Below are 93,442 nucleotides of genomic sequence, written 5' to 3'. Positions count from 1 at the left end.
GCGTTCGTCCTGAGCCAGGATCAAACTCTCCAACAAAAACTTGAAAAGAAATCCCAGCAACAAACAAATGTTGCCAAAGGAATCCCCACCAGACCAAACCCACAAAGGCTCAGCCCAGCACGGGGTAAAAAATCTAACTTGGCACTGGCTTATCAAGCACCCTGTTGAGTTCTCAAAGAACAACCACACACCATCCGACAACCCACCAGGGCCACCATCCGGGGCATCCCACCCGCCGCTCTCGCGCCGGGCACTTTTACTACGTTACCCGGTGGTTTCTGCCGTGTCAAACCGGCTTGCGCCGCTTTGTCGCGCTTCAACCCATTTCTCCGGGCACCATGACCGAACCGGCTTGCGCCGCTTCTATCGTGGTTTTGGCAGGCCAGCCGCTGCGGTGTCCCGCTAGCGCGCCTGGTTCCCTGCCGGCGGTCAACCATACCCGGTCGGCTCCGCCTCGCCAAATCCGCCTCGCGGCGGGTTCGGGGCACCACCCGGTCCCGGCGTCGATGCGGACTGAGCCGCTCGCTCCGGGAGATCGACCTGCGCTCCGGCCTCCAGGTTTTTCGACCTGTTTCGTCCGTTCCGCGCTGGCAGAGAGAAAGTTACGCGCCCGGCGGATTGATCGTCAAATCCGCCGGGCGCGTTCCGCGTCACACTCCTTCGGGCGCCGCTTCAGACGTCCAGTTCCACGCCGGCGAACGACCTCTTACCCCGACGCAGCACCAGGTACCTGCCGTGCAGCAGGTCGTCGGGGCTGACCACGGCGTCGGCCGCGGTCACCCGGTTGTTGTTGACATAGGCACCGCCCTCGGCGATCACCCGGCGGGCCTCCTTCATGCTGGGGACCAGGCCGGATTCCTTGAGCAGGGCAGCCACCTCCGGAAGCTCGCCGAGGCGTACCAGGCCGGCTTCGGTGAGCGCCGCGCGCAGGGTTGCCGGCGACAGCTCCGCCAAAGAGCCCCGGCCGAACAGCGCCTGACTCGCGGCCACCACCTGGGCCATCTCCCGTTCGCCGTGCACCAGGGTGGTCAGCTCCTCGGCGAGCGCACGCTGGGCGGCACGCGACGCCGGACGCTCCGCCGTCTCCTTCTCCAGCGCTTCGAGTTCTTCGCGCGAGCGGAAGCTGAAGTAGCGCAGGTAGCGCCCGACGTCGCGGTCGTCGACGTTGATCCAGAACTGGTAGAACGCGTACGGGCTGGTCATCTCGGGGTCGAGCCAGACCGCGCCCCCCTCGGTCTTGCCGAACTTCGAGCCGTCCGACTTGGTGACCAGCGGCGTGGTGAATCCCTGCACCGGGCCGACACCCCGACGGCGGACGTAGTCGACGCCCGCGGTGATGTTGCCCCACTGGTCGGAGCCGCCGAACTGGAGCTGGCAGCCGTACCGACGGTGCAGTTCGTAGAAGTCGTTGGCCTGGAGGAGTTGGTAGCTGAACTCGGTGAAGCTGATGCCGCTCTCCAGCCGGGCCCGGACCACCTCCCGCGCCAGCATCTTGTTGACCGGGAAGTGCTTGCCCACGTCACGGAGGAACTCGACCACCGACATCTCGCCGGTCCACTCGAGGTTGTTGACCAGTTGGGCGGCGTTGTCACCGGTGTACGACACGAAGGGCGCGAGCTGGTCGCGGATCCGCTGGACCCAACCGGCGACGACCTCCGGCGGGTTGAGGGTGCGCTCGGCGCTCTCCTTCGGATCTCCGATCTGCCCGGTCGCGCCACCGACCAGCAGCAGCGGGCGGTGCCCGCCGAGTTGCAGGCGCCGTGCCGTGGTGACCTGCATCAGATGGCCGACGTGCAGGCTGGGCGCGGTCGGGTCGAAGCCCACATAGAAGGCGGCCGCCGGACCGTCGAGCAGAGCGCGCAGCTCGTCGGGGTCGGTGGAGTCCTGGATCAGGCCGCGCCACCGCAGGTCGTCGGTGAGGGAGTCCCGCCCGGCCGGCGGGAGGTTGCTGTCGGTCACGGTCACCGATTCTCCCCCATGCACCCCTCCCGGCCCTACCGGGTTCACGCAGGCCCGCCCTCGGTAGGCTGGACGCCGCCAAGATCGAGGAGGCCGCCATGGAGATACCCGAGTTCTCGGGTGGATTCTTCGCTCTGCTCGGCCTCGAGTTCGGTGAGGCCAGCGGTGACCGGGTCACGATCCGTTGGCAGGTACGCCCGGAGCTGCACCAGCCGTACGGCATCCAGCACGGTGGGGTCTACTGCTCGGTGGTGGAGACGGCGGCCAGCGTGGGTGGCGGCCTCTGGTTGGGTGAGCGCGGGCAGGTGGTCGGCGTGTCGAACCAGACGGATTTCCTGCGGGCCGTCAGCGAGGGCGAGTTGACCGCGGTCGGTACCCCGGTGCACCGGGGGCGCAGCCAGCAGTTGTGGCAGGTGGAGATCAGTGACACCGCCGGCCGGCTGGTCGCCCGGGGGCAGGTCCGCCTGCAGAACCTCTACCCTGGCGGCTGAGCATGGCCGACCCGCGATGCGGGTAGTCCCTTGATCCTTCAGCGCGGTTAGACGACTCTACGCAATGCCGGCTTTGCGGTAGATGACGGCTTTGGTAGCGATATGGTCGCGGCGATGACCAGGCCCACGACGCCCTCGACGTGAAGAAGCTCCTCGCTGCCTCGCTCGGCATCCTCTCGGCCGTCGGCGGCTTCGTCGACATCGGCGACCTGGTCGCCGCCGGTCAGGCCGGCGCCCGATTCGGCATGGCGCACTCCTGGGTGCTGCTGCTCGGCGTGATCGCGATCTGCGCGTACGCCGAGATGGCGGGACGGATCGCGGCGGTGACCGGGCGGGCGGTGTTCGACCTGATTCGGGAGCGGCTCGGGGCGCGCATGGCGCTGGTCAACCTGGTGGCGTCGTACCTGGTCACGGTGATCACCCTGGCCGCCGAGCTGGGCGGCGTGGCGTTGGCGTTGCAGTTGGCCAGCGGCGTGCCGTACCTGCTCTGGGTGCCGGTCGCCGGGGTGGCGGTGTGGCTGGTGCTGTGGCGGATCCGTTTCCCGGTGATGGAACGGGTGTTCGGGCTGGCCGGCCTGGCGCTGGTGGTCTTCGCCGTGGCGCTGTTCTGGTTGCCGACCGACTGGGCGGCGCTCGGACGCAGCGCGGTGACGATCGACGACGCCGGTCAGGGCTGGGGGGCGTACTGGTTCGTCGCGGTGGCGCTGTTCGCCTCCACGGTCAGCCCGTACGAGGTCTTCTTCTTCTCCTCGGGCGGGGTGGAGGAAAGGTGGAGCGCCGCGGACCTGGCCGACGCCCGGTTCAGCGTCCTGGTCGGCTTTCCGATCGGCGGCTTCCTCGCGCTGTCGCTGATCGCCACCGCGACGGTCGTGCTGAAGCCCGCCGGGGTGACGGTCTCCAACCTCGATCAGGTCGCGCACCCGGTCGTGCTGGCCTTCGGCGGGGTCGGGCTGGCGATCGCGGCACTGGCGTTCTTCGCGGTCACCTTCGGCGCCGCGCTGGAGACCGGGTTGTCCGCCGCGTACGCCGCCGCGCAGTACTTCGGCTGGCAGTGGGGCAAGCGGGTCAGCCCACGCGAGGCCGCCCGGTTCCACACCGTGCTGCTGGTCAGCGTGTTACTCGGGGTACTCCTGCTGCTCACCACGATCGATCCGGTCACACTCACCGAGTACATGTTGATCATCAGTGCGGTGGCGCTGCCGCTGACCTACCTGCCGATCCTGGTGGTCGCCAACGACCGCACCTACCTCGGTGACCGGGTCAACGGGCGGTGGCTCAACGTGCTGGGCGCCGTCCTGCTGCTGATCATCGTGGCCGCGGCGATCGCCGCCATACCGGTGGCCATCGGGACCAGAATGGGGCAGTGAGGATCCAGGTCAGCCGCGAGTTGCTCGACCGGCAACTCGTCGACGTCGACGGCCGGCTGGTCGGCAAGGTCGACGACGTGGAGTTCGCGCTCGACGCCCACGGGGTGCCCTACCTGCGGACGCTGCTCACCGGGCCGGGCGCGCTCGGGCTGCGGGTCGGTGGCCGGATCGGCAGGATGCTGGTACTGACCGCGGAGCGGTTCGTCACCGACCGGCCGATGGTGCCGCTGCGCATCCCGTACCGGCTGGTCGCCCGGGTCGACAGCGCGGTGTGGCTGCGGGTACGGGCCGAGGACCTGCCCACCTCCCCGGCAGAGGCGTGGCTGCGCCGCAACCTGATCGGCAGGATCCCGGGAGCCGGCCGTGCGGGCGGGTGAGCTGCTCGGCCGGACCGCGTACGACGAGCAGGGCCGGCGGCTGGGCCGGGTGGTCGATCTCGTGGTGCGTGGCGCGCCCGGCGGCCCGTTACGGCTGACCGACCTGGTGATCACCCGGCACTGGTACGGCCGGCTCAGTGGTCGGTTGATCGGTCCGGAACGCCATCCCTCCGGACCGTGGGCGATCCGCGCGGTCGCCCGACTGCTCGGCCGGCGCACCGTGCAGGTGCCGGTGCACCGGCTCCGGCTCGACCCGCCGGTGCCGGGCCTGCCCGAGGACGCGCCGCCGCGGTGAGCGGTCGCCGCGCTCAGCCCCGGCTGGCGTCGAGCACGCCCTCGACCGCCGTCGGCGCCTGCCGGCCGTCGGGTCGGCCATCCTGCGGCCCGCCGGTCCGGCCGTTCTGCGCCGCCGTTGCTTCCCCGTCCGCGCCGGTCGCCGCCGCCGGCCCGCTCGCGGTTTCCTGACCGACAGCGGCCGCCGGATCGGTCGCGGTTTCCTGACCGACAGCGGCCGCCGGATCGGCCGCGGCCGCCGGGTCGGGTGCAGGCTCGGCGGGACGCCGCAGCCGTACGCCGTCGATGGCGCGATCGTCGACCTGGGTGACCTCCAGGCGCCACCCGTCGACGGTGAGGTGTTCGCCGGCGGTGGGGATCCGGCCGAGGCCGGCGAGGATCAGCCCGGCGACCGTGGTGTAGTCGCCGTCCGGGCGTCCGGGCAGGTCCACGCCGATGTCCGGCAGGTCGTGCACCGGGAAGGTGCCGGGCAGCAGCAACGCGCCGTCGGCGTCGGTACGCACCTCGCGTACGTCCCGGTCGGTCTCGTCGTAGATCTCCCCGACGATCTCCTCGAGGATGTCCTCCAGGGTGACGATGCCGTCGACGGCGCCGCGCTCGTCCACGACCAGGGCCATGTGCTGGCGTTCCGCCTTGAACTGGCGCAACGCGTCGACCACCGACACCGAGTCGGGCAGCAACATCGGTGGCCGCACACACTCGTCGACGATCTGCTCGTCGCGGACGCCGACCAGATCCCGAAGGTGGATGACGCCGACCGTTTCGTCCAGGCCACCGTGGCGGACCACCGGCGCGCGGGAGTGCCCGGAGGCGGCCAGCACCAGCCGGGCCGCCTCGGCGGTGGTACCGCTGTCCAGGCAGAAGACCCGCAACCGGGGCACCAGCACGGCGCGTAGTTTCCGGTCGGCGATCTCCACCGCCCCGGCGATGATGGTCTGCTGCTCCTTGGTGAAGCCGTGGTTGCCGGCGACGATGTCGCGCAGCTCGTCGGGGCTGATCTCGTCCCGCTCGGGCTTCGGGTTCAGCCCGACCAGCCGGACCACCAGGTCGCTGGTGGCGCCGAGCAACCAGACCGCCGGCCGGGTGAGGCCGGCGAGCAGATCCAGCGGGCGGGCGACGAGCAGCGCCCACCGCTCCGGCACCTGCATCGCGATCCGTTTCGGGGCCAGTTCGCCGAAGACCAGCGTGACGAAGGTCAACCCCAGCGTGACCAGGACGATCGCGACCGGTTCGGCAGCTCGGCCGAACACCTCCAACAGCGGTACCAGGGGCCGGGCCAGCGACACCGCCGCAGCCGCCGAGGCGAGGAAGCCGGCCAGGGTGATGCCGATCTGGATGGTGGCCAGGAAACGGTTGGGGTCGCGGGCCAGTCGGGCCAGCACCGCTCCGGCCCGGCTGGTGCGGGCCAGGCGCTGGATCTGGCTGTCGCGCAGCGACACCAGGGCCAGTTCACTGCCAGCGAAGATCGCGTTGATGACGATCAGGACTGCGACCAGGGCCAGTTGGCTCCAGTAGCTGTGCACGCCCGGCTCTCCCTTGTTGGACCGCGCCCGGTGGCGCCGTCGGCGGAGGCCCCGCCGGCGTAGCGGTGCCTATGCCCACTCGTCCCGGCCGCGAATCATGTTCCGTGGGGGCGCTACCGTCCGGGCAGGTCGAGCACGTACGACTGCCCCTGCTGGCGGAATCCGATGCGCTGGTAGTAGGGGGCGAGCATCCCCGGCGGGCTGAGCACCCGTCGGAATCCGCGGTCGGTGAACAGGCTGCTGCGCCGGTAGACGAACTCGCCCGGGGTGAAGTCCCGGAACGGCGGGGTGACGTAGTCCAGGTCGACCTGGGCCACGCCGTCGCCCGCGTCGTGGGCCAGTACCACCCCGACGACCTCGTCGGCGCGGACCACGAGGAAGGCCGAACGGCCGGCCAGCCGCGTGGGATGGAAGCCGGGGTTGAACCGGGCGATGTCGGCGGCGTGCACCCGCAGCGTGTGCGCCAGGAAGGCGTCGTCGGCGCCCACCTCGACCACCTGGTAGGTCTGCTCGTCGTGCCGGGTGGCGAGCAGCCGCCGCAGGTACCAGACGTTGATCACCGCGAGTACGACGTTGAGCCCCACCATCGGCCACACCTGCACGGCGGCGTTGTAGCCGATGAGGATCAGGCAGCCGATCAGGTTCAGTGCCCGCAGTCGCAGGATGCGCGTCTGCAGCAGCGACCAGACCAGCAGCGCGGAGCCGGCCCAGCCGACAAGTTCCAGCCAATTCACCCCGCGAGAGTAGTAGCCGCCCTGGTCAGCGGCCCGGCGGGGCGGCCACCGGCGCCCGGCGCAGCGACTGGTACGGGGTCCCGGTCAGGCCGGCAGTTCCAGGATGTACTCGTCGACCTCGTGGCCGCGGCCCGGGGCGTACGCCCGGTCGGTCCCCCGGACGACGAACCCGCAGCGACGCAGCACGGTCAGGGAGCCGACGTTGTCGATCGCGGCTCGCGCGTGCAGCGGCCGGCGGGTCACCTCGCCCAGCAGCGCGGCCAGCGCGCGGGTGGCGTAGCCCCGGCCCCAGCAGGCCGGGTCGATCCAGTAGCTGACCTCGGTGCGGTCGTCGACGGGGAAGGCGAGCACGTGCCCGACGACCCGGCCGTCGACGGTCACCGTCCGGGCCACGTTCCGCGCACCGGTGAGGATGCGGACCCAGTGCGCGGCGAACGCCCGCGGGTCGGCCGGATCCGCCGGGCCGAAGGCGGCCATCCGGTTGGCCTCGGGATCCAGTTGGTGGGCGTAGAACTCCGGGAGGTCGTCCTCGCTGACGGCACGCAGCCGCAGGTCGTCGCGCACGGCCCCGACGATACGCGCCGGGATCGGGACCTGCGGCCCGCCAAGGGCCGGCGTACGGCCCTGCCCCGGGCGGCGGCAGGGCCGTTGGTCCCGGGCCGGGCGGGCGGTCGCCTCTGCCGCCAGCCGGTGTCACCGGGCGAGGCTGGTGCCGGAGGACGACCGTCGGGGCGTCCCGGGCGCAGGGGTGGAACAGGGTGACGAGGTGTACGCGAAGGTCCGGACGGGGGCGTACCGGTGAGCGTTGACACCGTCACCCGACCGACCGTTGCGGGCGGTCTCGATGCCACCGAGGCCGCCGCGCGGCTCGCGGCCGACGGGCCGAACGCCGCCCCGGCACCGCCGCGCCGGCACCTTCCCGTCCGGATCCTGCGGCAGTTGACCGATCCGCTGGTCGCCCTGCTGCTGGTCGCCGCCGCGGTCACCACGGCGTTGCGGGACTATGCGGACACGGCGGTGATCCTGCTCGTCGTCGCGGTCAACACCGTGATCGGTGTGCTCCAGGAGGTTCGCGCCGATCGGGCCATCGCCGCCCTGGACCAGTTGGCCGCGCCGAGCGCGCGGGTGCTCCGGGGCGGACGGGACGTGGTGCTACCCGCCGCCGAACTGGTCCGTGGTGACCTGGTACGGGTCGAGGCCGGCGACGTGATCCCCGCCGATCTGCTGCTCACCGACGCGAGCCGGTTGCGGCTGGACGAGTCGGCGTTGACCGGCGAGTCGATGCCGGTGACGCGCGGGGCGGGCGAGGAGGTCAGCGCCGGCACGGTGGTCATGGTCGGGCGGGGTACCGGCACTGTGGTGCGCACCGGCACGGCGAGCGCGTTGGGTCGGATCGCCGCGCTGGCGGCCACCACCCGGCCGGCGGCCACCCCGCTGCAACGTCGACTCGCCGGCCTCGGTCGGGTCCTCGGGCTGGCCGCGGTGCTGCTGTCCGGGCTGGTCCTGGTCGTCGGTGTGCTCGGCGGTCGGCCGCTCGTGGAGATGGCGGTCACCGCGGTGAGCCTGGTGGTGGCCGCGGTACCGGAGTCGCTGCCGGCGGTGGTGACCCTGGCTCTCGCACTCGGGGCGCGGCGGATGGCCGGATCGCGGGCCATCCCCCGCCGGTTGCACGCGGTGGAGACGCTCGGCTCGGTCACCGTGCTCGCCTCGGACAAGACCGGCACTCTCACCGAGGGGCGGATGGCCGTGCAGCAGGCGTACACCGCCGACGGCGTCCAGTTCGGTGTCACCGGCACCGGGTACGCCCCGCACGGCACCGTGCACCGCGACGGCAGTCCGGTGATGGTCTCCGACGATTTGCGCCGGCTGGCCCGAGCCGGGCTGCTGTGCAACGACGCGACGCTGGCCCCGCCGACCGACGAGCGGGCCGAGTGGAGTGGTGTCGGTGATCCGCTGGAGGCGGCTCTCGTGGCCTTCGCCGCCCGGTGCGGCCTGGACCCGCAGAGCACCCGCAGGGCCTGGCCGCGGGTCGCCGAGCACCCGTTCGACCAGGGGTTACGCCGGATGGTCACCGTGCACCGCTGCTGTGACCGCCGGTACCTGGTGGTGTGCAAGGGTGCGCCGGAGAGCGTACTCAGCACGCCGCTGCTGGACGCCACCGCCGAGGAACTGGCCGAACTGACGGCCACCGCGCACCAGTTGGCCGGTGCCGGGCTGCGGGTGCTCGCCCTGGCTGCCGGACGGCTGGACGCCCCGCCGACCGATCCGGCCCAGCCGGTCGGGCTGCGCCCGGTGGGCCTGGTCGCCGTCGGCGACCCGCTGCGCGCCGCCGCACCGGAGATCGTCGGAGATCTCGCCGCCGCCGGAGTGCGGCTGGTGCTGGTCACCGGTGACCATCCGGCCACCGCGGCGGCGATCGCCGGGCAGTTGGGCGTGTGGGAGTCCGGTGACCCGGTAGTCCGGGGCGACGCCGGTGACCCGGTCGACGCGCATCCGCAGGCCCGGGTGTTCGCCCGTACCCAGCCGGATCAGAAGCTCGACATCATCGCCGGGTTGCAGGCACACGGACACGTGGTGGCGATGACCGGCGACGGGGTCAACGACGCCCCGGCGCTGCGCCGGGCCGACATCGGCGTGGCCATGGGCGGCGGGACGGAGGTGGCCCGGCAGGCGGCCGACCTGGTGCTGGTCGACGACGACCTGTCCACCGTGGCGACCGCGATCGGCGAGGGACGGCGGATCTACGACAACATCCGGCGGTTCCTGCGCTACGCCCTCTCCGGCGGTGTGGCCGAGATCGCGGTGATGCTGCTCGGTCCGCTGTTCGGGCTGGCCGTACCGCTGCTGCCGGCGCAGATCCTCTGGATCAACCTGCTCACGCACGGCCTGCCGGGGGTCGCCCTGGGCGCCGAGCCGGCGGAACCCGGGACGCTGCGCCGCGCGCCGCGCTCCCCACGGGAGTCGGTGCTCGGAGCGAGGCTGGGCCGGCAGGTACTGGTCGCCGGGGCGTTGATCTCGGCGGTGACGCTCGGCGCGGGGATACTCGCCGCCCGCTGGGACCGGCCGTGGCAGTCGGTGGTCTTCGTGGTGCTGGGCCTGGCCCAGCTCGGCGTGGCGTTGGCCGTACGGGCACCGCGCCCGCCCGATGGGCGGCGGGGCAACCCGGCGCTGCCCCTGGCGGTGGCCGTCTCCGCGCTGTTGCAGGTGGCCGGGGTGCTGCTGGCACCACTGCGGGAACTGCTCGGCACCGCGCCGCTGGGCGCCATGGACCTGCTCGCCTGCGCCGCGGTGAGCGTGCTGCCCGGCCTGCTGCTCCGGCTCACCCACCCGGGTCACCCGGAGCGCCCGGCGTCGGCAACTGGCGACGGCGAGAGTCCGGGCAGCGCGTCGGCGGCGTCCGGGGATGGTGACACGACGGCGGGAACGGCGGTCGGGGACCGTGGCGCCGCCGGGTGGGTCAGGCTGGTAGCGAGCCGAAGGAGGACGTGATGGGCAGCAACACCGGCGCCCCCGTGGTGGTGGGGGTGGACGGTTCCGAGATCGCGCTGCACGCGGTGCGGGCCGCCGCGCGGGAGGCCGCGTACCGGAACCGGCCGCTGCGGGTCGTACACGCGTTCATCTGGCCGCTGATGGGGGTGCCGCTGGGCCCGGCTACCGGTGCTCCCGCCGACGGTGGCCTGCGCAACCAGGCCGAACAGTACGTGGCCGAGGCGGTGGCCGAGGCCACCAAGACCGCCCCGGAGGTGTCGGTCACCGGCGCGGTGGTCGACGGGGCAGCGGCGGCGGTCATGCTCGCCGAAGCTGATGACGCCGCGCTGCTGGTGCTCGGCAACCGTGGCCTGGGCGGCTTTGCCGGCCTGCTGCTCGGTTCGGTGGCCGTGCAGGTCAGCGCCCGAGCCGGCTGCCCGGTGCTGGTGGTCCGGGGTGAGCCACGGGCGGACGGCCCGGTGGTGGTCGGCGTCGACGGCTCGCCGGCGTCCGGACACGCGGTCGGGTTCGCGTTCGAGGAGGCGTCCCGGCGCGGCGTCGAACTGGTTGCCGTGCACGCCTGGCTCTTTCCGGCCCCGGCCGGTCCCGGCGACATCCTGCCGCTGGTCTACGACCTGGACGCCTTCCGCCAGCAGGAGGAACGCACCCTCGCCGGATCCGTGGCGGGCTGGTCCGAGCGTCATCCGGAGGTGCCGGTGCGGCAGCTGCTGGTCCGGGGCTCACCGGCCCGAGCGCTGGTGGAGCAGTCCCCCGCGGCCCAACTGGTGGTGGTCGGCGCACGAGGACGGGGCGCGCTGACCGGGTTGCTGCTCGGCTCGGTCAGCCACGCCGTGCTGCACCACGCGCAGGCTCCGGTGGCGGTCGTCCGCGAACCGCGTACCGTCGAAAGATCGTGACCCGGTGGGGTCGCGCCGCTCCCCCGGTGTGATCCCACGGTCGCGGGCCGGTGCGGCCCGCCCGGCCGCCGGCGGGTCGGCCCCACCTGGGTGTGTCAGGGGCCGGCCTGCCGGTCGGCGACGTTCGACAATGACGTGACGACGACGTCTGGAGGCATCATGAACCGACCTGTCGTGGTGGGTGTGGACGGATCACCGCCGAGCCTGGTCGCCGCCGAGCACGCGGCCCAGGAGGCGGTGTGGCGGTCCCGTCCGCTGCACCTGGTGCACGGCTATCTGCATCCGCTCGGCTACGGGGTGCCCATCAACCCGTACGAGGTGGGACTGCCGGCGCCCTCGGAGGACGGCCGGAAGATGCTCGAACAGACCGCCGCCGAGTTGGTCGACCGGTGGCCGGCGCTCACCGTCGAGGTGCGGCAGGTGGCCGGTGGACCCGGCGCCACGCTGGTCGAGGAGTCGCGCCGGGCCGAGCTGGTCGTGGTGGGCAGCCGGGGTCTGGGTGGCTTCGCCGGCCTGTTGCTCGGCTCGGTCGGCACCCAGGTCGCCGCACACGGACACTGTCCGGTGCTGGTGGTCCGGCCACCGGATCGGCCGCTGCCGACCGACGGACCGGTGCTGGTCGCGGTGGACGGCTCCGAGTCGGCGGAACTCGCCGTCGGCTACGGCGCCGAGGAGGCCGTCCGGCGCGGTGGCCCGCTGGTGCTGGTGCACGTCGCCGGGGAGCGGGACACCGACGGCGGGCAGGTGCTGGCCACCGCCGCCGCGGCGGCCCGAGGCAGCCACCCCGGCCTGACCGTGGAGGAACGGGTGGTCACCGCGCCGAAACCCGACGAGGCGCTGATCGAGGCGTCCGGGGAGGCCGCGTTGGTGGTGGCCGGGTCCCGGGGCCGGGGTGGTTTCGCCGGCCTGCTGCTCGGCTCGGTCAGCCAGGCGCTGGTGCACCACGCCCGGTGCCCGGTACTCGTCGCCCATCCGTACGCGCCCGAGCACGCCGCCTGATCAGGCCCGTGCGCCCCGCGCCAGGGCTGGTGCGGGGCGCCGGCAGGCCGGTGTCAGGCGTCCGGGCCGCGCAGCAGCTGCTCGAAGTCGGTGGTCAGCGCGAACGGGTCGGCCGGACCACGCGCCGGGGCGGCGCGGTGTACCTGCCCGGCCAGTTCCCCGGCGGCCCGGTCGATCCGGCTGCGCAGCGCGCCCTGCGCGGTGCCGCCGGACCAGTCCTCGGGGGCGGCGAAGACGGCGGTCGGTAGCACCACCGCCCGCAGGTACGTGAACATCGGCCGGAGCGCGTGTTCGAGGGCGAGGGAGTGCCGGGCGGTGCCGCCGGTGGCACCGATCAACACCGGCCGCCCGCCGATGGCGTCGGCGTCGACCAGGTCGAAGAACGACTTGAACAGTCCGCTGTACGAGGCGTTGAAGATCGGAGTGACGGCGATCAGCCCGTCGGCGCCGGTGACCTGCTCCAGCACCTGACGCAGGGGCTCCGCCGGAAAGCCGGTGAGCAGGTGGTTGACGATGTCGTGGGCGTACTCGCGCAGCTCGATCGGGCGCAGCTCGACCTGTTCGCCGTGCCCGACCAGCTCGTCGCGGGTGGCGGCGGCGAGCTGGTCGGCGAGCAGCCGGGTGGACGAGGGCTGGCTGAGCCCGGCCGAGACCACGGCCAGGGTGCGTACGGTCACTGGCCGGCCTCCGCGCCGGTCACGGCAGCGTCGTCGTTGCTGGCACGGTCGTCGGCGCTGGCGCGTGCGGCGGCGCGCAGCGAGGCGTGGGTGGGCGCCAGCGGTACGTGCGCCGGGCGCAGCGACTCGAACTCCTTGCGCAGCACCGGCACGACCTCCTCGCCGAGCAGGTCGAGCTGTTCCAGCACGGTCTTCAACGGCAGTCCGGCGTGGTCGAGCAGGAACAGTTGCCGCTGGTAGTCGCCCACGTAGTCGCGGAAGCCGAGGGTCTTGTCGATGACCTCCTGCGGGCTGCCCACGGTCAGCGGGGTCTGCGCGGTGAACTCCTCCAGCGACGGACCGTGCCCGTAGACCGGGGCGTTGTCGAAGTAGGGGCGGAACTCGCGTACCGCGTCCTGGGAGTTGCGCCGCATGAACACCTGCCCGCCGAGGCCGACGATGGCCTGGTCGGCGGAGCCGTGGCCGTAGTGCTCGAAGCGCTGCCGGTACAGGCCGACCATCCGGCGGGTGTGCTCGGCCGGCCAGAAGATGTGGTTGGCGAAGAACCCGTCGCCGTAGTACGCGGCCTGCTCGGCGATCTCCGGGCTGCGGATGGAGCCGTGCCAGACGAACGGGGGTACGTCGTCGAGCGGACGCGGCGTCGAGGTGAACGACTGCAGCGGGGTACGGAACCGGCCCTTCCAGTCGACCACGTCCTCGCGCCAGAGCCGGCGCAGCAGGTCGTAGTTCTCGATGGCGAGCGGGATGCCGTTGCGGATGTCCTGCCCGAACCAGGGGTAGACCGGCCCGGTGTTGCCGCGCCCCATCATCAGGTCGACCCGGCCGTCGGCCAGGTGCTGCAACATCGCGTAGTCCTCGGCGATCTTCACCGGGTCGTTGGTGGTGATCAGCGTGGTCGCGGTGGAGAGCAGCAGCCGCTCGGTGCGGGCGGCGATGTAGCCGAGCATGGTGGTGGGCGACGAGGGTACGAACGGCGGGTTGTGGTGCTCGCCGGTGGCGAAGACGTCGAGCCCGACCTCCTCGGCCTTGAGCGCGATGGTCACCATCGCCTTGATGCGTTCGCCTTCGGTCGGCTCACGACCGTTGGTCGGGTCGACCGTGACGTCGCCGACGGTGAAGACTCCGAACTGCATGACAGCTCCTCGTGTCGTCCGACCGGGGGATCGCCCGGCGTCCCCGACAACATATTTGACGAGTCAACTATTCCGCGACCCTGGGCGCCCGGAGTGTCCCCCGTCACGCCCGCCCCATGCCGGGGACGCACCAGCCGACGAATGGCGTGCTCCCATCCGCATCAGCACCCGCCCCTAGAATGGACGGCGAGGCGCCAAGTTCAGGAGGATCCTGATGGTTCACACCTTCACCGCGGCGGTGCACCAGGAGGAAGACTGGTACGTCGCACGTTGCCTGGAGGTGGAGGTAGCCAGCCAGGGCGAAACGCTCGATGAGGCGCTGCCCAACCTTCGCGAAGCGGTGGAGATATACCTTGAGGAAGTCTCTCAGCCCGCGATCGAGGCGACCCCATTGGTGACGTCCTTCCAAATTGGAAGAGCCGCGTGAGCCCAGCGCTGGCCGATCTACCAATCAGGAAGGTAATCGCGGGGCTGACCAAGGCTGGCTCCGATCACGTGCGCACGAAGGGCAGCCACGGCGTATACCGCAACGCGGATGGGAAGGTGGCCATCGTGCCCCACCACGGCACGATCAAGCGCGGCACGCTCGCCTCCATCCTGCGTCAAGCCGGATTGACGCCTGCCGAATTTCCAGAGCTGATCGACTAGCCCGCGAACGGTCCGGCTGGATCTCCTGAGCCACGTCAGGCTCGGCGTCGGGGGACGTGGCGGCGGTAGGCGCTGACGGTCGGGTCGCCGGTGATCCAGTAACGCCAGGGGATGTCGTGGGCCGCGGCCACCCCGACCCGCGGCCCGGCCGAGATGCTCGCCGGGTCGACCGGACGGGCCGGCGGCGTCAGCAGCAGCGGCCCGCTCCCGTCGACCATCGACGTTCCGTTCGCCGCCGCCGTGACCCCCAGGGCCACCACCAGTCGGGCCGGGCCCCGGGCAAGATCCCGGTCGGCCACCTCGCCCCGGCGCTCGCGTGCCAGGTCCCGCCCATCGACGACCTCACCGGCGCGCAGCAGCACCGCCGCCGCTTCCCCACCGCGACCGCAGACGACGTTGAGGCACCAGTGGACCCCGAACACGAAGTACGTGTACGCGTACCCGGCCGGCCCGAACATGACCTTGGTGCGGGGGGTCGGCCCACGGTGGGCGTGCGAGGCCGGGTCCTCACCCGTCCCGGCGTACGCCTCGACCTCGGTGAGCCGGACCCGTACGCCACAGGCGCTGACCTCCCAACCAAGCAGCGTCCGCGCGGTCTCGGCGACGTCGGCGGCCGGAGCGCGCAGCCAGGAATGGTCCACGCTCCCAGGTAACCCGGACCGGGCCCGACCGACAACCCGCGCTCCCCCACGGTGATCGACTCCACTCCGGCGAAGTGGTGGCCTCGCAGGCGGGGTGACAGCGCAACTTCGCCGGAATGGAGTGGATCAACCGGGCCGGCGACGGCGGGCGGTGCGGTCCTAGATCGGGAAGCGGCCCCGGCGCCAGTGCCAGTGGCGACCGGCCTTCAGGTGGTCGATGATCGCGCGCTGGAGCACGGTGCCACGCGGCAACTCATCGAGCGGCGTGGTCAGCGTGCGGAACGCGAACCGCAGCACCTCCACGTCGGCGTCCGGCCCGTCCGCCTCCTCGTAGGGCTCCAGCTCGAACCTGCGCTGGAATTGGACGATGTTGGAGCCCTCGGGCAGGTACTCCTGCAGTTGCGGGTCGAGCAGCCACGAGCCGCAGGAGAACGCCGTGTAGCGCTCGTCGGGAAAGTGGCGCGGGAAGAACGCCCGGGCCTCGTCGAGCGACGCCTCGACCGCCTCCGGGGTCAGCGGCCCCGAGTCGGGCACGTGCAGGTCGATGGTGTCGCCGCGCTGGTGCTGGAGCCGACCCAGCTCGAAGACGCTGCCGCGAGCGTGCAGCGTCAGCCAGCTCTGCATGACGGGCCAGCCCTCACCGCGCATCCGCCGGTCGATCGCCAGGTTGCGGCCCAGGTCCGCGAGGGTCAGCCAGGTGACGGCGTCGGCGATGCCGTGGTCGCGGTGGTACGCCGCGACGACGTCGACCAGGGCCAGGTAGGAGTACACGTAGAGGTGCCGCCAGGCGGGGCCCCGGTCGCGGGGCAGCGCCGGACCGGGCGACAGCCAGCCGTGGCCTCCGAGATCGGCGCGGACCAGCGCGGTCGAACGGTCGAGCAGCCAGCGCAGCTCCGGGGTCCACAGCGGCGAGTCGGGGTCGGGCCAGCCCGCCATGATCTCGGCGGCGTCGTCCGGTCGTACCGCGAGCCGGTCGAGGATCGCGGGTGCGTCGGACTTGGCGGGCAACGGGGCCGATGGCCGGTCGCCGGCGAGTTGGTGCACCCGCTCGACCTCCTCGACGGGCACCCCGAGCCGGGCGGCGGTGTCGTCCAGATCCACGCCGACGACCCTACCGACCGACGGGGCGGCGGCAACAGGCCCGGACTCCCGCCAACCGCTCGACCTGATCATGCGGGACCGCCGGCCGGCGACCGGACGCCACGACGCTGCCCTGGTGGCGGATGTGATCCGAGCCGCGCGCTCCTAGGAAATTAGGGCAGGCTTACCTTAGAGTTGGCGGCCGTGACTCTCGCACCTTCCCTGGTCCCGGCCCGGCGGGTGGTGCCGTTCGTCCGCGATCTCGCGGTGCACGGTGACCGTCCCGCCGTCGTCACCACCACCGGTGAGATCAGCTACGCCGATCTCGCCCGGCGGGTCGAGGAGCACGCCGATCGGCTCGGCACGACCCGGCGACTGGTCCTGGTGGTCGGCGCGAACACCGTCGAGGCTCTGGTGGCGTACCTGGGTGCGGTGCGCGGTGGGCACCCGGTGCTGCTGGCGCCGGGCGGCAACGCACTGGCCGCGCTGGCACAGGCGTACGACCCGGACGTGGTGTGCGGACCGGCGACCGGTTGGGCGGTCGACGAACGGCGGCCGGGCAGCGCGCACGACCTGCACCCGGACCTGGCGCTGCTGCTGAGCACCTCCGGCTCGACCGGCTCACCGAAGCTGGTCCGGCTGTCGCACACCAACCTGGCGGCCAACGCCGAGTCGATCGCGCAGTACCTGGGCATCCGGGGCACCGACCGGGCCGTCACCTCGTTGCCGCTGCACTACTGCTATGGCCTGTCGGTGGTACACAGCCACCTGGCCCGGGGCGCGGCGCTGGTGCTCACCGATCTTTCCGTCGCCGACGCCGGCTTCTGGGAGCTGTTCCGGACCGCCCGGGGCACCAGCCTGGCCGGGGTGCCGTACACCTTCGACCTGCTGGACCGGGTCGGTTTCGCCGAGCTGGACCTGCCGCACCTTCGCTACCTGACCCAGGCCGGCGGTCGGCTCGCCCCGCAGCAGGTCCGCCGCTACGCCGAACTGGGCCGGCGCGGCGGCTGGGACCTGTTCGTCATGTACGGACAGACCGAGGCGACCGCGCGGATGGCGTACCTGCCGCCGGACCTGGCGGTGGCACACCCGGCGGCCATCGGCGTGCCGGTGCCCGGCGGGACGTTCCGGCTGGCGCCGGTCCCCGACCAGCCGGACCCGCAGGTCGGCGAGTTGGTGTACGCGGGCCCGAACGTGATGCTCGGCTACGCCGAGTCCCCGGCCGATCTGGCGCTCGGCCGTACCGTCACCGAACTGCACACCGGCGACCTCGCCCGACGCAACCCATCCGGGCTGTACGAGATCGTCGGCCGGCGCAGCCGGTTCGCCAAGATCCTCGGACTGCGGGTCGACCCGGACCAGGTCGAGACGCTGCTGGCCCGGCACGGGGTGCAGGCGACCTGCGTGGGTGCCGACGACGAGTTGCTCGTCGCGGTGACCGGTCAGCCGTACGCCCGTGCCGTGCGCCGGCTGGTGGCCGACGAGGTGGGCCTGCCGCCGCGCGCCGTGCGGGTGCTGGTCCTGGCCGAGTTGCCCCGGCTGCCCAGCGGCAAACCCGACCTGGCCGGGCTACGCGCCCAGGCCACCGCGCCGACGGACGCCGGACCACCGGCCGCGCCGACAGACGCCGGGCCGCCGACGGACGCCGGGTCGCTGTGCCGGCTGTACGCGCAGGTGCTCGACCGCGACGACGTACGTCCCGAGCTGAGCTTCGTCGACCTCGGCGGGGACTCGCTGTCATACGTGGAGATGTCGGTCCGGCTGGAGCAGGAGCTGGGCCACCTGCCACCGAACTGGCACACCCTGCCGATCGAGGCGCTGCGCGCACCACGGCGACCCGGCGGCCGGCGACGGTCGCTGGAGACCAGCGTGGCGCTGCGCGCGGTGGCCATCCTGCTGATCGTCGGCTCACACATCCCACTGTTCACCATCACCGGCGGCGCGCACCTGCTGCTCGCGGTGGCCGGGTTCAACTTCGCCCGGTTCCAGCTCACCGGCGCCGGCCGAGGCGACCGGTTCCGGCAGATCGGGGCCAGCCTGGCCCGGATCGTCCTGCCGACGGTCGCCTGGATCGGCGCGGTGATGCTGGTCAACGACGAGTACCGGCTGAGCACCCTGCTGCTGGTGCACAGCATCGTCGGCCCCGACGACGCCCGTACCGAATGGCACTTCTGGTTCGTCGAGGCGGTGGTGTACCTGCTGGTCGGGCTGGCCGCGCTGCTCGCGGTGCGGCGGGTCGACCGGCTGGAGCGTCGGCACCCGTTCGCGCTACCCCTGGGGTTGACCGCGCTCGGCCTGCTCGGTCGCTACGACGTGTTCGGCCTGGACGCCCGCTACGACCTGCCGGCCGCGCTGGTCGCCGGCTGGCTGTTCACCCTGGGTTGGGCGGCGGCCCGGGCCGGGAGCGTCGGGCAGCGACTGCTGGTGACCGCGGCGGCGGCGCTGACCGTGCCGGGCTTCTTCGGCCAGCCGGCCCGGGAGGCGCTGATCGTGGCCGGCTTCGCCCTGCTGGTGTGGTTGCCCACCGTGCCCAGCGTCCGGGTGGTCAACCGGGTCGCCGGGGTGCTGGCCGCCAGTTCGCTCTACATCTACCTGACCCACTGGCAGGTCTACCCGCACCTGCGGGATCTGCCGCTGCTGGCGCTGGCCGCGTCGCTGGCCCTCGGCATCGGGTACGCCGCTCTCGCCGGTCGAGTCCTTGCCGCAGCGCGAGCGCGCTCGGACCGGGCAGCGGGTTGGTTGTCAACGCTGCTGCGGCGTGGTTGATGTGGTCGCGGGCGCTGTCCGCCAAACACTGCCACCTCCCGAATGGTCGCTGAATCAGCTCCGCGGGTTTTAGCTCCGACGGCTGTCCGGAACAGTCCGGAACAAGCGTGAACAATTGCGGCGGATATGCCGCCAGATATGCTTGACCGTAGCCGCAATCGAGGCGGTTCACACTGATTAGCCATCGGTGATAAGCGATCAAATGCAAATGGTTGGCCGACTTCTGGGCAACTACCAGGGCCACGGGCGAAATCGCGCACGCAGCGGCGCGACCGCCTACATGGGGGAAGAGAGGATGCCGACGGTGCGGACATTGTCGCTTGAACGGAAAGTAGCCATCGGCGTGGCAGCGCTGGCCGTCAGCAGTTGGGCGATTGGTGCGCGGACGCGGTTTGTCGGCAGGCGCCGGCGGACGGCCGAGTTTTCCACGATGCCTCGCGTCGATGGCGGTGTCGTCGAAGTCGATTACCGGCGTTCACCGGACGCCGAATTTGGTGTGATCTTCTGCAATGGGCTCGGCTTTCCACACGAACAGTGGGCCTGGGTGCGTGAGCACCTGCCCGAGAGCGCGGCCTGCGTCGGATACAACCGGCCGGGCCACGGACTCAGCAGCCCGTTACCCGAGGCCACCCTGGAGGAGCAGTTCCAAATCGTCGACGAGCTGCGCAAGTACTACCTCGATGGGCTGCCGGTGGTGCTGGTGGGACACTCCCTCGGCGGCTACCTGGCCGCCGCATACGCCGAGTCGCGCGGCGACGCGGGGTTGTCTCACGTGGTAATGATCGATCCCACGGTCATCGCCGACCTGCAAGCCATCGTCGGCAAGCTTCCCCACGCCTGGGCGCGGCAGCATCTGCTGCTGGAATCCGTGTGGGCCGCCACCGGGCTCAACGCCCTACGTCCGATAGGGGCGTTTCACGGACTCTACCCCGGCGAGGTCAGCAGCAGCATCACCGAGTACCACGCCCTGCCGCGCACATGGATCACCGCATACCGCGAGTACCTGACAGCATCCACCTACCCGCCCGTCGAAAGGCTGACCGTCCCGTTGCATGTGGTGACGGCGCTCAAGGGCACGAAGGCCGCGAAGCACCGGGCCTCGCAGGAACAGTTGCTGGAGCTGTCGGACCGCTCCTGGCACCACCTGTACGAGGAAGCCAACCACATCGGGATCCTCGCGGAGCAGACCCACGCAAAGGAGCTCGCCGAGCTGATCGTCCCCGGGAGTTGGATATGAACCGGCAACGTGTCATCTATGCCGCGGTATCGACCGGACTCGCCGCGTGGCTGGTCAACACCGCCGCCGGCCAGCTCCCCGATCAACGGTTCGACCACCTGATCAAGCGCGGGCCCCTACGCCTGTTCCAAGCACCCAACTGGAGGTTCTTCGGGCCAAATCCCGGTGTGTCGGACATGCACCTGCTCTACCGGGACATCGCAGGCGGCACGGCAACTCCCTGGCGAGAGATCGAGCTGCTCCGGGACCGGCCGTGGTACGGCCTCTTCTGGAACGCGGCCAACCGGGTTCCCAAGGTCATCTTCGACGCGCTCCAGGTCATCATCAAGGCGGCCAACGAGTCGTCCGCCGACTTGCCGCACGTCGTCTCGACTTCCGGCTACCGGCTCATTCGGCGTTACCTGACGACCCAGATCCCGCACGAGCGGGGAGCCGACCACACCCAGTTCATGATGCTCCAGGGCCACCCGGAGCGCGGCGGGCAGTACGCGGTGCAGCCCATGTTCGCTTCCGAACGCATTCCCCTGAACCCCACGCCAGCACCCGCTACCGCGCGGTAGGCCGCATCGACTGGGAGCCCTGCCCTCAGGCGGTCGTACCAGCGTGTGAGGGCGGTACCCCCAGCCGAAGCGGATGTCACGCTCCGATGGGGAGCGGTCGCTGTGCCGCCGGAAGGATCACCAGGAGATCCAAAAAGGATCATGGAGAAGGGAAGCAGATGTCTCTCGTCGCTCAGTTCGCCAACGAAACCTTGACCGATGTCCCACCGGGGATGCTTACGCAGACCGACGTCACCTCCCCGCTCGACACCCCCGCCGACCCGGTGATGGCCACTTTCCTCACCGTTACCTGTCCCGAGGTCGCTGTGCTCTTCGGTGCTGCGACGGGGGCGCTGGCGGCGAACGTCTACAACTACGTCGCACGAAACGGCTAGTGAGATCCGGCAACCGGCTAGGTACCGCTGATTAAGGACGCGGAAATCACCGGCGGCCGGTGTTGCGGATCACGCCCACCGGCCGCCGGTGATGCCCAAGCCCGCCGCAGGACCACTGCCAGGCTCTGTGCCCTCGACGCCGAACCCGCACCCATTTCCTAATGAAAGGAGATTCTGTGTTCCGTCGTCTGACTCGGGCGGCCTCGTTCCTCACCGCGCTGGACCCGGCCACCACCGCACGCCGCATCGCCTCCGCAGGGACGTTGATCGCGTCGTTGGAGACGCTCAGCCAGCACAAGCGGTTCGCAAAGGGCGACCTACTGGGCAGCCAGGCCGACGCCTTCTATCCGAACTTGGCACAGGAGCACCCCAGGGTGCACCGCGCGTTGACGTCCAGAGCGCTGCCCTATGCGGTCTACGGTGCACAGGCCGCGCTGTCGGCGGCCACTCTCATCTGGCCCGGGAACCGGCCGCTACGGATCGCGGGCGGCGCGGCACTGACCGCCCTACAGAGCGTGCAGGGCCAACTCATGCCGTACGGCCGAGACGGCGCCGACCAGTTGCAGATGGTCATCAACACCACGATGGCCACCACCGGCCTGATCCGCGATCACGAGCGGGCAAACGACCTGGCAATGCGGACTCTGGCGTTGGAGACTTCACTCTCCTACGTCGCGTCGGGATTGGTGAAGGCGGTCTCCCCGGTCTGGTTGAAGGGAGACGCCGTTGCCGGAGTGATCCGGACGAAGAACTACGGAGAACCGAACGCCCACAAGCTCCTGACCCGCTACCCGGCGCTGTCCAAGGCACTGTCCTGGGGCACGATCGCCATCGAGTGCGGATTCCCCGTCATCTACCTGCTCCCCAAACCCGCTGCCCGTGCCTACCTCGGCACCATGACGGCGTTCCATCTGGGCATCGGCGCGTTCATGGGGCTCAACCGGTTCGTCCTCGCGTTCGGTGCCACTCATCCGGCGATCCACTACGTGCTGTCACAGCGGCGGCGCGAACGTGCCCCCGTACCCGTCCCCGTTCCGTCGACCAACCACTGAAACGGAGTTCTGATGACGATCGCGGACATCGGTTACGGCAGGCAGTTCGGCGGCTGGTACGACCGCATCTTCCGAGACGGCGGCGCTACCCGGGTCACCGTTGACGCCTTGGCGGACTTTCACCCGGAGCCCGCCTGGGGCACGCTGGAGTTGGGCGTGGGGACAGGCCGCGTCGCGTTGCCGCTGTCGTGCCGCGTCGGTCCCATCACCGGGGTGGACTCCTCCGAGGAGATGCTGGCGGTGCTTGAGAAAAAGGCCGATGAGGGCGAGGTAATCGCCGAGCTCGGCGATATCCGGACCTACCGCGGCGACCGGCAATACGGCCTGGTCTACTGCATCTGCTCCACCCTGTCGCTGGTCCTCGACCCCGAGGAGCAGCGAGACGTCATCGCCCGCGCGGCAGAACACCTGCGGCCAGGCGGCCGGCTGCTGGTCGAGACGCACAATCGTCCCGGCGTAGAGGCGCTGCATCAGGGTTTGGCCCGCACCACAGCATTCGTGCCCTACCCGGAGCCGGACACCGGCCTTCAGATGAATGCCGTGCTCCTGGCAAAGAACCGGATCTGGCAGGTGTCCACCATCATGTTCGAGTCGGACGGCACGCACCGCATCGGTACGGAAACCACGCGCCTGCTGACGCCCGACGAAGTGGACGGCTACGCCCAGGACTCCGGGTTGCGGCCGGAAGGCCACTACAGTGACTGGCAGCGCAACGGCTACCTGCCCACGTCCGGTGTCTTCGTTGCCTCCTACACGAAGCCGGCATGACGCGTGCCGACGTTGCCGTCGTCGGCAGCGGACCGAACGGGCTGGCTGCCGCCGTCACCCTGGCGCGTGCCGGACTGACCGTGCATCTACACGAACAGGCTGCCACCGTCGGCGGCGGCCTGCGCGGTGCGGCGCTGTTCGACTCCGAGGTCTGGCACGACACCTGCGCGTCCGTGCACCCCATGGCCGCCGCGTCGGCATTCTTCCGGGAGTTCGACCTCGCGGCCCGCGGCGTCGCGCTGCTGCAGGCGCCGATCGCCTACGCGCACCCCCTGACCGGCGGCGCCGCCTTCGCCTACCACGACCTCACCGAGACCTGCGCTCGACTCGGCCCGGACGGGAACCGCTGGCGGCGAATCATGGCCCCGCTGGTGCGGCGCAGTACGGGCGTCACCGATTTCCTGCTCTCCGGCCAGCGGTCCCTGCCGCGCGATCCAGCCGCCCCGCTGCTGCTCGGCTCGCGCCTGCTCCGGCATCTCCTGAGGGGCAACGGTTTGCGCACCGAGGCGGCCCGGGCACTGCTCACCGGGGTTGCCGCGCACGCGATGGGCCGGCTGCCCAGCCTGCCCGCCGGCGCCATCGCCCTGCTGCTCGGACATCTGGCCCACGCCACGGGCTGGCCGCTGCCGCAGGGCGGGAGTGTCCGCATCGCCGACGCGCTCGCCGACGATCTGCGGGCCCACGGTGGCGTGGTGCACACCGACCGCCGGATCAACGACCTCGGCGAACTCGACGCTCCGGTGATCATGCTGGACACCACACCCCACGGCCTGGTCGAACTGGCCGGCGACCGGCTGACGCCGCGCTACCGCCGGGCGTTGGAACGCTTCCGCTACGGCCCCGGGGCGGCGAAGGCCGACTTCCTGGTCAGCGAGCCCATCCCGTGGGACAGCCCGGAGGTGGGCCGGGCTGGGACGGTGCACCTGGGCGGAACCCGCGCCGAAATGCTCGTGGCGGAGAACGCGACGGCCCGGGGTGAGGCAGCCAAGGAGCCCTTCGTGCTCGTGGTCGACCCGGCCGTGACCGATCCCGGCCGCGCCGTCGGCGGGCGCCGCCCGGTCTGGGCCTACGCCCATGTACCGAACGGCGATACCCGGGATCCGTTGCCGCTGATCACTGACCGCATCGAGCGGTACGCGCCCGGCTTCGTCGACACGATCATCGCGGCGCGCGGCGTGTCGGCGGCCGCGTACGAGACGTACAACCCGAACTATCCTGGCGGCGACATCGGTGCGGGGGCCATCACGCTCACCCAGTCCGTGTTTCGACCGGTACCCGCCTGGAACCCGTACCGCACGCCCCTGCCCGGCGTATACCTCTGTTCCGCATCGACGCCCCCCGGACCCAGCGTGCACGGCATGTGCGGACACCTGGCCGCCCGGGAGGCCCTACGCAGGGAGTTCCACCTGGCTGCGGCCCCGTCGCTGGGGCCCAGGACGGGACCGTCGGCGCCGAGCAGCCCGAGCCGACATCATGAGCATTGATCCTGGCGGCCGAGCGCGCGGACGGGCCTGTCAAGCTCCGCCCTCCCCTGCTGGCTGCCGGCGTCGGCAGGCGTGACCGATCCGATCAGCGCTTCCAACTCGGCGGCCTTGTCCATGTTGTCCAACTGCACCAAGATCGCGTGAGCCTCCGCGAACGCCGCACGCGCGGCCCGCTGGTCCGAGTGCATCCGGGCTCGGCCCAGACTGGTCAAGGCAGCAGCCTGGAACGACGGCCAGCCCCGGGTACGCCAGAGCGTGACGGACTCCTCCAGATAGGGGATGGCGCCCGCCGGAGAGTCTCGGGCCAGTTCGATTTCACCGAGAAGTTGGAGGGCCTCGGCCACGTGATGCGTCATGCGGTACTCGCGGCCCAGCGCCAACGACATCTCAGCCGCCTCGCGTGCCTCCGGATCGCCGCGCTTGAAATGCAGTCGAGCCAGCGCCAGCAGAGTCAAGGTAGCGGTGTAGTCATCTCGGTCAGCGCGGGAGATCCGCAAGGACTCGGTGAGCAACCGTTGACTCTCGTCGAAGTTCCCCAGTTCCCGGTGGCCGATGCCGGAGAACTGCAAGGCGGTCGCCTCCCAGCGGGAATTACCGAGTTTTCGGGCCCGTTCTAGAGCGGCAGTTGTGTGCCTGGTCGCCGTGTCGAACTGTCCCTGTTCGAAGGTGGCCACCGCCAGCGCCAGGTGGGCGCGCGCCGCACCGCCCAGGTGCCGAGAGCGGGTGGCCAGCCGCAGCGCCCGCTCACCCATCGCCACGGCTTCCGGGTAGGAGCCGGCCGCCGCCAGCGCCCAGGAACACATGACAGCGGCGTCCGAGCCGCCCTGGTCGTGGCCGAGCGCCTCGAATCTCGCCAGCAGCCAGGCCGACTCGCGGTGCAGCCGGGCCATCGCGGCACCGTCGCTCGGGCCGGCGGCCCAGGTCTTGACGTCGAGCAGGCCGCGCAGCATGACGGCCTCGCCGAGCTGGTTGCCGGTCCGCCGACAGAGCGCCATCACCTCGGTGTTGAGGTTCGCCCAGTCGGCGTACATGCCACGCAGGTCGAAATACTTCTCCAGCCGCCCGGCCAGGTCGAAGGCGAGGTCATCCAGGGTGAGGCGGCACGCCTGCCGGGTGGCGGAGACCATCGCCGTACGTTCGGCGTCGAACCAGCTCAGCGGGTCGATGCCGGCCAGGTACTCGTCCGCCCAGTCGACCGGTGGCCGCGGCACGGGACTGGCGATCAGCGCGAAACACGGACCCGGGATCGCCGGCGCCATCCGTTCCGCGAGCGTGACCCAGGTGCCGAGCCCACGGGCGATAGCCTGCGCGATGACTTCCGCTGACTCCTGCGCCGCAGCGCACTCGACCGCGAAGAGCCGGACCAGATCGTGATAGAGGTAGCGGATCTGCCCGGCCGGATCGGTGCCGGCGACGGCGAGTAGTTGCGCATCGACCAGCGTCTCGACGTGCTCGGCGGCCTGCTCGAATGGACAGCCCAACACGGCCGCGGCCAGCCAGGCCGGAAAGTCGGGGACGTCGAACTGGGCAAGCAGTCGAAACAGCCGGCGAGACTCTTCGTCGAGTTCGCGGTAGCTCAACGCCAACGATGCCCGTACGGCGAGATCACCGGTGGCCAGCCGGTCCAATCGACGCCGCTCATCACCGAGCATCGCCGCCAGATGAGCCAGCCGCCAGGCCGGACGAGCCGCCAGACGAGCCCCGGCTATCCGGACAGCGAGCGGTAGACCGCCACAGTACTCCGCGATCTCGGTGGCCTTCTCGATGTCCGGCAGGACCCGCTCGTTAGCTGTGATCCGGGCCAGCAACTGAATCGCCTCGTCCGTCGTGAACTGCCCCAGCTCGAGGTGCCAGGCACCCTCGATACCAGTCATCCGGAGCCGACTGGTGACCAGCACGGCGCACGTCGCCGCGCCCGGCAGCAACGGACGGATCTGCCCTTCCGAACTCGCGTTGTCCAGGATGACCAATACCCGACGGTGCGCCAGCAGGGTGCGATAGATCTCGGCGCGTTCGCTGAGCCCGTCGGGGATCGCCCGCAGGTCGATCCCGAGCGCCCGGAGGAACCGGGCCAGCACGTCGCCCGGGTCGAGCGGTGACCCTTCGGCGTCGCGTAGGTCGACCCAGAGTTGACCGTCCGGAAACGCCGCCCGCAGCGCGTGTGCCATGTGCAGCGCAAGAGCCGTCTTGCCAACTCCGCCCATGCCGGAAATGGCCGCAGTCACCTGAGCGTCCGGTCGACCCGCATCGGCCGGCGGCCCGGCGAGCAGGTTCCGCAGCGCCGACAGTTCCGCAGCGCGGCCAGTGAAGTCCCGGATGTCGGGCGGCAACATCCTGGGGGCCGACGGCACGGACGGATCGGCGTGCGCCGGCGGCTGGCGGCCGGGCGCAGGGCTCCCGCCGATGGCTCGGTCGGATCGGGCAAGCAACGTGTCCCGGGCGGCCACCCAGTCGGCTACGGCCTGGTCGTCAAGACCGCAGGAGCGCACAAAGCCGACCACGACCTCACGTCTCGGCAGGGTGGAACGGCTCAGCACGGACGCCAGCGTGCTCACCGCGAGGTGGTCACCCGACGCCCTCGCTCTGGCGGTCAGCTGCCGGTATGTCAGACCCGACCACAACCGCAGCGCGCGAAGCGCCGCGACGAACTCAGCCGGTGTGGCCGCCAGGCCGGGTCGGGGTGGATCAAGGCTGGGCTGGGCCACGACTCTCCTCTGGCACAGATCGACCAACGCCTCATCGTAGGCGGCGCAGGGGCGTCAGATTTGCCCGCAGCCGATCGGATATCGAAGCGGCGCTGTTGCTGCGGAAGCCAGAGTCCTTCAACATTTCGTTGACAACGTTTCGTTGAAGCGGTGGACTGGGTGGCATGACCGCCGAATCAATCGCGTCCGCCGAGGCCGATCGGGCCCGGGCGCACCGCACCTACGCCGCGCTTCAGCGCCTCACCGACCGACACGCCGCCACCGAGACGCAGCGCCGTCGGCACACCAATCCGTACGCCGCCGACCCATACGAGGCGATCGCCGTGCTCCTGGCCCTGGCCGCCGGTGCGGTCGAGCCGACGCCCGGCGAGGAACCGGTCGACGAGGCCGACCTGCTCGCCGCGCTCGCCCTCTTTCCGCCCCTACGCGCCGAGGTCAACACCATGGAGGTGGGGTTGCTGAACCTCGCCCGCAGCCGTGGGCTGACCTGGCAGGCGATCGGCCAAGGGCTCGGCCTGGGCAGCGCCCAGGCCGCTCGGCAGCGCTACGACCGGCTGGCCGCCCGCACCGCAGAAACCGATCGCACCGAAGAGACCGACCTGGCCACCAGGTGAACCGAGCCACCGGCGGCATCGAGGGCCCGGTCGCGGGCCTCAGGGGCACCGCCGATTCGGGCAGAAACGCGAACGCGCGGCACGTGGTGTCACCATGTGCCGCGCGTCGATCGGAGGTCAGCGCGGAACGACCTGCTCCGCGGCCCACTCCCGCCAGGTGACCAACTGGTCGGCGGCGGCGGCGAGCTGGTCGGCGACCGGGCCGGGGCCGGTCGAGCCGGGCGTGGTCCGGGCCGCGAGGGCCGAGCGGACCGACAGCACGTCGCGCACGCTTGGATCGAGATGCTCGCTGACCGTGGCGAGGTCGTCGTCGGAGACCTCGTCCAGGGCGCAGTCCCGGGCGGCGCAGAGCGCCACCAGCTTGCCGGTGATCTCGTGTGCGTCGCGGAACGGCACACCCTTGCGGACCAGCCAGTCGGCCACCTCGGTGGCCAGCGAGAAGCCGACCGGCGCGGCGGCGACCAGCCGGTCGACGCGTACCGTCATGGTGGAGATCATCCCGGCCAGAGCCGGCAGCAGCAGTTCCAGGGTGTCGACCGCGTCGAAGGCCGGCTCCTTGTCCTCCTGCATGTCCCGGTCGTACGTCATGGGCAGGCCCTTGAGCATGGTCAGCACAGCGACCAGCCCGCCGACCAGCCGGCCGGACTTGCCCCGGGCCAGCTCGGCGATGTCCGCGTTCTTCTTCTGCGGCATGATCGACGAACCGGTGGCGAAGGCGTCGTCCAGCTCGACCCAGCCGAACTCCTGCGACGTCCAGAGCACCACCTCCTCGCCGAGACGGGACAGGTGCACGCCAACCAGCGCGGTGGTGAAGAGGAACTCGGCGACGAAGTCCCGGTCGGCGACCGCGTCCATCGAGTTGGCGAACGAGGTGCGGAAGCCCAACTCCTTGGAGACCGCCACCGGATCCAGCGGCAGCCCCGACCCGGCCAGCGCGCCCGCGCCGAGCGGGCTGACGGCGGTGCGGTGGTCCCAGTCGCGCAGCCGCTCCAGGTCCCGCAGCAGCGGCTGGACGTGGGCGAGCAGCCAGTGGCCGAAGGTGACCGGCTGGGCGTGCTGGAGGTGGGTCATCCCGGGCGCGGCGGTGTCGATGTGCCGCTCGGCCTGCTCGACCAGCGCCTCGGCCAGCTCGACCAGCCGAGCGGCCACCCCCCGAGCGTGATCACGCAGGTAGAGCCGCAGGTCGGTGGCGACCTGGTCGTTGCGGGACCGCCCGGCGCGCAGCTTGCCACCGAGGCTGCCGAGCCGCTCCAGCAGGCCGCGTTCCAGCGCGGTGTGCACGTCCTCGTCGTCGACGGTCGGCCGGAACGCACCGGAGGCGCAGGCGGCCTCCAGGTCGTCCAGGGCGGCGAGGATGCGGCCCAGTTCCTCCGGATCGAGCAGCCCGGCGCCGGCCAGCACCCGAGCATGCGCCCGGGAACCGGCGATGTCGTACGGGGCCAGTCGCCAGTCGAACTGGACGCTCACCGACAACCGCGCGAGCGCCTCCGACGGGCCGCCGGCGAACCGACCACCCCACAGGCTCGTCCGGTTGGCTGCGGTGCTGTTCTCGGTCAGGCTCTTGTCGTCCACCCCGTCCATTCTGATGGTCACGATCGCACCCCACCCAACCGGGCGTCCCGGGCGGCCGACAGCTTGCTGGGCAGACCCCACAACTGCACGAATCCCTTCGCGAAAGACTGGTCGACGCCGTCGCCGGTGTCGTACGTGGCCGACCCGACGTCGAAGCGACCGGCCTCGGACCGCCGGCCGGTGACGGTGGCCCGGCCGCCGTGCAGGTTGACCCGCACCTCGCCGGTGACGTGCCGCTGCGTCTCGTCGACGAACGCGTCCAGTGCCGTCCGCAGCGGCGCGAACCACAGCCCGTCGTGGACCAGCTCAGCCCACCGTTGGTCCACGCCGCGCTTGAATCGGGCCAGGTCCCGCTCGATGGTGATCGCCTCCAACTCCTGATGGGCGGTGATCAGCGTGATCGCGCCCGGCGCCTCGTACACCTCGCGGGTCTTGATGCCCACCAGGCGGTCCTCGACCAGGTCGAGCCGACCGACCCCCTGCGCCCCGGCCCGCCGGTTCAGCTCCAGGATCGCCTGGTACGGGGTGACCGTCTCGCCGTCGATCGCGACCGGATAGCCGGCGTCGAAGGTGATCACCACCTCGTCGGCGTCGCGTTCCAGCGTCGGGTCGGCCGTGTGCGCGTACAGCTCCTCGACCGGGCCGCGCCAGCTGTCCGCCAGGAATCCGGCCTCCACCGCGCGACCCCACAGGTTCTGGTCGATCGGGTACGGCGCACGGGCCGACGTGTCGATCGGCAGCCCCTTCTCCTCGGCGAAGGCGACCGCCTGGTCCCGCGTCCACGCCACGTCCCGAGCCGGCGCGACGACCGTCAGGTCGGGGGCGAGCGCGGCCAGCGCCACCTCGAAGCGGGCCAGGTCGTTGCCGGTGCCGGTGCGGCCGTGCGACACGACGGTGCCGCCGTGGGCGCGGGCCGCCGCCACCAGATGCTTGACGACCAGCGGGCTGGACAACGCGGAAACCAACGGATAACGGTCCAGATAGCCGGCGTTGGCCCGGATCGCCGGCAGGCAGTACTCGGCCGCGAACTCGTCGCGCGCGTCGACCACCTCGGCCGCCACCGCGCCGCAGTCCACCGCGCGCCGCCGGATGACGTCGAGATCCTCGCCGCCCTGCCCGACGTCGACCACCACCGCGACCACCTCGGCGCCGGTCCGCTCGGCCAGCCATCCGATGGTCACCGAGGTGTCCAGGCCGCCGGAGTACGCCACGACGACTCGCTCGGTCACGGCCCGGCGCTCCCTTCCACGTGCTCGTCGCGGCGGGCCCAGCCGGCGAGCCGTTCGCCGAGCGCGGCACCGCCGTCGGTCTCCCGGGCCACGACGAGGATGGTGTCGTCGCCGGCGATGGTGCCGACGACCTCCGGCAGACCTGCCCGGTCCAGCGCGCTGGCCAGATAGTGGGCGGCGCCCGGCGGGGTGCGCAGCACCGCGATGTTGCCGCTGGAGTCCACCTCGTTGAGCAGTTCGCGCAGCAGCCGTACCAGACGGGCCGGCGCCGCCTCCGCGTCGCGCAACGGACGGTGACCGTCCTCCGGGATGACGTACACGGCGCGGCCGTCGCCGCCGCGAGCGGTGACCGCGCCGAGTTCCTTCAGATCGCGGGAGAGGGTGGCCTGGGTGACCTGGACTCCCTCGTCGCCGAGCAGTTCGGCCAGTTCGGTCTGCGACCGGATCGCCTTGTCGCGGATCAGCTCGACGATGCGGGCGTGCCGGGCGGCACGGGTCAGCGGTGCGGTCATGTCTTCTCCCCGAGCAGGAACGTCAGCAGCGCCTTCTGGGCGTGCAGCCGATTCTCCGCCTGGTCGAACACCGCGCTCTGCGGGCCGTCGAGCACCTCGTCGGTGATCTCCTCACCCCGGTGTGCGGGCAGGCAGTGCAGCACGATCGCCTCGGGCGCCGCGTACCCGAGCAGCGCCTTGTTGACCTGGTAGGGCAGGAACGGGGTGATCCGGTCCAGCCCGTCGCTCTCCTGTCCCATCGACGTCCAGGTGTCGGTGGCGATCACGTCGGCGTCGCGGACCGCGGCCACCGGATCGGTGAGCACCCGGACCGAGCCACCGGTGCCGGCGGCGATCTCCTCGGCCCGGGCCACCACCTCGACGGCGGGCTCGAAGTCGGCCGGACCGGCGACCCGCACGTGCATTCCGGCGGTCGCGCCGGCCAGCAGGTACGACTGGGCCATGTTGTTCGCCGCGTCGCCGACGTACGTCAGGGTCCGCCCCGCGGTGCCGCCGCACCGCTCCCGCACGGTGAGCAGGTCGGCCAGGAGTTGACAGGGGTGGAACCCGTCGGTCAGTGCGTTGATCACCGGCACGGTGGCACCGGCGGCCACCTCGGCGATCCGGTCGTCACCGTGGGTCCGCAGCACGATCGCGGCCACGTACCGGGACAGCACCCGGCCGGCGTCACCCAGGGTCTCGCCGCGGCCGAAGTGGGTGACCTGGGTGTCCACCACGAGCGGGTGACCGCCGAGTTCGGCGATGCCGGCGTCGAACGAGATCCGGGTCCGCAGGCTCTGCTTGTCGAACAGCACGGCCACCGACCGGGGCCCGGCCAGCGGGGTGTACGCGAACCGGTCGGCCTTCATCCGCGCCGCCAGGTCGAGCACGGCGGACTGCTCGGCGGGCGACAGGTCGTCGTCGCGCAGGAAGTGCCGGGTCATGCGGGGGCCTCCGTCGGGGTCGGATCCACGTCGGTCGGGGTGGTGGTGCGCCCGGCCGCAGACCGCTCGTCGGCGACGGTCGACGACGCGGCGGCGGTGAGGGCGGTGGGCAGGGCGGCCAGGAAGGCATCGGCCTGCGCGGGGGTGAGGATCAGCGGCGGGGCGAGCCGGAGCACGTCCGGCTGCACCGGGTTGACCAGGAAGCCGGCCGCGCGCAGCGCCTCGGCGGCGGCGGGTGCCACCGGCGCGGTCAGCGTCACGCCGAGCAGCAACCCGGCGCCCCGGACCCCACCGAGCAGGGGGTGCCCGAGCGCCTCGATCCCCCGGCGCAGCCGTTCACCGACCCGCTTGACGTGGTCGAGCAAACCCTCGTGGGCGATGGTGGAGATCACCGCGAGGGCGGCGGCGCAGCTGACCGGATTGCCGCCGAAGGTGCTGCCGTGCGAGCCGGGGGCCAGCAGGTCGGCGACCGGGCCGAAGGCGAGGGTGGCACTGACCGGCAGCCCACCGCCGAGCCCCTTGGCCAGCGTGACCACGTCCGGTTCGATGCCGTCGGCCTGGTGGGCGAACCAGTGTCCGGTGCGGCCGATCCCGGTCTGCACCTCGTCGAGCACCAGCAACGCGCCGTGCCGGGCGGTGATCCGCCGGGCGGCGGCAAGGTAACCGGCGGGCGGGACGACCACACCGTTCTCACCCTGGATCGGCTCCAGGATCACCATGGCGGTGGCGTCGGTGACCGCCGCCTCCAGCGCGGCCACGTCGCCGTACGGGACGTGGCTGACCTCGCCGGGCAGCGGGCGGAACGGGTCGGCCTTGGTCGGCTGTCCCGTCAACGCGAGCGCACCCATGGTGCGACCGTGGAAGCCGCCCACGGTGGCCACCACGTGGGTACGGCCGGTACGCCGGGACAGCTTGAACGCCGCCTCGTTGGCCTCCGCGCCGGAGTTGGCGAAGAAGACCCGTCCGGGTCGTCCGGCGAGGGCCAGCAGCAGCTCGGCCAGCGCCACCGGCGGCTCGGCGACGTACAGGTTAGACACGTGCCCGAGGGTGGCGACCTGCTTGGACACGGCGGCCACCACCGCTGGATGGGCGTGCCCGAGGGAGTTGACGGCGATGCCGCCGAGCAGGTCGACGTACTCCCGGCCGGCGTCGTCGACCACGACGGCGCCGGAACCGGAGACGAGGGCCAGCGGTGGGGTGCCGTAGTTGTCCATCATGGACTGGCGCCACCGGTCGGTGAGGGCGGTCACGACGGGCCTCAGCCTTCCTTGTCCGCGGCTACGGGGCTCGCAAGCTCGCTCCGCGCGCTCACGACCATGGTTCCGAAGCCTTCCGAGGTGAAAACTTCCAGCAGGGTGGAGTGGGCGACCCGGCCGTCGACCACGTGCGCGGCCGGTACGCCGCCGCTGACCGCCCGCAGGCAGGCCTCCATCTTGGGCACCATGCCCGACTCCAGCGACGGCAGCAGCTTCGCCAGGTCGTCGGTGCTGATCTCGCTGATCAGACTGGAGGTGTCCGGCCAGTTGGCGTAGAGGCCGGGTACGTCGGTGAGCACGACCAGCTTGCGCGCCAGCAGCGCGACCGCGAGCGCGGCGGCGGCGGTGTCGGCGTTCAGGTTGTGCAGCACCCCGTCGACGTCCGGCGCGACGGTGGAGATCACCGGAATCCGGCCGGCCGCAATCAGGTCCGTCACCGCCGAGATGTCCACCGACTCGACGTCACCGACCTGCCCGACGTCGACCGGCTGCCCATCGACGTACGCGGGTCGCCGGACGGCGGTGAACAGCCCGGCGTCCTCACCGGACAGCCCGACCGCGAACGGCCCGTGCGCGTTGATCAGCCCGACGAGTTCCCGCCCGACCTGGCCGACCAGCACCATCCGGACCACATCCATCGCCTCCGGCGTGGTCACCCGCAGGCCGCCCCGGAACTCGCTGTCGATGCCGAGCCGTCCGAGCATCGCCGAGATCTGCGGGCCGCCGCCGTGCACCACGACCGGCTTGAGGCCGACGTAGCGCAGGAACACCATGTCGGCGGCGAAGGCCCGCTGGAGTTCGGGGTCGACCATGGCGTTGCCGCCGTACTTGACCACGACGGTGGCGCCGGAGAACCGCGCCAGCCAGGGCAACGCCTCGATCAGCGTGGCCGCCTTGGCCTGGGCGCGGGTGAGATCCGAGTTCAGGTTCATGGTCATGTCGAGTAGGCCGAGTTCTCGTGCACGTACGCGTGCGACAGGTCGTTGGTCCACACCGTCGCCTCGGCGGCCCCGGCGTGCAGGTCGATGCGGATGGTGACGTCCCGGCCGGTGAGGTCGACCTTCGACCGGTCCTCGGCGGCGGCACCGGAGCGGCAGACCCAGATTCCGTTGACCGCCACGTCGATCGCGTCCGGGTCGAACGCGGCGGCGGTGGTGCCGACGGCGGCGAGGATCCGGCCCCAGTTCGGGTCGTTGCCGAACAGTGCGGTCTTCACCAGGTTGTTGCGGGCCACCGCGCGGCCCACCTCGACCGCGTCGTCCTCGCCGGCCGCGCCGACCACCTCGATGGCGACCTCTTTGGTGGCCCCCTCGGCGTCGGCCAGCAACTGCTGGGCCAGGTCGTGGCAGGCGGCGGTGACCGCGGCGGTCAGTTCGGCGGCGCTCGGTGTGGTGCCGGAGGCGCCGCTGGCCAGCAGCAGCACGGTGTCGTTGGTGGACATGCAGCCGTCGGAGTCGACCCGGTCGAAGGTGACCCGGGTGGCCGCCCGCAGCGCGGCGTCGAGCGTCTCCGGTTCGGCCACCGCGTCGGTGGTCAGGACGCAGAGCATGGTGGCCATCCCGGGAGCGAGCATGCCGGCGCCCTTGGCCATGCCACCCACGGTCCAGCCGGCGCCGGAGATCACCGTGGTCTTCGGCCGGGTGTCCGTGGTCATGATCGCCTCGGCGGCGGCGTCACCGCCGTCGGCGGCCAGGCCCCGGATGGCGGCGCCCACTCCCGGCAGGAGCTTGTCCATCGGCAGCCGCTCACCGATCAGGCCGGTCGAGCAGACCGCCACCTCGCCCGCGCCGAACTCCCGTCCGCTGGTCGAGGTCAGTTCGGCGGCGGTGTGTTCGGCGGTGGCGTGGGTGTCCTGGAATCCGGCCGGGCCGGTGCAGGCGTTCGCCCCGCCCGAGTTGAGCACCACCACCCGGACCCCGCCGGCACGGAGCACCTGCTCGGTCCAGAGCACCGGCGCGGCCTTGACCCGGTTGGTGGTGAAGACTCCGGCCACCCCGGCGTCGGGGCCGTCGTTCACGACCACCGCGACGTCCGGTGCGCCGCTGGCCTTCAGACCGGCGGCCACCCCGGCCGCCCGGAACCCGCGAGGCGTGGTGACGGTCATGGCGTTACCCCCAGCGAGGACAGGCCCGTGGTCTCGGGCAGGCCGAACATCAGGTTGGCGTTCTGTACCGCCTGACCGGCGGCGCCCTTGCCGAGGTTGTCCAGGGCGGCGACCACGATCAGTCGGCCGGAGTCGGCGTCGATGGTGGCCTGGAGGTGGCAGGAGTTGCTGCCCAGGGTCGCCGCGGTGTGCGGCCAGCGTCCCTCGGGCAACAGGTGCACGAAGGGGCTGTCCGCGTACGCCTGCGCCAGCACCGCCCGTGGGTCGGCCGGGCCGGTCGGCAGCGCGGTCACGGTGGCCAGGATGCCGCGCGGCATCGGCGCCAGCACCGGCGTGAAGGACAGTCCGGTCGCGCCGGTGGCCTGCTTGATCTCGGGTACGTGCTGGTGGGCGCCGACCTTGTACGGCGACAGGTCGCCCATCACCTCGCTGGCCAGCAGGTGTGCCTTGGCGGCTCGACCCGCCCCGGAGGTGCCGGACGCGGCGACGACCACCACGTCGGCGGGTTCGGCGGCACCGGCCGCGAGCAGCGGCGCGAGCGCGAGGGTGATCGTCGCGGCGTAACAGCCGGTGTTGGCGACCCGGATGGCGGCGGCGATCCGCTCGGCCTGCCCGGGCAACTCCGGCAGGCCGTAGGTCCAGGTACCGGCGTGCGGGCCGCCGTAGTAGCGGGCCCAGGCGTCGCCGTCGGCGAGCCGGTGGTCCGCGCCCAGGTCCACGATCCGGGCCGTGGCGGGCAACTGCGCCGCGATGGCGGCGGACTCGCCGTGCGGCAACGCGAGGAAGACCAGGTCGGCCTCGACCAGCACCTCCGGTACGGTCTCGGCCAAGGTCAGGTCCAGCCCGACGAGCTGGGGGTGCACCGTGTCGAGCCGCTGCCCCGCCTGGCGGTGCGCGGTGGCGGTGACCAGGTCGAACTCGGGATGCCCGGCAAGCAGGCGGAGCAGCTCGCCACCCGCGTAGCCGCTCGCACCGGCGACCGCGACCCGAATTCCCATGCTTACCTCCGTATGACTATGCAAGGAGGCTAGCAGTCACGGCGCCAGCACTGCAAGTTCATGCAGTCGAACGCATGAGAATGACATCCACGTGGGTGATTGTTAAGAAGGGGCCCCTGCTCTACCGCAGGCGTTAACAAGGGGCCCTTCCTTACATCTACAACCGGCCGTCCAGCACCGCCTGGGTGACCCACGGGATGACCTCGGCCAGCATCTCGTCCAGCGAGGTGCCGGCGGTGAAGCCCAGCACCTCGCTGGCCTTGCTGGTGTCCGGCACGCGCATGCGCACGTCGTAGCGGAACGGCTCGTCGCTGACGTACCGGAACGGCACCTCGGCACCCTTGATCTTGTGCCAGATCAGCTCGGCGAGTTCCAGCACCGTGGTCGACCGGGCGGTCGAGAGGTTGAAATCCTCGTTGTACGCCGCCGGATGCTCGATCGCCAACGCGATGCCCCGGGCCAGGTCCCCGCCGTAGGTGTAGTGCCGCACCTGGTCGCCCGCGCCGAGAATGTGCAGCGGGTCCTGCCCCTTGACGATCTTCTGCACCAGGTCGGGCACCACGTGCGACATGGCCAGCTTCACGTTGCCGGAGAGCACCTCGGCCTGCCCCAGCGCCCGACCCTCCCCCACACCCACGCAGTTGAACGGCCGCACGATCGTGTACGGCAACTGGTACTGCTCCCAGGCCGCCCGGGCGTAGTACTCCACGGCCAGCTTCTGAAAACCGTACGACGACAGCGGTGGCGGGATGCGCCGCTCGTCGCCCTCCCGGCTCGGCCAGTGCCCGGTCGACTCGTACACCATCGAGGAGGAGAGGTAGGTGACCTTGGTCAGGGCGCCGTCCCGGTGGGCCCGCAGCGCCGCGTCACAGGTCGCCGCCATGATCCGCTCGTTGGTGGCGAGCAGGTCGTAGGCGTACGCGTGGAAGTAGGAGATGCCACCGATCATCGCCGCCCCGGCCACCAGATGGTCACAGCCGTCGAGCAACTCGGTCAGCAGGTCGGTGTCGCGGGCGTCGCCCTCGACGAAGCGGAACCGGGGATGCGCGTCGTAGCTGTGGCTGACCGGGCCGTACTTGGAGAAGTTGTCCACCCCGACCACCTCGTGGCCACGGTCCAACAGCTCCGAGACGAGATAGCCGCCGATGAAACCGGCCGAACCAGTAACCAGGACCTTCGCCACCTGCGCTCCTAAGCCGTCTCGTACTCGGTGCTGCCGCTGCGGGCCGGAGCCGGCGCCGTCCGCACCCGGGCGGCCAGCTTCTCCCGGCTCAGCCGTCGACCGTAGGCGAACACATACCAGCGCAGGTACCCGGGGAGGAACCGGCCGAGATCGAAGTGGGACTCGCCGAGCGGCCGGTCCAGCCAGATCGTCGGGATCTCCGCCACCGGCAGCCGCAACCGTGTCGCCTTCGCGGTCAACTCCAGCCCGATCTCGAAACCGGTCCGCGACTCGATGCCCACCTCACGAACGAAGGCGGTGTCGTACGCCTTGAAGCTGTTGGTCGCGTCCCGGGTGCCCACCCTCGCCAGGGTGTAGAGGCTGCGACCCGCCCAGCGGGACATCATCCGCTTCAGCCTCGGCCCACCGACCTGCTGGCCGCCCGGCATGTACCGAGAGGCGGCGGCGACCACCACACCCCGATCCACCAGCCGGGCCAACTCGTCGATCTGCCGGGGGTCGTCACAGCCGTCGGCCATCGTCACCACCACGACCGGCGCCCGCGCCACGTCGATGCCGAACCGGATCGCGTTGGCCGGGCCGCGCCCGTAGGTGTTCAGCACCGCCCGCACCCGAGGATCGGTCCGGGCGGCCTGTTCGACGTACGGGACCGTGGTGTCCTCCGGCATGTCGTGCACGATCAGCACCTCGGCCGGCAGCAACAACTCGCGCAGCATCCGCTCCAGGCAGCGGACGATCGCCTCGCCCTCGTTGTAGACCGGCACGATCACCGAGACCCGGGGAATCACACCCGCACCCCCTGCCCGGTCAGGCCCCACATGTCGATCACCGGTTTGTCGGTGTCGAGGCGGGCGTACTGCTCGTGCGGCGCGGCGATGACCAGCAGGTCGGCCCGGCGCAGCACCTCATCGAGGTCGACGAGCCGCTCGTCGGCCACGTACGGGTCGGTGCAGAGCGTCTCCCGGGTCTTCAACGCCAGGATCTTGCGCAGCTTGTACGCCAGGCTCTCCCGAGGATCGTCGCTGCCCCCCTTGAAGGCCATGCCGAGAATGCCCACCGTCGAGGCGGCCAGGTCGAACCGATCCTCCAACCGGGACACCAGGTACAGCGGCAGCCCCTCGTTGATCAGCATCGCCGAGTGGCCCAGCACGAAGTTGTTCCGGTTGAACGCCGCCAACTGCATGGTGTCCTTGAACAGGCACGGCCCGGCCGCGAACCCGGGCATCGGCAGGTCGGCGGCGCGCGGATACTCGTACGCCACGGCGTGCCGGATCCGGGCGAAGTCCAGCCCGAAATCGTTGGCCATCATCCAGAACTGGTTGGCGGTGGCGAACTTGATGTACCGCCAGGTGTTGGTGAACAGCTTCGCCAGCTCCGCCTCTTCGGGCGTCAGGGTGACGATCCGGTCGGTCAGGTGCCGGAACAGCTTCTCCGCCCGGGCCAGCGCCTGCGGCGTCCGCGCCGCCACGATCTGCGGCAGCGTGAACAACTCCGTCATCGCGTGCCCCTCGGCGATCCGCTCCGGGCAGAACGCCACGTCGGCATGCAGCCCCCGACCGGCCAGCAGTTTCTCGGTCAGCGCCGTCACTCCGGGATAGACGGTGCTACGCAGCACGATCAGCTGCCCGTCCCGCAGGTGCTCGGCACACCGCTCCAGGGCCCGCGGCACCGCACCCAGGTCCGGGTTGAGATGCTCGTCGACCGGCGTACCGACCACCACCACCAGATGCTCCGAGGCGCCGACCGCAGCCGGGTCGGTGGTCGCCCGCAACCGGCCGGCAGCAACCGCCTCGGCCAACGGCTCAGCCGCCCCGGCCTCGGCAAACGGCAACTTGGCCGCGTTGACCGTGGCGACCGCCTCGGCGTTGATGTCGTACAGCACGACGGAGAGCCCACGGGCAGCGAACGCGATACCCAGCGGCAGGCCCACCCGGCCACCACCACCGACTATGCAGACGTCGACCGAGGTGGGTGCATCATCGGGCATGAGGGGACTCCCGTGGGGGTGGCGGGTGATCCCAGGGTCACCGGGATCAGAGCAGGCTAACCCCTCAGACGTGACTCATGGGTAACCAAACGATCCATCGGTGTTGACCTTTCGGTCGATGCTGGCCCGCCGCCGGCTCTTCCCGCTCGCCGCAGGGGGAGCCGACGGCGGAAGGTCACCTCGTTTGTCGAGCGAGTCCCTGCTGCCGCTCGTACGCCCGCAGCGCGGCATCCCATGCCTGGGTGTACTCCGAGGGGCCGAGACCGAGGTCGTTGTGCCCCTTGACCGCTTCCCGCAGCAACTCCACCAGCCCCGGGACGATGGCACGGCGTTCAGCGACATAGTGGTGGAATACCTCAGCGAACTGTTCACCGGTCAGTCGTGCGGCATGTGCGGTGACCGGCTCGTCCTGGAGGTTCTGCAGGACAGCAGCCCACCGACGGGTCAGATCGTCGGCCTGCCGGGTGCGGATCTTCTCAAGTTCGTGGTCGCACTCAAGCTTGATCCGCTGTTCCCAGTACGGGCGCAGCCGTTCCCGCACCCGCTCGTCCAGGCTGACCCGTAACCGCACCGTGAACTGCGGTAGGTGTGCTTCCTGTGGCCAACGCTGGTGCATCAACAGGTTGTTCAGCGCCTGTTCGAGGTCGTGGGCGCGGTGCGGCTCATGCTCGCGGGCCAGATCGACGGCACGCTCACGGACGATGCCTGCCGCCCAGGGCAGCAGCGCCTCGGCCCGCAGTCGCAGTTCGTCGAAGGTCATGTTGGTCGCGGTCCAGAGGTAGACGGCGTGCAGGTTGAAGTCGAATGCGTCGCCCTTCGCCGGCACCAGGAGAGGTTGCGGCACATCCTGCCGGAAGGTGACCCGAGCAGGCGCTACGGGAGCCGGCGGCGCGAGGCCGGGAGCGGGCGGAAAGATGGTGTGCCACCAACGGCGCGTCTGCGGCGGCACGCCGGGGCGCACATGGGGGGTTCCAGAGGGTCGAGTGGTCATCAGGCATCCTCGAAATTCAGTGCTTCGACGTCGTTGAGCAGAGCGCACCCGGGCATGACCGGGCGCCAGACGTGCCGCAGTTGGTGATCGAGCCGGCGACGCAACGGGGGGCGCCCGGCCAGCACGAGCCGCAGCAGCGCCAGGACGTGCGCGGCCACCTCGGGCTGGCCGTCCGCGCGGCCGAGCCAGAAGCCGAGCGTCCGCCAGGAGCGGTACGCCGTCTCGGGCATGCTCAGCGCTGTCGCCCAGAGAATCGCCAGGTCATTGGCCGAGATGATGTCGCTACGGGTCAATTCCAGCAGTTCCGGCCAGTGCTCCCGGGGTGGTCGGGCCCAGCGTTCGGCCAGGATCCGCAAGGCCCGCGCGGCGTGCAGCCGCACCTCCCGGTCAGTCGATTCCGTCCACTGCGTGAGGGATTGCACCAGAGCGGCCCCGTGTCCGCCCTGGTAAACCTCGACCAAGCCGCGAACCACCGAGTTGTGCCAGCGTTGCATCCGCCCGGACGCGACCAGCCGAAGCTGCACCAGGGCCGCGTTCGGCCACAGCCGGGCCAGCCCGAGTTCGTGGGCGCGGGCGACGGTGTCGCGCAGGTGTGCCGCCTGACCGTCGGCCCAACTGTCCAACTCGATGCTGACCCGCTGCCGTAGTCGGGGCTGCATCGCAATCGCGACGAGGACGATCGCGGCTGCCTGCCGTACGCTCGCTCGCCGCTCCCGGGCCAGGTCGCGCACAATGTTCAGGGCCGTCTGCACGTCCCGGCCGGCCGACCACCCGATGGCGGCGGCCGCCGCCTGTCGTACGTCCGGCTGGTCCGCGCGCACCATCTCCGCGAGCCAGCCGAGCAGCACCCGGGGCGGCCACCAGTCGGTCCACGCCGCGTCGAGAACAGCGGAGCGGAGTTGCTCGGTACCGGGTGCGAACTGCACCCGGCTACCACCGGTGCTCCACTCCTCGTCGGGCACCACCACTGCGGCGCGTAGCGTCGGCCCGAGCAGGTCGTCGAGGGTGGTGCCACGGAGTCGTACGGCGGCCGGCTGCGCCCTCCCCTCAGCTGGTACCAGCCGATCGGCCGCCGTGCGTATCTCGGTCGCCGGCAATCCGGAGAGAACCGCACAGGACAGCCGGAACGCCCGCACCTGCTCTGCTGACCAGCCCACCGCGAGACCGGCGTCGGCCTGCGGGTCGAGGATCTGCGCGGCACGCTCCCGAAGCTGCCGGGGCAACAGTTGCGCCAGCCGGTCGGTCAGTGACCTGGCTCGGGGCGCCGTCTGCGCGATGGCCTCCACCACGGGAACCACCTCGCGGGGCTGGGGTGCCCCAGCCAGGTACGCCGACAGCAGCGGATGGCGGACGCACTCCTCGTCGACGTACTGTTCCACGCACTCGCCAGCACAGCGATCAGCGCAGAAACCCACGCACCGTCCGGTCAACTCGCGTCGTAGCCGGGTCCGGAACACCTCTGCCGCAGGAGCCGGTCGATGCTCGACGACGTGCCCGGCGAAGTCCTGGACGCGCCGGGAGAAATCGCCAACCAGCAGCAGCGACGTCCCGTTCGTCACGGCCCGGGCGGCCAGCCCCATCAGGGTGTAGCCGTCCAGCGCACGGACGTCCTCGTCGGTGAGCCGCAGCACGTAGCCGCATCCGCCCCGTTGACCCAGTTTCGTCTGGAACAGGTCGGTGAGCTGCTCGACACCGATGACGTTCACCCCGCTCGCGCCGTGCAGGCGAGCCAAGGCGATCACTGCCGAGGTGAAGCGCCCACTTCCCGCCGGGCCGGACAGGCACGCCAGGTGACGCTGCCTCAGGTGGTGATCGAGTTGCTGGTCGCTGCCGGCGGGCGCATAGCCCCACCGCCAGTCCAGCACGGTGGCCTCGCTGAGCGTCTCCGACCAGACCCGGCGCCCGTCCACCGACTCCGTCGCCGCACTGACATTGACCGTGCCGATCGCCACGGCGCCGTGCCCGGTGGCGTTCTGCCCCCGGACGAACATGTCGCCAGCATCGATCCGGGCGCCGCCGAACAGGCCACCGAGCCGGCGCAGCACATCGCCGGAGTCCAGCGAGTCCTCGCGGTCGTCCACCTCGTCCGCCTCGTCGGCCTCATCCGCCCGGTCCGTCGTGGGCGGGGCCGGGTCCGCCTCGCCGTCTGGTGTCCCCTCCTGAGCGGAGTCGATCGGCGAATCACCGGGACGCTCCTGAGTCGGATCGCCGCCGGGCTCGGCGACGGCTGCGGCAGCGCCGGGACGTTCACCGATCACCGGCTGGCTCGGCCGGGATCCGCCTGGTACCCGGGCTGCGGCCGGGTCGACGCCCTCTGCCGTGGATCCGGGGACCGACGCCCGCTCGATGTTGATCATCGATCCACGCCCGGGCGCAGAATCGCGTCGCGACCGATGGAACCGATCGCTATCGCGCCGGGTCCCACGGCGTTCTGGCCGTCGACCCGGATGTCTCCGGTACGAATGCCGCCGCCGGCTGGCGGCTCAGTCGCACGCCTCGTGCCGCCGGGTGCGAGTGGCTCCGGCGGCGCGTCGGGCGGCGTCGCCTCCGCGCCGGGCGACGACTCGTCCCGCCACAAGGTGACGTCCTCGTCCAGGACGCAGAGCCACGCCGGTTCCCGGAACCCCTTGTCCGCGTGAACCACCTCGATCCGCCGGAACCGCTCCGGCCGGATCTCCTCCGGGTATTCGGTCACCACGTCGCGGTAGATGTCGGCGGAGACCACCAGTGCGACCCCCGCGTCGGGAAAGGCCGCCAAGGCTCGGCGTACGGGGGCCGCGTCGCAGAGCCGGCTGACCAGGACGACCGCCTGACCGGGAAAACCGTTGGCCCCGTCAAGGTGCACCATGCCCTGGTGCACCGCCACCCGGAGCCGGATGCGGGCCACCGAAAGGCGGCTGGCGTTGTACTGCCGCAGCCGCCGGTTCAGCTCCGGCAGAAAGCGGCCGATCACCCTCGCCTCGGGAAGCTCCCGCGGCAGGACGGCCAACTCTCCGTCCCCCGCCTGCTGCGTCGTCCAGCCGACGCGGTCCATGCCCACCTCGTCGGCCGCTTCGCGCAGCAGTCGGTGGAAGTCCTGCTGTGCTTCGTACTGCTGGATGTTGCCCCGCCGGCTGTAGCGTTCCATGTCCACGCAGACCAACAGCCGCCGCTCCGGATGTTGCATGTCGTCGCCCTCCTCACCCCGGCCACCAAGGCCGGGCACGAGCGACATCCAACGTCCGTGGGCCCGCCGAGACCCCGTAGAAGTACGGCATCGACGGGATTGTCCGGTAGCGGTCTTCCCGTACCGTGCGGGCATCCCCCATGGGCGTCCACGATGCACTTGTCGTATGTGGAATGTGCCGATCGACGTGCTGCTGGCCTTGGGCCTGGACCCGTACCTGACGCTCGGCCTGCTGCTTGCCTACCTGATCGCGGCGGCACTGTTACGCCGGCAGGGAGCGCCGGTTGCGCGGCTACGCCGAGCATGGCGTACCGCAGTCGGTTGGCTACGCTGCGGGCACTGTCGTCGCTTGAGCAGAGTGGGGGCCTGGATGCGGCGCGAACCACCTCAGAGCCCGGAGTGGCCCTATGGCACGTTCCTGCAACGGCTTGGTCCGCCCGTCCGGGCCGCCCTGCTGGGACTCGGCGTCCGTCGCCAGGTGCCAGCCGGTCAGATCCTGATCCACGAGGGACAACGGCAGACACACCTGGTGCTGATCGAGGAGGGCCTGACAAAGGTCACCGCAGCCCTGCCGGACGGCCGCACCGCACTGCTGTCGCTGCGGGTCGGCGGTGACTTGGTGGGCGAGATGTCGGCGCTCAACGACCGGCCACGCTCGGCGACCGTCACCGCCTGCGGCGCTGCCCGCTACAGCGTGATCAGCTTGGCGCGGTTCCGCGAGTTTCTCAGGGCCAACCCCGACGCCGCGCTCGAACTGGCCGCGATGGTTTCCGACCGGTTGCGCTGGTCGAATCGGAGGCGGATCGACTTCTCCTCGTACCCGGTGCGGATCCGGGTTGCCCGGGTGATCGCTGAGTTGTCCCGTACGCACGGCCGCCAGGCACCCGACGGGGTCGTCATCGACGTACGACTCACCCAGCCGGAACTGGCCTCCATCTGTGGTGCCTCCGAGACGTCGGTCCAGAAAATTCTCCGAGAGCTACGAACCGACGGGCTGGTCGACACCGACTACCGCCGGATGACCGTGCGAGACCTGCCCCGTCTCCAGGAGATCGGGCAGCTCGACGCCGACGAGTGTTAAGAAGGGCCCCTTCCTATGCACGAGGCGTTAAGAAGGAGCCCTTCCTTACACCTCAGGCGCCGCGGAGGGTGGCGCCGACGCGTTCGGTGGCGCGGGCCACCGCGGCGTCGCGGGCGGCGACAGCCTCCTCGACGGTGAGGGTGCGGTCCGGAGCCCGGAAGGTGAGCTTGTAGGCCAGCGACTTGCGGCCGGTCCCCAACTGCTCCGAGGCGTACACGTCGAACAGGCGCACCGATTCCAGCAGCTCACCGGCGCCCTCGGTGAGGGCCTGCTGGACGGCCTGGGCGGGGACCGTGTCGTCGACCACCAGCGCCACGTCGATCAGGGCCGGCGGGAAACCGGAAACCGCGGGCGCGGGCAACACCGGCGCCGCCGGCAACGCGTCCAGGTCCAACTCCATGGCGCTGGTACGCCGGGGCAGTTCCAGCGCCGCCAACACCGCCGGGTGCAGCTCGCCGGCGTGGCCGACCACCGCCCCGTCGACCAGTAGCTGGGCGCAGCGGCCGGGGTGCCAGGGAGCGTACTCGGCGGCCCGCGCCTCGATGCGCTCAGCGGGGATGCCGGCGGCGGCCAGCACCTCACGGCCCGCCTGGACGGCGTCCGCCCAGCCGGCCAGGCGTCCGGCACCCCACCAGCCGGCCGGCTCGATGTCGCCGGTCAGCACCACGGCGACGTGCCGGGGCTGGTGCGGGACCACCGCGTCGGCGGCGGCGAACTCGGCGTCGGTGGGTCGCCGGTCGACCCCCATGGCCGGCGGGCTGCCGGCACCCGGACGCGGGTGGAAGACCACACCGATCTCGTAGAGCGCCAGGTCGCGTAGGCCACGACCGAGGTTGCGCTTCACGATGCCGAGCAGCGGGCCGAGCAGGGTGGTGCGCAGCAACGGCTCCTCGTCGGACAGCGGGTTGGCCACCCGTACGGCCTGGCGGCGCGGGTCGTCGGCGGGCAGACCGAGTTGGTCGGCGAGTCCGGTGGCGACGAACGGGTGTGCCAGCACCTCGACGTAGCCGCGCTCGGCCAGCGTTCGGGACACCGCCCGGTTGCGCCGCTGCTGCGAGGTCAGGCCCCGGCCGGGCGGTGCGGTCGGCAGCAGCGACGGAACCTTGTCGTAGCCGTCGAGGCGGACCACCTCCTCGACCAGGTCGGCCGGGTCGGTCAGGTCGGGCCGCCAGGTCGGCGGGGTGACGCTCAGCGTCTCGGTGTCACCGGCGGCGACACCGACCTCGCCCGGGTCCTCGGTCAGCCGGTCGGTGCCCCGGGTGACGGTGCAGCCGATGTGCTCCAGCAGGGCGACCACCCGTGCCGGCGGATACGCCACGCCGACCCGCTGGCTGGGCAGGTCGACCGGCAGCGGCACCGGGGTACGCGGCGCGACGTGGTCGATGTCCAGCACCTCGTCGCCGACGGTGCCGCCCGCGTACGCGGTGAGCAGCGCGACCGCCCGCTCCAGGGCGACCAGCGGCAGGGCCGGGTCGACACCCCGCTCCCACCGCTTCGCCGCCTCGCTGAACAGCTTGTGCCGGCGAGCGGTGCGCCCGACCATCGCCGGGTCCCAGTGCGCGGCCTCGAAGAGGACGTTGACGGTGCTCGGCAGCACCTCGCTGGTTTCGCCACCCATCACGGCGGCGAGCGAGATCGGCGTGCCGTCGCCGTCTCCGGCGAGCGGGTTCGGCAGGCCGGCGTCGCAGATGACCATGTCCTCGGGGGCGAGGGCACGGGTCACCCCGTCGAGCGTGGTGAGTTTCTCCCCCGGCACGGCCCGGCGGACCACCAGCGGGCCGGCGATGCGGTCGGCGTCGAAGGCGTGCATCGGCTGGCCGAGTTCGAGCATCACGTAGTTGGTGATGTCGACGGGCAGCGAGATGCTGCGGATGCCGGCGATGGTGAGTCGCTGCTGCATCCAGTCCGGCGTCTGCGCCGTCGGGTCGACGCCGCGCACCATCCGGGCGGCGAACCGGTCGCAGCCGACCGGGTCGCGGACCTCCACCGGGTAGGCCGGGGCGGCGGTGCCGGGTGCCGTGGCGGCCCGGCCCGGATCCTGGAAGCCCACTCCGAGGGCGTGTGCCAGTTCCCGGGCGAGTCCGCGCAGCGACATCTGGTAGCCCCGGTCGGGGGTGACCTCCACCTCGACGACGACGTCGTCGAGGCCGACCACCGGCCGCGCGTCGTCGCCGGGCTTGGCGACGACGTGCTCGGGCAGCACCAGGATGCCGGAGTGGTCGTCGCCCAGGCCCAACTCCTTCGCGGAGCAGATCATGCCGTGGGAGTTACGCCCGTACGTCTTACGGGCGCCGATCGCGAAGCCGCCGGGCAGCACCCCACCGGGCAGGATCACCACGACCCGGTCGCCGGGGGCGAAGTTGCGCGCCCCGCAGACGATCTCCTGCGGTTCGCCGGTGCCGTTGGCGGCGCCCACGTTCACCCGGCAGAACCGGATCGGCTTCTTGAAGCCGGTCAACTCCTCGATTTCGAGGACCTCGCCGACCACCAACTGGCCGGTGACCGTGGCGGACAGGTCCACGATGGACTCGACCTCGATGCCCAGGTCGACCAGGGACCGCTCCAGCGCACTGGCGGGCAGGTCGGGGAGGTCGACGTACTCCCGCAACCAACTGACAGAAACTCGCATGACTCGTTACCACCGTCTCCGTAACTCGCGCGCCCGCACTAAGCCCCGTTGCCGAACGCCCGGGTGAACCGGACGTCACCCTCGACCATGTCCCGCATGTCGCCCACCCCGTGCCGGAACATCACGGTGCGGTCGATGCCCATGCCGAAGGCGAATCCGGAGTAGACCTCCGGGTCGATGCCGCAGGCCCGCAACACCCGGGGGTTGACCATGCCGCAGCCGCCCCACTCGACCCACTGCGGACCCTTGCGGTGCTCTGGGAACCAGACGTCGAACTCCGCGGACGGCTCGGTGAACGGGAAGTAGTGCGGCCGGAACCGGGTCTTCGCGCCCTCACCGAACATCGCCCGAGCGAAGTGGTCGAGCGTGCCGCGCAGGTGGGCCATGGTGATGCCCTTGTCCACCACCAGGCCCTCGACCTGGTAGAAGACCGGGGAGTGGGTGGCGTCCAACTCGTCGGTGCGGTAGACCCGGCCGGGCACGACCACGTAGATCGGCGGCTTGCGGGTCAGCATGGTGCGCGCCTGCACCGGCGAGGTGTGGGTGCGCAGCACCAACCCCGACTCCTCGGCGGGTGCGATGTGGAAGGTGTCCATCAGGCCACGGGCCGGATGGTCGGCGGGGATGTTGAGCGCGTCGAAGTTCGTCCACTCCAGCTCGACCTCGGGCCCCTCGGCCACCTCGTAGCCCATCCCGATGAACAGGTCGCTGATCTGCTCCATCAGTACCGTGATGGGGTGCCGGGAGCCACGCGGGCGCCGGTCGTAGGGCAGCGTCACGTCGACGCGTTCGGCGACCAGGACCCGCTGCGCCTGTTCGCGGTCGAGCACCTCGGCCCGGGCGGCGTGGGCCTGCTCGATGCTGCGGCGGGCCTCGTTGACCCGTTTGCCGGCGTCGGCCTTGGCGGCCGGCGGCAGCGCGCCGATCTCCCGGCGGGCCAGCGAGACCGGTGCGCGGTCGCCGAGGTGCGCCGGGCGTACCGCGGCCAGGGCGTCGGGGTCACCGGCGGCGGCGAACGCCTTCTCGGCCTCGGTCACGGCGTCGGCCAGGGCGGCCGGGTCGAGCAGGGCGACCTGCTTCGGGTCGTACGGATCGTTGCGGTAGGTCATGGCGTACGGGCACTCCTCACGGCGGCGCCAGCCCTCACGGGCGGCGAAGCGAGTCTACGGACGCGCGGCTGCGCCGCAGCCCGCCGGTGGGAGTTGTGCGAGAGCAGGTCAGGCCCGCCGCCCGCCGACACCGGCGGGCTGGCTAAACATGCGCCGTGGTGCGTCCACCATGGGAGCCGCTCTCCTCGTGCTCGGCGCGTGACCTCACGTCAGCGCTGTGCTCTCGCCGAAGCGTACAGGCAGACGGCTGCGGCCGCAGCCAGGTTGAGGCTCTCGGCCCGCCCGTGCAGCGGCACCCGGACCCGGGCGTCGGCGGCCTCGGCCAGCTCGCCGGGGAGCCCGTGCGCCTCGGAGCCGAACAGCCAGGCGGTGGGTGCGGCCAGCCGGCCGACGTCGGCCAACTCGTCCAGGTCCGCCTCGCCGTAGCCGCTGGCGGCGAGCACGACCAGACCGGCAGCCCGCGCCGCGGCGACCACCGCCGCCGGGTCACGCTCGCGCACCACGTCGACGTGGAACAGGCTGCCGGCCGACGCGCGTACGCACTTGCCGTTGTACGGGTCGACCGTCTCCCCGGCGAAGACCACCGCCGCGGCGCCGGCCGCGTCGGCGGTACGCAGCACGGTGCCGGCATTGCCCGGGTCACGGATCCCGGCGAGCACGGCGACCAGCCGCGGGTGGCGGGCCAGGGCCGCCGCCAGCGGCACGTCGAGGTGCTGGCAGACGGCGACGAGCCCCTGCGGGGCGACGGTCTCGGCGAGCGCCGCCAGGGCCTCGTCGGTCACCTCGGAGACGGGTACGTCGGCGCCGGCGGCGGTCGCCGCCAGGTCGGCGTACCGGTCGAGCGCGTCGGGCGTACCGAACAGCTCCACCACGGTTCGGGGGCGACTCAGCGCCTCGCGGACCGCCTGCGGTCCCTCGGCCAGGAACCGGCCGGTGGCCTCGCGTTCGCGGCGGCGTTGCAGCCGGCGGGCGGCGACCACCCGGGGCGTACGCGGCGTGAAGGGCATGGTGTCCTCACCACACACGCGCGAGGCGCCCCCCTCGTCGAGGGACGCCTCGCTGCGCTGTGCGGGGATCAGGCGGCCTGGGCCGGCGCGCCGCCGGTGCCCTCGGCCTTGACCGCGGCCCGGGCCAGCTCGACGATCGCCGCGAACGCGGGAGCGTCGTTGACGGCCAGGTCGGCCAGGATCTTGCGGTCGACCTCGATGCCGGCCAGGCGCAGGCCCTGGATCAGCCGGTTGTAGGTCATCCCGTTGGCGCGGGCACCCGCGTTGATCCGCTGGATCCACAACTGCCGGAAGTCGCCCTTGCGGTCGCGACGGTCCCGGTAGGCGTACTGCATCGAGTGCAGCACCTGCTCCTTGGCCTTGCGGTACAGCCGGGAGCGCTGACCGCGGTAGCCGCTCGCGGTCTCCAGCAGGGTACGGCGCTTCTTCTGGGCGTTCACAGCCCGCTTGACGCGTGCCATCTCAACTCCTTCTTGGGCTCAGGTGGCGCGCGTCAGCGGCCGAGCAGCTTCTTGAGGCGCTTGACGTCGGACTTGGCCGCTTCGACCAGGCCCGTCAGCCGCCGGGTACGGGTGGAGGGCTTCTTCTCCAGGTTGTGGCGCAGACCGGCCTGCTGCTTCATGATCTTGCCCTTGCCGGTTACGCGGACCCGCTTGCCCGTCCCCGTGTGGCTCTTCATCTTCGGCATGTGGAACGTCTTCTCCCCTGTTACTGGCCGCTGGTGTCAGCGGTCGTGCCGGTCTCCCCGGCTGCTGCGCTCTCACTGGCCGCAGACTCGGCGGCCACCGCGGTGGCGGGCTCCTCCGCGGTCCGCTCCCGGGGTCCACCACGGGACGCCGTGGCGGCGACCGCGGACGCCTTCACGGCCCGGTGCGGAGCGAGAACCATGATCATGTTTCGGCCGTCCTGCTTCGGAGCGGACTCGACGTATCCCAATTCCGTGATCTCGGACTCGAGTCGGCGCAGGAGCCGGTAGCCCAGCTCCGGGCGACTCTGCTCGCGACCGCGGAACATGATCGTCACCTTGACCTTGTCGCCGGCCTTGAGGAACCGCACCACGTGACCCTTCTTGGTCTCGTAGTCGTGCGGATCGATCTTCGGCCGGAGCTTCATCTCCTTGATGACGGTCTGCTGCTGGTTACGCCGCGCTTCGCGCGCCTTCAGTGCGCTCTCGTACTTGAACTTGCCGAAGTCCATGAGCTTGCACACCGGCGGGCGCGCCATCGGCGCAACCTCGACCAGGTCCAGATCGACGTCCGCGGCCAGCTGAAGGGCGCGCTCCAGCGGGACGATGCCCACCTGCTCACCCTCGGGGCCGACCAGTCGGACCTCACGTGCCCGGATCTGCTCGTTCACGCGTGGTTCGACGCTGATGGGGCCTCCTCGAGTCGGTATCTTCATGCGGGGCCGACCCCCGCGGCCCCCGGTGGGAGCCGACTCGGAAAGCAGAAGGCCCCGGCGCATGCCAGGGCCCGCTCGACCGGTCGGCACGATCACAGGATCGCGCATCCGGAACCGGGACGTGCCCGGAACTGGGGACCGGACCCGGCCACCGCAGTCGGCGACTCGGGTGGGAGCAGGCGCTCCACTTTCGTGGCCGCCCGCGCAACGCGGACAGCCTGGTCGACTCGACCACACTACACCCTCGGTAACGCGCCCCCAAACCGACCCACCCCCTCCGACCCGCCCCTCCTGGATTGCCCTCCCCCGCACCCTGCCCCTGCCCGCCCTGCCCCTGCCCTGCCCTGCACCCGTCCGTACCATGCCCTGCCCATGCCGTGCCCTGCCCATGCCGTGCCCTGCCCCGCCCGTGCCCTGCCCTGCCCTGCCCCGCACTGTGCGACGAACGGTGACGCGGGTACCCGCCCTGTCGAGCTGAACCGCCGACGCCATCACCAAGAGCGAATACCTGACGATCCGTTGACGCCCTCAGCTCGACAGCGACCGACGACCCGGCGACCGAGCGACCCGGCAACCCGGCGACCCTGCGACCCGGCGACCGAGCAACCCGGCAACCCGGCAACCCGGCGACCCTGCGACCCGGCGACCGAGCGACCCGGCGACCGGCGACCCGGAGGATGGACTATCCGGCGCGACGGTCCGCCTACGCCGTGTCGAGCAGCCTGCCCCCAGCGTCCAACGCGCGTCGACCGGCCGAGAGGTGGCCGACAATAGGCCACCGCAGTGGCTGGCAGCCGCAATTGGCCGCACAGCCGGCACTAGGTTCTGTCTCGCGGATCTTGGTACGAAACGGCCCCCATGACGGCCGTCTCGTACCAAGATCCGCGGCTAGGACCGGGTCGCCCGGCGGTGTCGGCCAGGAGGCCGAACAGCGTCGTTGGACCGAGGCGTGGACGAGCAACGCAGCCAGGTCGAACGCGGCCTCAACGGCGCAAGCACTGGCGCGACCAAGCGGCCAGGTACGACATACTCGGTACCCACTTCCACGCCTTGCTCGACTCGTCAAACTTCGATCGGTCTACCCGCCGTCCCGACCATCAAGATCCGCGAGACAGAACCTAGGCGGCCAGGCCAGGAGCGGCCAGGCCAGAAACCGAGATGGGAACGGCCAGGCCAAGAACAGCCGAGACGGCTGCGGCCGAGCCAGAAGCTGCCGGACTAGCGAGCTGCCGAGCAAGGGCCGCCGAGGCAGGAACTGCCGGACTAGGAGAGCTGTCGGGGCAGCAGCTGCCCGAGCAGGAGCTGTCGGGGCAGGAGCTGTCGGGGCAGGAGCTGTCGGGGCAGGAGCTGTCGGGGCAGGAGCTGCCCGAATAGGAGTGTCGGGGCGTATGGAGGGGACGGGTCAGCGGGCGGCGCGTTCGGTGGCGGCGGCCAGGTGCGCCTGGTGCAGGCGGCGGAGGGCACGGACGCCGTCGACGGCGAGCTGCTTGTCGGCGGCTTGGAGGGCGACCATGGGCAGCAGGTCGTCGTCGTGGAGTTCCAGGGCCGCCCACGGGGCGCCACGGTCGAAGCGGATGCCGCGTACGACCTCCCAGGGCAGCTCGTACGAGCCGATGATGTTGCGGACCCGGATGCCGCGGGCGTCCGCCTCGACCCGGGGGCGGGTGAACAGCAGCGTGCCGAGGGCGAACAGGACACCGAGCCCGATCATGGCGAACTGGTCACCGCGCTGGAAGGTGCCGTAGCCGTTGCCGGTGGGGCCGGTCAGCGTGGTGGCGATCAGGGTGAACACGACGACCAGGACGGCCGCCGAGATCCAGCAGACCAGCCGGATGCGGTGCGGTCGCAGGCGGATCTGCCCGATGCCGTCCGCCGGCTCGCGCTCGCCGGTGCCGGCACTGGCCTGCGTCGCGTCCCGCCGCTCACTCATGTCCCCAGTTTGCCATCCGGTCCCGGCGGGCCGTCCGGCGCCACACGGACCGCGCCATCGTCCGAGAGCGAATCGGACAACGACCGGCCGGACGGCGGCGGCGGGACCGGTGTGGAAGGTGGGGTGCCGGTGGCCGGGGCGCTGGCGGTGGCGGCGGCGGCGGTGGCGGCGGCGCTGGCGGTGGCGGCGGCGCTGGCGGCGCGGGAGCCGCGGCCGGCGACCAGCACGGCGAGCAGGGTGAGCAGGGCGCCGGCCAGCACCGGTAGCCGGGCGCCGGGACCCTGCGGCAGCAGCACGTCCAGGAGCAGGGCGCCGACGAGTTGACCGCCGACGAGGGCCAGGCCGGTGCGCAGGACGCCGGCTGCCCGTACGCCGATCACCAGGGCGGCGACGATGCCGACGCCGAGCAGGCCGCCGGTGTAGAGGTGCCAGCCGTCGGGCCAGCGGATCGGCGGGCCGGTGAACGCGCCGGCCAGCGCCGCGACGAGCAGCACGGCCGGCGTACTGACGACGAAGTTGACCGCGACCCCGGCGGCGGCCGAGCCGGCGGCGGAGAGCCGGCCGTTGAGGGCGGCCTGCAAGGCCACGCCGGCGCCACCGGCCACCGCCAGCAGGAGCACGCCGACGGCCAGGTCACCGACGGGCCGACCGGTCTGGGCCAGGGCCACCGCGGCCACCCCGAGCAGTGCCCCGGCCACCCGGGGCACGGTGAGCGGCAGCCGGCCCACCGGAGCCAGGCCGGCCCGGTCCGACGCCAGCCCGCCGAGGCTGCTCCCGGCGACCTGGGCGATGGTGAACACCGCCACCCCCAGCACCGGCACGGCGTACGCGGCGAGCACCACGATGGCCGCCCCACCCAACCCGCCGAGGTACGACCACCAGGGCAGCCGGGCCCGCCGTAGGGCGGCGAGCCCGGTCCGCATCGACGGCAGTGCCAACAACCCGACCAGGACCAGCAGGCTCCCGCCGAGATTGTTGACGACCGCACCCAGCGTGGCGTTGCCGACCCGCTGCCCCAGCTCGGCGTTGACCGCGCCCTGCGCGGCGGACGCGACGCCGCCGAGAGTGACCAGGGTGAGGGCGAGCGCGGCCGGCGTCCGCCTCACAGCCGGCAGGCGTGGATGTTGGTGACCAGGATCGCCCGGGCGCCCAGCTCGTACAGCTCGTCCATGATCCGGTGTACGTCGTCGCGGAGCACCATGGCCTGCACCGCCACCCAGCCCTCGCGGTGCAGCGGTGAGACGGTGGGCGACTCGATGCCCGGGGTCAGCGAGCTGGCCCGGTCCAGCAGGCCGGCCGGCACGTCGTAGGCGAGCATCACGTACCGGCGGGCCACCAGCACCCCGTGCAGCCGGCGCAGCAGCTGCTCGGCCTGCGGGTGCGACGCCGCGCCGGCCCGGCGCACCAGCACCGCCGAGGAACGCAGCAGCGGCTCACCGAAGACCACCAGGCCGGCCTGGCGTAGCGTCGCGCCGGTCTCGACCACGTCGGCCACCACGTCGGCCACGCCCAGGCGGATGGCGTTCTCCACCGCGCCGTCCAGGCGGATCACCTCGGCCTTGACGCCCAGCTCGGTGAGGTGCCGCTCGACCAGCCCCGGGTACGCGGTGGCGATCCGGTGCCCGCCCAGCTCCCGTACGTCGTCGATGTCGTCCGGCCGGGCGGCGAAGCGGAAGGTGGCCCGACCGAAGTTCAGGTCGACCACCTCCTCGGCCGGCGCGCCGGAGTCGATCAGCAGGTCCCGGCCGGTGATCCCGACGTCCAGGTCACCGGAGCCGACGTAGGTGGCGATGTCCTTCGGACGAAGGTAGAAGAATTCGAGGTCGTTGGCCTCGTCCCGGCAGACCAGGTCCTTCGGGTCGGTGCGCTGGCGGTAGCCGGCCTCGCGCAGCATCTGGGCGGCCGATTCGGCCAGGGCACCCTTGTTGGGTACGGCGACACGCAGCATGACGGAGTGCTCCTTCGATCGGGTGACGGGTCGACGGCGGGGCACTCAGAGATGTCGGTAGACGTCCTTCAGTTCCAGACCGCTGGCGAGCATCAGCACCTGGACCTGGTAGAGCAGCTGGGAGATCTCCTCGGCGGTGCGTTCTGGCCCCTCGTGCTCGGCGGCCATCCACGACTCGGCGGCCTCCTCGACCACCTTCTTGCCGATGAAGTGCACCCCCTTCTCCAGCGCGGCGACCGTGCCCGAGCCGGGGGTGCCGGCTGCGGCCTTGGCCGTCAGCTCGGCGAACAACTCCTCGAACGTCTTCACGGAATCGGATTCTCCCAGTCGCCCTCGGTCGTGGCGTGCACCGGGTCCGCTGGTGACCGGTGAGCGGGACCAGCATTCCCTACCAACATGGTGGGACACCCCTTCGGTGCTCACCGATGGTGGTCGTACGCTGTCCGCCATGGTCAGCACCCCACGCATCCGCACACTCGTCACGGCCGGCGCGGTCCTGCTCGCCGTCGCCGCCTGCGCCCCGCAGGACGAGCCCGCTCCCCAGCCCTCCGCCACCGGCGCCACCGACTGCGCGAAGGAGAACCTGCGCACCCAGACACCCGGCAAGCTCACCATCGCCACCGACGAGCCGGCCTACCAGCCGTGGTTCGTCGACAACAAGCCCGACAACGGTGAGGGCTTCGAGTCCGCGGTGGCGTACGCGGTGGCGGAGAAGCTGGGCTACGCCCGCGACGACGTGGTCTGGACCCGGGTCAAGTTCGACTCCGCCATCGCGCCCGGACCCAAGACCTTCGACTTCGACATCAACCAGTTCTCCATCACCGAGGAGCGCAAGCAGGCGGTCGACTTCACCGCGCCCTACTACCTGGTGCGGCAGACCGTCATCGCCCTGAAGTCCTCGAAGATCGCCGGCAAGACCACCCTGGCCGACCTGAAGGGCGCCAAGCTCGGCGCCCAGGTCGGGACGACCAGTTACCAGGCGATCGTCGACCTGGTGCAGCCCACGGTCGAGCCGCAGGTCTACAACAGCAACGACGACGCCAAGAAGGCCCTGCAGAACGGTCAGCTCGACGGCCTGGTCGTGGACCTGCCCACCGCCTTCTACATCACCGCCGCGGAGATCGACGACGCGGTGATCGTCGGGCAGTTTCCGCAGGTGGGCACCCCCGAGGCGTTCGGGCTGCTGTTGGACAAGGGCTCACCGCTGACCGGCTGCGTCAGTGGCGCGGTCGAGCAACTGGCCGCCGACGGGGTGCTGAGGCAGTTGGAGCAGCAGTGGCTGGCCCAGGTCGCGGGAGCCCCTGAACTCACGTGAGCACCATCCCGTACGTCCCCTCGCCGGCCCAGCGGGCCCGTGAGGAGTACCGGCGCCGGCAGACCGTCCTGAGCGTGCTGATCGCCGCCGCCTCCACGGCGGCGGTCGGCACGCTGCTGGCGTTCGCCGTGACCGGGGCACCCGGCTGGGACCGGGTACGCCAGTCGTTCCTCGACCCGCAGATCGCCCGGGACGCGTTGCCCCGGGTGCTGGCCGGGCTCTGGCTCAACGTCCGGCTGCTGGTCTGCTGCGCGGTCGCCGCGCTGCTGCTCGGGCTGTTGATCGCGATCCTGCGTACCCTGCGCGGGCCGGTGTTCTTCCCGATCCGGGCGCTGGCCACCAGCTACACCTACACCTTCCGTGGCCTGCCGCTGATCATCGTGATCTACGTGCTCGCCCTGGGTACGCCCGGCCTGCGACTCCAGGGCATGCCGTCGGTGCTGGTGCTGGGCGGGGCGGCGCTGGTACTCACCTACTCCGGGTACCTGGCCGAGGTGTTCCGCGCGGGCATCGAGTCGGTGCACCCCAGCCAACTCGCGGCGGCCCGCTCGCTGGGGCTGACCTACCGGCAGACCATGCGGCACGTGGTGCTGCCACAGGCCGTCCGGCGGGTCGCCCCGCCGCTGCTCAACGACATCGTCGCGATGCAGAAGGACGTCGGGCTGGTCGCCCTGGCCGGGCCGATCGACGCGGTCCGGGCCGCGCAGATCGCCACCGCCCAGACCTTCAACTTCACGCCGTACATCGTGGCGGGGGTGCTCTTCGTGCTGCTCGCCATTCCGCTGATCGCGATCACCGACCAGGTGACGCTGCGGGCGGCCCGACGCCAGTCCGGAGGCTGAGCATGGACGTGTTGCGATGCCAAGGGCTACGCAAGGTCTTCGGTGACCAGGTCGTCCTCGACGGGCTCGACCTGACCGTGGCCGAGCACCAGGTGGTGGCCCTGATCGGGGCGTCCGGTTCGGGCAAGTCGACCCTGCTGCGCTGCGTCAACCTGCTGGAGGAACTGCACGACGGGACGATCGAGCTGGACGGCGAGGAGATCTCCGCGCCCGGCGTCGACCCCGACAAGGTACGCCGCCGGATCGGCATGGTCTTCCAGTCGTACAACCTCTTTCCGCACCTGAGCGTGCTGGACAACATCACCCTCGCGCCGCGTCGGGTGCACGGCCGCTCCCGGCGGGAGGCCGAGACCCGCGCCCGGGAACTGCTGGATCGGGTGGGGCTGGGGGCGAAGGCCGACGCCTACCCGGACCGGCTCTCCGGCGGCCAGCAGCAGCGGGTGGCCATCGTCCGGGCACTGGCCAACTCGCCCCGACTGCTGCTGCTCGACGAGGTCACCTCGGCGCTGGACCCGGAGCTGGTCGGTGAGGTACTGACCATGATCCGCGACCTCAAGGCCGACGGGATGACGATGGTGCTGGCCACCCACGAGATGGGCTTCGCCCGCGACGTGGCCGACCAGGTCTGCTTCCTCGACGCCGGCCGGGTCGTCGAATCGGGTCCGCCGCAGCAGGTGCTCGCCGACCCCACCCACCCCCGGACCCGCCAGTTCCTGGCCCGCATCATCGAAGCCGGCCGCCTCTGAGGCGCCGGGGCCGACGGGCGGAGCCGCCGCGCACCGTGACATCAGTCACCGGTGCGGGTCGGCAGGTACGTACCCTCGTTTGGGTACAAACCACACCATGACGACGTCCCTAGAGGTAGCCATGCCCAGTACCGCGCCCGACCCCGTCGACGTCGCCCGCCTGCGGGAGGTCCTCGACGGCCAGTGGGCCGGGGTCCGCGCCGCACACCGCGACAACCTCGACGCACGCTTCCTTCCGGTCTACGGGGAGAGCGGCGATCAGGCCCGCGAGCGGATCAGCCGGCTGCTCACCGAGCTGCCCGTCGAGCTGGGGACGTCGGCGGCCTTCCCCGCCGAGTACGGCGGCAGTTCCGACATCGGCGGCTCAATCGTGGCCAGCGAGATGCTGGCGCAGGTCGACCTGTCGCTGATGGTCAAGGCGGGCGTGCAGTGGGGCCTGTTCGGCGGCGCCGTCGTGGCCCTCGGCACCCGGCGGCACCACGACGCCTACCTGCGGGACATCATCTCGGGCAAGATCTTCGGCTGCTTCGCGATGACCGAGACCGGTCACGGCTCCGACGTCCAGCAACTGCGCACCACCTGCACGTACGACCCGGACACCCAGACCTTCGATTTGCACACCCCGCATCAGGCGGCCCGCAAGGACTACATCGGCAACGCGGCCCGGGACGGCCGGCTGGCGGTGGTCTTCGCCCAGCTGGTCACCGACGGGCGGCGGCACGGCGTGCACGCCTGGCTGGTGCCGATCCGCGACGCGCAGGGCAACCCGATGCCCGGCGTGACGATCGGCGACGCGGGCCCCAAGGCCGGCCTGCTCGGCGTGGACAACGGACGGCTCAGCTTCGACCACGTACGGGTGCCCCGGGACATGCTGCTGGACCGGTACGGCCAGGTCGCGACCGACGGCACCTACTCCAGCCCGATCGCCGACGACTCCCGGCGCTTCTTCACCATGCTCGGAACCCTGGTCCGGGGCCGGGTGAGCGTGGGCGGCGCCGCGTCGGCCGCCACCAAGATGGCGTTGACCATCGCGGTCCGCTACGGCGACATCCGGCGCCAGTTCAGCGCCCCCGACGCCGAGCGCGAGGTGCTGCTCAACGACTACCTGGCCCATCAGCGCAAGCTGCTGCCCGCACTGGCCACCACGTACGCGCTGCACTTCGCCCAGGCCGAACTGGTCGCCGCGGTGAGCGAGGTGCAGGGCGGCGACGGCCCGGTCGACGAGCACCGGCAACGGGAACTGGAGTCCCGGGCCGCCGGCCTCAAGGCCGCGCAGACCTGGCACGCCACCCGCACCATCCAGATGTGCCGCGAGGCGTGCGGCGGGGCCGGCTACCTGGCCGAGAACCGGCTGCCCGGTCTCAAGGCCGACACCGACGTCTTCACCACCTTCGAGGGTGACAACACGGTGCTGCTGCAACTGGTGGCCAAGGGGCTGCTCACCGGCTACCGGGACGAGTTCGGCTCCCTGGACGGCTGGGGGCGGGCCTCCTTCGTCGCCGAACAGGTCCGCGAGATGGTGCTGGAGCGCACCGCCGCGCGGTCGCTCATCGAGCGGCTCGTCAGTGCCGTACCCGGCCGTGACGAGGAGGTCGCCGTCACCGACCGGGGCTGGCAGCTCAAGGTCTTCGAGGACCGCGAGCGGCACCTGCTGGACGGGGCGGTCCGGCGGCTGCGCAACGGCGCGAGCACCAAGAAGGACCGGCCCTTCGACATCTTCAACGACGTCCAGGACCACCTCCTCACCGTTGCCGCCGCACACGTCGACCGGGTCACCCTGGAGGCGTTCGTCGCCGGCATCGCCAGCACCACCGACCCGGCGGTCAAGGCGCTGCTCTCCCGCGTCTGCGACCTGTACGCGCTCACCGTCATCGAGGCCCACAAGGGATGGTTCCTGGAACACGGCCGACTCACCCCGGCCCGCTCGAAGGCGATCACCGCCGTGGTGAACGGCCTGCTCAAGGAGCTACGCCCGCAACTGCGCACGCTGGTGGACGGTTTCGCCATCCCCGAGGCGTGGCTGCACTGCGCCATCCTGCGCGAGGAACCCGACCGGCAGGAGGCGATGGCCGCCCACGACGCCGGCCGGTGACCGCCAACTTCCCGACTGTTCGGTAACGGACCGTAGAACGTCGATCGCTGCGCGGTGCAGCACTCTGGGGCGACACCCTCATCGACGGGAGACCCCTGGTGATCTGGATCATCGAGAGCAAGAGCAAGCTGAGCCGGGTGTTCGCGGCCGACCTCAAGCGCCTGCGGGCCAACGCGGCGGTCGCGGCGCACGTCACCCGGTCCGTGCTGAACAGCACGATCGCCCAGATGCAGACCCCGCTCGCGCCGGCGCTCGCACCCGGCGAGCCGGTCCTGGTCCTGGCCCACTCCGGGTACGACGTCGACCCCCGCAGTCAGCAGGAGGCCCCCTGGGTCGGCGGGCGATGGCTGGACGAGTTCGCCCAGGACGTCGCGCTCAAGTTCACCCCCGCCGGCCTCAGTGGCCGTACCCTCTGGTTCCTCGTCTGCCACACCGGAAACGACGTCACCACGCTGGCCAACCACCTGGCCGCCGCCGGGGTGAACAACGTGACGATCTACATGCCGACGGACTTCATGTACATCAGCAACACCGGCATCCCCCACGTGCTGCTGAGCGAGGCCGACCTCGAATCCGTCAACAAGGACGTCGCCAGGTGCGACAGCGACTACCTGAGCATCCAGGGCTCGCAGCCCACCGGCAGCTACTGGGCCGGCTGCACGATCAACGGGCAGGTGGTCACCAAACTGCCCACCTCGGCGGTCGAGGCCGCCGTCCAGGCGCAGTTCGACCCGAGCGAAGAGGAGGCCTGAGCGTCGGGCGACCGGGGACCGAGTGGTGGTCCCCGGCAACTACGGCGTCAGCACCCGCCCAGAAGCTCTCTTCGTACCCGCGTACACCCTCTCGTTGCCGGGCGGGTGACGGCGGTCAGGCGCCGAAGCCGACGCGCTGGTTGCCGGCGGTGGCGACCTGGCGGATGGCCAGGGCGGCGTCCAAAGCCGCCACGGTGGCCGCCCAGCCCTTGTCCTCGGCGGAGCCGGGCAGCCCGGCCCGGTCGCGGGCCTGCTCGATGGTGTCGACGGTGAGCACCCCGTGCGCCACCGGCTTGCCCTCGTCCAGCGCGATCCGGGTCAGCCCGTCGGTGACCGAACGGCAGACGTAGTCGAAGTGCGCGGTGGCACCGCGTACCACCACGCCGAGCGCGACCACCACGTCGCAGCGGCGGGCCAACGCCTGCGCGACCACGGGCAACTCCACCGAGCCGGCCACCCGGGCCACCACGGCCCGCGCGCCGCACGCCTGCGCGGCGGCGACCGCCCGGTCGAGCATGTGGTCGGTCAGTTCGCCGTGCCAGCGGGCGGCGACCACGCCCACCGTCATTCCCGACGCGTCGACCGGGGTCGTCCCCGGCTCACCGAAACCCGCCATCTGTCCTACGCTCCGATCTCGTTGCCGGCCACCGGGCGACCCATCGGCGCCTCGGCCGCCTCGTCCACGTCGAGCAGGTGTCCCATCCGGTCCCGCTTGGTACGCAGGTAGCGCACATTCTCCGGGTGCGTGCGCACCGGCAGGCTCTCCCGGCCGGTGACGGTGAGCCCGTAGCCCTCCAACCCGGCCCGCTTTGCCGGATTGTTGGTCAGCAGCCGCATCGAGCGCACCCCGAGGTCGTAGAGGATCTGCGCGCCGGTGCCGTAGTCACGCGCGTCGGCCGGCAGGCCGAGATCGAGGTTCGCGTCGACCGTGTCGCGGCCCTGGTCCTGCAACTGGTACGCCCGCAGCTTGTGCAGCAGCCCGATGCCCCGCCCCTCGTGGCCGCGTACGTAGAGCACCACGCCCCGCCCCTCGCGGGCCACCCGGTCCAGGGCGGCGTTGAGCTGCGGACCGCAGTCGCAGCGCACCGAGGCGAAGGCGTCCCCGGTCAGGCACTCGGAGTGCACCCGTACCAGCACGTCCCGGCCGTCACCGAGGTCGCCCATCACCAGCGCCACGTGCTCGGCCGAGTCGTACTCGCTGCGGTAGCCCAGCGCCCGGAACACCCCGTGGGCGGTGGGCATCCGGGCGTCGGCGACCAACTGGACCTGCTTCTCGGTGCGGCGCCGGTAGGCGATCAGGTCGGCGATGGTGACCAGGGTCAGCGAGTGCTCGGCACAGAACTTCTCCAGGTCCGGCAGCCGCATCATGGTGCCGTCGTCGTTGACCAGTTCGCAGAGCACCCCGGCCGGACGCAGCCCGGCCAGCCGCGCCAGGTCGACGGCCGCCTCGGTGTGCCCGGGACGGCGCAGCACGCCACCCGGGCGGGCCCGCAACGGCACCACGTGCCCGGGCCGGGCCAGGTCGGCCGGGCCGGTCGCCGGGTCGGCGAGCAGCCGGATGGTGTGCGCCCGGTCGGCCGCGGAGATGCCCGTGCTCACCCCCTCGCGGGCGTCCACCGTCACCGTGTACGCGGTCTGCCGGCGGTCCTGGTTGGTGTGGTGCATGGGTGGCAGGTCGAGCCGGTCGCACTCGCTCTCGGTGAGCGGTACGCAGATGAAGCCGGAGGTGTGCCGCACGGTGAAGGCCAGCAGTTCCGGGGTGGCCAGTTCGGCGGCGAAGATCAGATCGCCTTCGTTCTCCCGGTCCTCGTCGTCGACCACGACGACCGGCCGGCCGGCGGCGACGTCCGCCAGGGCCTGCTCGATGTCGGCGAAGCGGCTCATGCCGGCACCTCCTCTCCGTCCGGGCGGGCACCGAGCAGCCGCTCGACGTACTTGGCCAGCACGTCGATCTCCAGGTTGACCGGGTCGCCCACCGCTCGGGTGCCGAGCGTGGTCAGCGACAGCGTGGTCGGGATCAGTCCGACCGCGAACCAGTCGCCACCCACCTCGGCCACGGTCAGCGACACCCCGTCGACGGTGATCGAGCCCTTCTCCACGACGTATCGGGACAGCGCGGCGGGCAGCCGGAACCGGACCGTCTCCCACTGCTGCGCCGGCTCACGCGAGAGCACCTCGCCCACCCCGTCGACGTGGCCCTGCACCAGGTGGCCGCCGAGGCGACTGCCGAGCGCGGCGGCCCGCTCCAGGTTGACCCGGTCCCCCGGGCGCAGCGTGCCCAGCGCCGAGCGGCGCAGCGTCTCGCCCATCACGTCGGCGGTGAACACCCCGCCGTCGGCCTCGACCACGGTCAGGCAGACACCGTTGACCGCGATCGAGTCGCCGTGCCGGGCGTCGGAGGTGACCAGCGGGCCACGGATCGCCACCCGGGCCGAATCCTGCGCGGTCGGGGTGACCCCGACGACCTCGCCCTGTTCCTCGACAATGCCGGTGAACATGCCTAGCCCTCCCTTTTGCGGGGCAGTGCGGTGATCCGCAGGTCGGGTCCGACCTGGGTGACGTCGCTGATCTCCAGGTCGATGGCCTCGGTGATGGTGGTCACGCCCGCGTCGACCAGGGCGGCAGGTCCCGCGCCGAGCAGCCGGGGGGCGAGGTAACCGACGACCCGGTCGACCAGGCCGGCGGCGAGGAACGCCCCGGCCAGCCGAGGGCCGCCCTCCAGCAGCACGGCCCGTACGCCCCGGGTGTGCAGCGCGGCCAGCAGCGCGGGCAGGTCCACCCCACCGTCCGGGCCGGCGCCGACCTCGGCCGTGGTGGCGATCCAGGTACCGGCGGCGCCGTCGCGGACCTGGGCGTCGATCGGGGTACGCCCGGCCGAGTCGACCACCACCCGCAGCGGTTGCCGGATGGCCAGGCTGCCGTCGCGCAGGTTGCGCACGGTGAGCCGAGGGTCGTCGGCGAGGACCGTGCCCACCCCGACGATCACCGCGTCGACGGTCGCGCGGAGCGCGTGCACGTCCATCCGGGCCGCCTCGGAGGTGATCCACATGCTGGTGCCGTCGGCCGCCGCGGAGCGGCCGTCCAACGTCGCCGCGTACTTCCAGATCACGTAGGGCCAGCCCCGGCGCATCGCGGTCAGCCAGGCGATGTTGCCGCTCTCCGCCTCGGTGGCGCGTACTCCCAGGTCGACCCGGACCCCGGCGGCCCGCAGCGTGGCGGCCCCCCCGGCCGCCACCGGGGTCGGGTCGGGCACCGCGATGACCACGCGGGACACTCCCGCCTGCACCAGCGCGGAGCTACAGGGGCCGGTGCGGCCGGTGTGGTCGCAGGGTTCCAGGGTGACCACGGCCGTGCCGCCCTTCGCCCGATGACCGGCCTGGGCCAGCGCGACGATCTCGGCATGCGGTCCCCCGGCGTACGCGTGGAAGCCCTCGCCGACCACCTCGCCGTCGGCGTCGAGCAGCACACAGCCGACCACGGGATTGGGACTCGTCGTGCCGAGCCCTCGCGCCGCGAGTTCGATCGCGCGACGCATCGCCTCGTCAACGGAGACGCTCGCCATCGCCCAGCCCTGCCCTCTCGCTGTCAAGGCGCGGGCGGGGAGACGGGACAGCCAGAGCGGCGGAATCCGGGTACGGCGCAGCCGCCCCGGCGGGAAGGGTGCGCACGCTGAAGCCCAACGAGCAGCCGACCCTTCCGTTCCGCGCGCTGTCTCCCATCCGGACTGTCTGGGCGCGGACGAACCGCACCCAACCGTCGGCCCCGGATTCTCACCAGGTCCACCGGGCGGACGAACCGCTCCCGGGTCGCGGGCTTACCACGGTCGGACCGTGGATCACCGCCGGTTCGGAATTACACCGAGTCCCGCCAGCGCGTGGTGGGTACTAGAGGAAAGTCTTACACGTCGACCGGGTGGTTTCGCCACCCCGGCGAGCTACTTCACATGACGGTGGTTCGGGTCGCCGACCCCGCGCCGACGGTCCACCGCCACGTACGAGCCGGGTTGGCTCTTGGCCACCGTTTTCATCTCCGAGGCGATGGTCATCGCCTCAAGAGGGCTGGTCAGGCGCTTGTCGGCGTCGGAGATGGAGACCCCGATCGAGAGGGTGACCAGGGCCGCGCGACGGATGTTTCCGCGCCGATCCTTCAACTCCACGTAACCGCGTTCCCGGTCGGTGGGATCGTAGAGGGCGTCCGCGGCCTTCTCGAAATCTGCGGAAACTCGTGAGGTGAGTGGCAGCACCTGGTCCGGGGTGCAGACGAAGACGAAGTCGTCACCGCCGACGTGACCGAGGAAGGCCGGCGGCAGCGCCACCGAGACCACCGCCCGGTGCAGGCTGCGGGCCAGCGCGGAGATGAAGTCGTCGCCCCGGGAGAACCCGTACCGGTCGTTGACGCTCTTGAACCGGTCGATGTCGATGTAGCCGACCGCGTAGTCGGCGCCGCTGCGGACCCGGTCGGCGATCTCCCGACGGATCCGGCTGTTGCCGGGCAGGCCGGTCAGCGGGGAAACCTCGCGGAACTCCTTGTTGCGCCGCAGCGTCGAGGTGACCCGGGCCAGCAGTTCCAGGGTGTCGAAGGGCTTGACCAGATAGTCGTCGGCCCCGGCGCTGAGCCCGTTGACCTTGTCCTGGGTCATGCCCTTGGCGGTCAGCATGATCACCGGTAGGGCCGCGGTCATCGGGTCGGCCCGCAGCCGCCGGGTCAGTTCCAGGCCGTCCACCCGGGGCATCATCAGGTCGACCACGGCCAGGTCCGGGCGCTGGCGTTCGATCACGTCGAGCGCCTCCTGCCCGTCACTGGCCAGCAGCACGTCGAAACCGTGCAGCCGCAGGTTGAACTCGACGAAACGGGCGATGTCCTCGTCGTCGTCGACGACGAGGATCACGTCCTTGCGGTCGTCGGCGGGCTCCACGTCAGCTCCCGTCAGCCGCGCGCTCCGCCAGCTGCCGCAGCCGGCGTACCGCCTCGGCGGGATCGTCGGCGCCGTAGACGGCGGTGCCGGCGACGAAGGCGTCGGCACCCGCCGCGGCGGCCTGCTCGATGGTGTCGGCGGCGATCCCGCCGTCGACCTCGATGCGCAGTTCCAGGTGGCCGGCGTCGACGTGCCGGCGCGCGGTGCGCACCTTGTCGAGCAGCTGCGGGATGAACCGCTGGCCGCCGAACCCGGCCTTGATGGTCATCACCAGCAGCGTGTCGAAGCTGGGCAACAGGTCGAGGTACGGCTCGATGGGGGTGTCCCGGTCGATCGCCAGTCCCGCCTTCGCCCCGGCCGCGCGCAGGTCCTTGGCCAGCGCCACCGGATCGTCACACGCCTCGGCGTGGAAGGTGACGTTGTAGGCCCCGGCGTCGGCGTAGCCCGGCGCCCACCTGCGCGGGTCGGAGATCATCAGGTGGACGTCGAAGGGCAGTTCGGTGGCGGCGCGCAGGCTCTGCACCACGGGCAGCCCGATGGTCAGGTTCGGCACGAAATGGTTGTCCATCACATCGACGTGCAACCAGTCCGCGGCGTTCTCGACGGCGCGGACCTCTTCGGCGAGACGGGCGAAATCGGCGGCGAGGATGCTGGGCGCGACGATCGGCGGCGGTACGGTCACAGGGCCAGTGTACGAACGCGGCCACCAGCCGCTGGCAGCACGGCACCAACCGGGACGCCCTGTGACCCAGAGGTGACCAATGGTGCAGAATGGCACCCTTCGGACCGTTGGCGCGGTACGAAGGTGGTTCCCGACTGGCCAGATGGCCGAATCACGGCAACACTCCATCGGGGACGGTGACGGTAACGTGCAGCCGGTGCGGGAGCCGACAGCCGGGCAGCGGCTTCCGGAAAGGGCGGACGATGCGACGGTGGCTCGCGGCGCTGGCGTTGGGCAGCGTGGCTGTGCTTCTGCTGAGCGGCTGTGTACGGCCGGGTGGTACGGACGGCGACCTCACCAACAACTGGCCCGCGCTGCGGACACCAGCGATGTTCGTCCCGGCCACCGACGCCTGCCTGCCGCGAGTCACCGCGGTCGTGCAGGCGAGCACCTACGAAACGGTGGACTGCGCCCGCAACCATCTCGCCGAGGCGGTCCACGTCGGCGCGTTCACCGGGCCGGCGGCCGACGGACCACGACCCGAGCCCGGGTCGGCGGCCCTGCGTACCGCTCGGGCCGAGTGCGACCAACGGGCCCGGTTGGTGCTCGGCGGTGACTGGCACATCGCCCGCCTGACGCTGAACATCGCGCTGCCGTCGGTCTCGGCCTGGAACGGCGGCGCACGGTGGTTCCGCTGCGACCTCAGCGAGACCGACAGCATCGACAACACCAGACCGGTCAACCGCACCGGCAGCCTGCGCGGGGCGCTGATCGGCGACGCACCCCTGGTCCACCGCTGCTTCGACCCGAAGCTCATCGGCAACAGCCTGAACTACATGGCCCCCGTGCTGTGCACCGAACCACACGGCGCCGAGTTCGTCGGGGTCTACATCGAGCGGGACATGACCTGGGAAGAGTTCACCAACTCGGCCAGTCAGGCCCACAAACGCTGCATGGAACTGATCGCCGCGTACGCGGACGTGCCCAACAACTCCGACCTGCCCTACCGCGCCGGCTCGATCTTCTATCCGCCCTCCCAACGAGAATGGGAGGAGGGCGACCGTGGCGTCCGCTGTATCTTGTGGAGCGACGACCGCAAGCTCACCGGTTCGATGCGCGGGGTCGGCCCGCAGGGACTACCGGTGACCTGAGCAGGGTGCCGTATGCTGCCGCTGCGCGTGCCGCGGGCTGCGCGAGCGCGCGGGCGGGAGGTCGACGGGGATGCGACGGTGGCGCACCGGGATCGCGCTGGGCACGGTGGTCACACTGGCGCTGGCCGGCTGCACGAGGCCGGCCGGAACGGACGGTGACCTGATCAACGACTGGGCGCCGATGGCCGCGCCCTCGGTGTTCACCCCCGCGCCGCAGACGTGTCACGCCCAGCCGCAGGAGATCGGCTACCTCAGCGCGTACGCCCCGGTGGACTGCGATCAGCCGCACCGGGCCGAGACCCTGCACGTCGGTACGCTGCCGCCGGTCGACGCGGCGGCGCCACCGACCGCCGGCAGCACCCAGATGCGCACCGCGTTCACCGAGTGCGACCGGCAGGTGCGTGCGGCACTGGGCGCCGACTGGCGTACCGGCCGGATCGGGCTCAGTGTCCTCTTTCCCTCACCCGCGGCGTGGGGCGGCGGAGCACGCTGGTTCCGCTGCGACGTCCACGAACTGCGCGGCCTGGACGTCCCGGTCCCGGTACGCCGCACGGCCAGCCTGTCCGGAACCCTGTCCGAGGCGTCACCACTGCGGCACGGCTGCTTCAACGCCAAGACCAAGGGCGACGAGGTCACCGAGATGGTCGCCGTCCGGTGCACGGCCCGCCACCGGGCCGAGTTCGTCGGCGTCTGGTCGGCCCCGAACAGCAGCTACCAGGCGTTCCTGGACAACACCGAGCGGGCCCACCGGGGCTGCCGCGGCATGATCGCCAAGTTCGCCAAGGTGCCGGACGACAACAACCTCCAGTACCGCGCCGGCACCATCTTCTACCACCCCAGCGAGGACGAGTGGCGCAGCGGTAACCGGGGCGTGCAGTGCTTCCTGTGGAGCAGCGACCGCCTCCTCACCCGCTCGATGAAGGGCGCCGGCAGCCGAGCCCTGCCGGTCAGCTGACCGGCAGGGCTTCGCCGTCAGCCGCGCCGCAGCAGGGCGAGGAACATGGCGTCGGTACCGTGCCGATGCGGCCACAACTGCACCGTCGGGCCGTCCCCGAGCCCCGGCATGCCCGCCGGCAACAGCGGCCGGGCGTCGACGAAGTCCACCGGGGTGCCGCAGCGGCGGGCCGCCTCGGTGACCGTCACGTGGGTCTCCACGGTGTGCGGCGAGCAGGTCACGTAGGCCACCACGCCGCCCGGGCGGACCGCCCGCAGCCCGGCGGTGAGCAACTCACGCTGCAACCGGGTCAACGCCGGCAGGTCGGAGGGCTGCCGGCGCCACCGTGACTCCGGTCGGCGGCGCAGCGAACCCAGGCCGGTGCACGGTGCGTCGACCAGCACCCGGTCGAAGTGCCCCTCGGGCAGCTTCGGCTCGGCGCCGACCAGCCGGCCGTCGGTGTTCAGCACGGTCACCGGCAGACCCCGGGTGGCCTTCTCGACCAGCCGCGCCCGGTGCTCGGCCACCTCCACCGCGGTCAACCGCGCGTCGCGCTGCGCCGCGAGCGCCCCGAGCAGTCCCGACTTGCCACCCGGACCGGCGCACAGGTCGAGCCAGCGGCCGTCCGGGCCGTCCAGGGGCGCCACCGCGAGGGCGTTGGCGACCAGCTGGGAACCCTCGTCCTGGACGTGGGCGCGGCCATCGGCCACCGCCGCCAGGTCGCCGGGTGAACCACCACCGAGATAGACGGCGTACGGCGAGAAGGCACCCGGGGCGCCTCCGGCGGCGTCGGCGAGCTCGACCGGGTCGGCGAGACCCGGACGGGCGCACAGGTGCACCGGTGGGCGTTCGTTGTCCTCGATCAGCAGCCGGGCGGTCTCGCCGAGGTCGCCGCCGAGCACCTCGGAGAACGCCCGAACGATCCACTGTGGATGGCTGTAGGCGAGGGCGAGGTGACCGATGGGGTCGGTCTCCATCGACGGCGCGAGGCGGGACACCCACTCGTCCGTGTCGTGTGCGGCGACCTCGCGCAGCACCGCGTTGGCGAACCCGGTGGCGCCCTGCCCGACCATGCGGACCAGGTCGACGGTCGAGGATACCGCCGCGTGCGCGGGCACCCGGGTGTGCAGCAACTGGTACGCGCCGATGCGCAGCGCGTCGCGTACCGGCGGGTCGATGCGTTGCACGTCCCGGCCGGCGGCGGCGGTGAGGATCGCGTCGAGGGTGCCGAGGTGGCGCAGCGTTCCGTAGGTCAGCTCGGTGGCGAAGGCCGCGTCCCGGCCGACCAGGCCCTCGTCGCGCAGGATCGCCGGCAACACCAGGTTGGCGTACGCGTCGTCCCGGTTGACCGCGGCGACAGCCTGGTACGCGGCGTAACGGGGGCGGTCCGCCGCCGGGCGCGCGGCGCGCGGGCCCCGACGGTCGGTGCCCCGGTGGGCAGCGGTGTCCCTCACGCGAGCACCTCCCCGGCACTGACCCGGGCGCCGCGCGCCCAGTCGGTCGCCGGCATGGCCCGCTTGCCCGCCGCCCGCACCTCGCCGAGGCGGATCGGCACGGTGGCCGTACCGACCAGCACCCGTGCCTTCTCCACCAGCAGTTCACCGGGCTTGAGCGCGGGGGCGTCGGGCGCGGGGACGACCATGCCCAGTTTCACCCGCTCGCCCCGGAAGGTCGTCCACGGTCCCGGTGCCGGGGTGCAGGCACGGATCCGGCGGTCCACCGCGAAGGCGGGGTCGGACCAGCGGACGCGGGCGTCCTCGACGGTCAGCTTCGGTGCCAGGGTGACCCCGTCGGCGGGCTGCGGCTCGGCCCGGGCGGTGCCATCCTCCAGGGCGTCCAGCACCGCCACCAGCAGCGCGGCGCCGGAGTGGGCCAACCGCTCAAGCAGGTCACCGGAGGTGTCGGCGGGCCGGATCTCGTCGGTGAGCGTGCCGTAGACCGGGCCGGTGTCCAGCCCTTCCTCCAGCTGGAAGACGCTGGCGCCGGTGAGTTCGTCGCCGTGCAGCACCGCGTGCTGCACGGGAGCGGCGCCCCGCCACGCGGGCAGCAGCGAGAAGTGCAGGTTCACCCAGCCGTGCCGGGGAATCTCCAACGCGACCGGCGGCACCAGCGCCCCGTAGGCCACCACCGGTGCACAGTCCGGGGCGAGAGCACGCAGCCGGTCCAGGAACTCCGGCTCACGCGGCCGGGCCGGGGTGAGCACCTCGATGCCGTGCTCGTCGGCCCAGGCACCGACCGGGGAGCGGACCAGACCACGCCCCCGACCGGCCGGAGCATCCGGCCGGGTGACCACGGCGATCAACTCGTGTCGGGACTCGGCGACCGCGGCGAGGGCGGGGACGGCGACGGCCGGAGTGCCGGCGAAGATCACGCGCACCCGGTCACCGCCCCAGGCCGAAGGGGCTGCCGGCGGTGTGCGGGCTCAGCTTGACGGTGGGCGGGGCGGCGGCGTCGTACCACTCGGCCTGGCGGATCGCCTTCATCGCCTCCTTGCGACCGGCCGAGTCCAGCCGGTCGATGAACAGCACCCCGTCGAGGTGGTCGGTCTCGTGCTGCACGCAGCGGGCCATCAGGCCGGTGCCGACGATCTGTAGCGGGTCCCCGTGGCCGTTGAAGCCCTTGGCGATCACGTTCTGCCGGCGCTTGGTGTCGAAGTACAGCCCAGGAATGGACAGGCAGCCCTCCGGGCCGTCCTGGTCCTCCTCGTCGGGGAACTCCAGCACCGGATTGACCAGGTGACCGAGCACGTCGTCGACGTCGAAGGTGAACACCCGCAGGCCCACACCGAGCTGTGGCGCGGCGAGACCCGCGCCGCTGCTGTCACGCATCGTATCGGTCAGGTCGGCGATGAGCTTGCGCAGCTCGACGTCGAAGTCGACCACCGGATCGGCCGGCGTGCGCAGCACCGGATCTCCGAACAGACGGATGGGCTGGACGGTCACGCGGGTTGACTCCTTAACGGCAGGAAGGTAATGCCGTACCAGTCTACGGAGTGCCCGGAGCCGTCCCGGCCGGCGCATCGAGATCGGCGACCGGCACCGGCTCACCCACGGTGATCGGCAGGCTGTCGTACCCGCGCAGGGTCAACCGGAGCCGACGTCGGGGCGTACCGGCCAGGGCCAACTCGGGCAGCCGGCGCAGCAGCCGGGAGAAGGCGACCTGCCCCTCCAGCCGGGCCAGGCCGGCGCCGAGACAGTAGTGCGGGCCGGCGCCGAAGGAGAGCGGGTTCAGCAGCGCCCGCCACGGGTCGAAGCGATCCGGGTCCGGATAGCGCCGGGGATCCCGGTTGGCGGCACCGAGCAGCAGCAGCACCCAACTGCCGGCGGGCAGCTCGACCCCACCGGCCCGCAGCGTCTCGCTGTTGCTCCGGCTGGTCAGCTGCACCGGCGAGTCGTAGCGGAGCAGTTCGTCGACGTACGCCGGGGCGTGCTCCGGGTGGCCGGCGCGGGGTGAAGGCCCCGGCAGCGAGGCGACGCATCCGGCTGTGGTCGGGCGGGTTGGTCTCCAGCATCGACCGGGCGATCGTCGACACGGCCGGGCTGTCCCGCCAACCCGGCAGGAGAATGTCGCGCAGCCGGTCGTCGGAGACCCGCATCCGGGCGTCCCGGAGCAGTTCGTCGGCCTCGGCGTAGCCGGTGACCGCGTACATGCCCGGACCGGCCTCGACCACCGGCCCGTGGGCGCGCAGGCGCTCGTACGCCGGGTAGGGGTCGACGCGTCCCTCGGGTGACATGAGCGACGCGAGCGCCTGCGCAGCGTCCATGATGGCCTCCCCGGTGTGCCGCCGGCCCCCCATCATGCCCGCCCCCCGCCACCCGGCGGCAGTCCGCCCGACGGTGCCCGGGGCGCGACGGCAGGTGGTCAGCCGGCGCTGCCGGGCTCCCCCGCCAGCACCGCGTCGCCGGCGAGCAGGGCGTGCTCCGGCAGCGGCAGGCGGATGCCGTGGGCCGCCTCCCAGTCGTGGATCAGGCTGGGGCGGACCTGCGCGGCGAAGTAGTCGATCGCGCTCGTCGCACCCACCACGGGCTCGTCGACCTCGGCGACCAGCCGGCCGGGTACCAGCCGGAATCCGCTCTGCAGGGCGGCACTGAGCCGGCGGTGCCCGTTGACCACGAAGAAGTACTCGCCGGTGAAGCCCAACTCCAACGGCTCCAGAGCCGCCTCGCCGGCCGTGGCCACCTCGCCGACGTACGTCGAGTCCCACAGCCCCCGCAGGCCGGCGACGTCCTCGGTCGGGTAGACGCGGGCCGGATCGAGCAGCAGCAGCGGCGGTGCGGCGTGCAGCACCTCGGGCGCCAGCCGCCCCTCGTACGCGTCGATGATGCGCTCGATCACCTCGTCGGCGGGTGCCCGGGTGGTGTCGCAGATCAGGTCGTAGTTGCGCAGCCGGGACTTGTCCACCCCGTAGCGGACCAGGAACCGGCCACGCTCGCTCTCGCTGCGCTCCTTGAGCTTGGCCTTGGCCTCCTCCAGCGAGATGTAGCTCTCCGCCGGCCCGGAGGGGCGCAGCAGCACCCGCCGGGCCGCCTCGCCCGGCTCGGTGATCATGTGCACCTTGAGCGCGTGGGTGAAGAAGTGCCAGGCCAGCCGCGAATCCATGACGAGACTCTCACCGGAGGCGGCGATGTCACGCTGGAGCTGGTCGACGTAGCCGTCGACGGCCTGGTCCAGCTCGGCGTGCAGATTGAGCTGGAGCGCGGTCATCTGGCGCTCCTGAGCCATCTGCCGGTAGAGGTCGCCGACGCTGACCCGGCGCAGCCCGAGCCGCTTGGAGATTTCCACCGACACGGTGCTCTTGCCGCTGCCGAGGTCACCGTTGAAGACGATCGACTGACGAACGGTCACGAGTGGTCCACCCCTGATCACCGGCTGATTGGATGCATCGATATCGCGCCGGATCGACGCGGTCGCGCCGTACCGCGACAACCCCTGCTCTGCGCGTCTGCCGCCGGGCCGTGACCTGGAGCTGTCGTACGCCCCGGCATGACGGGCGACTCTATCACCTCCGGCGCGGCGGACCCGAAGACACGACCGGTGACGGAAACATCAGCACAAGGCGTCGCGGAGCGTTCACATATGGCGACATTCACGCGCGACAGGACCTCACACAGCGTCACCGGATGGCGTCAGAACAACGCCAGCGGGTCGACCTGAAGCCGTACCGGATCGACCGCCTTGCGGGCGCTGCGCACCCCGGCCGCCGCGTGCAACGCCTCAGCCAACGCCGCGGCCCGGGCCCGAGGCACCCGAACCAACATCCGTTCCCGCTCACCGTCGGCCGGTACCGGACCGAGCAGTTGCGCCCCGTCCGGCAGTCTCGCCTGCGCCAACAGATCGGCCACCGCAGCCGGCGGACCGGTCAGGCTGGCCATCCGCACGGCCGGCGGGAACCCGAGTTCCCGCCGCTCGGCCAGTTCCCGGGCGGCGAACCAGGCGGGATCCCACCGCAGCAGAGCCTGTACCGGGGCGAGCGCGCCATCCGCGACCACCACCACCCGACCCCCCGCCGCCGCCGGCCGCGCCAAGGCGGCCGCAGCCGCCCAGCGGCGCAACGTCTCCTCCCCCGCGCGCAGGTCGGTCCGGGTGAGCAGGGCCCAGGTATCCAGCAGCAGCACCGCACCGTAGCCGCCCGCCGCGACCGGTTCGGCGCCCGGAGTGGCGATCACCAGTCCGGCGCCACCGGGGACGTCCGCCAGCACCTCCTCCCGCCCCGAGGTCCGCACCGGCACACCGGGAAAAGCCCGGCCAAGCTCCTCGGCGGTACGCCGGGCCCCGGTGACCGAGGCCCGGAGCCGCCGCCCACCGCAGTGCGGGCAGGCGTACGCGGCCGCCACCCGACCGCACCACCGGCAGGCGGGGGTACCACCGGACGACGGCAGCGCCAGCGGCCCCGCGCAGTGCGGACAGCGCGCCGGCGTACGACAGTCGGCGCAGGCCACGGAGGGTAGGTAACCCCGCCGGGGCACCTGCACCAGGACCGGAGACTCCGCCCGTAACGCCTCCCGGGCGGCGGTCCAGGCCAGGCTGGGCAACCGGGCGGTCGCCGCAGCCGGGTCCCGGGCCAGTTGGGGGTCGTCGCCGGTCGGGGCGACCGCCGGGGTACGCGCCCGCAGCACCTCACGGGCGGCCACCACCTCGCGGGCCCACCCGGTCTCCACCAGCAGTTGCGCCTCGGCGGTCCGGACGTAGCCACCGACCAGGGCCGCGGCGCCGTCGAGTTGGGCGCGGGTGAGCAGCACCTCACGGGCGTGCGGGTACGGCGCTCTCGGCTCGGCGTGCAGGTCGTCGCCGTCGTCCCAGATGGCCACCAGCCCCAGCCGGGCCACCGGGGCGAACATGGCCGCCCGGGTACCGATGACCACCGGGACATCGTGGTGGCGGGCGGTGAGGAAGGCGCGGTACCGGCGGGCGGGCCCGAGCGCGGCGGACAGGCACACATGCCGGTCCGGTCCGAGCGTGGCGGTCAACGCCGCGTCCAGCCGGTCCAGGTCCCGCCCGTCGGCGACCACGACGAGCGCACCCCGACCGGCGGCCACGGTGGCCGCGACCGCGGTGGCGTACCGTGCCGCCCAGTCCTCACCTGGCAGCGCCGACCAGACGGCCCGGGGCGGGCGTCCGTCGGCGAGCGCCCGCAACAGCGCCGGCCCGGCCGGGTAGTCCCGCCACCCACCCGGGTCCGGCGGGTCGACCGGTCCACCGCCGACGGCGCGGCCGTGGGGCAGTTGGTCCGCCAGGACGTCGCCGGCCTCGGGTCCCGCGCCGGCCCCTTCGGCGGTGGCGGCGGCGGCCTCCCCCGGCTCGACGGCGGTGGTGGGCTCCGCAGCGGCGGCGGTGGCTCCCGTGGTGGCGGGCTCGGCAGCGGCGGCGGTCTCCGCCGGTTCGGCGGTGGCGGCGGCTCGCGCGAGGAAGTCCTTCTCGACCCGGGCGTGCCGGGGTGGGATCGCCAGGCGCAGTACGTCGGCCAGGCTGCCGGCGTACCGGTCGGCGACGGCCCGGGCCAGCCGGGCCACCTCGGGGGCGAGCACCGGCACCGGCGAGACCACCTTCTCCAGGTACGCCAGCCGGGGATGATCGGACCGGTCGACCCGTTCCAGCAGCCACCCGTCAACCTGCTGGCCGGCGAAGCGCACCTTCACCCGCACGCCGGGCAGCGCGTGGGCGGCCAACGCCTGCGGTACCAGGTAGTCGAAGGGACGATCCAGGTGCGGCAGTGGCACGTCGACACAGACACGAGCGACCGGCGACCCGTCGGCGGGTCGCCGGTCGTCTCGCCTGCTGCCGGTCAGGCTCCTGCGGCCGACTTGAGGTCGGCGGCCCGGTCGGTGTTCTCCCAGGTCAGCTCCGGCAGCTCACGGCCGAAGTGACCGTAGGCGGCGGTCTGCGCGTAGATCGGACGCAGCAGGTGCAGATCCCGGATGATGGCGGCCGGACGCAGATCGAAGATCTCGTTCACCGCCTTCTCGATCGAGGCCACCGGCACGGTCTCGGTGCCGAAGGTCTCGATGAACAGGCTCACCGGGTGGGCCTTGCCGATGGCGTAGGCGACCTGCGCCTCGCAGCGCTCGGCCAGGCCGGCGGCCACCACGTTCTTGGCCACCCAGCGCATCGCGTACGCGGCCGACCGGTCGACCTTCGACGGGTCCTTGCCGGAGAAGGCGCCACCGCCGTGGCGGGCGTAGCCACCGTAGGTGTCCACGATGATCTTCCGCCCGGTCAGGCCGGCGTCGCCCATCGGGCCACCGATCTCGAAGCGGCCGGTCGGGTTGACCAGCAGCCGGTAGCCCTCGGTGTCCAGGCCGAGGCTCTCCAGTTCCGGGGCGATGACGTGATCGCGCACGTCCGGCGTGAGCAGCGAGTCCAGCGAGATGTCGGCGGCGTGCTGGCTGGAGACGACGACGGTGTTGAGCCGTACCGGCCGCAGGCCCTCGTACTCGATGGTGACCTGGGTCTTGCCGTCGGGCCGCAGGTACGGGACAGTGCCGTCCTTGCGGACCGCGGCGAGGCGGCGGGCCAGCCGGTGTGCCAGGGCGATGGGCAGCGGCATCAGCTCGGGCGTCTCGGAGCAGGCGAAGCCGAACATCATGCCCTGGTCGCCCGCGCCCTGCGCGTCGAGTGCGCTCTCCGACGCACCCGTACGCAACTCGAAGGCGTTGTCCACACCCTGGGCGATGTCCGGCGACTGCGAGCCGATCGAGACGCTGACGCCGCAGGACGCCCCGTCGAAACCCTTCTTCGACGAGTCGTAGCCGATGCCGAGGATGGTCTCCCGCACGATCGTCGGGATGTCGGCGTACGCCTTGGTGGTCACCTCGCCCGCCACATGCACCTGACCAGTTGTGATCAGGGTTTCCACCGCCACGCGGCTGTGCGGGTCCTGGCTGAGCAGGGCGTCGAGGATGCCGTCACTGATCTGGTCGGCGATCTTGTCCGGGTGGCCTTCCGTGACCGATTCGGACGTGAAGAGGCGGCGTGTCACGGCACTCCTAGGTTTTTTTGGATGTCATTCGGCGGCAGTGTAGTCACCGACCGCTGTGGGCGCGTCGATGGTCGGTCAGGGGTCCACTCGTAAGGAGGAGGCACCGGCCAGCCGCACGACGACCAGGTCCCACACCTCGTCGGCGAGATCCTCCTTGGACTGTTCGGGCAACCGGTTGACCGAGCCGTCCACGTCGACGACCGTGGCCGCGTTGGTGTCGGCGCCGAAGACCTTGTCCGGCCCGACCTCGTTGATGACGATGAGGTCGGCCCGCTTGCGGACGAGCTTGGCCCGCCCGTTGGCCTCGGCGTCGCCGGTCTCGGCGGCGAACACCACCAGCACCTGGTCGGGCCGCCGACGCTGGCCCAACTCGGCAGCGATGTCCGGGTTGGTCACCAGTTCGATGATGGGCGCCGCGCCGTCGTCCGACTTCTTGATTTTGCCAGTCGCGTAGGTCGCCGGCCGGAAATCGGCCGGAGCCGCCGCCATCACCACCACGTCGGCGTCGACCGCGGCCTTGAGCGTCGCCTCGCGCAGCTCGCTGGTGGTACCCACCCGGATCACGTCCGCACCGGCCGGATCGGGCAACGCCACGTTGGCCGAGACCAACGTGACCCGGGCACCACGGGCCACCGCGGCGCGGGCGAAGGCGTAGCCCTGCTTGCCGGAGGAGCGGTTACCCAGGAAGCGCACCGGGTCCAGCGGCTCCCGGGTGCCCCCGGCGGTGACCACCACGTGTCGGCCGGTCAGGTCCGCCGGGGCGTCGATCCCCCGGACCAGGGTCCGCCGGGCGATCGCGAAGATCTCCGCCGGGTCGGGTAGCCGGCCCTTGCCGGTGTCGACGCCGGTGAGCCGCCCCACGGCGGGCTCGATGACCCGTACGCCCCGACGCCGCAGCGTCGCCACGTTGTCGACGGTGGCCGGGTGCTCCCACATCTCGGTGTGCATGGCCGGCGCCAGCACCACCGGGCAGCGGGCGGTGAGCAGGGTGTTGGTGAGTAGGTCGTCGGCGATGCCCTGGGCGGCCTTGGCCAGCAGGTCGGCGGTGGTGGGTGCGACCACCACCAGGTCGGCCTGCTGGCCAAGGCGCACGTGCGGCACCTCGTGCACGTCGGACCAGACGTCCTCGGCGACCGGCTGCCCGGAGAGCGCGGCCCAGGTCGGCGCGCCGACGAAACGGAGCGCTGCGGCGGTCGGTACGACCCGGACCTGGTGGCCCGACTCGGTGAACAGACGCAGCAGTTCACACGCCTTGTACGCGGCGATCCCGCCGCCTACCCCGAGGATGATCCGGGCGCTCATCGAGGCGCGGTGATTACGGCTGGTCAGTCGGCTCGGCGGTGAGCAGGCCCGCGTTGATCTCGCGCATCGCGATGGAGAGCGGCTTCTCCTGGGGGGTGGTCTCGACCAGCGGGCCGACGTACTCGAGCAGACCCTCGCCGAGCTGGCTGTAGTAGGCGTTGACCTGACGCGCACGCTTGGCCGCGAAGATGACCAGCGCGTACTTCGACGTCGTCTTCTCCAGGAGCTCGTCGATCGGCGGGTTGGTGATGCCTTCTGGGTTGGCGATGGATCCCACGGATAAACCTCTGCGTCTTTCGCACGGACCGCGCGAGCGCGGTGCCGGCGCTCAACCGCGCGAACGCGGCCGGGCCGGAGCCAGGAAGGAAGAACCGATGAATCCTACCAGCTCGTCCACGACCCGCTCGGTTCGGTCATAGGACACGCTGCGGTCGAAGGCCGCCACGACGGCCGGGGCCGGAACTCGACCGGGCGGGTGGAGCAGCACGAGTCGGGCCTGCGGCCACGCGGCCCGCACCAGCAGCGCCCCGTCCAGGTCCAGGGGCAGCAGCACCGGCGTTCCGGCGGCGATCCGGCTGCGTAGCGGGCCGATCTCGGTACCGCGCCGGTGTGCCCCGAGCCGGCTCCACTCCAGCAGCTCGCCGACGGCCAGGCGGCGGTCGAACTCCTCCGGGGCGAGGAAACTGCGGTGGACCCCGTCCAGCTCACCCACCCGGCGGGGCCGGGTGGTCACCGGTACGGGAGTCCACACAGACGGAGAACGCGCCCGGACCAACTCGACGACACTCTCCCTGCCGGCGCCGGAGGGGCCAGCCAGGACAGTGAGCCGAGCCGCCGGGCGCGTCTCGTCATCCAAGCTCACTGCTTGTTTCTACACGCAGCCATACTCAGTTGGCAGCGAACTCCCCAAGCAGGGCCTTGCGCTGCTGCTCGCCGAGGCCACGCAGGCGACGGCTGTCGGCGATCTTGAGCTTCTCCATGATCTGGGTAGCCCGGATCTTGCCGATGCCCGGCATCGCCTGCAGCACGGCCGACACCTTGAGCTTGCCGACGACATCATCGGACTCGGCCCGCTCAAGAACGGCTCCGAGAGTGGTCTTACCCTGCTTGAGCTGCTCCTTCAGCTCGGCACGGGCTTTGCGGATTTCCGCAGCCTTCTCCAGCGCAGCTGCGCGCTGCTCGGGGGTCAGTGACGGGAGCGGCACCAGTTCTCCTCAGGTCCCTATCGCGACGGGCGGGACGCACCGCCGCATCTGTGAAACGTGGTGTCGCTGTGAACCAAGGGGTTCCCAGCGCGGGGAAAACTAGCGGTCAACGGAGCTTTCGGCAACGTGGGCACGCAATGATCACCACAAAGTGACCGAGCCGTCAGTCAGTCATGACATCGCCAGCGCGGCCCGGCAGTCGGCCACCGCGCGGTCCGCCGCGGCCCGCAGCGCCTCCGCGTCTGGGCCCGCTCCCAGCACCTCCCGGGAGTACGAGGGCAGCACGGCGGACAGGTTGGTGCCGAACACCACGCGCAGATCCGCTGCCGTGGCGCCCTGCGCGCCGAGGCCCGGAGCGAGCAGCGGACCGTTGATCGCCGACAGGTCACAGCCGGTCTCGCCGACCGTCGCCCCGATCACCGCACCGATGCTCCCGAGCGGCTCCGCACCCGCGTTGAGCTGCGCAATCTCGTCAATCACCGCCTGCGCGACGGTACGCCCGTCGGCGGTTGTGGCCCGCTGCACCGTGGCGCCCTCGGGGTTGGAGGTGAGCGCCAGGACGAACACCCCGCCACCGTGTTCGGCAGCCAACTCGAACATCGGGGTGAGCGAGCCGACGCCCAGGAACGGGCTCGCGGTCACCGCGTCGACATACATGGGGCTGGATGGCTCCAGATACGCCGAGGCGTAGGCGTGGACCGTCGAGCCGATGTCGCCGCGCTTGACGTCGAGCAGAACGAGCGAGCCGCGATCTCGCAACTGTCGGATAGTTGACTCAAGAACCGCCACACCGTGGGACCCGAATCGCTCGAAGAACGCCGACTGAGGCTTGACCACCGCAACTCGGTCACCGAGGGCGTCCACGACGGTACGGGCGAACCGATCCAGCCCGTCGACGTCATCGGTGAGGCCCCATCGGGCCAGCAGTGCCGGATGCGGATCGATGCCGACGCAGAGCGGCCCCCGCTCGCGGACCGCCCGATGCAGCCGGGCGCCAAAGCTCTCCATACCCGCAGTGCCTTCCTCTCGTGCTCAACTTGCCCCGCTCGGCTACTCAACCTTGGTGCGTGCGGAGGGCCGACTACTCAGGCCGCCTTCACCGCCGCGCCGATACCCGCCACGATCAGCGCCAGATCGGCGTCGTCCGTGACGTACGGCGGCATCGTGTAGATCAGATCCCGGAACGGCCGCAGCCACACCCCCTGCGCCACGGCGGCGGCCGTGGCCGCGGCCAGGTCGACCTCGTGGTCGAGCTGCACCACACCGATGCCACCGAGGACCCGGACATCCGTCACACCCGGTGCGCCGCGCAGCGGCTCCAGACCGGCACGCAGGCCGCGCTGCAACCTCGCCACCTGCCCGGCCCAGTCCCCCGCCCGCAACAGGCCCAGGGAAGCGTTGGCGACCGCGCAGGCAAGCGGGTTACCCATGAAGGTCGGCCCGTGCGCCAGCACCCCACCGGCACGGATGCCGGCCGCGACCTCGGGCGTGCACAGCGCGGCGGCCAGGGTCAGGTAGCCGCCGGTGAGCGCCTTGCCCACGCACATCACGTCCGGGGCGACGCCGGCGTGCTCGGCGGCGAACATCGTCCCGGTCCGGCCGAACCCGGTGGCGATCTCGTCGAAGACCAACAACACGCCGTGCGCACGGGTCACCTCGCGCAGCACCCGCAGGTAGTGCGGATGATGGAAGCGCATGCCGCCGGCACCCTGCACCACCGGCTCGACGATGACCGCGGCCAACTCGTCGGCGTGCCGCTCCACCGCCTCGACCAGCGCCGCCTCGTACGCCGGATCGGGCGCGGTGTCGAAGCCGCCCGGCGGTGCCGGGGCGAAGACCTGCCGGGGCAGCACGTCACCCCAGAGGTGGTGCATGCCGCCCTCGGGATCGCAGACGCTCATCGGGTGGAACGTGTCGCCGTGGTAGCCACCCCGCCAGGTGCCCAGCCGGCGGCGCTCTGGCCGGCCGGTGGCCCGCTGGTACTGCAGGCACATCTTGACCGCGACCTCGACGCTGACCGAGCCGGAGTCGGCCAGGAACACGTGCTCCAGCCCTTCGGGGGCCAGCTCGACCAGGGTGCGGGCCAACTCCACGGCGGGGGCGTGGGTCAGCCCGCCGAACATCACGTGGCTCATCCGGCCCAGCTGGTCGGTCACCGCCGCGTCCAGCACCGGATGCCGGTAACCGTGGATCGCCGCCCACCAGGACGACATCCCGTCGACCAGCTCACGCCCGTCGGCCAGCCGCAGCCGCACCCCCTGCGCCCCATCCACCACTAACGGCGGTACCGCCGGCGGCAACACCGCGTACGGATGCCACACATGCGCCGCATCAACCGCGAGAATCTCCTCCGGCGTCATCCCCACCCCTCCCACCCCTCCCACCCCTCCCCCACATCCCCCACATCCCCCACCTCTCCGCGATCTTGCGCTTTCGGTCGCCGTTGTGGCCCGTATGCCGCATTCGTCCCGACAGGAAGTGCATGATCGCGGGCGGCGGGGGTGGTCATCGGGGGGTGGGGGGTGTGGGGGATGGGGTCGGGGCGGTTGATGCGGCGCGGGCGACGGCGCGGGGTAGGGCCGGGCCCCGGTAGATGAAGCCGGTGTAGAGCTGGACCAGGCTGGCGCCGGCGTCGAACATCCGGGTGGCGTCGTCGGGTTGGACGATGCCGCCCACGCCGATGATCGGCAGCCGGCCGCCGGTCTCGCGATGGACGAAGGCGACCACCTGGCGGGCCCGGTCGGTCAGCGGGCGGCCGGACAGGCCGCCGGTCTCGCCGGCCCGTGGCTGGTCGGTCGGGGCAAGCCCGTCGCGGCTCAGGGTGGTGTTCGTGGCGATCACCCCGGCCGCGCCCCGGGCCAGGCACACCTCCAGCAGTTCGGCGATCGCCGGTTCGGTCAGGTCCGGGGCGATCTTCACCAGCACCGGCTTCTCCCCCACCAGGGCGGCGAGCAGGGCGTCCAGGTGGTCACGGTCCTGCAAGGCCCGCAGCCCCGGGGTGTTCGGCGAGGAGACGTTGACCGCGAAGTAGTCGCCCTGCCCGCGCAACGCGCGGTACGACGCCTGGTAGTCGGCCACCGCGTCGTCCAGCGGCGTCACCTTGGACTTGCCGAGCGAGATCCCCAGCGGTACGCCGAGCGGGCGCGGCAGCGCCGCCAGCCGGGCCGCCAGCGCCTCGGCGCCGGCGTTGTTGAAGCCCATCCGGTTGATCACTGCCTCGCTGTCGGGCAGCCGGAACAACCGCGGCCGGGGGTTGCCCGGCTGCGGGTGTGCCGTCACCGTGCCGACCTCGACGAAGCCGAAGCCCAACGCCGGCCATGCCGGCAGCGCCATCCCGTCCTTGTCCATCCCGGCCGCCAACCCCACCGGGTTCGGGAACCGCACCCCGAACACCGTGCGCGGCGCCGCCACGGCGTACCGGGCCCGCAGCGCCGCCAACGCGACCGGCATCCGCGACATCGCCGCCAACCGCCGCAAGGTGAACTCGTGCGCCGCCTCCGCATCCCCCTTACCAACCCGAAACAGCCCCCGCCGCACCGTCCCCTCAAACATCACGCCCCCACACCGTCGGGTTGATCAAGAGGTTTGCGTCCGATTCGGGGCTGCCGGATGACCAAAACTTCTTGATCAACCTGGTCGGGGCGGTCACTGGGGGGTCCGGAGGGTGGCGTGGAGGGCCTGGAGGGGGCGGACCTGCATGTCGCCGCGGATGCGGGCTTCGATGCCCATCACCGCCGCGGCGGCGCCGGGGACGGTGGTGATGCAGGGGATGTCCGCCGTCACCGCAGCGCTGCGGATCTCGTAGCCGTCCGAGCGGGCACTGGCGCCGGAGCCCTGCGGGGTGTTGATCACCAGGGCGACCCGACCGCCGAGAATCAGCGACACCGCGTCGTCGTCGGATCCGGCCTCGTAGTGCTTCGGGGCAAGCTCGCAGGCGATGCCGTGCCGGCGCAGCACCTCGGCGGTGCCGGCGGTCGCGACGATCTCGAAGCCCAGATCGGCCAGGCGCTTCACCGGGAAGATCATGCCGCGCTTGTCCCGGTTCGCCACCGAGACGAAGATCTTGCCCTGGGTCGGCAGAGACCCGTACGCGGCCGACTGGGACTTGGCGAAGGCGTGCCCGAAGGAGGTGTCGATGCCCATCACCTCGCCGGTCGACTTCATCTCCGGGCCGAGCAGCGAGTCCACCCCCTTGCCCGCAGGCGTCCGGAACCGCTTGAACGGCAGGACCGCCTCCTTGACCGCGATCGGGGCGTCCGGCGGCAGCGTGCCGCCGTCCCCGGTCGCCGGCAACATGCCCTCGGCGCGCAGCTCGGCGATGGTCGCGCCGAGCGCGATCCGGGCCGCCGCCTTGGCCAGCGGCACCGCCGTGGCCTTGGAGACGAACGGCACGGTACGCGAGGCACGCGGGTTGGCCTCCAGGACGTACAACGCGTCGTCCTTGAGCGCGTACTGCACGTTGAGCAGGCCGCGTACGCCGATGCCCCGGGCGATCGCCTCGGTGTACCGGCGGACCTGGGCCACGTGCGAGCCGGCCAGGGTGATCGGCGGCAGGGCGCACGACGAGTCGCCGGAGTGGATGCCCGCCTCCTCGATGTGCTCCATCACGCCGCCGAGGTAGACCTCACCGTCGGCGTCGCAGAGCGCGTCCACGTCGATCTCGATGGCGTCGTCGAGGAACCGGTCCACCAGCACCGGGTGATCCGGCGAGATCTCGGTGGCCCGCCCGATGTAGTCACGCAAAGTGACATCGTCGTAGATGATCTCCATGCCCCGCCCGCCCAGCACGTACGACGGGCGGACCAGCACCGGATAGCCGATCTCGTCGGCGATCTCCTTCGCCTCCTCGTACGAGGTGGCGGTGCCGTGCGCCGGGGCGCGCAGGCCCGCCCGGGCCAGCAGCGACCCGAAGGCGCCCCGCTCCTCGGCCAGGTGGATCGACTCCGGCGAGGTGCCGACCACCGGCACCCCGGCGTCCTTGAGCCGCTGGGCCAACCCGAGCGGGGTCTGCCCACCGAGCTGCACGATCACGCCCACCACGCCCGGCCCGCCGGCCGCCCGGCCGGAGGAGTCCTCGGCGTGCCAGACCTCGATCACGTCCTCGAAGGTCAACGGCTCGAAGTAGAGCCGGTCGGCGGTGTCGTAGTCGGTGGAGACGGTTTCCGGATTGCAGTTGACCATGACGGTCTCGAAGCCGGAGCCGCCGGCCGCCGAGCCGCCGGACGGCGCGCTCCGCAACGCCATCACGGCGTGCACGCAGGAGTAGTCGAACTCGATGCCCTGCCCGATCCGGTTCGGCCCCGAGCCCAGGATCAGCACCTTGGGTCGCGCCGAGCCGACCACCTCGGTCTCCGCGTCGTACGACGAGTAGTGGTACGGGGTGGTCGCCTCGAACTCGGCGGCGCAGGTGTCGACGGTCTTGTAGACCGGCCGGATACCGAGCCGGTGCCGCAGCGTCCGGACGCCGTCCTCGGCGGCCAGTTCGGGACGCAGCGCGGCCAACTGGCGGTCGGACAGACCGGCCCGCTTGGCCCGGTGCAGCAGCTCCGCGTCGAGCACCGGCGCGGCCACGATCTCCGCACGCAACTCGACCAACCCGGCGATCTGGTCCAGGAACCACGGGTCGATCCCGCCGGACGCGGCGGTGACCTCGGCGATCGAGGCGCCCAGGCGCAGCGCCCGCTCCACCGTGTAGAGCCGCCCGTCGTGCGGCACCCGCAGCGCGGCGAGGGTGTTCTCCCTGGTCGCACCCGACGGATCCGGCACCGTCCAGAAACCTGATGCTTTGGTCTCCATCGAGCGCATCGCCTTGTTCAGCGCCTCGGTGAAGTTGCGGCCGAGGCTCATCGCCTCGCCGACGGACTTCATCGTGGTGGTCAGCTCCGGGTCCGCGCCGGGGAACTTCTCGAACGCGAACCGGGGGATCTTCACCACCACGTAGTCCAGCGTCGGCTCGAACGCGGCCGGCGTCTTGAGGGTGATGTCGTTGGGGATCTCGTCGAGGGTGTAGCCGATGGCCAGCTTCGCGGCGATCTTCGCGATCGGGAAACCGGTCGCCTTCGACGCGAGCGCCGACGAACGCGACACCCGGGGGTTCATCTCGATGACGACGATCCGGCCGTCGGCCGGGTTGACCGCGAACTGGATGTTGCAGCCGCCGGTGTCCACCCCGACCTCACGCAGCACCGCGATGCCCAGGTCACGCAGGCGCTGGTACTCCCGGTCGGTGAGCGTCATGGCCGGCGCCACGGTCACGCTGTCGCCGGTGTGCACGCCCATCGGGTCGACGTTCTCGATCGAGCAGACCACCACCACGTTGTCGTGCCGGTCCCGCATCAGTTCGAGCTCGTACTCCTTCCAGCCGAGCACGCTCTCCTCGATCAGCACCTCGTGCACCGGGCTGGCGGCCAGCCCGGCACCGGCGATGCGCTCCAGGTCGGCGTCGGTGTGCGCCATGCCGGAGCCGAGGCCACCCATGGTGAACGACGGCCGGATCACCACCGGCAGGCCCAACTCGGCCACGGTCTCGCGGACCTCGTCCATCGAGTGGCACACCCGCGACCGCGGCACCAGGCCCGCCGGGTCCTCGACGCCGATCCGGACGCCCGCCTTGGCGACGATGTCCTTGAACAGCTGCCGGTCCTCGCCACGGCGGATCGCGTCGATGTCGGCGCCGATCAGCTCGACGCCGTACTTCTCCAGCACCCCGGCCTCGTGCAGCGCGACGGCGGTGTTCAGCGCGGTCTGCCCGCCGAGGGTGGGCAGCACCGCGTCCGGCCGCTCCTTGGCGATGACCAACTCGACGAACTCCGGGGTGATCGGCTCGACGTACGTGGCGTCGGCGAACTCCGGATCCGTCATGATCGTGGCCGGGTTGGAGTTGACCAGGCTGACCCGGATCCCCTCGCTGCGCAGCACCCGGCACGCCTGGGTGCCGGAGTAGTCGAACTCGCAGGCCTGCCCGATGACGATCGGCCCGGAGCCGATCACCAGGATGTGCTTGAGATCGCTCCGCTTAGGCATTCGTGCGCCCCTCGCTGTGGGTCCGACCCTCGATCAACTCGGCGAAACGGTCGAAGAGGTAGTCCGCGTCGTGCGGACCGGCCGCCGCCTCCGGGTGGTACTGGACGGTGAACGCGGGCACGTCCCTGGCCCGCAGCCCCTCGACCACGTTGTCGTTGAGGCAGAGATGACTCACCTGCACGCCACCGAACTCGGTGTCGATGACCTGGTCGGGCACGACCGCACCCGGCTGCACACCGGGCAACTGCACGGCGAAACCGTGGTTGTGGCTGGTCACCTCGACCTTGCCGGTGACCCGGTCGAGCACCGGCTGGTTGATGCCCCGGTGGCCGTAGCCGAGCTTGTAGGTGCCGAAGCCGAGTGCCCGGCCGAGGATCTGGCTGCCGAAACAGATGCCGAACAGCGGCACCTGCCGACGCAGCACGTCGCGGGCCAGCTTGACCGGCCCGTCGGCGGTGGCCGGGTCGCCCGGGCCGGGTGAGAAGAAGACCGCGTCCGCGCCGGTCGCCAGTAGGTCCTCGATGGTCGAGTGCGCCGGCAGCACATGGGTGGTCACGCCCCGGGCGGCCAGCCGACGCGGCACGTTGCGCTTGATGCCCAGATCCAGCGCGGCCACCGTGAACCGGTGCTCGCCCTCGGCGGCCACCACGTACGGCGCCGTGGTGGTCACCTCGGCGGACAGGTCCGCGCCGAGCATCTGCGGCGACTGGCGGACCCGGGCCAGCAGGGCGCGGGGATCGTCGTCGATGCTGGAGATGCCGACCCGCATCGCCCCGCGCTCGCGCAGGTGCCGGGTCAGCGCCCGGGTGTCCACCCCGCTGATGCCGACCACACCCTCGGTGGCGAGCCGGTCCTCCAGCCCACCGGTGGCCCGCCAGTTCGAGCTGACCCGGGCCGGGTCACGCACCACGTAGCCGGCCACCCAGATCCGCCGGGACTCGTCGTCCTCGGCGTTGACGCCGGTGTTGCCGATGTGCGGGGCGGTCTGCACCACGACCTGCCGGTGGTACGACGGGTCGGTCAGCGTCTCCTGGTAGCCGGTCATCCCGGTGTTGAAGACCGCCTCGCCGAAGGTCTCCCCGACGCTGCCGTACGCCTCGCCGTGAAACGTGCGCCCGTCCTCCAGGACGAGGATCGCTCCTGCGCGCCTTGCCATTATTTGACAGCCTTTCCGTCCAGGACCGTCGCCTCGCCACGCAGGAAGGTCGCCACGATGCGACCCGGCAGCGTCATCCGGGCGTACGGGGTGTTACGGCTGCGACTGGCCAGTTCCGCCGGGTCGACCAGCCGACGGACGCCCGGGTCGACCAGGGTCAGGTTGGCCGGGGCGCCGGGGGCGGGATCGTGGCCGTGCTCGGTCAGCCCGGCGATCCGGGCCGGGGTGCGCGACATCCGCTCGGCGATCAGATCCCACTCGGGGCCGAGCACGTCGAGCGCGATCGACAGCGCCGTCTCCAGCCCGAGCATCCCGGGCCGGGCGTACGCCCACTCGCACTCCTTGTCCTCCACCGCGTGCGGGGCGTGGTCGGTGGCGACGATGTCGATCACCCCGTCGACCAGGGCGGCCCGCAGCGCGGCGATGTCGGCGGCGGTCCGCAGCGGCGGGTTGACCTTGAACACCGGGTCGTACGCTCCGGCCGGGCTCCAGCCCTCCGCGATCTCGGGGCTGGCCAGCTCGCTCCCCCCACCCACCAGCATGTCGGTGAGCAGCAGGTGGTGCGGGGTCACCTCGGCGGTGACCCGTACCCCCCGGGCCTTGGCCTGGCGCAGCACCTCGACGCTGCCGGCCGTGGAGACGTGGCAGACGTGCAGCCGGCTGCCGACGTGCTCGGCCAGCAGCACGTCCCGGGCGATGATCGCTTCCTCGGCCACCGCCGGCCAACCGGTCAGGCCCAGCCGGGTGGAGACCTCGCCCTCGTGCATCTGCGCACCCTCGGTGAGCCGGGGCTCCTCGGCATGCTGGGCGATGATCCCGTCGAACGCCTTGACGTACTCCAGGGCGCGACGCATCAGCCGGGGGTCGGCGACGCAGTGCCCGTCGTCGGAGAAGATCCGCACCCGGGCGGCGGAGTCGGCCATCGCGCCCAGTTCGGCGAGGCGCTCGCCGGCCAGGCCGACGGTGACCGCGCCGATCGGCTGCACGTCGACCAGCCCGGCCTCCCGACCGAGCCGCCAGACCTGCTCGACCACCCCGGCGGTGTCCGCCACCGGCGAGGTGTTCGCCATCGCGCAGACCGCGGTGTAGCCGCCCAGCGCCGCCGCCCGGGACCCGGTCTCGACGGTCTCGGCGTCCTCCCGGCCGGGCTCGCGCAGGTGGGTGTGCAGATCGACCAGGCCGGGCAGGGCGACCAGACCGTCGGCGTCGACCACCGCGGCGTCCGGCGCGGACAACCCCGCGCCGACCTCGGCGACCACGCCGTCGCGCAGCAGCAGGTCGGTCGGCGCCGCGCCGAGCACGCTCACGTTCTTGATCAGGTACGAGTTCACCGGTTGTTCCCCCCGAGCAGCAGGTAGAGGACGGCCATCCGCACGGAGACCCCGTTGGCGACCTGTTCGACGATGGTGGAGCGGGGCGAGTCGGCGACCTCCGGAGTGATCTCCATGCCCCGGTTCATCGGGCCGGGGTGCATGACGATCGCGTGCTCCGGCAATCGGCGCATCCGGGCACCGTCCAGGCCGTAGCGGCGGGCGTACTCGCGGGCGGACGGGAAGTAGGAGTCGCCCATCCGCTCCCGCTGCACCCGCAGCATCATCACCACGTCCGCCGACGGCAGCACCGCGTCCAGGTCGTAGCAGACGTCGGTGCCGGGTGCCAGGGCGGCGGCGATGTCGACCGGGATGAGGGTGGGCGGCCCGACCAGGGTGACCTTGGCGCCGAGCGTGGACAGCAGCAGCACGTTGGAGCGGGCCACCCGGGAGTGCAGCACGTCACCGACGACCGCGACCGACAGGCCGGCCAGCCGGCCCAGCCGGGACCGCATCGTGTACGCGTCCAGCAGCGCCTGGGTGGGGTGCTCGTGGGTACCGTCGCCGGCGTTGACCACCGAGCCGTCGACCCAGTCGGCGAGCCGGTGCGGGGCACCCGAGGCCGGGTGCCGGACGACGACCGCGTCCGCGCCCATCGCCTGGAGGGTCAGCGCGGTGTCCTTCAGGCTCTCGCCCTTGGCGACGCTGGAGCCCTTGGCGGAAAAGTTGATCACGTCGGCGCTGAGCCGCTTCGCCGCCGCCTCGAAGGAGATCCGGGTCCGGGTGGAGTCCTCGTAGAAGAGGTTGACCACCGTCCGTCCGCGCAGCGCGGGCAGCTTCTTGACCTCGCGGCCGGAAACGGCGGCCATCTCGGCCGCGGTGTCCAGGATCTGGAGGGCGGTGTCGGCGTCGAGATCGGCGCCGGAGAGCAGGTGCCTGATCACGAGTGGGCTCCCTCCGCGTAGAGCCGGACCTCGTCGACGTCGTCGGTCTCGGCCAGCGTCACCTTCACGCTCTCGGCGAGCGCGGTCGGGATGTTCTTGCCGACGTAGTCGGCGCGGATCGGTAGCTGTCGGTGTCCCCGGTCGACCAGCACGGCGAGTTGCACGGACGCCGGGCGCCCGAGGTCGCCCAGCGCGTCCAGGGCGGCGCGGACCGTACGGCCGGAGAAGAGCACGTCGTCGACGAGGATCACCCGCATGCCGTCTATCCCGCCGGGCGGCAACTGGGTCGGGCCGACCGCCCGGGTGGCGTTGCGCCGCAGATCATCGCGGTAGAGGGTGATGTCGAGCACACCGACGGGCACGGAGATGCCCTCGAAGGCGTTGATCCGGGCGGCGAGCCGCCGGGCCAGGGGTGCGCCCCGGGTCGGCACGCCGAGCAGCACGGTGTCGGCGGCACCCTGGGTCTTCTCCAGGATCTGGTGGGCGATCCGGTCGACGACGCGTTGCACGTCGGCGCTGGTCAGAATCACCTTCACCGAGGGTTGTCGCGGTGGCGACGAGCGGGCAGCCGGTGGGTAGGCCACGGCGGACCTCCTTCCCCGCCTCACGGGACGGGTCGTTAAAGGACGTCGGATCCTCCAGGTCAGCCACGTACGGCCGGCAGGAGGGCTGCGGCCACGTTACCAGTGGTCGTCGCCGTGACCATGGTCGGGCGCGAGTGGCTCAGCCCACGCGGGGCGTCACGGCGAGAGTATCGGTTCAGCGGGCAGAACGGGACAAGTCGCCCGGGGTGCCCAACTGGAAGGTCATCACCACTTGACCACGTGTACGAATCCCCGTACCGTCACGCTCCGTAGCGATCGCTGGGAGAACCCCGAGCAGCACTGGGAGTGTCCGAATGCCCTCTGAATACGCCAAGTCTCTGGGCGCCCGTCTGCGCTCCATTCGCCAGCAGCAGGGCCTGTCCCTGCAGGGCGTGGAGGAGAAGTCGAACGGGCGGTGGAAGGCGGTGGTGGTCGGCTCGTACGAGCGCGGCGACCGGGCCGTCACGGTGTCCCGCCTGGCCGAGTTGGCCGAGTTCTACCGCGTACCGGTCTCGGAGTTGCTGCCCGACGGCAGCGGGGTGCGGCACGAGCCCACCAGCAAGATCGTCCTGGACCTGGAGCGGCTCTACGACGAGGCCAGCGAGGAGCTCGCCTACGTCGCCCGGTACGCCCGCGCCATCCAGCAGCAGCGCGGTGACTACAACGGCCGCGTGCTGTCGATCCGCGCCGACGACCTGCGGGCTCTCGCGATCGTCTACGACGCCTCGCCGTCCGGCCTGATCGAGCGGCTCACCGAGCACGGCGTGCTGGTCGCCGACCCGCGGGCATTCTTCGCCTCCTGACCCCGGCACGAACAAAGGCCCGCGCCGGACGGCGCGGGCCTTTCGTCGTTCCGGTCGCCTCGTCGGTGACCGCGCCGCGCCTACCGGCTGGCGCCCCGACCGGTCGCTACCGGTGGACGCCGGGTCGTGGCCCGCGCGTGGCCAGGTCAGCGGGTGGCGTACTCGGCGATCCGGCCGAGCAGGCCGTTGAGGAAGCGGGGCGAGTCGTCGGTCGACATCTGCCGAGCCAGTTCGACGGCCTCACTGATCGCCACCGCGTCGTCGATCTCGTCGACGTAGAGCAACTCGTACACCGCGATCCGGGCCAGGTTGCGGTCGACCACCGGCATCCGGTCCAGCGTCCAGCCCTCGGCGTAGCTGGCGATCAGCTCGTCGATCCGGTCGAGGTGACCGGCCACGCCCTCGACCAGGCCGACCGCGTACCCCAGATGGTCGGGGCGCGGCTTCTCGATCCGCTCGACGTAGCCGGCCAACACCTCGACCGGCGGACGATCACGCAGGTCGGCCTCGAAGAGCACGTCCAGCGCCCGCTTGCGCGCCTTGCGACGCGCCGGCATCTGCTGCTTCGGACCCTCGGCCATCAGGCGCGGCCGAGGTAACGGCCGTCGCGGGTGTCGACCTTGATCTTCTCGCCGGTGGTGATGAAGAGCGGCACCTGCACGGTCGCGCCGGTCTCCACGGTCGCCGGCTTGTTGCCACCGGTGGACCGGTCACCCTGCAGGCCCGGCTCGGTGTAGGTGACCTCCAGCACGACCGAGGTCGGCAGCTCGATGTAGAGCGGCACCCCCTCGTGCGTGGCCACGATCGCCTCGGCCTCGGGCAGCAGGTAGTTCGCCGCCTCGCCGACCGTCCCACCGGGCACGGTGATCTGGTCGAACGTCTCCATGTCCATGAAGACGTAGTCCTCGCCGTCGGCGTACAGGTACTGCATGGTGCGCTTGTCCACGGTCGCGGTCTCGACCTTGGTGCCCGCGTTGAAGGTCTTGTCGACGACCTTGCCGGAGAGCACGTTCTTCAGCGTGGTACGCACGAACGCACCACCCTTACCGGGCTTGACGTGCTGGAACTCGACGACGGCCCAGAGCTCCCCGTCGAGGTTGAGTACCAGGCCGTTCTTCAGGTCGTTGGTGGTGGCCATTTCCTGCCTTGATCATCAGCTGGCGGACAGACCCACCGAGTCTACTAGGCCCGAGCTGCCACCCGACCCGCCGCCCGCCGCCGCCCCGCCCACCCCACCACCCCCGGTCCCCGGTCCCCGGTCCCCGGTCCACCAGCCGACGGCTAACGGCCAGCGGCCAGCGGCCAGCGGACGCATCTGAACCGTCACGGCCCGCACCGCCACCCCTCCCCCGACCACCACCTGCGGCCCCTTTGCTCTGCTTCAACCCACGCAACAGTCACTGTCCGCATCGGCCGGCCCCGAGCCGTCGGACGGACCACCCGCGTCGTCCCTGTTCAGTAGCTATTGCGTGGGTTGAAGCAGAGCAAAGCCTGCGGGTGGGTATGGACGACCTCGCCGGCACGGTCACCGACGGTGCTCGTAACGCGGTGTCGCCACTGTGGCGCCGAGCGCCGGGCCGGGCGCCGGTCCGGGCGCCGGGCGCCAGACACGGACGCTGGGCGCCAGCGCCTGGGCACGGGCGCCACGAAGGGACGCCACGAACGGACGCTGGGCACGGATGCTGAGGGCTGGTGCGGCCACAGCGCACCGCGTCCGGGAAGGGTGTGCCGCCCGGGCAGCAGCCGGGCCGGTGGCGTCAGTTGTCGTGGTCGCGGCGGGTGGCGAGGTGGTGCAGGGCGAGGCGGTAGCCGTCCACGCCGAGTCCGCAGATCACCCCGGTCGCCACCGCCGACACCACCGAGTGGTGCCGGAACTCCTCCCGGGCGTGGATGTTGGAGATGTGCACCTCCACCAGCGGACCGCGCAGCATCGCGCAGGCGTCCCGCACCGCGATCGAGTAGTGCGACCAGGCCGCCGGGTTCAGCACCACGGCAGCCCTCTCGTCCGCCGCCGCGTGCAGCCAGCCGAGCAGCTCGTGCTCGGCGTCGGTCTGCCGCACGGTGACGCTCAGCCCGAGCTCCCGCCCGGTCGACTCACACAGCTCGACCAGATCCGCGTAGCTGGTCACCCCGTACACGTCGACCTGCCGGCTGCCCAGCCGGCCCAGATTCGGCCCGTTGAGCACGTACACCCTCATGAGGTGACCGCCGCGTAGGCCGCGTGCAGCAGGTCGTCGTCGGGGCCGGCCAGGATCGCCGGCCGGGCCAGCCCGTCGAGCACCACGAACCGCAGCTGGCTGCCCCGGGCCTTCTTGTCGACCCGCATCGTGGCCAGCA

Annotated in this window: 87 protein-coding genes, 1 pseudogene and 1 riboswitch (1 of these 89 running past the window's edge); of the genes and pseudogenes, 26 read left to right on the top strand and 62 right to left on the bottom strand. The window is 71.6% G+C overall.

Features of this window, described 5'->3' with window-relative positions; all coding sequences use genetic code 11:
* Nucleotides 1-672 precede the first annotated feature (672 nt).
* On the bottom strand, nt 673-1,959 hold the full coding sequence (tyrS, locus tag E0H26_RS20900) for a tyrosine--tRNA ligase (RefSeq protein WP_131306334.1): 1,287 nt from the start codon (nt 1,957-1,959) through the stop codon (nt 673-675).
* 98 nt (nt 1,960-2,057) lie between these two features.
* Here tyrS and E0H26_RS20895 point away from each other — a divergent pair, with 98 nt between their 5' ends.
* The 4 genes from E0H26_RS20895 to E0H26_RS20880 all read left to right on the top strand — a co-directional run bounded on the left by E0H26_RS20895 (nt 2,058) and on the right by E0H26_RS20880 (nt 4,489).
* Nucleotides 2,058-2,450 (top strand): PaaI family thioesterase, encoded by a 393-nt coding sequence (locus E0H26_RS20895; RefSeq protein ID WP_131306313.1) that lies wholly within the window; start codon nt 2,058-2,060, stop codon nt 2,448-2,450.
* A gap of 140 nt (nt 2,451-2,590) precedes the next feature.
* On the top strand, nt 2,591-3,817 hold the full coding sequence (locus tag E0H26_RS20890) for an NRAMP family divalent metal transporter (protein ID WP_131306311.1): 1,227 nt from the start codon (nt 2,591-2,593) through the stop codon (nt 3,815-3,817).
* Entirely contained in the window at nt 3,814-4,194 is a 381-nt protein-coding gene (locus tag E0H26_RS20885; protein ID WP_131306309.1) for a hypothetical protein, read from the top strand. The genes E0H26_RS20890 and E0H26_RS20885 overlap by 4 nt, the downstream gene beginning before the upstream one ends.
* Entirely contained in the window at nt 4,181-4,489 is a 309-nt protein-coding gene (locus tag E0H26_RS20880) for a PRC-barrel domain-containing protein (RefSeq protein ID WP_131306307.1), read from the top strand. The genes E0H26_RS20885 and E0H26_RS20880 overlap by 14 nt, the downstream gene beginning before the upstream one ends.
* 13 nt (nt 4,490-4,502) lie before the next feature.
* On the opposite strand, the gene E0H26_RS20875 is transcribed toward E0H26_RS20880, so the two are convergent.
* The 3 genes from E0H26_RS20875 to E0H26_RS20865 form a co-directional block, all read right to left on the bottom strand.
* Nucleotides 4,503-6,011, bottom strand: a complete 1,509-nt coding sequence (locus E0H26_RS20875; protein WP_240742282.1) for a hemolysin family protein — start codon at nt 6,009-6,011, stop codon at nt 4,503-4,505.
* A gap of 113 nt (nt 6,012-6,124) precedes the next feature.
* Entirely contained in the window at nt 6,125-6,745 is a 621-nt protein-coding gene (locus tag E0H26_RS20870) for a YgjV family protein (RefSeq protein ID WP_131306305.1), read from the bottom strand.
* A gap of 84 nt (nt 6,746-6,829) precedes the next feature.
* Complete coding sequence (locus E0H26_RS20865; protein ID WP_131306303.1) at nt 6,830-7,309, bottom strand: GNAT family N-acetyltransferase; 480 nt, start codon at nt 7,307-7,309, stop codon at nt 6,830-6,832.
* Nucleotides 7,310-7,543: 234 nt separating this feature from the next.
* On the opposite strand from E0H26_RS20865, the gene E0H26_RS20860 reads away from it, so the two are divergent.
* From E0H26_RS20860 to E0H26_RS20850, 3 genes are all read left to right on the top strand, one after another.
* Nucleotides 7,544-10,234, top strand: a complete 2,691-nt coding sequence (locus E0H26_RS20860) for a cation-translocating P-type ATPase (protein WP_165521935.1) — start codon at nt 7,544-7,546, stop codon at nt 10,232-10,234.
* Nucleotides 10,234-11,130: a universal stress protein gene (locus tag E0H26_RS20855; RefSeq protein ID WP_131306301.1), complete on the top strand. Its 897-nt coding sequence runs from the start codon at nt 10,234-10,236 to the stop codon at nt 11,128-11,130. Before E0H26_RS20860 ends, E0H26_RS20855 begins: the two co-directional genes overlap by 1 nt.
* A 159-nt stretch (nt 11,131-11,289) precedes the next feature.
* The gene (locus tag E0H26_RS20850) at nt 11,290-12,129 is read left to right on the top strand and encodes a universal stress protein (RefSeq protein ID WP_131306299.1); all 840 of its coding nucleotides are present in this window, start codon (nt 11,290-11,292) and stop codon (nt 12,127-12,129) included.
* Between the two features lie 53 nt (nt 12,130-12,182).
* Here E0H26_RS20850 and E0H26_RS20845 read toward each other — a convergent pair whose 3' ends face one another.
* Together E0H26_RS20845 and E0H26_RS20840 are read right to left on the bottom strand one after the other, a co-directional pair.
* Complete coding sequence (locus E0H26_RS20845; protein WP_131306297.1) at nt 12,183-12,806, bottom strand: FMN reductase; 624 nt, start codon at nt 12,804-12,806, stop codon at nt 12,183-12,185.
* Complete coding sequence (locus E0H26_RS20840; RefSeq protein ID WP_131306295.1) at nt 12,803-13,939, bottom strand: LLM class flavin-dependent oxidoreductase; 1,137 nt, start codon at nt 13,937-13,939, stop codon at nt 12,803-12,805. The genes E0H26_RS20845 and E0H26_RS20840 overlap by 4 nt, the downstream gene beginning before the upstream one ends.
* Nucleotides 13,940-14,153: 214 nt before the next feature.
* Between E0H26_RS20840 and E0H26_RS20835 the strand changes: the two genes are divergently transcribed.
* The gene (locus E0H26_RS20835; protein WP_131306293.1) at nt 14,154-14,366 is read left to right on the top strand and encodes a type II toxin-antitoxin system HicB family antitoxin; all 213 of its coding nucleotides are present in this window, start codon (nt 14,154-14,156) and stop codon (nt 14,364-14,366) included.
* Nucleotides 14,363-14,587: a type II toxin-antitoxin system HicA family toxin gene (locus E0H26_RS20830; RefSeq protein ID WP_131306291.1), complete on the top strand. Its 225-nt coding sequence runs from the start codon at nt 14,363-14,365 to the stop codon at nt 14,585-14,587. Before E0H26_RS20835 ends, E0H26_RS20830 begins: the two co-directional genes overlap by 4 nt.
* A 35-nt stretch (nt 14,588-14,622) precedes the next feature.
* On the opposite strand, the gene E0H26_RS20825 is transcribed toward E0H26_RS20830, so the two are convergent.
* Both E0H26_RS20825 and E0H26_RS20820 read right to left on the bottom strand, forming a co-directional pair.
* Nucleotides 14,623-15,228: a DNA-3-methyladenine glycosylase gene (locus tag E0H26_RS20825; protein WP_131306289.1), complete on the bottom strand. Its 606-nt coding sequence runs from the start codon at nt 15,226-15,228 to the stop codon at nt 14,623-14,625.
* A 159-nt stretch (nt 15,229-15,387) separates the two neighbouring features.
* Complete coding sequence (locus E0H26_RS20820; RefSeq protein WP_131306287.1) at nt 15,388-16,329, bottom strand: acyltransferase domain-containing protein; 942 nt, start codon at nt 16,327-16,329, stop codon at nt 15,388-15,390.
* Nucleotides 16,330-16,512: 183 nt separating this feature from the next.
* Between E0H26_RS20820 and E0H26_RS20815 the strand changes: the two genes are divergently transcribed.
* From E0H26_RS20815 to E0H26_RS20785, 7 genes are all read left to right on the top strand, one after another.
* Nucleotides 16,513-19,074 carry an AMP-binding protein gene (locus E0H26_RS20815; protein WP_131306284.1) on the top strand — a complete coding sequence of 854 codons (2,562 nt, stop codon included), beginning with the start codon at nt 16,513-16,515 and terminating at the stop codon, nt 19,072-19,074.
* Between the two features lie 295 nt (nt 19,075-19,369).
* Nucleotides 19,370-20,311 (top strand): alpha/beta fold hydrolase, encoded by a 942-nt coding sequence (locus E0H26_RS20810; RefSeq protein WP_165521934.1) that lies wholly within the window; start codon nt 19,370-19,372, stop codon nt 20,309-20,311.
* A complete protein-coding gene (locus E0H26_RS20805) occupies nt 20,308-20,871 on the top strand; it encodes a hypothetical protein (protein WP_131306278.1) in 564 nt (187 codons plus the stop codon). Before E0H26_RS20810 ends, E0H26_RS20805 begins: the two co-directional genes overlap by 4 nt.
* Nucleotides 20,872-21,029: 158 nt before the next feature.
* Nucleotides 21,030-21,245 carry a linaridin-like RiPP gene (locus E0H26_RS20800; RefSeq protein ID WP_165521933.1) on the top strand — a complete coding sequence of 72 codons (216 nt, stop codon included), beginning with the start codon at nt 21,030-21,032 and terminating at the stop codon, nt 21,243-21,245.
* A 176-nt stretch (nt 21,246-21,421) separates the two neighbouring features.
* On the top strand, nt 21,422-22,297 hold the full coding sequence (locus E0H26_RS20795) for a hypothetical protein (protein WP_206025268.1): 876 nt from the start codon (nt 21,422-21,424) through the stop codon (nt 22,295-22,297).
* Between the two features lie 12 nt (nt 22,298-22,309).
* Nucleotides 22,310-23,065 (top strand): class I SAM-dependent DNA methyltransferase, encoded by a 756-nt coding sequence (locus E0H26_RS20790; protein ID WP_131306269.1) that lies wholly within the window; start codon nt 22,310-22,312, stop codon nt 23,063-23,065.
* The gene (locus tag E0H26_RS20785; RefSeq protein ID WP_131306266.1) at nt 23,062-24,549 is read left to right on the top strand and encodes a phytoene desaturase family protein; all 1,488 of its coding nucleotides are present in this window, start codon (nt 23,062-23,064) and stop codon (nt 24,547-24,549) included. Before E0H26_RS20790 ends, E0H26_RS20785 begins: the two co-directional genes overlap by 4 nt.
* On the opposite strand, the gene E0H26_RS20780 is transcribed toward E0H26_RS20785, so the two are convergent.
* Nucleotides 24,537-27,254: an ATP-binding protein gene (locus E0H26_RS20780; RefSeq protein WP_165521932.1), complete on the bottom strand. Its 2,718-nt coding sequence runs from the start codon at nt 27,252-27,254 to the stop codon at nt 24,537-24,539. The two genes, E0H26_RS20785 and E0H26_RS20780, sit on opposite strands and share 13 nt — an antisense overlap.
* A 164-nt stretch (nt 27,255-27,418) precedes the next feature.
* Between E0H26_RS20780 and E0H26_RS20775 the strand changes: the two genes are divergently transcribed.
* Nucleotides 27,419-27,868 (top strand): DNA-binding protein, encoded by a 450-nt coding sequence (locus tag E0H26_RS20775; RefSeq protein WP_131306260.1) that lies wholly within the window; start codon nt 27,419-27,421, stop codon nt 27,866-27,868.
* A gap of 117 nt (nt 27,869-27,985) precedes the next feature.
* Here E0H26_RS20775 and argH read toward each other — a convergent pair whose 3' ends face one another.
* The 14 genes from argH to E0H26_RS20705 form a co-directional block, all read right to left on the bottom strand.
* Complete coding sequence (gene argH / locus E0H26_RS20770; protein ID WP_131306332.1) at nt 27,986-29,449, bottom strand: argininosuccinate lyase; 1,464 nt, start codon at nt 29,447-29,449, stop codon at nt 27,986-27,988.
* 8 nt (nt 29,450-29,457) lie between these two features.
* Entirely contained in the window at nt 29,458-30,669 is a 1,212-nt protein-coding gene (locus E0H26_RS20765) for an argininosuccinate synthase (protein WP_131306257.1), read from the bottom strand.
* Nucleotides 30,666-31,181, bottom strand: a complete 516-nt coding sequence (locus tag E0H26_RS20760) for an arginine repressor (RefSeq protein WP_131306254.1) — start codon at nt 31,179-31,181, stop codon at nt 30,666-30,668. Before E0H26_RS20760 ends, E0H26_RS20765 begins: the two co-directional genes overlap by 4 nt.
* Nucleotides 31,178-32,104, bottom strand: a complete 927-nt coding sequence (gene argF / locus E0H26_RS20755) for an ornithine carbamoyltransferase (protein WP_131306251.1) — start codon at nt 32,102-32,104, stop codon at nt 31,178-31,180. The genes E0H26_RS20760 and argF overlap by 4 nt, the downstream gene beginning before the upstream one ends.
* A complete protein-coding gene (locus E0H26_RS20750; protein WP_131306249.1) occupies nt 32,101-33,354 on the bottom strand; it encodes an acetylornithine transaminase in 1,254 nt (417 codons plus the stop codon). The genes argF and E0H26_RS20750 overlap by 4 nt, the downstream gene beginning before the upstream one ends.
* Nucleotides 33,355-33,362: 8 nt before the next feature.
* A complete protein-coding gene (gene argB, locus E0H26_RS20745) occupies nt 33,363-34,292 on the bottom strand; it encodes an acetylglutamate kinase (protein WP_131306330.1) in 930 nt (309 codons plus the stop codon).
* 2 nt (nt 34,293-34,294) lie between these two features.
* Nucleotides 34,295-35,464: a bifunctional glutamate N-acetyltransferase/amino-acid acetyltransferase ArgJ gene (gene argJ / locus E0H26_RS20740; RefSeq protein ID WP_131306246.1), complete on the bottom strand. Its 1,170-nt coding sequence runs from the start codon at nt 35,462-35,464 to the stop codon at nt 34,295-34,297.
* Entirely contained in the window at nt 35,461-36,462 is a 1,002-nt protein-coding gene (argC, locus tag E0H26_RS20735) for an N-acetyl-gamma-glutamyl-phosphate reductase (RefSeq protein WP_131306243.1), read from the bottom strand. The genes argJ and argC overlap by 4 nt, the downstream gene beginning before the upstream one ends.
* A gap of 157 nt (nt 36,463-36,619) precedes the next feature.
* On the bottom strand, nt 36,620-37,645 hold the full coding sequence (locus E0H26_RS20730; protein WP_131306240.1) for an NAD-dependent epimerase/dehydratase family protein: 1,026 nt from the start codon (nt 37,643-37,645) through the stop codon (nt 36,620-36,622).
* 8 nt (nt 37,646-37,653) lie between these two features.
* Nucleotides 37,654-38,433: a glycosyltransferase family 2 protein gene (locus E0H26_RS20725; RefSeq protein ID WP_131306237.1), complete on the bottom strand. Its 780-nt coding sequence runs from the start codon at nt 38,431-38,433 to the stop codon at nt 37,654-37,656.
* Nucleotides 38,430-39,632: a nucleotide sugar dehydrogenase gene (locus E0H26_RS20720; protein WP_131306234.1), complete on the bottom strand. Its 1,203-nt coding sequence runs from the start codon at nt 39,630-39,632 to the stop codon at nt 38,430-38,432. Before E0H26_RS20720 ends, E0H26_RS20725 begins: the two co-directional genes overlap by 4 nt.
* Before the next feature lie 175 nt (nt 39,633-39,807).
* Nucleotides 39,808-40,458, bottom strand: coding sequence for a hypothetical protein (locus tag E0H26_RS20715; protein ID WP_240742281.1), 651 nt, complete (start codon nt 40,456-40,458; stop codon nt 39,808-39,810).
* Nucleotides 40,459-40,622: 164 nt separating this feature from the next.
* Nucleotides 40,623-42,980 carry a hypothetical protein gene (locus E0H26_RS20710; RefSeq protein WP_131306228.1) on the bottom strand — a complete coding sequence of 786 codons (2,358 nt, stop codon included), beginning with the start codon at nt 42,978-42,980 and terminating at the stop codon, nt 40,623-40,625.
* Nucleotides 42,977-43,837 (bottom strand): hypothetical protein, encoded by an 861-nt coding sequence (locus E0H26_RS20705; protein WP_240742280.1) that lies wholly within the window; start codon nt 43,835-43,837, stop codon nt 42,977-42,979. The genes E0H26_RS20710 and E0H26_RS20705 overlap by 4 nt, the downstream gene beginning before the upstream one ends.
* 118 nt (nt 43,838-43,955) lie before the next feature.
* Here E0H26_RS20705 and E0H26_RS20700 point away from each other — a divergent pair, with 118 nt between their 5' ends.
* A complete protein-coding gene (locus tag E0H26_RS20700) occupies nt 43,956-44,870 on the top strand; it encodes a Crp/Fnr family transcriptional regulator (RefSeq protein WP_131306226.1) in 915 nt (304 codons plus the stop codon).
* A 52-nt stretch (nt 44,871-44,922) separates the two neighbouring features.
* Here E0H26_RS20700 and pheT read toward each other — a convergent pair whose 3' ends face one another.
* From pheT to E0H26_RS20650, 10 genes are all read right to left on the bottom strand, one after another.
* Nucleotides 44,923-47,499, bottom strand: a complete 2,577-nt coding sequence (gene pheT, locus E0H26_RS20695; RefSeq protein ID WP_131306223.1) for a phenylalanine--tRNA ligase subunit beta — start codon at nt 47,497-47,499, stop codon at nt 44,923-44,925.
* A gap of 38 nt (nt 47,500-47,537) precedes the next feature.
* Nucleotides 47,538-48,608: a phenylalanine--tRNA ligase subunit alpha gene (gene pheS / locus E0H26_RS20690; RefSeq protein WP_131306220.1), complete on the bottom strand. Its 1,071-nt coding sequence runs from the start codon at nt 48,606-48,608 to the stop codon at nt 47,538-47,540.
* A gap of 209 nt (nt 48,609-48,817) precedes the next feature.
* The gene (locus tag E0H26_RS20685; protein ID WP_131306217.1) at nt 48,818-49,615 is read right to left on the bottom strand and encodes a TrmH family RNA methyltransferase; all 798 of its coding nucleotides are present in this window, start codon (nt 49,613-49,615) and stop codon (nt 48,818-48,820) included.
* Between the two features lie 68 nt (nt 49,616-49,683).
* Nucleotides 49,684-50,076: a 50S ribosomal protein L20 gene (gene rplT / locus E0H26_RS20680; protein ID WP_131306214.1), complete on the bottom strand. Its 393-nt coding sequence runs from the start codon at nt 50,074-50,076 to the stop codon at nt 49,684-49,686.
* A 32-nt stretch (nt 50,077-50,108) separates the two neighbouring features.
* Nucleotides 50,109-50,303: a 50S ribosomal protein L35 gene (gene rpmI, locus E0H26_RS20675; RefSeq protein WP_111212973.1), complete on the bottom strand. Its 195-nt coding sequence runs from the start codon at nt 50,301-50,303 to the stop codon at nt 50,109-50,111.
* Nucleotides 50,304-50,323: 20 nt separating this feature from the next.
* Complete coding sequence (infC, locus tag E0H26_RS20670) at nt 50,324-50,971, bottom strand: translation initiation factor IF-3 (protein WP_131306212.1); 648 nt, start codon at nt 50,969-50,971, stop codon at nt 50,324-50,326.
* A gap of 1,447 nt (nt 50,972-52,418) precedes the next feature.
* Nucleotides 52,419-52,946, bottom strand: a complete 528-nt coding sequence (locus tag E0H26_RS20665; protein ID WP_240742279.1) for a PH domain-containing protein — start codon at nt 52,944-52,946, stop codon at nt 52,419-52,421.
* Entirely contained in the window at nt 52,943-54,052 is a 1,110-nt protein-coding gene (locus E0H26_RS20660; RefSeq protein WP_131306209.1) for a DMT family transporter, read from the bottom strand. Before E0H26_RS20660 ends, E0H26_RS20665 begins: the two co-directional genes overlap by 4 nt.
* Nucleotides 54,049-54,894, bottom strand: a complete 846-nt coding sequence (gene hisG / locus E0H26_RS20655; RefSeq protein ID WP_131306206.1) for an ATP phosphoribosyltransferase — start codon at nt 54,892-54,894, stop codon at nt 54,049-54,051. Before hisG ends, E0H26_RS20660 begins: the two co-directional genes overlap by 4 nt.
* A 45-nt stretch (nt 54,895-54,939) precedes the next feature.
* The gene (locus E0H26_RS20650; RefSeq protein WP_131306203.1) at nt 54,940-55,203 is read right to left on the bottom strand and encodes a phosphoribosyl-ATP diphosphatase; all 264 of its coding nucleotides are present in this window, start codon (nt 55,201-55,203) and stop codon (nt 54,940-54,942) included.
* A 139-nt stretch (nt 55,204-55,342) separates the two neighbouring features.
* Between E0H26_RS20650 and E0H26_RS20645 the strand changes: the two genes are divergently transcribed.
* From E0H26_RS20645 to E0H26_RS20625, 5 genes are all read left to right on the top strand, one after another.
* Nucleotides 55,343-56,209 (top strand): ABC transporter substrate-binding protein, encoded by an 867-nt coding sequence (locus E0H26_RS20645; protein ID WP_131306200.1) that lies wholly within the window; start codon nt 55,343-55,345, stop codon nt 56,207-56,209.
* A 5-nt stretch (nt 56,210-56,214) separates the two neighbouring features.
* Nucleotides 56,215-57,051: an amino acid ABC transporter permease gene (locus tag E0H26_RS20640; RefSeq protein WP_420812861.1), complete on the top strand. Its 837-nt coding sequence runs from the start codon at nt 56,215-56,217 to the stop codon at nt 57,049-57,051.
* A gap of 2 nt (nt 57,052-57,053) precedes the next feature.
* On the top strand, nt 57,054-57,797 hold the full coding sequence (locus E0H26_RS20635) for an amino acid ABC transporter ATP-binding protein (protein WP_131306194.1): 744 nt from the start codon (nt 57,054-57,056) through the stop codon (nt 57,795-57,797).
* A 121-nt stretch (nt 57,798-57,918) separates the two neighbouring features.
* Complete coding sequence (locus E0H26_RS20630) at nt 57,919-59,889, top strand: acyl-CoA dehydrogenase family protein (RefSeq protein ID WP_131306324.1); 1,971 nt, start codon at nt 57,919-57,921, stop codon at nt 59,887-59,889.
* Between the two features lie 98 nt (nt 59,890-59,987).
* Nucleotides 59,988-60,641, top strand: a complete 654-nt coding sequence (locus tag E0H26_RS20625) for a hypothetical protein (protein ID WP_131306188.1) — start codon at nt 59,988-59,990, stop codon at nt 60,639-60,641.
* Nucleotides 60,642-60,756: 115 nt separating this feature from the next.
* Here the strand turns inward: E0H26_RS20625 and ribH are convergent, their stop codons facing one another.
* From ribH to rpe, 6 genes are all read right to left on the bottom strand, one after another.
* On the bottom strand, nt 60,757-61,257 hold the full coding sequence (gene ribH / locus E0H26_RS20620) for a 6,7-dimethyl-8-ribityllumazine synthase (RefSeq protein WP_131306185.1): 501 nt from the start codon (nt 61,255-61,257) through the stop codon (nt 60,757-60,759).
* Between the two features lie 5 nt (nt 61,258-61,262).
* Nucleotides 61,263-62,525, bottom strand: a complete 1,263-nt coding sequence (locus E0H26_RS20615) for a bifunctional 3,4-dihydroxy-2-butanone-4-phosphate synthase/GTP cyclohydrolase II (protein WP_131306182.1) — start codon at nt 62,523-62,525, stop codon at nt 61,263-61,265.
* Nucleotides 62,522-63,139: a riboflavin synthase gene (locus tag E0H26_RS20610; RefSeq protein WP_131306179.1), complete on the bottom strand. Its 618-nt coding sequence runs from the start codon at nt 63,137-63,139 to the stop codon at nt 62,522-62,524. Before E0H26_RS20610 ends, E0H26_RS20615 begins: the two co-directional genes overlap by 4 nt.
* Before the next feature lie 2 nt (nt 63,140-63,141).
* Nucleotides 63,142-64,203, bottom strand: a complete 1,062-nt coding sequence (gene ribD, locus E0H26_RS20605; RefSeq protein WP_131306176.1) for a bifunctional diaminohydroxyphosphoribosylaminopyrimidine deaminase/5-amino-6-(5-phosphoribosylamino)uracil reductase RibD — start codon at nt 64,201-64,203, stop codon at nt 63,142-63,144.
* Between the two features lie 141 nt (nt 64,204-64,344).
* Nucleotides 64,345-64,517: riboswitch (FMN riboswitch) on the bottom strand.
* Nucleotides 64,518-64,575: 58 nt separating this feature from the next.
* Entirely contained in the window at nt 64,576-65,556 is a 981-nt protein-coding gene (locus E0H26_RS20600) for a response regulator (protein WP_131306173.1), read from the bottom strand.
* 1 nt (nt 65,557) lies between these two features.
* Complete coding sequence (rpe, locus tag E0H26_RS20595; protein ID WP_131306170.1) at nt 65,558-66,238, bottom strand: ribulose-phosphate 3-epimerase; 681 nt, start codon at nt 66,236-66,238, stop codon at nt 65,558-65,560.
* Between the two features lie 242 nt (nt 66,239-66,480).
* On the opposite strand from rpe, the gene E0H26_RS20590 reads away from it, so the two are divergent.
* Both E0H26_RS20590 and E0H26_RS20585 read left to right on the top strand, forming a co-directional pair.
* A complete protein-coding gene (locus E0H26_RS20590; protein WP_131306167.1) occupies nt 66,481-67,368 on the top strand; it encodes a septum formation family protein in 888 nt (295 codons plus the stop codon).
* Between the two features lie 70 nt (nt 67,369-67,438).
* A complete protein-coding gene (locus tag E0H26_RS20585; RefSeq protein WP_131306165.1) occupies nt 67,439-68,323 on the top strand; it encodes a septum formation family protein in 885 nt (294 codons plus the stop codon).
* A gap of 17 nt (nt 68,324-68,340) precedes the next feature.
* On the opposite strand, the gene E0H26_RS20580 is transcribed toward E0H26_RS20585, so the two are convergent.
* The 19 genes and pseudogenes from E0H26_RS20580 to pyrR all read right to left on the bottom strand — a co-directional run bounded on the left by E0H26_RS20580 (nt 68,341) and on the right by pyrR (nt 90,302).
* A complete protein-coding gene (locus tag E0H26_RS20580) occupies nt 68,341-69,798 on the bottom strand; it encodes an RsmB/NOP family class I SAM-dependent RNA methyltransferase (RefSeq protein WP_420812860.1) in 1,458 nt (485 codons plus the stop codon).
* Entirely contained in the window at nt 69,753-70,679 is a 927-nt protein-coding gene (gene fmt, locus E0H26_RS20575) for a methionyl-tRNA formyltransferase (protein ID WP_131306159.1), read from the bottom strand. The genes E0H26_RS20580 and fmt overlap by 46 nt, the downstream gene beginning before the upstream one ends.
* Nucleotides 70,680-70,683: 4 nt before the next feature.
* Nucleotides 70,684-71,244, bottom strand: coding sequence for a peptide deformylase (gene def / locus E0H26_RS20570; protein WP_240742278.1), 561 nt, complete (start codon nt 71,242-71,244; stop codon nt 70,684-70,686).
* A 43-nt stretch (nt 71,245-71,287) separates the two neighbouring features.
* A pseudogene (locus E0H26_RS20565) lies at nt 71,288-72,065 on the bottom strand (cytochrome P450).
* 98 nt (nt 72,066-72,163) lie between these two features.
* On the bottom strand, nt 72,164-73,147 hold the full coding sequence (locus E0H26_RS20560) for an AAA family ATPase (protein ID WP_131306156.1): 984 nt from the start codon (nt 73,145-73,147) through the stop codon (nt 72,164-72,166).
* A gap of 281 nt (nt 73,148-73,428) precedes the next feature.
* Nucleotides 73,429-75,519, bottom strand: coding sequence for a primosomal protein N' (locus tag E0H26_RS20555; protein ID WP_131306153.1), 2,091 nt, complete (start codon nt 75,517-75,519; stop codon nt 73,429-73,431).
* Between the two features lie 65 nt (nt 75,520-75,584).
* Entirely contained in the window at nt 75,585-76,778 is a 1,194-nt protein-coding gene (gene metK, locus E0H26_RS20550; RefSeq protein WP_131306150.1) for a methionine adenosyltransferase, read from the bottom strand.
* A gap of 75 nt (nt 76,779-76,853) precedes the next feature.
* Entirely contained in the window at nt 76,854-78,080 is a 1,227-nt protein-coding gene (coaBC, locus tag E0H26_RS20545) for a bifunctional phosphopantothenoylcysteine decarboxylase/phosphopantothenate--cysteine ligase CoaBC (protein ID WP_131306147.1), read from the bottom strand.
* A gap of 13 nt (nt 78,081-78,093) precedes the next feature.
* On the bottom strand, nt 78,094-78,357 hold the full coding sequence (rpoZ, locus tag E0H26_RS20540) for a DNA-directed RNA polymerase subunit omega (RefSeq protein ID WP_007075826.1): 264 nt from the start codon (nt 78,355-78,357) through the stop codon (nt 78,094-78,096).
* A gap of 51 nt (nt 78,358-78,408) precedes the next feature.
* Nucleotides 78,409-78,942 carry a nucleoside/nucleotide kinase family protein gene (locus tag E0H26_RS20535; protein WP_131306144.1) on the bottom strand — a complete coding sequence of 178 codons (534 nt, stop codon included), beginning with the start codon at nt 78,940-78,942 and terminating at the stop codon, nt 78,409-78,411.
* A gap of 25 nt (nt 78,943-78,967) precedes the next feature.
* A complete protein-coding gene (gene mihF / locus E0H26_RS20530) occupies nt 78,968-79,285 on the bottom strand; it encodes an integration host factor, actinobacterial type (protein ID WP_007458370.1) in 318 nt (105 codons plus the stop codon).
* Between the two features lie 171 nt (nt 79,286-79,456).
* The gene (gene pyrF, locus E0H26_RS20525; RefSeq protein WP_131306141.1) at nt 79,457-80,293 is read right to left on the bottom strand and encodes an orotidine-5'-phosphate decarboxylase; all 837 of its coding nucleotides are present in this window, start codon (nt 80,291-80,293) and stop codon (nt 79,457-79,459) included.
* A 77-nt stretch (nt 80,294-80,370) separates the two neighbouring features.
* Nucleotides 80,371-81,645, bottom strand: coding sequence for an adenosylmethionine--8-amino-7-oxononanoate transaminase (locus E0H26_RS20520; protein WP_131306138.1), 1,275 nt, complete (start codon nt 81,643-81,645; stop codon nt 80,371-80,373).
* Between the two features lie 145 nt (nt 81,646-81,790).
* The gene (locus tag E0H26_RS20515) at nt 81,791-82,840 is read right to left on the bottom strand and encodes a quinone-dependent dihydroorotate dehydrogenase (protein WP_131306135.1); all 1,050 of its coding nucleotides are present in this window, start codon (nt 82,838-82,840) and stop codon (nt 81,791-81,793) included.
* A gap of 90 nt (nt 82,841-82,930) precedes the next feature.
* Nucleotides 82,931-86,308, bottom strand: a complete 3,378-nt coding sequence (carB, locus tag E0H26_RS20510; RefSeq protein WP_131306132.1) for a carbamoyl-phosphate synthase large subunit — start codon at nt 86,306-86,308, stop codon at nt 82,931-82,933.
* On the bottom strand, nt 86,301-87,464 hold the full coding sequence (gene carA, locus E0H26_RS20505; RefSeq protein ID WP_131306129.1) for a glutamine-hydrolyzing carbamoyl-phosphate synthase small subunit: 1,164 nt from the start codon (nt 87,462-87,464) through the stop codon (nt 86,301-86,303). The genes carB and carA overlap by 8 nt, the downstream gene beginning before the upstream one ends.
* On the bottom strand, nt 87,464-88,795 hold the full coding sequence (locus E0H26_RS20500) for a dihydroorotase (RefSeq protein WP_131306126.1): 1,332 nt from the start codon (nt 88,793-88,795) through the stop codon (nt 87,464-87,466). Before E0H26_RS20500 ends, carA begins: the two co-directional genes overlap by 1 nt.
* Nucleotides 88,792-89,718, bottom strand: coding sequence for an aspartate carbamoyltransferase catalytic subunit (locus E0H26_RS20495; RefSeq protein ID WP_131306123.1), 927 nt, complete (start codon nt 89,716-89,718; stop codon nt 88,792-88,794). The genes E0H26_RS20500 and E0H26_RS20495 overlap by 4 nt, the downstream gene beginning before the upstream one ends.
* Nucleotides 89,715-90,302 (bottom strand): bifunctional pyr operon transcriptional regulator/uracil phosphoribosyltransferase PyrR, encoded by a 588-nt coding sequence (gene pyrR, locus E0H26_RS20490; protein WP_131306121.1) that lies wholly within the window; start codon nt 90,300-90,302, stop codon nt 89,715-89,717. Before pyrR ends, E0H26_RS20495 begins: the two co-directional genes overlap by 4 nt.
* A 314-nt stretch (nt 90,303-90,616) precedes the next feature.
* Between pyrR and bldD the strand changes: the two genes are divergently transcribed.
* Nucleotides 90,617-91,105 (top strand): transcriptional regulator BldD, encoded by a 489-nt coding sequence (gene bldD / locus E0H26_RS20485; RefSeq protein WP_117229180.1) that lies wholly within the window; start codon nt 90,617-90,619, stop codon nt 91,103-91,105.
* A gap of 146 nt (nt 91,106-91,251) precedes the next feature.
* On the opposite strand, the gene nusB is transcribed toward bldD, so the two are convergent.
* The 4 genes from nusB to aroB all read right to left on the bottom strand — a co-directional run.
* Nucleotides 91,252-91,662 carry a transcription antitermination factor NusB gene (nusB, locus tag E0H26_RS20480; protein WP_206025272.1) on the bottom strand — a complete coding sequence of 137 codons (411 nt, stop codon included), beginning with the start codon at nt 91,660-91,662 and terminating at the stop codon, nt 91,252-91,254.
* Nucleotides 91,663-91,685: 23 nt separating this feature from the next.
* Nucleotides 91,686-92,243 carry an elongation factor P gene (efp, locus tag E0H26_RS20475; protein WP_131306115.1) on the bottom strand — a complete coding sequence of 186 codons (558 nt, stop codon included), beginning with the start codon at nt 92,241-92,243 and terminating at the stop codon, nt 91,686-91,688.
* Between the two features lie 619 nt (nt 92,244-92,862).
* Nucleotides 92,863-93,303 (bottom strand): type II 3-dehydroquinate dehydratase, encoded by a 441-nt coding sequence (gene aroQ / locus E0H26_RS20470; RefSeq protein ID WP_131306112.1) that lies wholly within the window; start codon nt 93,301-93,303, stop codon nt 92,863-92,865.
* Nucleotides 93,300-93,442, bottom strand: partial view of a 3-dehydroquinate synthase gene (gene aroB / locus E0H26_RS20465; RefSeq protein ID WP_131306109.1) — the end only. Its footprint extends 934 nt past the window's final position; the window shows 143 of its 1,077 coding nt (coding positions 935-1,077); its start codon lies off the right edge, out of view; the stop codon is at nt 93,300-93,302. Before aroB ends, aroQ begins: the two co-directional genes overlap by 4 nt.

It is taken from the genome of Micromonospora zingiberis (assembly GCF_004331455.1).
In the GTDB taxonomy this organism is placed as follows: domain Bacteria; phylum Actinomycetota; class Actinomycetes; order Mycobacteriales; family Micromonosporaceae; genus Micromonospora; species Micromonospora zingiberis.
Note: the sequence above shows the minus strand (reverse complement) of the source record. Positions and strands in the feature narration are given on the sequence as shown.

What these genes read in the sequence shown, in the direction of transcription:
- E0H26_RS20895 (WP_131306313.1), top strand. Translation starts at nt 2,058, where the DNA reads ATGGAGATACCCGAGTTCTCGGGTGGATTCTTCGCTCTGCTCGGCCTC.
- E0H26_RS20855 (WP_131306301.1), top strand. Translation starts at nt 10,234, where the DNA reads ATGGGCAGCAACACCGGCGCCCCCGTGGTGGTGGGGGTGGACGGTTCC.
- E0H26_RS20850 (WP_131306299.1), top strand. Translation starts at nt 11,290, where the DNA reads ATGAACCGACCTGTCGTGGTGGGTGTGGACGGATCACCGCCGAGCCTG.
- E0H26_RS20840 (WP_131306295.1), bottom strand. Translation starts at nt 13,939, where the DNA reads ATGCAGTTCGGAGTCTTCACCGTCGGCGACGTCACGGTCGACCCGACC.
- E0H26_RS20835 (WP_131306293.1), top strand. Translation starts at nt 14,154, where the DNA reads ATGGTTCACACCTTCACCGCGGCGGTGCACCAGGAGGAAGACTGGTAC.
- E0H26_RS20810 (WP_165521934.1), top strand. Translation starts at nt 19,370, where the DNA reads ATGCCGACGGTGCGGACATTGTCGCTTGAACGGAAAGTAGCCATCGGC.
- E0H26_RS20805 (WP_131306278.1), top strand. Translation starts at nt 20,308, where the DNA reads ATGAACCGGCAACGTGTCATCTATGCCGCGGTATCGACCGGACTCGCC.
- E0H26_RS20800 (WP_165521933.1), top strand. Translation starts at nt 21,030, where the DNA reads ATGTCTCTCGTCGCTCAGTTCGCCAACGAAACCTTGACCGATGTCCCA.
- E0H26_RS20790 (WP_131306269.1), top strand. Translation starts at nt 22,310, where the DNA reads ATGACGATCGCGGACATCGGTTACGGCAGGCAGTTCGGCGGCTGGTAC.
- E0H26_RS20785 (WP_131306266.1), top strand. Translation starts at nt 23,062, where the DNA reads ATGACGCGTGCCGACGTTGCCGTCGTCGGCAGCGGACCGAACGGGCTG.
- E0H26_RS20775 (WP_131306260.1), top strand. Translation starts at nt 27,419, where the DNA reads ATGACCGCCGAATCAATCGCGTCCGCCGAGGCCGATCGGGCCCGGGCG.
- argH (WP_131306332.1), bottom strand. Translation starts at nt 29,449, where the DNA reads ATGGACGGGGTGGACGACAAGAGCCTGACCGAGAACAGCACCGCAGCC.
- E0H26_RS20760 (WP_131306254.1), bottom strand. Translation starts at nt 31,181, where the DNA reads ATGACCGCACCGCTGACCCGTGCCGCCCGGCACGCCCGCATCGTCGAG.
- argF (WP_131306251.1), bottom strand. Translation starts at nt 32,104, where the DNA reads ATGACCCGGCACTTCCTGCGCGACGACGACCTGTCGCCCGCCGAGCAG.
- argB (WP_131306330.1), bottom strand. Translation starts at nt 34,292, where the DNA reads ATGAACCTGAACTCGGATCTCACCCGCGCCCAGGCCAAGGCGGCCACG.
- argJ (WP_131306246.1), bottom strand. Translation starts at nt 35,464, where the DNA reads ATGACCGTCACCACGCCTCGCGGGTTCCGGGCGGCCGGGGTGGCCGCC.
- argC (WP_131306243.1), bottom strand. Translation starts at nt 36,462, where the DNA reads ATGGGAATTCGGGTCGCGGTCGCCGGTGCGAGCGGCTACGCGGGTGGC.
- E0H26_RS20720 (WP_131306234.1), bottom strand. Translation starts at nt 39,632, where the DNA reads ATGCCCGATGATGCACCCACCTCGGTCGACGTCTGCATAGTCGGTGGT.
- E0H26_RS20710 (WP_131306228.1), bottom strand. Translation starts at nt 42,980, where the DNA reads ATGATCAACATCGAGCGGGCGTCGGTCCCCGGATCCACGGCAGAGGGC.
- E0H26_RS20705 (WP_240742280.1), bottom strand. Translation starts at nt 43,837, where the DNA reads ATGTCGCTCGTGCCCGGCCTTGGTGGCCGGGGTGAGGAGGGCGACGAC.
- E0H26_RS20700 (WP_131306226.1), top strand. Translation starts at nt 43,956, where the DNA reads ATGTGGAATGTGCCGATCGACGTGCTGCTGGCCTTGGGCCTGGACCCG.
- pheT (WP_131306223.1), bottom strand. Translation starts at nt 47,499, where the DNA reads ATGCGAGTTTCTGTCAGTTGGTTGCGGGAGTACGTCGACCTCCCCGAC.
- pheS (WP_131306220.1), bottom strand. Translation starts at nt 48,608, where the DNA reads ATGACCTACCGCAACGATCCGTACGACCCGAAGCAGGTCGCCCTGCTC.
- E0H26_RS20685 (WP_131306217.1), bottom strand. Translation starts at nt 49,615, where the DNA reads ATGCCCTTCACGCCGCGTACGCCCCGGGTGGTCGCCGCCCGCCGGCTG.
- rplT (WP_131306214.1), bottom strand. Translation starts at nt 50,076, where the DNA reads ATGGCACGCGTCAAGCGGGCTGTGAACGCCCAGAAGAAGCGCCGTACC.
- rpmI (WP_111212973.1), bottom strand. Translation starts at nt 50,303, where the DNA reads ATGCCGAAGATGAAGAGCCACACGGGGACGGGCAAGCGGGTCCGCGTA.
- E0H26_RS20665 (WP_240742279.1), bottom strand. Translation starts at nt 52,946, where the DNA reads ATGAGTGAGCGGCGGGACGCGACGCAGGCCAGTGCCGGCACCGGCGAG.
- hisG (WP_131306206.1), bottom strand. Translation starts at nt 54,894, where the DNA reads ATGCTGCGTGTCGCCGTACCCAACAAGGGTGCCCTGGCCGAATCGGCC.
- E0H26_RS20645 (WP_131306200.1), top strand. Translation starts at nt 55,343, where the DNA reads ATGGTCAGCACCCCACGCATCCGCACACTCGTCACGGCCGGCGCGGTC.
- E0H26_RS20635 (WP_131306194.1), top strand. Translation starts at nt 57,054, where the DNA reads ATGGACGTGTTGCGATGCCAAGGGCTACGCAAGGTCTTCGGTGACCAG.
- E0H26_RS20630 (WP_131306324.1), top strand. Translation starts at nt 57,919, where the DNA reads ATGCCCAGTACCGCGCCCGACCCCGTCGACGTCGCCCGCCTGCGGGAG.
- ribH (WP_131306185.1), bottom strand. Translation starts at nt 61,257, where the DNA reads ATGGCGGGTTTCGGTGAGCCGGGGACGACCCCGGTCGACGCGTCGGGA.
- E0H26_RS20615 (WP_131306182.1), bottom strand. Translation starts at nt 62,525, where the DNA reads ATGAGCCGCTTCGCCGACATCGAGCAGGCCCTGGCGGACGTCGCCGCC.
- E0H26_RS20610 (WP_131306179.1), bottom strand. Translation starts at nt 63,139, where the DNA reads ATGTTCACCGGCATTGTCGAGGAACAGGGCGAGGTCGTCGGGGTCACC.
- ribD (WP_131306176.1), bottom strand. Translation starts at nt 64,203, where the DNA reads ATGGCGAGCGTCTCCGTTGACGAGGCGATGCGTCGCGCGATCGAACTC.
- E0H26_RS20590 (WP_131306167.1), top strand. Translation starts at nt 66,481, where the DNA reads ATGCGACGGTGGCTCGCGGCGCTGGCGTTGGGCAGCGTGGCTGTGCTT.
- E0H26_RS20585 (WP_131306165.1), top strand. Translation starts at nt 67,439, where the DNA reads ATGCGACGGTGGCGCACCGGGATCGCGCTGGGCACGGTGGTCACACTG.
- coaBC (WP_131306147.1), bottom strand. Translation starts at nt 78,080, where the DNA reads ATGAGCGCCCGGATCATCCTCGGGGTAGGCGGCGGGATCGCCGCGTAC.
- pyrF (WP_131306141.1), bottom strand. Translation starts at nt 80,293, where the DNA reads ATGGAGAGCTTTGGCGCCCGGCTGCATCGGGCGGTCCGCGAGCGGGGG.
- E0H26_RS20520 (WP_131306138.1), bottom strand. Translation starts at nt 81,645, where the DNA reads ATGACGCCGGAGGAGATTCTCGCGGTTGATGCGGCGCATGTGTGGCAT.
- carB (WP_131306132.1), bottom strand. Translation starts at nt 86,308, where the DNA reads ATGCCTAAGCGGAGCGATCTCAAGCACATCCTGGTGATCGGCTCCGGG.
- carA (WP_131306129.1), bottom strand. Translation starts at nt 87,464, where the DNA reads ATGGCAAGGCGCGCAGGAGCGATCCTCGTCCTGGAGGACGGGCGCACG.
- bldD (WP_117229180.1), top strand. Translation starts at nt 90,617, where the DNA reads ATGCCCTCTGAATACGCCAAGTCTCTGGGCGCCCGTCTGCGCTCCATT.
- nusB (WP_206025272.1), bottom strand. Translation starts at nt 91,662, where the DNA reads ATGCCGGCGCGTCGCAAGGCGCGCAAGCGGGCGCTGGACGTGCTCTTC.
- efp (WP_131306115.1), bottom strand. Translation starts at nt 92,243, where the DNA reads ATGGCCACCACCAACGACCTGAAGAACGGCCTGGTACTCAACCTCGAC.
- aroQ (WP_131306112.1), bottom strand. Translation starts at nt 93,303, where the DNA reads ATGAGGGTGTACGTGCTCAACGGGCCGAATCTGGGCCGGCTGGGCAGC.